At 35.8% G+C, this 115,343-nt stretch carries 99 protein-coding genes, 4 tRNA genes and 2 riboswitches (2 of these 105 running past the window's edge); of the genes, 52 read left to right on the top strand and 51 right to left on the bottom strand.

Annotated elements, in window-relative coordinates; genetic code table 11:
- The 3 genes from M2372_RS12565 to M2372_RS12555 form a co-directional block, all read left to right on the top strand.
- Positions 1-113: the 3' end of a hypothetical protein gene (locus M2372_RS12565; RefSeq protein WP_123320479.1), read on the top strand. It extends 826 nt beyond the left edge of the window; 113 of the gene's 939 nt are visible here — the last part of the coding sequence; its start codon lies beyond the left edge, outside the window; the stop codon is at positions 111-113.
- A 320-nt stretch (positions 114-433) separates the two neighbouring features.
- Entirely contained in the window at positions 434-1,867 is a 1,434-nt protein-coding gene (locus M2372_RS12560) for an MBOAT family protein (protein WP_123320480.1), read from the top strand.
- A gap of 1 nt (position 1,868) precedes the next feature.
- Positions 1,869-2,786: a hypothetical protein gene (locus M2372_RS12555; RefSeq protein WP_228438426.1), complete on the top strand. Its 918-nt coding sequence runs from the start codon at positions 1,869-1,871 to the stop codon at positions 2,784-2,786.
- A gap of 9 nt (positions 2,787-2,795) precedes the next feature.
- Here the strand turns inward: M2372_RS12555 and M2372_RS12550 are convergent, their stop codons facing one another.
- From M2372_RS12550 to M2372_RS12440, 23 genes are all read right to left on the bottom strand, one after another.
- Positions 2,796-3,737 carry a glycosyltransferase family 2 protein gene (locus tag M2372_RS12550; protein WP_115968065.1) on the bottom strand — a complete coding sequence of 314 codons (942 nt, stop codon included), beginning with the start codon at positions 3,735-3,737 and terminating at the stop codon, positions 2,796-2,798.
- Between the two features lie 213 nt (positions 3,738-3,950).
- The gene (locus M2372_RS12545) at positions 3,951-4,895 is read right to left on the bottom strand and encodes a glycosyltransferase family 2 protein (protein ID WP_115968063.1); all 945 of its coding nucleotides are present in this window, start codon (positions 4,893-4,895) and stop codon (positions 3,951-3,953) included.
- Positions 4,896-5,141: 246 nt separating this feature from the next.
- On the bottom strand, positions 5,142-6,077 hold the full coding sequence (locus M2372_RS12540; RefSeq protein WP_123320481.1) for a glycosyltransferase family 2 protein: 936 nt from the start codon (positions 6,075-6,077) through the stop codon (positions 5,142-5,144).
- A 2-nt stretch (positions 6,078-6,079) separates the two neighbouring features.
- A complete protein-coding gene (locus M2372_RS12535) occupies positions 6,080-7,018 on the bottom strand; it encodes a glycosyltransferase family 2 protein (RefSeq protein ID WP_123320482.1) in 939 nt (312 codons plus the stop codon).
- Positions 7,018-8,814, bottom strand: a complete 1,797-nt coding sequence (asnB, locus tag M2372_RS12530; protein ID WP_123320483.1) for an asparagine synthase (glutamine-hydrolyzing) — start codon at positions 8,812-8,814, stop codon at positions 7,018-7,020. The genes M2372_RS12535 and asnB overlap by 1 nt, the downstream gene beginning before the upstream one ends.
- A 46-nt stretch (positions 8,815-8,860) precedes the next feature.
- Positions 8,861-9,784 carry a glycosyltransferase family 2 protein gene (locus tag M2372_RS12525; protein WP_123320484.1) on the bottom strand — a complete coding sequence of 308 codons (924 nt, stop codon included), beginning with the start codon at positions 9,782-9,784 and terminating at the stop codon, positions 8,861-8,863.
- A gap of 213 nt (positions 9,785-9,997) precedes the next feature.
- Complete coding sequence (locus tag M2372_RS12520; protein ID WP_123320485.1) at positions 9,998-10,960, bottom strand: hypothetical protein; 963 nt, start codon at positions 10,958-10,960, stop codon at positions 9,998-10,000.
- A gap of 10 nt (positions 10,961-10,970) precedes the next feature.
- Positions 10,971-11,759 carry a glycosyltransferase family 2 protein gene (locus M2372_RS12515; protein WP_148060796.1) on the bottom strand — a complete coding sequence of 263 codons (789 nt, stop codon included), beginning with the start codon at positions 11,757-11,759 and terminating at the stop codon, positions 10,971-10,973.
- A 4-nt stretch (positions 11,760-11,763) separates the two neighbouring features.
- The gene (locus M2372_RS12510; RefSeq protein WP_123320487.1) at positions 11,764-12,918 is read right to left on the bottom strand and encodes a glycosyltransferase; all 1,155 of its coding nucleotides are present in this window, start codon (positions 12,916-12,918) and stop codon (positions 11,764-11,766) included.
- A gap of 10 nt (positions 12,919-12,928) precedes the next feature.
- Positions 12,929-13,870, bottom strand: a complete 942-nt coding sequence (locus M2372_RS12505) for a glycosyltransferase family 2 protein (protein ID WP_123320488.1) — start codon at positions 13,868-13,870, stop codon at positions 12,929-12,931.
- Between the two features lies 1 nt (position 13,871).
- Positions 13,872-14,540, bottom strand: coding sequence for an NAD(P)-dependent oxidoreductase (locus M2372_RS12500; protein ID WP_123320489.1), 669 nt, complete (start codon positions 14,538-14,540; stop codon positions 13,872-13,874).
- A 137-nt stretch (positions 14,541-14,677) separates the two neighbouring features.
- The gene (locus M2372_RS12495) at positions 14,678-15,484 is read right to left on the bottom strand and encodes a glycosyltransferase family A protein (RefSeq protein WP_123320490.1); all 807 of its coding nucleotides are present in this window, start codon (positions 15,482-15,484) and stop codon (positions 14,678-14,680) included.
- Between the two features lie 3 nt (positions 15,485-15,487).
- Positions 15,488-16,384, bottom strand: coding sequence for a glycosyltransferase family A protein (locus M2372_RS12490; RefSeq protein WP_123320491.1), 897 nt, complete (start codon positions 16,382-16,384; stop codon positions 15,488-15,490).
- Positions 16,385-17,485 (bottom strand): DegT/DnrJ/EryC1/StrS aminotransferase family protein, encoded by a 1,101-nt coding sequence (locus M2372_RS12485; protein ID WP_123320492.1) that lies wholly within the window; start codon positions 17,483-17,485, stop codon positions 16,385-16,387. It lies immediately after the preceding gene.
- On the bottom strand, positions 17,469-17,939 hold the full coding sequence (locus tag M2372_RS12480; protein WP_123320493.1) for an acyltransferase: 471 nt from the start codon (positions 17,937-17,939) through the stop codon (positions 17,469-17,471). Before M2372_RS12480 ends, M2372_RS12485 begins: the two co-directional genes overlap by 17 nt.
- The gene (locus tag M2372_RS12475) at positions 17,936-18,334 is read right to left on the bottom strand and encodes an FdtA/QdtA family cupin domain-containing protein (protein WP_115968039.1); all 399 of its coding nucleotides are present in this window, start codon (positions 18,332-18,334) and stop codon (positions 17,936-17,938) included. The genes M2372_RS12480 and M2372_RS12475 overlap by 4 nt, the downstream gene beginning before the upstream one ends.
- A gap of 22 nt (positions 18,335-18,356) precedes the next feature.
- The gene (locus tag M2372_RS12470) at positions 18,357-19,334 is read right to left on the bottom strand and encodes a hypothetical protein (protein ID WP_115968038.1); all 978 of its coding nucleotides are present in this window, start codon (positions 19,332-19,334) and stop codon (positions 18,357-18,359) included.
- Positions 19,335-19,367: 33 nt separating this feature from the next.
- Positions 19,368-20,618 (bottom strand): ABC transporter ATP-binding protein, encoded by a 1,251-nt coding sequence (locus M2372_RS12465; protein WP_123320494.1) that lies wholly within the window; start codon positions 20,616-20,618, stop codon positions 19,368-19,370.
- Between the two features lie 38 nt (positions 20,619-20,656).
- A complete protein-coding gene (locus M2372_RS12460) occupies positions 20,657-21,505 on the bottom strand; it encodes an ABC transporter permease (RefSeq protein WP_123320495.1) in 849 nt (282 codons plus the stop codon).
- A 175-nt stretch (positions 21,506-21,680) separates the two neighbouring features.
- Positions 21,681-22,541 carry a glucose-1-phosphate thymidylyltransferase RfbA gene (gene rfbA, locus M2372_RS12455; RefSeq protein WP_123320496.1) on the bottom strand — a complete coding sequence of 287 codons (861 nt, stop codon included), beginning with the start codon at positions 22,539-22,541 and terminating at the stop codon, positions 21,681-21,683.
- Between the two features lies 1 nt (position 22,542).
- A complete protein-coding gene (locus M2372_RS12450) occupies positions 22,543-23,004 on the bottom strand; it encodes a hypothetical protein (RefSeq protein WP_123320497.1) in 462 nt (153 codons plus the stop codon).
- 1 nt (position 23,005) lies between these two features.
- A complete protein-coding gene (gene rfbB / locus M2372_RS12445; RefSeq protein ID WP_123320498.1) occupies positions 23,006-24,085 on the bottom strand; it encodes a dTDP-glucose 4,6-dehydratase in 1,080 nt (359 codons plus the stop codon).
- Positions 24,086-24,089: 4 nt separating this feature from the next.
- Positions 24,090-25,403 carry a UDP-glucose/GDP-mannose dehydrogenase family protein gene (locus M2372_RS12440; RefSeq protein ID WP_123320499.1) on the bottom strand — a complete coding sequence of 438 codons (1,314 nt, stop codon included), beginning with the start codon at positions 25,401-25,403 and terminating at the stop codon, positions 24,090-24,092.
- 215 nt (positions 25,404-25,618) lie between these two features.
- Between M2372_RS12440 and rimP the strand changes: the two genes are divergently transcribed.
- The 11 genes from rimP (at position 25,619) to pckA (ending at position 44,249) form a co-directional block, all read left to right on the top strand.
- Positions 25,619-26,086, top strand: coding sequence for a ribosome assembly cofactor RimP (gene rimP / locus M2372_RS12435; RefSeq protein WP_115968026.1), 468 nt, complete (start codon positions 25,619-25,621; stop codon positions 26,084-26,086).
- A 17-nt stretch (positions 26,087-26,103) separates the two neighbouring features.
- Positions 26,104-27,339 carry a transcription termination factor NusA gene (nusA, locus tag M2372_RS12430; RefSeq protein ID WP_089734773.1) on the top strand — a complete coding sequence of 412 codons (1,236 nt, stop codon included), beginning with the start codon at positions 26,104-26,106 and terminating at the stop codon, positions 27,337-27,339.
- A gap of 77 nt (positions 27,340-27,416) precedes the next feature.
- Positions 27,417-30,377 (top strand): translation initiation factor IF-2, encoded by a 2,961-nt coding sequence (infB, locus tag M2372_RS12425; RefSeq protein ID WP_115968024.1) that lies wholly within the window; start codon positions 27,417-27,419, stop codon positions 30,375-30,377.
- Positions 30,378-30,956: 579 nt separating this feature from the next.
- Positions 30,957-33,821: a SusC/RagA family TonB-linked outer membrane protein gene (locus M2372_RS12420; RefSeq protein WP_123320500.1), complete on the top strand. Its 2,865-nt coding sequence runs from the start codon at positions 30,957-30,959 to the stop codon at positions 33,819-33,821.
- Between the two features lie 11 nt (positions 33,822-33,832).
- Complete coding sequence (locus M2372_RS12415) at positions 33,833-35,020, top strand: RagB/SusD family nutrient uptake outer membrane protein (protein ID WP_123320501.1); 1,188 nt, start codon at positions 33,833-33,835, stop codon at positions 35,018-35,020.
- Between the two features lie 105 nt (positions 35,021-35,125).
- Positions 35,126-37,063, top strand: coding sequence for a putative porin (locus M2372_RS12410; protein ID WP_123320502.1), 1,938 nt, complete (start codon positions 35,126-35,128; stop codon positions 37,061-37,063).
- 12 nt (positions 37,064-37,075) lie between these two features.
- Positions 37,076-38,662, top strand: coding sequence for a bacillithiol biosynthesis cysteine-adding enzyme BshC (gene bshC / locus M2372_RS12405; RefSeq protein WP_123320503.1), 1,587 nt, complete (start codon positions 37,076-37,078; stop codon positions 38,660-38,662).
- A gap of 38 nt (positions 38,663-38,700) precedes the next feature.
- Positions 38,701-40,641, top strand: a complete 1,941-nt coding sequence (locus M2372_RS12400; protein ID WP_228455761.1) for a LysM peptidoglycan-binding domain-containing protein — start codon at positions 38,701-38,703, stop codon at positions 40,639-40,641.
- Positions 40,642-40,712: 71 nt separating this feature from the next.
- A complete protein-coding gene (fabD, locus tag M2372_RS12395; protein WP_123320505.1) occupies positions 40,713-41,588 on the top strand; it encodes an ACP S-malonyltransferase in 876 nt (291 codons plus the stop codon).
- Positions 41,589-41,599: 11 nt separating this feature from the next.
- Complete coding sequence (locus M2372_RS12390; protein ID WP_123320506.1) at positions 41,600-42,505, top strand: GYDIA family GHMP kinase; 906 nt, start codon at positions 41,600-41,602, stop codon at positions 42,503-42,505.
- 127 nt (positions 42,506-42,632) lie between these two features.
- Complete coding sequence (gene pckA / locus M2372_RS12385) at positions 42,633-44,249, top strand: phosphoenolpyruvate carboxykinase (ATP) (RefSeq protein WP_123320507.1); 1,617 nt, start codon at positions 42,633-42,635, stop codon at positions 44,247-44,249.
- Positions 44,250-44,295: 46 nt separating this feature from the next.
- Here the strand turns inward: pckA and M2372_RS12380 are convergent, their stop codons facing one another.
- Together M2372_RS12380 and M2372_RS12375 are read right to left on the bottom strand one after the other, a co-directional pair.
- A complete protein-coding gene (locus tag M2372_RS12380; RefSeq protein ID WP_148060797.1) occupies positions 44,296-44,736 on the bottom strand; it encodes a hypothetical protein in 441 nt (146 codons plus the stop codon).
- A gap of 19 nt (positions 44,737-44,755) precedes the next feature.
- Positions 44,756-45,163 (bottom strand): type II 3-dehydroquinate dehydratase, encoded by a 408-nt coding sequence (locus M2372_RS12375; RefSeq protein WP_123320509.1) that lies wholly within the window; start codon positions 45,161-45,163, stop codon positions 44,756-44,758.
- Positions 45,164-45,462: 299 nt separating this feature from the next.
- Here M2372_RS12375 and M2372_RS12370 point away from each other — a divergent pair, with 299 nt between their 5' ends.
- From M2372_RS12370 to M2372_RS12360, 3 genes are all read left to right on the top strand, one after another.
- Positions 45,463-46,875, top strand: a complete 1,413-nt coding sequence (locus M2372_RS12370; RefSeq protein ID WP_123320510.1) for a hypothetical protein — start codon at positions 45,463-45,465, stop codon at positions 46,873-46,875.
- A gap of 624 nt (positions 46,876-47,499) precedes the next feature.
- Positions 47,500-47,596, top strand: a riboswitch (SAM riboswitch).
- An 83-nt stretch (positions 47,597-47,679) separates the two neighbouring features.
- On the top strand, positions 47,680-50,616 hold the full coding sequence (locus M2372_RS12365) for a TonB-dependent receptor (protein ID WP_123320511.1): 2,937 nt from the start codon (positions 47,680-47,682) through the stop codon (positions 50,614-50,616).
- A gap of 18 nt (positions 50,617-50,634) precedes the next feature.
- A complete protein-coding gene (locus tag M2372_RS12360) occupies positions 50,635-52,128 on the top strand; it encodes a RagB/SusD family nutrient uptake outer membrane protein (RefSeq protein WP_123320512.1) in 1,494 nt (497 codons plus the stop codon).
- Between the two features lie 134 nt (positions 52,129-52,262).
- Here M2372_RS12360 and M2372_RS12355 read toward each other — a convergent pair whose 3' ends face one another.
- Positions 52,263-52,700 (bottom strand): hypothetical protein, encoded by a 438-nt coding sequence (locus M2372_RS12355; protein WP_123320513.1) that lies wholly within the window; start codon positions 52,698-52,700, stop codon positions 52,263-52,265.
- 157 nt (positions 52,701-52,857) lie between these two features.
- Positions 52,858-53,115 (bottom strand): hypothetical protein, encoded by a 258-nt coding sequence (locus M2372_RS12350; RefSeq protein WP_148060798.1) that lies wholly within the window; start codon positions 53,113-53,115, stop codon positions 52,858-52,860.
- A gap of 324 nt (positions 53,116-53,439) precedes the next feature.
- On the opposite strand from M2372_RS12350, the gene M2372_RS12345 reads away from it, so the two are divergent.
- From M2372_RS12345 to M2372_RS12315, 7 genes are all read left to right on the top strand, one after another.
- On the top strand, positions 53,440-53,763 hold the full coding sequence (locus M2372_RS12345) for a DUF6660 family protein (protein WP_123320515.1): 324 nt from the start codon (positions 53,440-53,442) through the stop codon (positions 53,761-53,763).
- Between the two features lie 137 nt (positions 53,764-53,900).
- Positions 53,901-58,262, top strand: coding sequence for a CusA/CzcA family heavy metal efflux RND transporter (locus tag M2372_RS12340; RefSeq protein WP_123320516.1), 4,362 nt, complete (start codon positions 53,901-53,903; stop codon positions 58,260-58,262).
- Positions 58,263-58,353: 91 nt separating this feature from the next.
- On the top strand, positions 58,354-59,592 hold the full coding sequence (locus M2372_RS12335) for an efflux RND transporter periplasmic adaptor subunit (RefSeq protein ID WP_123320628.1): 1,239 nt from the start codon (positions 58,354-58,356) through the stop codon (positions 59,590-59,592).
- 141 nt (positions 59,593-59,733) lie between these two features.
- A complete protein-coding gene (locus M2372_RS12330; RefSeq protein WP_123320517.1) occupies positions 59,734-60,615 on the top strand; it encodes a bestrophin family protein in 882 nt (293 codons plus the stop codon).
- Between the two features lie 18 nt (positions 60,616-60,633).
- A complete protein-coding gene (locus M2372_RS12325) occupies positions 60,634-61,539 on the top strand; it encodes a cation diffusion facilitator family transporter (RefSeq protein WP_115967992.1) in 906 nt (301 codons plus the stop codon).
- A gap of 18 nt (positions 61,540-61,557) precedes the next feature.
- The gene (locus tag M2372_RS12320) at positions 61,558-61,977 is read left to right on the top strand and encodes a Fur family transcriptional regulator (protein ID WP_115967991.1); all 420 of its coding nucleotides are present in this window, start codon (positions 61,558-61,560) and stop codon (positions 61,975-61,977) included.
- A 44-nt stretch (positions 61,978-62,021) separates the two neighbouring features.
- On the top strand, positions 62,022-64,010 hold the full coding sequence (locus M2372_RS12315) for a heavy metal translocating P-type ATPase (protein ID WP_123320518.1): 1,989 nt from the start codon (positions 62,022-62,024) through the stop codon (positions 64,008-64,010).
- A 343-nt stretch (positions 64,011-64,353) separates the two neighbouring features.
- Here the strand turns inward: M2372_RS12315 and M2372_RS12310 are convergent, their stop codons facing one another.
- Complete coding sequence (locus M2372_RS12310; protein WP_115967987.1) at positions 64,354-64,881, bottom strand: GNAT family N-acetyltransferase; 528 nt, start codon at positions 64,879-64,881, stop codon at positions 64,354-64,356.
- 446 nt (positions 64,882-65,327) lie between these two features.
- Here M2372_RS12310 and M2372_RS12305 point away from each other — a divergent pair, with 446 nt between their 5' ends.
- The 13 genes from M2372_RS12305 (at position 65,328) to M2372_RS12245 (ending at position 80,241) form a co-directional block, all read left to right on the top strand.
- On the top strand, positions 65,328-65,690 hold the full coding sequence (locus tag M2372_RS12305) for a hypothetical protein (RefSeq protein ID WP_123320519.1): 363 nt from the start codon (positions 65,328-65,330) through the stop codon (positions 65,688-65,690).
- 181 nt (positions 65,691-65,871) lie between these two features.
- On the top strand, positions 65,872-66,144 hold the full coding sequence (locus M2372_RS12300) for a YHS domain-containing protein (protein WP_123320520.1): 273 nt from the start codon (positions 65,872-65,874) through the stop codon (positions 66,142-66,144).
- Positions 66,131-66,805, top strand: coding sequence for an SCO family protein (locus M2372_RS12295; protein WP_123320521.1), 675 nt, complete (start codon positions 66,131-66,133; stop codon positions 66,803-66,805). Before M2372_RS12300 ends, M2372_RS12295 begins: the two co-directional genes overlap by 14 nt.
- 137 nt (positions 66,806-66,942) lie before the next feature.
- A complete protein-coding gene (locus M2372_RS12290; protein WP_123320522.1) occupies positions 66,943-67,617 on the top strand; it encodes a superoxide dismutase in 675 nt (224 codons plus the stop codon).
- 3 nt (positions 67,618-67,620) lie between these two features.
- Positions 67,621-67,992 (top strand): hypothetical protein, encoded by a 372-nt coding sequence (locus tag M2372_RS12285; RefSeq protein WP_123320523.1) that lies wholly within the window; start codon positions 67,621-67,623, stop codon positions 67,990-67,992.
- A 239-nt stretch (positions 67,993-68,231) separates the two neighbouring features.
- Positions 68,232-69,155 carry a hypothetical protein gene (locus M2372_RS12280; RefSeq protein WP_123320524.1) on the top strand — a complete coding sequence of 308 codons (924 nt, stop codon included), beginning with the start codon at positions 68,232-68,234 and terminating at the stop codon, positions 69,153-69,155.
- 4 nt (positions 69,156-69,159) lie between these two features.
- Entirely contained in the window at positions 69,160-71,139 is a 1,980-nt protein-coding gene (locus M2372_RS12275) for a TonB-dependent siderophore receptor (protein WP_123320629.1), read from the top strand.
- A gap of 47 nt (positions 71,140-71,186) precedes the next feature.
- Positions 71,187-72,053, top strand: coding sequence for an MbnP family protein (locus M2372_RS12270; RefSeq protein WP_123320630.1), 867 nt, complete (start codon positions 71,187-71,189; stop codon positions 72,051-72,053).
- 16 nt (positions 72,054-72,069) lie between these two features.
- Positions 72,070-73,089 carry a cytochrome-c peroxidase gene (locus tag M2372_RS12265; RefSeq protein WP_123320631.1) on the top strand — a complete coding sequence of 340 codons (1,020 nt, stop codon included), beginning with the start codon at positions 72,070-72,072 and terminating at the stop codon, positions 73,087-73,089.
- Positions 73,090-73,219: 130 nt separating this feature from the next.
- A riboswitch (cobalamin riboswitch) is annotated at positions 73,220-73,407 on the top strand.
- 112 nt (positions 73,408-73,519) lie between these two features.
- Complete coding sequence (locus M2372_RS12260) at positions 73,520-75,562, top strand: TonB-dependent siderophore receptor (RefSeq protein WP_123320632.1); 2,043 nt, start codon at positions 73,520-73,522, stop codon at positions 75,560-75,562.
- Positions 75,559-76,695, top strand: a complete 1,137-nt coding sequence (locus tag M2372_RS12255; protein ID WP_123320525.1) for a YncE family protein — start codon at positions 75,559-75,561, stop codon at positions 76,693-76,695. Before M2372_RS12260 ends, M2372_RS12255 begins: the two co-directional genes overlap by 4 nt.
- Positions 76,696-76,710: 15 nt before the next feature.
- A complete protein-coding gene (locus tag M2372_RS12250; protein ID WP_123320633.1) occupies positions 76,711-77,928 on the top strand; it encodes a cell surface protein in 1,218 nt (405 codons plus the stop codon).
- A gap of 30 nt (positions 77,929-77,958) precedes the next feature.
- Positions 77,959-80,241: a DUF5074 domain-containing protein gene (locus M2372_RS12245; RefSeq protein ID WP_123320526.1), complete on the top strand. Its 2,283-nt coding sequence runs from the start codon at positions 77,959-77,961 to the stop codon at positions 80,239-80,241.
- Between the two features lie 410 nt (positions 80,242-80,651).
- On the opposite strand, the gene M2372_RS12240 is transcribed toward M2372_RS12245, so the two are convergent.
- The gene (locus M2372_RS12240) at positions 80,652-80,870 is read right to left on the bottom strand and encodes a hypothetical protein (protein ID WP_123320527.1); all 219 of its coding nucleotides are present in this window, start codon (positions 80,868-80,870) and stop codon (positions 80,652-80,654) included.
- An 18-nt stretch (positions 80,871-80,888) separates the two neighbouring features.
- Here M2372_RS12240 and M2372_RS12235 point away from each other — a divergent pair, with 18 nt between their 5' ends.
- Positions 80,889-81,074: a cytochrome c peroxidase gene (locus tag M2372_RS12235; RefSeq protein WP_123320528.1), complete on the top strand. Its 186-nt coding sequence runs from the start codon at positions 80,889-80,891 to the stop codon at positions 81,072-81,074.
- Positions 81,075-81,077: 3 nt separating this feature from the next.
- Here M2372_RS12235 and M2372_RS12230 read toward each other — a convergent pair whose 3' ends face one another.
- Together M2372_RS12230 and M2372_RS12225 are read right to left on the bottom strand one after the other, a co-directional pair.
- On the bottom strand, positions 81,078-81,329 hold the full coding sequence (locus M2372_RS12230) for a hypothetical protein (RefSeq protein WP_148060799.1): 252 nt from the start codon (positions 81,327-81,329) through the stop codon (positions 81,078-81,080).
- 65 nt (positions 81,330-81,394) lie between these two features.
- Entirely contained in the window at positions 81,395-81,712 is a 318-nt protein-coding gene (locus M2372_RS12225; protein WP_228455764.1) for a transposase, read from the bottom strand.
- A gap of 995 nt (positions 81,713-82,707) precedes the next feature.
- Between M2372_RS12225 and M2372_RS12220 the strand changes: the two genes are divergently transcribed.
- A complete protein-coding gene (locus tag M2372_RS12220) occupies positions 82,708-83,220 on the top strand; it encodes a hypothetical protein (RefSeq protein WP_123320531.1) in 513 nt (170 codons plus the stop codon).
- A gap of 320 nt (positions 83,221-83,540) precedes the next feature.
- A complete protein-coding gene (locus tag M2372_RS12215; RefSeq protein ID WP_123320532.1) occupies positions 83,541-84,941 on the top strand; it encodes a hypothetical protein in 1,401 nt (466 codons plus the stop codon).
- Positions 84,942-85,169: 228 nt separating this feature from the next.
- Here M2372_RS12215 and M2372_RS12210 read toward each other — a convergent pair whose 3' ends face one another.
- From M2372_RS12210 to M2372_RS12170, 9 genes are all read right to left on the bottom strand, one after another.
- Entirely contained in the window at positions 85,170-85,949 is a 780-nt protein-coding gene (locus M2372_RS12210; RefSeq protein WP_123320533.1) for a T9SS type A sorting domain-containing protein, read from the bottom strand.
- A 169-nt stretch (positions 85,950-86,118) separates the two neighbouring features.
- On the bottom strand, positions 86,119-86,889 hold the full coding sequence (locus M2372_RS12205; RefSeq protein WP_115967892.1) for a T9SS type A sorting domain-containing protein: 771 nt from the start codon (positions 86,887-86,889) through the stop codon (positions 86,119-86,121).
- 770 nt (positions 86,890-87,659) lie between these two features.
- Positions 87,660-87,734: transfer RNA gene (locus tag M2372_RS12200), tRNA-Glu, on the bottom strand.
- Positions 87,735-87,800: 66 nt separating this feature from the next.
- Positions 87,801-87,872 (bottom strand) — tRNA-Glu (locus M2372_RS12195).
- 78 nt (positions 87,873-87,950) lie between these two features.
- A tRNA-Glu gene (locus tag M2372_RS12190) sits at positions 87,951-88,022 on the bottom strand.
- Positions 88,023-88,033: 11 nt separating this feature from the next.
- Positions 88,034-88,288 carry a 30S ribosomal protein S20 gene (gene rpsT, locus M2372_RS12185; RefSeq protein WP_002983073.1) on the bottom strand — a complete coding sequence of 85 codons (255 nt, stop codon included), beginning with the start codon at positions 88,286-88,288 and terminating at the stop codon, positions 88,034-88,036.
- Positions 88,289-88,354: 66 nt separating this feature from the next.
- A complete protein-coding gene (locus M2372_RS12180) occupies positions 88,355-88,675 on the bottom strand; it encodes a hypothetical protein (RefSeq protein WP_115967890.1) in 321 nt (106 codons plus the stop codon).
- A 586-nt stretch (positions 88,676-89,261) separates the two neighbouring features.
- Positions 89,262-89,333 (bottom strand) — tRNA-Glu (locus M2372_RS12175).
- A 58-nt stretch (positions 89,334-89,391) separates the two neighbouring features.
- Positions 89,392-90,678 (bottom strand): N-acetylmuramoyl-L-alanine amidase, encoded by a 1,287-nt coding sequence (locus M2372_RS12170; RefSeq protein ID WP_115967888.1) that lies wholly within the window; start codon positions 90,676-90,678, stop codon positions 89,392-89,394.
- A 53-nt stretch (positions 90,679-90,731) separates the two neighbouring features.
- On the opposite strand from M2372_RS12170, the gene M2372_RS12165 reads away from it, so the two are divergent.
- The 3 genes from M2372_RS12165 to M2372_RS12155 all read left to right on the top strand — a co-directional run bounded on the left by M2372_RS12165 (position 90,732) and on the right by M2372_RS12155 (position 94,291).
- Complete coding sequence (locus tag M2372_RS12165) at positions 90,732-93,323, top strand: putative LPS assembly protein LptD (protein WP_123320534.1); 2,592 nt, start codon at positions 90,732-90,734, stop codon at positions 93,321-93,323.
- A gap of 129 nt (positions 93,324-93,452) precedes the next feature.
- The gene (locus tag M2372_RS12160) at positions 93,453-93,833 is read left to right on the top strand and encodes a RidA family protein (protein ID WP_062700765.1); all 381 of its coding nucleotides are present in this window, start codon (positions 93,453-93,455) and stop codon (positions 93,831-93,833) included.
- Positions 93,833-94,291, top strand: coding sequence for a hypothetical protein (locus tag M2372_RS12155; RefSeq protein ID WP_115967884.1), 459 nt, complete (start codon positions 93,833-93,835; stop codon positions 94,289-94,291). Before M2372_RS12160 ends, M2372_RS12155 begins: the two co-directional genes overlap by 1 nt.
- 70 nt (positions 94,292-94,361) lie before the next feature.
- Here M2372_RS12155 and M2372_RS12150 read toward each other — a convergent pair whose 3' ends face one another.
- On the bottom strand, positions 94,362-95,891 hold the full coding sequence (locus tag M2372_RS12150) for a trypsin-like peptidase domain-containing protein (protein ID WP_123320634.1): 1,530 nt from the start codon (positions 95,889-95,891) through the stop codon (positions 94,362-94,364).
- Positions 95,892-96,221: 330 nt separating this feature from the next.
- Between M2372_RS12150 and M2372_RS12145 the strand changes: the two genes are divergently transcribed.
- Positions 96,222-97,592: a rhodanese-related sulfurtransferase gene (locus M2372_RS12145; protein WP_123320535.1), complete on the top strand. Its 1,371-nt coding sequence runs from the start codon at positions 96,222-96,224 to the stop codon at positions 97,590-97,592.
- A gap of 69 nt (positions 97,593-97,661) precedes the next feature.
- Positions 97,662-98,207: a 5-formyltetrahydrofolate cyclo-ligase gene (locus M2372_RS12140; protein ID WP_259080846.1), complete on the top strand. Its 546-nt coding sequence runs from the start codon at positions 97,662-97,664 to the stop codon at positions 98,205-98,207.
- Here M2372_RS12140 and M2372_RS12135 read toward each other — a convergent pair.
- Positions 98,156-98,734, bottom strand: coding sequence for a hypothetical protein (locus tag M2372_RS12135; RefSeq protein ID WP_115967878.1), 579 nt, complete (start codon positions 98,732-98,734; stop codon positions 98,156-98,158). The two genes, M2372_RS12140 and M2372_RS12135, sit on opposite strands and share 52 nt — an antisense overlap.
- Positions 98,718-99,893, bottom strand: coding sequence for a hypothetical protein (locus M2372_RS12130; protein ID WP_123320537.1), 1,176 nt, complete (start codon positions 99,891-99,893; stop codon positions 98,718-98,720). The genes M2372_RS12135 and M2372_RS12130 overlap by 17 nt, the downstream gene beginning before the upstream one ends.
- A 183-nt stretch (positions 99,894-100,076) precedes the next feature.
- Between M2372_RS12130 and M2372_RS12125 the strand changes: the two genes are divergently transcribed.
- Positions 100,077-100,406 carry a hypothetical protein gene (locus M2372_RS12125; RefSeq protein ID WP_123320538.1) on the top strand — a complete coding sequence of 110 codons (330 nt, stop codon included), beginning with the start codon at positions 100,077-100,079 and terminating at the stop codon, positions 100,404-100,406.
- Between the two features lie 179 nt (positions 100,407-100,585).
- On the opposite strand, the gene M2372_RS12120 is transcribed toward M2372_RS12125, so the two are convergent.
- From M2372_RS12120 to rmuC, 5 genes are all read right to left on the bottom strand, one after another.
- The gene (locus tag M2372_RS12120; protein ID WP_123320539.1) at positions 100,586-101,353 is read right to left on the bottom strand and encodes an RNA methyltransferase; all 768 of its coding nucleotides are present in this window, start codon (positions 101,351-101,353) and stop codon (positions 100,586-100,588) included.
- A gap of 20 nt (positions 101,354-101,373) precedes the next feature.
- Complete coding sequence (locus M2372_RS12115; protein ID WP_123320540.1) at positions 101,374-102,165, bottom strand: CPBP family intramembrane glutamic endopeptidase; 792 nt, start codon at positions 102,163-102,165, stop codon at positions 101,374-101,376.
- A gap of 90 nt (positions 102,166-102,255) precedes the next feature.
- On the bottom strand, positions 102,256-103,089 hold the full coding sequence (locus M2372_RS12110) for a LytTR family DNA-binding domain-containing protein (RefSeq protein WP_123320541.1): 834 nt from the start codon (positions 103,087-103,089) through the stop codon (positions 102,256-102,258).
- A gap of 32 nt (positions 103,090-103,121) precedes the next feature.
- Positions 103,122-103,544 carry a hypothetical protein gene (locus tag M2372_RS12105; protein ID WP_123320542.1) on the bottom strand — a complete coding sequence of 141 codons (423 nt, stop codon included), beginning with the start codon at positions 103,542-103,544 and terminating at the stop codon, positions 103,122-103,124.
- A 13-nt stretch (positions 103,545-103,557) separates the two neighbouring features.
- Entirely contained in the window at positions 103,558-105,045 is a 1,488-nt protein-coding gene (gene rmuC, locus M2372_RS12100; protein ID WP_123320635.1) for a DNA recombination protein RmuC, read from the bottom strand.
- A 179-nt stretch (positions 105,046-105,224) separates the two neighbouring features.
- On the opposite strand from rmuC, the gene M2372_RS12095 reads away from it, so the two are divergent.
- From M2372_RS12095 to M2372_RS12075, 5 genes are all read left to right on the top strand, one after another.
- Positions 105,225-105,899, top strand: a complete 675-nt coding sequence (locus M2372_RS12095; protein ID WP_115968617.1) for a response regulator transcription factor — start codon at positions 105,225-105,227, stop codon at positions 105,897-105,899.
- A gap of 1 nt (position 105,900) precedes the next feature.
- Positions 105,901-107,262 carry a HAMP domain-containing sensor histidine kinase gene (locus tag M2372_RS12090; protein ID WP_123320543.1) on the top strand — a complete coding sequence of 454 codons (1,362 nt, stop codon included), beginning with the start codon at positions 105,901-105,903 and terminating at the stop codon, positions 107,260-107,262.
- Positions 107,263-107,732: 470 nt separating this feature from the next.
- Positions 107,733-109,007, top strand: coding sequence for a TolC family protein (locus tag M2372_RS12085; RefSeq protein ID WP_115967862.1), 1,275 nt, complete (start codon positions 107,733-107,735; stop codon positions 109,005-109,007).
- A gap of 42 nt (positions 109,008-109,049) precedes the next feature.
- Positions 109,050-110,165: an efflux RND transporter periplasmic adaptor subunit gene (locus tag M2372_RS12080; RefSeq protein ID WP_123320636.1), complete on the top strand. Its 1,116-nt coding sequence runs from the start codon at positions 109,050-109,052 to the stop codon at positions 110,163-110,165.
- The gene (locus M2372_RS12075; RefSeq protein ID WP_123320544.1) at positions 110,165-113,263 is read left to right on the top strand and encodes an efflux RND transporter permease subunit; all 3,099 of its coding nucleotides are present in this window, start codon (positions 110,165-110,167) and stop codon (positions 113,261-113,263) included. Before M2372_RS12080 ends, M2372_RS12075 begins: the two co-directional genes overlap by 1 nt.
- Before the next feature lie 68 nt (positions 113,264-113,331).
- On the opposite strand, the gene M2372_RS12070 is transcribed toward M2372_RS12075, so the two are convergent.
- Complete coding sequence (locus M2372_RS12070; protein WP_123320545.1) at positions 113,332-114,087, bottom strand: DUF5995 family protein; 756 nt, start codon at positions 114,085-114,087, stop codon at positions 113,332-113,334.
- A 129-nt stretch (positions 114,088-114,216) separates the two neighbouring features.
- Entirely contained in the window at positions 114,217-114,453 is a 237-nt protein-coding gene (locus M2372_RS12065) for a hypothetical protein (RefSeq protein WP_115967856.1), read from the bottom strand.
- Positions 114,454-114,703: 250 nt separating this feature from the next.
- Here M2372_RS12065 and M2372_RS12060 point away from each other — a divergent pair, with 250 nt between their 5' ends.
- Positions 114,704-114,874, top strand: a complete 171-nt coding sequence (locus M2372_RS12060; RefSeq protein ID WP_165852149.1) for a bacteriocin-like protein — start codon at positions 114,704-114,706, stop codon at positions 114,872-114,874.
- Positions 114,875-114,908: 34 nt separating this feature from the next.
- On the opposite strand, the gene M2372_RS12055 is transcribed toward M2372_RS12060, so the two are convergent.
- On the bottom strand, positions 114,909-115,343 hold the 3' portion of the coding sequence (locus M2372_RS12055; protein WP_123320546.1) for a YciI family protein. The gene runs 36 nt beyond the window's last position; 435 of the gene's 471 nt are visible here — the last part of the coding sequence; the start codon falls outside the window, past its right edge — the gene reads right to left on this strand; its stop codon occupies positions 114,909-114,911.

The raw sequence follows: 115,343 nt of genomic DNA, 5'->3' as shown, positions 1-115,343 counted from the left end.
TCAATTATAATGGATTGGATAGCACGTATAAATGGCTGGATGAGGTTCATTTGGATGAGAAATCCGTTGAAGATTTTTCAGGAGTTGTAGCAAGAGATGTTTTGTCTCATTAAATAATACCGGAGTTATTTTAAACGGTTGAATGCGGATTATTTTTTAGAAAATAAGAATAATATATAAGGCTTTAGTAATAAGAATTGTAAATTTAATTCCGGAATTCACTGATAACGTGCCAGAAGAGTAATTAAAATCAGAAAACAAATCGTGTAACCTAAAACACTTACAATGATTGAAATAATAAATGTTCCTCCATTAATAAAGAATATTCTATCAGAGAAAAACTTGAACTTTGTATTTTTTTGTAAAAAGAATAATATAAAAACAGAAACAATAGGTTTCAGAGAAGTATTATAACCCATACCTTCTAATTACTATGTTATTCAATTCAATAGGATTTCTTATTTTTTTACCAATAGTGTTTTGCCTCTATTGGTTTGTTTTCAACAGAAAATTTCAGGAGCAAAACAGACTGTTGCTATTGGCCAGTTTTTATTTCTATGCCTGCTGGGATTGGCGATTCCTTTTTTTACTGATGTTTTCCATTGGACTGGATTATGTATCAGGAATTAAAATTGAGAACAGCAAGACCAATCGGGAAGCTAAATTCTGGCTTACTTTAAGTATTGCCATCAATCTTGGTTTTCTGGGATTCTTCAAATATTATAATTTCTTTGTTGAGAGCTTTGCAGACCTTCTTGGCGGTTTTGGCTTCAAGGCCAATATGTGGCTGCTCAATGTCATACTTCCGGTAGGAATTTCGTTTTATACATTTCATGGACTTTCCTATGTGATTGATGTCTATAAAAAGAGAATAAAGGCTGAGAGAAGTTTTACAGACTATGCGGTTTTTGTAAGTTATTTCCCGCTTCTTGTGGCGGGACCAATAGAAAGGGCTACTCATCTTTTGCCTCAGATACAGCGGAAGAGAGTGTTCAACTATGAGCAGGCGGTAGATGGGATGCGGCAGATTTTGTGGGGATTTTTCAAAAAAATGGTGATTGCTGATAATTGTGCACCATTGGTGAATGAAATATTTAACAATTATCAGACGGAAAGCCCTGCTAATCTTGTGATAGGAACGGTGTTGTTTGCTTTTCAGATCTATGGAGATTTTTCAGGATATTCTGATATTGCCCTGGGAGTTTCCAGACTATTTGGTATTGAATTACTGAAAAACTTTGCATTTCCTTATTTCTCCAGAGACATTGCAGAATTTTGGCGAAGATGGCATATTTCACTTTCTTCATGGTTCAGAGATTACTTGTATATTCCGTTGGGAGGAAGTAAAGGAGGGCTTTCTATGAAGATCAGAAATACATTTATTATTTTCCTGGTTTCAGGATTCTGGCATGGTGCCAATTGGACGTTTATGATCTGGGGTGGTCTCAACGCTCTGTATTTTATGCCTTTGCTGATGATGAATAGAAATCGTCAGAATATGGAAGTTGCGGCTCAGGGAAAATTCTTACCCTCTTTTAAAGAATGTTTTCAGATCCTGTTTACTTTTTTGATCACCTGTATCGCCTGGATTTTTTTCAGGGCAGAATCTGTAACACAGGCGATTCACTATATTGGCAGAATTTTTAGCCGCGAATTGCTTTCTATTCCGCATCCGTTGCCGGTAAAAGTATTGGCGTTGATTGGATTGATGCTGATTATAGAATGGATCAACAGAGAAAGGTTTCACGGATTAGAAATTAAAAGATTCAGCCCCTGGATACGACATATTTTCTATCTGGTTGTTATTTATATTATTCTCCGTTATGCCAATTTCGGGAATAATGAATTTATTTATTTTCAGTTTTAGCATGAAGAAATTTTTAATTAAAATACTACCTTATTTTGCTGCAGTACTTATTGTATTGGCAATTCTTGGATCTTATGCTGATGGCAATACAGATGATAACTATATGCATTTTGCTGTGAAAAAGCCGCAAAATGTTATATTGGGTGACTCAAGAGGTTCACAGGGAGTTGTTCCCGGAGTTTTGAAAAAGAAGCTTTCCAGAGATTTTGATAATTTTTCTTTGAATATTGTAGAATCGCCTTATGGACAGGTTTACTTTAAAGCTTTAAAAAGGAAATTAGATCCTGAAACCAAAAACGGGACTTTTATTTTTACAGTAAGCCCTTGGAATCTGTCATTAAATAAAAGTATTAAAGAAGAGAAAGATTTCCCTGAAGAGCATTCTCCATTGAATGATATGCATTTTTATGATCAGTCTCCCAACTATGAGTATCTGCTGAAACATTATACAAGAAGCTGGTTTAAGATTTATACTGAAAGAGCCGAACTGGGGCGATCCAACACTTTTCTTCACAACGATGGCTGGCTGGAGGTTAATATCAATATGCATCCGGACTCTGTGGCAGTGAGAACAAATAAAAAGGAACTGTTTTATAAAGATCTTGCTAATACAGTAGAACTTTCACCGGAGCGTCTTAGAGCGATCAATGAAATGATTAATTATCTAAGAACAAAAGGTAAGGTTTATCTGGTTCGCCTCCCTACATCAGAAGGCCTTATGGCTATTGAAAATAGAAAATATCCTTATTTTAACAAATTATTGAGGGATATAGCAAGGAAACAGAATGTGCAGTTTTTTGACTTCTCAAAAAATTATTCAGAATACGATTACACAGATGGAAACCATTTGTATAAAAAATCAAGTCTGAGGATTACTGACCGTATTGCAGATTCTATTCTTGCAGTCAGAAGAAAATAGTGTACTGACTTAAAATAAATTATTCCTGAAATTGATGTTATAAATACCGGAACGGATGCTTCTATAGTCTGTTACAAGAAACTTCATGATCATTCCCCACTTTTTTGAAGTGGAAGCATTGGCAATCTGAAAGCTTCTGTACATTCTTTTGATGTGAAGTTTTATATTTTCAGGAAGGGTAGTTTCGTTTTCAGCCCAGGTATCCACTTCTTTCCATAAAAGGACACGGGTAGTTGCCGGATTTATTTTTTTAGAATCTACCTGGGTAATTCTGTTGTCTTCATGTACACCACGTATAGCTATTGCTTGGTCTAAAATTCCGGGATAAAGATTAAGATAATAGGATAGTCTGAACAAAAACTCTGTATCCTGATGCAGTCTTAAGCTGGATTTAAACAATGGATCCATTTTTTTCATTAATGAATCTTTACGGATCGTTAAAGCATCAATACTGAATAAACCAAAGCTTCCCAACATATAGATTTGTCCGGGGAAAACATCTTTAGGTTCATGTCTTTTATAAACGGTAGTGAGTCTGTCTCCAAATAATGAATAATATTGTTCTTTTGCCTTTTCAGTATAATAATGCACACCAAGAGCACCATAAACTCCTTCTATTTCTGGTTTTTTGAAAAGTTCTCTTTCAGCATCAAATCTATTGGGGAGAAAATAATCATCCGCATCCAGAAAAGCTATAAAATCTCCGGTAGATTTTTCTATTCCCAGATTCCGTGTTGGGCCTGCACCATGATTCCCTTTATCCGGATGTTGATAAAGTTTTACCCGATCGTATTTTTTGGTAAGCTGTTCACATACTTCTAGCGCATGATCCGGGGATTTGTCTTCTATCAGAATGACTTCACAAACTTCGTCAAACTGCAGAGCAGATTCCACTGCCTGAGAAACATACTTTTCGGCATTGTAAACGGGAATAATTACTGAAATTTTCATTTTTTGTCAACTTAATTTTTTATATCATTTGTGTGGATAAAAGCTTTGCAAGATAATCAATTATAAAGACTTATGCCTGAATTTTTTTTTATATAAAAAAATATACTTTTTTAATCTGATTCAGTAAATGTGCCCGATAAAAAGATCCTGATGACCTTGTATAACTTTCTTTTGTGTTTAATTTAAGCTGTAAAAGTATGGTGGGTTTAGTTTTTAAGAGATCAATGAATGCCGGAAATTTATGTTGTACAGACCGGACCTTATGCTTTTATAATCTGTAAAGAAGTATTTGATGATCATTCCCCATTTTTTTATTAGGGGAGCTTTTGCGATTTCAAAACTTCGGTGCATCCTTTTGATATGTATCCTTACATCTTCAGAAATCTCGTTTTCAGTCTGAGACCAAAGATCAACTTCTTTCCAAAGCATTGCCCTGGAAACAGACGGATCTATGACACGCAGATCAACTTTCGTGATTCTGTTGTTTTCATGTACTCCTCTTACAGCGATCGCTTCATCCAGAATTCCGGGATAAAGATCCAGATAATAAGAAAGACGAAACAAAAATTCAGTGTCTTCATGAAGTCTTAAATGAGGTTTGAAAAGTGGGGTTACTTTATTCATTAAAGATTCCCTGCGTATCGTTAAAGTATCAATACTGAAGAGTCCAAAGGTTCCAAGCATATGAAGCTGTCCCGGGAAAACGTCTTTAGGGTCATATTTTTTATAGACTGTGGTGAGCCTGTCTCCAAATAACTGATAATATTGCTCTTTTGCTTTTTCGGAATAGTAGTGTACTCCAAGAGCTCCATAGACACCTTCTACTTTTGGATCTTTGAATAGCTCCTTTTCAGCGTCGAATCTATTGGGTAGGAAATAGTCGTCTGCATCAAGAAAAGCAACAAAGTCACCGGTTGATTTTTCTATTCCAAGGTTTCTGCTTGGGCCGGCACCGTGGTTTTCCTTATCCGGATGCTGGTAAAGTTTTATTCTTTCATGTTTTTCGGCAAGTTGCCGGCATATTTGTAATGCGTTGTCCGGCGACTTATCTTCGATCAGAATGATCTCGTGCACTTCATCAAACTGAAGAACCGAGTCTACTGCCTGAGTAACAAACTTTTCTGCATTATAAACGGGAATAACTACTGAGATTCTCATTTTTTCTCCTTTTTACAATAAATTTAGAATTTACAATTGCGTTTTATTAGTACCTTTTGAATTCGAAATTTAAGGTTTTAATTTTATTTTAAGGTATTAAGATTTCGTTTTTTTTGCAAAATGGCACACAAACACAGTAGATGTCATCAGGGCAGCGATTTTGTAAGAAAATTCATCCTTGTAAAGTGAAAAAAATAACATGAAATACCCATTTGTGGGATTTATTATTACATTAAGAAAAGTTTATTATGCGTGAGAATAGGTGAATCTATATTTAGTTTTTAATATATAGGGGTTTTTAAAAACAGCAGCCAGCAATCCTATTGTTTTTGAAACTCCCTTTTTTTTTGAAAGTTCAAATGCCTTTTTCTGAAGATAAATGTGCTGTGCTGCATCTTTCTCGAGAGATAAAGTAGTAGACCATTCGTAGAGAGAATTCCAGAAAAGAAATTGTCGTTGGTTATATTGTGGAGAATACTTTATTATTTTGGTAATTCTGTTATCATCATGCATTCCTCTCATAGCCACAGGAAGGTCTATAATACCGGATTTCAGGTAACATTGGTGAGCAAGTTTGATGATGAAATCTGAATCCTGATGTAGACGGAGTGCTTCATTAAATCTTAATTTTTTGGTTTCAAGTGAATGTTTTCTGACGGTAAGGGCATCTAAAGTGAAAAACGAACCAAATACTCTGGGAGTAAGTCCCAGGAGGCCTCTGAAAACTTCATTTCCTTCTGCGGCATAGTTGACCGTCAGCAGTTCATCGTCATTGATATTAGTCATGAATTCTTCCTTACCTTTTTCAGTCAGGTATTCCGTACCAATGGCATTAAAAACGCCATCTGTTTTTGGATCTTTAAAAAGTTCCTTTTCAGCTGTAAATCTGTTAGGCAAAAAATAATCATCTGCGTCAAGAAAAGCAATAAACTCCCCGGTTGCTTTTTCTATACCCAGATTTCTGCTGGCTCCTGCACCATGATTGCCCAAGTCAGGATGTTGGAAAAGCTTTACCCGCTCATCTTTTTGAACTAACTCATGACAGACCTGAAGCGCGTTATCCGGAGATTGATCTTCCACCAAAATGACTTCATAGACATCACTAAGCTGTAAAGCTGATTCTACGGCTTTTGATACATATTTCTCTGCATTGTATACAGGTATGATTACTGAAATCTTCATGTTCATCTATTGTAGTAAGTGAAACGGTATTTAGTTTTTAATATTTCAGGGTTTTTAAGGACTTCTCCTAAAATAGTACAGTATTTGAAAAAACCTTTCTTTAAAGACAAATCAAATGATTTATACATTAGATAGATTCTTTTTCTGGGTTCTGCGGGAATCTGATTGGAAATAGCCCATTGATTAAGAGATTGCCATAAAAGAAACTGTCTCTGATTATATTGTGGTGAATATTTTACAATTTTAGTGATCCTGTTATTATCATGAACACCTCTCATAGCCACAGCTTCTGTGATGTTCCCTGTTTTTAAGTGACAATGATAAGCCAGTTTAATGATAAAGTCTGAATCCTGATGCACACGAAGCTCTTTATTGAATCGTATCTGATGAGGTTCCAGAGAAGCTTTTCTAATAGTAAGTGAATTGAGATGAAAAGATGTACCGAAGGTTTTAGTTGAAAGACTGAGTAATCCTTTAAATACTTCTTCACCCTCAGCAGGGTAATTAACTGTGCTCAGAGAGATTTCTTTAAATTTAGACTGAAACTCTTCTTTCCCTTTTTCTGTTAAATATTCTGTTCCAATAGCGTTAAACACCCCGTCTATTTTTGAGTCTTTGAAAAGTTCCTTTTCAGTATCGAACCTGTTAGGCAGATAGTGATCATCGGCATCCAGAAATGCAATAAAGCTTCCGGCTGCTTTTTCTATTCCAAGGTTTCTTGCTGCTCCGGCTCCATGATTGCCTTTATCCGGATGTTGAAATAATTTTACTTTTGGAATTTCAGTACTCAGTTGCTCACAAATTTCCAATGAGTTGTCTGTAGACAGATCCTCAATTAAAATAATTTCTTTTACTTCTTCAAACTGAACGGCAGACTGTACAGCTTTTTCAAGGAATTCAGCAGCATTGTAAACGGGAATGATAACAGATATGTCCAGCATTACAAATAGGATTTATTATTATCCGCCCATAAAGCAAGCTGTAAAAGATTCCAATGTCTTTCATCCTTATCAAGGAAATTCTGAGCTGCTTTAAAGTCAATAAAATTAAATACCTTATGATTAGGATCTTTTAGCAGATCATTTGAAAAATTCATCAGATTCTCTTCCGCAAACCAGCTTTTTACTCCAAGGCCAAACCCTTGTTTATGACGTTTCCTGATAGTTTCTGTCCAATAAGAGCCCATGGCTTCACGAAGGATAATTTTATCATTACTGTCATTGAGTTTCAACTGATCCGGTAATTGAATACAGAATTCTGCAAAGTCCAGATCCAGGAATGGGGTTCTTACTTCCAAAGAATTAGCCATGGCCATTCTGTCGGATTTTACCATCATATTGGCCGGGACATAATTTTCAAGATCTACTCTCATAATATCATTCAGAGAATCTGCATCAGGAGTAAAACTATAAGTCTGCAGATAATCGGAAGAAACCCCGAGAAGATCACGTTCTTTCTTATTGAAGGCATTTCTTACATCATTCAGGTGGAAATCCATAATAGATGAAAACTCTATATTTTTCCTCGTAAGGAATGAAGTTGGTTTTATTTGCTGATATAGTTTTAACCCAAACTGAGCAATGATGTTCTTATAGCTGAAATGTTTCTTTAATTTATTTTCAACGGTATAGAAGTGGTATCCCCCAAACAATTCATCTCCTACATCTCCGGATAATACAACCGTAAGATTCTTTTTTGCCGCTCTGCATATCTCATAATGAGGGATAAAAGAGGCATCTGCAAAAGGTTCATCAAAAAACGGGGATATTTTTAAAAGTGAGGTAACGAGATCAGATTTCTTCTCGTGAACCTCAATGTGATTGGTTTTATATTTGTCGGCAATTTCCTTTGCATATTTAAGCTCGTTGTCTTTATGATCATATCCGAAGCTGATAGTAGTCTGATGAGGCAAAAACTCATCTACCAGAGCAACAACAGAGGAAGAGTCTAAACCTCCACTCAGGAAACTTCCTACTTCTACATCTGCTATAAGCTGCTTTTTAACTGCATTTTTCAACAGATGAAGAAATTCTTCTTTAGCATCAGAAAGGCTTATAACCCTGTCTTTTGCCGGTAAACTGTAATAGCGTGAAATTGTAAATTTTCCGTCTTTCCAGATTAGTTGATGGGCGGGTGGAAGTGTATAAATATTACTGTAAATACTCTGATGAGAACTTACATATCCATATTGAAGATAATGGGAGAGTGCCTGAGAACTTACTTGTGGATGAATAAGCCCTGAAGCTAAAATAGCTTTAATTTCTGAAGCAAAAATAAATTCATTGTTTTTACCGATAGCATAATAAAAAGGTTTCTCTCCAAAGCGGTCTCTTGCACAGAATAGCTGTTGTTTTTGCTCATCCCAAATGGCAAATGCAAACATTCCGGGAAGATCATGAATAAGGTTTTCCTGTTTTCTCTGATACATGGCAAGAATGACTTCTGTATCAGAACCTCCGTGATAGGGATATTCTGCATAGTGTTTTTTGATATCCTGATAACCGTAGATTTCACCATTGAGAACAATACATTCATTTTTGGTATTGGAGAACATGGGCTGCTTCCCATTGTCAGAAAGATCTATGATAGAAAGCCGGCGGTGGCCTAATGCGGCATTTTCATAAAATTCATAGTGAGAAGAATCCGGACCACGGTGGACCAATGAATCTGTCATTTTTCGGATTTCCTCCTGGTAATTTCTGGCATTACTGCTTATAATTCCCGCTATTCCACACATAATATTTTATTTTTCATCATTAATTTTCACTTTTTGTACAGCTAATTTACGATAGATTCAGAAAACTGGAACCTGGTTGTGTCAATTGATTTCGTAAGCTGTTTATCTTTTCACTATCTCTGTTTATTTTTTTATACTTCAGAGACAATTCTTTGTACTTGCTGATGTTTCCTGTTATCAGGTTTTTAAGCATACTTTGTTTTAATGCTTTTTTCTCCTGGTTCAAACCGTTGGGAAGGCTTGGATTCAGCGTATTGATTTCGATACGAACATCTTCGTATTTGGTAAAATCTATTTTGTGAAGCAGCTGTACACCATCATGAACTACTTTACTGCGGGGAACCAGCAGGACTTTCTTTTGATGGAAATGAACCCTGTTCACATATTCATCATCTTCTCCGTAATGGAAAAAATAAGGATTGAAACCTCCTATCGTTTCTATGGTTTTCTTTGGCAGCAACCAGTGTGCGGCATTTACAAAGTGAATTTCGTAATAGGGCTTTAAAGTCTGGAAATACAGATCCGAGATCATTCTGGTTTTTTCGTAATTCTTGGCGATATACTGATCCAGGAAGATGTCAAGGTATTTTTCAGAACCATCCACATGAATAGGGCTTATAATGCCAATTTCATCTTTGTTGGGGTGGCTGTTATATACTTCAAGCATTTTTGCCATGCTGTCTTCATAAAGCCATGCATCCTGATTCATCAGGTAGAAAAAATCGGTACCATTTTTATAAGCTTTTTCAATGCCTATATTATTGGCTTTTCCAAATCCAAGATTGGAATCGGATTGAGTGAGATCTACTTCCGGAAAATGAGTTTTTATATATTCCTGGGTTCCGTCTTTAGATCCGTTATCTATGACGATACATTTTACAGGAACAGATGATTTTCTTAAACTGTTAAAACACCGTTCCGCCCATTTCATGGCATTATAGGTAACAATGATAATATGAATCTCAGGCATTTTTTATTTAAATATTATTTGAGGACTGATGAAGCGCCCATATTTTACAGCAAATTCGTGATTCTAAAATACAAAAAATAGTAGAGTTGTTTATGAAACTTGTCAAACAGCAGGAAAAGTTAACATTCCAAATACAATATATTCAAGCTTAATATGAGGGTTATAAATATGGTTTCAAAAAGTCCTCTTCGCTTGAATCCTCTATCCTGATAATTAATCAATAAATACTTTTTTAAAAGTATCCATCACCGGATGGGGAAGGAACTTTTCATAAAGCTCTTTTGGGGATAATGTGAGGTCTGCATCCAGAATAATATCCTGCAGTTCTTTACTGTCATTATAATAATAAGCCTGATCCTGTAAATGTGTGATATGAGCCTTTTCCGGAGGGTTGGCAAAAGCGATCACAGGTTTTCCCATAATGGCAAACTCAGCTACGGTAATTCCGAAGGTTTCTCCTCTTTCACGGGCATGAAGTAAAGCATTACAGGTATTGATGAATTTCTGCTTCATGATAATATCTGAACTTGGCGGAAGAAATATAATGTTTGAAGGAACGGATTTCCACCACTTCTTTTTAATGAACGGATCTACGCCCATAAAAATGAAATAGACATCCTTATATTTTGATGCAATTTTTTCAATGGTCTTTTGGGCAAAAAGAATATTAAAGCTGATATGACCGCCATAATATCCAAAAACTTTTGCATTTGGAGGAATATTGAATTCTGCTCTCAAATCTTCATTGGTTTGGGAATCAAAATTAACCATATGAGGGACATGAGGATATTTTGAACCCGTCATTTCCTGGCTCAGCCATTCAGACACATAAGCATAGACATCACCGTGAGGCTCAAAATGTTTGAAAACACTGTGTATTGCAGATTTACATTCCTTGGTATCTATACCATCGATATTACCGTTTTTAATAGCATAAAAAAGGTCTATATTCTGTTCACGGATCAGCTGGTCTACCTCGCTGAAGTCTGAATAGCCATGTACACGGAATCTTTTTTCAAATTTTTCAACACCCAGCGGATGGTTGGTCTTCGAGTTTTTATTGTATACAATGATAGACTCATTTCCCAGATATTTCTCATTGAAATCTGCGTAATCATATACTGCTATGGAAGTCCCCCTGTAATTGAGTTCATCCTCATGGAAAAGAATTTTCATCTTGCTTGTGTTATTTAAATATTTTTTTCAATCTCCCTATTATTTTCTGAATAATGGTTTTCTTCGGATATTTGGTAAGATCATTATGTTTAAAAAGTCCTTCTCCCTGTGCAATCCTGAAGTTCTGCTTTACCCACCATGCCGCAATATTTCTTTCCAGTGAAGCTGTTTCTCCTGAGAAAGGAATAATGGTCTCAAGCAAGAAACTTTTTCTTACAAGGTAAGGATTATTAGTCCAATTTGCCCATCGAGAGGTGGTCACAAAATATTCTCCCTGCTTTTGTATCTTGTCCGGAAATTCTGAGGCCGGATCAAGCCAGTGCAGAGATTCCAGAAGATGAGGTGAAGTACACTCATGCCAGTCATCATAGTAATCAAGCTCATTTCCTTTATGTCTGATTGAAATAAGAGGATAACCTGGTGTATTCCTGCTTCGGTAGCGAACTACATCAAAACCATTGTCTAGCATTTCCAGTCCGCTTTTGAGACGTGAAAATGTGGTTTCATTATTTTCAACAAGTTCAAAGTCATGCTCCAGAAAAAGAATATTTTCACAAACTGCATTTTCTGCCAGTGTTTTCATCCCTTTTCCAATCCCGATATTATCTTTTAATCCTATATATCTGATATTGTACTGATCTGCCAGCTTTTTGTCAGATTCACTTACTTCCTGAAAAAGAATGACAATATCATCAACCATATTCAGAAGACCATACTTCTGATAGGATTTCAATGTGTTTCTCAATGTTTTCCCTGTTTTCCAGGAAAGAATGCAAATGCTGATAGGGAGTGATTTCAAAGGATTAATTTTTATTTACTACATTATTCATCAGTTCGATTACTTTCTTTGTATAACTTTCCCACGTTTGATCTTTTACCAGTTCGTGTGCTCTTAAAGATAGTTTCGTATACTCCTCATCGTTCATCATAAGAATTGTTCGGATACTGTCTACAATATCACTTACTTCAGTATTTTGAAGATAGATGCCGAAGTCACTTTTCTCCCCATAATCTAAAGCAAAGGCTTCATAAGGTTTTATAATGATAGGCGTGTAGTAAAACATACATTCAATTGTACTGGAGTAGGCAGCCCAAATTTCGGATGGATTTACCAAAATTTTTGCATTCGTAATAAGATCATAGTATTGGGTATTCTGTTCCGGATCTCCCTTATCCAAATATTCATAACAAATTATATTTCGATCTGTATCTTGTAACAACAATCTGTCTTTAGGAATATTAATAATATTTAAAGTTAAATTGGGGAAATCTTTCTGTAAAATTCTAACTGCTTCTACCAACTTTCTTGCCCCCAATAAATATTTCATCGATCCGATAAGCAGCAGTTGTTGTGAATTTTTTTTCTTATCTAAAATTTCTTGAACAGTAGGTTTATTAAAGTTGATATCATTAACAACATTACTGCCGAGGTGATGTACTTGTTTACCATGGCGTTCAGAAATTATTTTTTGTGCGTCTTTAAAAAGTGAAACTACTAATTCGGAATTGTTGAATGCTTCATGTTGATATTTGATAAACCATTTTTCAAAGAAGTAGGGTTTCCTCTTTAAGCGATCTAAGATCACCATGTCATAACTCCAATCGTGAAATAATAGCGATGGTGTGTTGTTGAACTTATTATAAAAATCGAAAGTCAATAAAATAACAAAATAAAGATCCGGATTATTTTTTACAACCTTCTTGATTTTTTTATAAGCTAATATCCTTGCAATAGGAGTTTTAATAAATTCATATTGATGATTCGGAAAAAATCGGGATAAAATTCTTCCCGGGTATTTATTCCATAATGTTTCGTATTTCGTTGAGGGTGATAGATCTACACGCAGGAGTTCATATCCCTGCATTTTTAAATTTTCAGAAAAAAGGAATGGCACATTAGACCAGGCTTTTGGAGAATTTGAATCTCCGTAACAAACAAAAAGAATTTTTTTACTCATTTAGAAATTTTTAGATATTTAAAAATGGGTGTGAAGAGTTGATGATTTTTTGGCGATGCTCATGAATTTCCTGTAAGCGAGGTAAAAAATAGTTATTCATTTCACGTTGCTCAATACGTTCTTTTGTATAACCTTTTAATGCGAATTTATAAAAATCCCATAATAACTGTTTTTTTATTTTTATTGGATCAAATTCAAAGGCAGGATTCATAAATTCGGTTTGTTTTTGTAACCTCAATGAAAGCCATTTTTCTTTATAAGCGGCTTCGGGACTTTGAAAAACTTTATGCTGTTTAGTATCATGAACTACAAGGCTATCCGGACAAATTATAACTTTCTTTTTATTATAAACAACACGATTTAAATAGTCATAGTCTTCACCATAATGGAAATAAAACGGATTGAACCCACCAACGGTTTCAATGGTAGACTTAGGTAATAACCAATGTGCAGCGTTTACAAAATCTATTTCGTACCATTTACTTAGCTGTTTTAAAAACAGATCAGAAATTAAGCGGTTTGTTTTGGCATATTTTCCAAGATAATTTTCAAAATGGGAATCTAATTTTTTTTCGCTTCCGTCTAAATGCATCGGACTTAAGATCCCGATTTGCTCTTTGTTGGGATAATGATGATAAACTTCCAGCAGTTTTTCCATACTGTCCGGAAAAATCCATGCATCCTGATTCATCAGATAAAAAAAATCGGCTCCTTCTTTATAAGCTTTTTCAATACCAATATTATTGGCTTTACCAAAACCTAGATTTTCCGAAGACTGAATAAAATCAACTTCAGGAAAGTTTATTTTAATATAGTCCTGAGTACCATCCGTAGAACCGTTATCAATAACGATTGTCTGTACGGGAATATTAGACTTTCGTAAACTGGTAAAACATCTTTCTGCCCATTTCATGGCATTGTAAGTAACAATAATTACATAAAAATTAGCCATCTTAAATATACTTTCTGGTTAATGTTTCTAAATAGCTTTCCGGAGTTTTACCGGAGAAAAAAGTTGTGATATCTTCATCAAAATCCACTTTATAGAAATCACCTTCATCAGCTTCGTTATAAAGTCCCTTTTTATCGGTTTCTTTTTCAATAGCACTGATGATTTCCTTTAAATCATAATAATAGGGAAAGGAGAAATTGATAGTTTTATTATGGGAATGCAGCCCATGAGATTCTACAAATCTGGAGATATCTTCAATGTCTAAAAGAAGTCTTCTGGCTTTCAGATGCAGGGTAAATTCATTATGACTGGTAATCTGTGTCTTCAGAAAGTTGAAAAGTGTGTTGGGATTTCCGCCCTTTCCTACAATATTGCCTATTCGCAGGATGAGGTAATGGTCAACATTATTTTCTATATACGCTTCAATTTCTTTTTTATGAATGACATAGGGGCTGTTCTGCTTTGATTGATCGTGGATGCTGAGGGTAGAAAAATAGATCAGTTTCTTTTCTCTGTTATCTCCATACACCGTTTTTAAAAGAGAAAATTCTCTTTCAAATTCTGATGCGCTTGTCTCCAGGGAATTGGATACTCCTGAAGCAAAAAAAACTATATCTTGTCTGTCATAAGATTTTACAGCATTTGCTATAATACCGTTGCCAATAATCATACCTTAGTTGTTTCATTAATTGTGTTATAGGGGAACAATATTCCATATCTGAAAAAAAAATCATTTCATTCAGATACTCAAATATATGAATAGTATTTCATTTTGTTGAGGTAACCGGTCTTCTCTCCTTTTTTTTCTCATCGGTTGAAAAGATTAAAAATTTTATTTGCCCAAACATATCTCTTACTGTTGAGGATGTTTTTTAAATGCTGGTTATTATCGTAGAGCTTCTCAAAACTACCGAGTTCCTTTGTGAAAAACTCGATGTGTTTTCTGTATACAATATTGTGGGTTACCATTTTTTTCATGTCTCCGTTGTCTGAGATCATGTCTTTTATCATAGAGTTTTCTTTGATCCTGTAATAGAAGCAAATTTCTTTGATTTTATACACTTTACCTCCGTTTTTAAGAATGGAGATCCAGAACTCCCAATCTTCCAGACCATAGACGAGGCTGGTATCATATCCGCCAGCTTTTTCCCAATCTGTTCTTTTAAAAAATGCAGTACAAAAAATAACATTTCTTACCGCTAAAGCCTGTGGGGTATATTCGGGCAGAATCCATTTTCCGGTTTCTGTACCAAATTTTTCAGCTTCACAGTAAATGACACTGTATCCATTGCTGAACTCTTTCTCAGCCAGTTCCAGATAGGCCGGAGATATTTTATCATCTGAGTCTAATGGTAAAATCCATTCTCCTTTTGCAACAGCTATTCCTGCATTTCTTGCGGAAGATAAACCTCCGTTTTCTTTGTGAACATAAAGGAAACGTGAATCTTTTTCGACCCATTTTCTGGCAAAATCTTCTGTATTGTCCGGAGAACCGTCATTGACAATAATGCATTCCCAGTTCTGATAGGTTTGCTGAAGTACAGATTCAAGACATTCATCAAGATAAACAGCCTGATTGTAGCATGGAACAATGATGGAGATTAAAGGATTCATTTTTTAGATAATTTTCTTTAAAACCTTATACAGAGAAACAGGAAGCTTCTTTTTTACAGCAAAGTCCAGTTTTTTTGAACGGAACGGATAAGCATGATATGCATTGATATATTCTTCAGGGAATTGTGTCCCCGATTGGTATAATTTCTGAGTAATATAATTAATACTGCCTCTTGACACCCCTTTTTTATCAAACATCATCTGGAGCATAGCAGCCTCCATTTCAATTCTGTCAGCTTTTACTTTAGAAATATTATCGGTATGCAGTCTATAATAAGCTAGCTTTTCCGGAATATAGGCAATTAAATACTTCTGGCTGACCTTTAACCAACGGTAATAATCTTCGATAATAAACTGCGCATCATATTGGCCGGTTTCTCTTACGACATCAGTTCTTAATAGCACCGTTAAAGCCGCAATTCTATTTCCTTTTAAAAGTTCTTCTCTGAAAACATAAGGATCTATATTTCCCAATGCATCATAGTCTGCAATATCCTCAATGATCTCACTGTAGTTATTTACAGCATGAGTATGAGAAAAAGACATTCCATATTCATTTCCTAATTTTTCAAGGGTGGAAACTGATTTTTCGATAGATTCGGGATGCAGAAAATCATCGGCTGCAATGATTTTGATATACTTTCCTTTGGCCAGCTCAAGGCATTCATTAAGCATGGTTGGCAGGCCTGTGTTTTGAGTATGGAAGTTTTTTTCTGCAGGGTAATTATTTTCCTGCAACCACTGTTCAAAAACTTTTACGGAATGATCCGGGGAAGCATCATCCCCTACAATTAACTGAATGTTTTTGTAGGTCTGGTTTTTTATGCTGTCAAGGTTTTCTTTGATAAACTGTGAATGGTTGTAGGATACTACTACCACTGTTACTAATGGTTGTTCCATTTAAAATTCGTTTACCGCTTTAATAATTGTCTGTACTTCTTCTTCTTCCAAAACCGAGGAGATCGGAAGACTTAGAACTTCTGCATGAATTTTTTCACTGATCGGGAAAGACAGATCATTCCATTCTTTGTAAGCTTCCTGCCTGTGAGGCGGAATAGGGTAGTGAATGATGGTCTGTATGCCATGCTCTGTAAGATATGCCTGAAGCTCATCTCTTCTATGGGTTCTGATAACGAAAACATGCCATACATGCTCATTTTCATTTTCAGGATATTCAGGAAGGATGATATCAGCATTGGTGATTTCACTGATGAATTTTTTGGCAATAATTCTTCTTGCGTTATTTTCATCATCAATATATTTCAGCTTGATGTCTAAAACAGCGGACTGCAGCTCATCAAGTCTGGAATTTAATCCCTGATAGATATTCACATATTTTTGGTTGGAACCATAGTTGGCTAATGCTCTGATTGCCTTTGCAAGCTCATCATCATTGGTGGTTACAGCACCTGCATCACCTAATGCTCCAAGATTTTTTCCAGGATAAAAGCTGAATCCTGCAGCATCTCCGAGGTTTCCTGATTTTATACCGTTCCATTCTGCTCCGATAGCCTGGGCGTTGTCTTCGATGATCTTTAAATCATGCTTCTGAGCAATTTCTTTAAGCTGATCTGAGAAAACAATTCTTCCCTGAAGGTGAACAACAAGGATTCCTTTAGTTTTGGGAGTGATCTTTTCTTCAATTTTGGCAATGTCAATATTATAGGTATTGATCTCCGGTTCTACCAGAACAGGAACCAATCCGTTATCAGAAACGGCCAGTATAGAAGCGATATAGGTATTGGAAGGAACAAGAATTTCATCACCTTTTTTCATGATTCCCAATTCGATGTAAGCACGAAGGATCAGACGCAGTGCATCCAGTCCGTTGGCTACCCCAATCGCGTGTTTTGTTCCTATATATTGAGCTAAATGAGTTTCGAAACCTTTGGTTTTTTCTCCCAAAAGATACCATCCGGATCTGAAGGTCTGCAACAGCGCATCTTCTATTTCCTGTTGGTATTTGAGATTAACTTTTTGTAAATCAAGAAACTTTATCATTGTTATTATTCTTTAAAAATTTTGCAGGGTTTCCTACCCATATTTCATTATCAGGAACACTTTTGGTAACCACGCTTCCGGCTCCGATTAATGCATTTTCACCAATGGTAATTCCTGCTAAAACAGTAGCATTGGCACCAATAGAAGCTCCTTTTTTTACCAGTGTTTTTACCAGTTTGAAATCTTTATTTTTAGATTTAGGGAAAAGGTCGTTGGTAAAAGTTACATTAGGCCCGATGAATACATTGTCTTCAAGGCTTACTCCATCCCAGATCTGAACACCTGGTTTTATCGTGACATTATTTCCAATGACCACATCGTTTTCTATAAGTACCTGGCAGTTGATATTGCATCCGCTGCCGATTTCAGCACCTTTTAAAATGACACAGAACTGCCATACGGAAGTTCCTTCCCCGATGTTTTGAGACTGTACGTCAGCTAAAGGATGTATCATTTCCTGTAGTTTTTAAAATCTTCGAAATCTCTGAAATAATCATCTTCGTCATAGAGTTCAGAAGCAAGACATAAAAGAACAGCATTGTGGCTGAATTTAATATCTCTCCAGATTAATTCCGGAATATAAAGTCCCTTGGATGGAGTATCTAAAATGAAGCTCGCCTCATTACCATCCAGATCCTGAGTGTTGAATTCTATAGTTCCCGAAACTGCAAAGATAACCTGCTGCAGCTTCTTATGCGCATGTCCTCCACGGATTACATCTTGAGGTGTAAAATAAGTCCAGTAAACTCTGTTGATGGAAAAAGGAACATTTTTCTGAGCTTCAGCTACAGTAATGTATCCCAGTTCCGGAGATCCGATCTTTAAAAAATCTATAATATGCGGAGTCATAATCATTTAATTTATATATCTATTAGGACTCGTTTTTGGTCCCTTCAATTCCATACGAATTTTGTATTTTCTTTCCATCTTCATCTAAAGCATATAGAAGTACTTTCTGGTCTCCTTTTACTACACTTACTTCAAATGGAACAATATTAACCACATCAATATGATCGGGAAGTCCAAGGTGAAGGGTATATCCTTCGATGAATTTCTCATTTAGTTCATCAACGCTGATGTTGATAGTTGGGTTAAAGGTCTCCACAGAAACCCTGTTTAAAGTAGTTCCCACTAGTTTGGTTTGCAGTGGGCTCATCCCTTTTCTGAAGAGTTTATGCTGTAATGCATGTCTGAACACGTTTTCTTCCAGCGTAATTGGGTTATGATAAGGTATTTTTTCTAAAACCTTTAACAGATGCTTGGTATTATATATTGTTCCGTCTACTGAAAAAGGATAAGACCAGTGTGTGATATTCTTATCGGCATAATAGTCCCATTCGTAATGATCGCCCTTTTTCTGAATATAATCAGGGAAACCTTCAATATTGTCGCCTACATACATCCTGTAAGATGAATTTTCGGGATCTTTTTTAAATTCAGAAAGCACTTCTTCATCCAGAGATACATCTCTATAAAAAACACCATCATCGGTATTAAACATGATCAGTTCATGTTTGGTCTTTCTTAATAAATCCTGAAGCAGCCCTTTGAAGTTATCGCCCTGCTTATTCTTTAAATTTTTCTCCAGGAAGAATTTTAAATTTTTTCTGTTGGTAAGTGTTTTAAAAAAAGCAGTATCAAACCATATTTCCTTTCTTTCTTCAAAACGGATATTGGAGTGATTTTTATATTTTTCAATTAATTTTTTGTAGCCTAAATGATGATTCCCTGTGGTATGGTACAAAATCACAGTTTCATAATCATCTATTTTGATTCTTTTTAAAATAGTACTCAGCAGATAATCTACCTGCATGGCACGGTTATATGAAAAGATTATATTTAAAAGCATGACGAATTATTTTGAATGATGAGCACTGAAAAGTTATAACTTTTTGATTTCCGAAACAATAGCAGGAGAAATTACACCCGGTGATTTTTTGATGTCTCCAAACTGATTTCTTATTCCATTGATCTCAAAACCAAACGACTGTGTTTTGAATGCGATCTCAGAACGGTTCATTCCCCAAAACATATCAAAATAATAAGAATCCTCATTAAGGATATTGGCCGGAATATCAAAACAGATAGAGTAGCCTCCCGGTTCTCCATTCTCACTGATCATAAAGCCATTACTCATGACAATCACTTCATGAGAGTTTTTAATATAGAAAGAAAGATCTACAGTAGCATTTTGAATTGTGCTTATAAAATCTACCTTTATTCTTACTCCTGAGTTGATATTCAAGACGTTACCGTGTATGGGTGTTGCTGAATAAGCCTGAACTTTAATTCTTCCATTACCGATTTCAAAACCATCTTTTGAAGCTTCATAATGAGAGATATAGGAATTCTTACGCTGGTATTCAATGATACACTTATCTTTGTCTCCCTGCATGACCACAGAGCCTTGATCTAATAAAATAGCACTGTTGCAGAGCTCATTGATTGCAGCCATATTGTGGCTTACAAAAAGAACTGTTCTTCCCTGTCCCTTTGTGACATCACCCATTTTACCAAGGCATTTCTTCTGAAACTCAGAATCTCCTACTGCAAGTACTTCATCTACAATCAGAATCTCAGACTCAAGGTGTGCGGCTACAGCAAATGCCAGACGGACGTACATTCCGGAAGAATATCTTTTTACCGGAGTATCTATATATCTTTCAACTCCAGAAAAGTCTACAATTTCATCAAATTTTCGGGTGATTTCCTTTCTGGTCATCCCAAGAATAGCTCCGTTAAGGTATACATTCTCACGTCCTGTCATTTCAGGGTGAAATCCTGTTCCTACCTCCAGCAGTGATGCAATTCTTCCCTGAGTATAAATCTTTCCGGTTGTTGGTTTGGTTACCTTACTCAGTAATTTCAGTAAAGTAGATTTACCCGCTCCGTTTCTTCCTATGATTCCAACAGCATCTCCCTGTTCGATCTCAAAATTGATATCGCGTAAAGACCACACATATTCAGAATCTCCTTTTGTAGTTCTGTCGTTGGTTTCCCCAATTTTTAAATAAGGATCTTCTTTTCCCCTTACCTTATGCCAGAATCTGTTCAGGTCATGGGATAAAGTTCCCGTACCCACCTGTCCGAGGCGGTATTGTTTTGATATATTTTCTGCTTTTAAAGCCAGCATGTTTTGATTGATTTTAAGTTAATGATAACAGTTAAATCTTATACGGTATCCATAAAGGTTTTTTCAACCTTATTAAAGATAAGTATTCCTAATAATAAGAGAATAAGAATAAGAACAGTACTGATTCCCAGCATGAGTGGTGAGAAATCACCTACACCAAGCCAGGCATATTTAAAACATTCGAAAATCCCTGTAAGCGGATTATAGTATGCCAGTTTTTTGAATCCTGCCGGAAGAGAGGATACCGGATAGATCACCGGAGTAGCATACATATATAAACTGACTCCAAAGCCCAATAACATACTCAAATCTTTATATTTTGTAGTAAGAGCCGAGAATATCATTCCTACTCCTAATGCAAAAAAGGCCATCAATATGATAAGAAAAGGAGTTGCGAGAATCCAGATATTAGGCTGCACCTTTCCCTGGCTCAGATAATAAGCCCATGCAAGAAGGAATAAAAGAAATTGTACCCCAAAACGCATCAGGTTTGAGATGACAACTGAAATTGGCGTTACCAGTCTTGGGAAATATACTTTCCCGAAAATGGTTGAATTCCCTACAAAGGTACTGGAAGTAGTCAGTAATGAAGCTGAAAAGTAATTCCAGAGAGTTACACCAGACAGATAAAATAAAATAGGGGGTGCTCCATCTGTAGGAAGTTTGGCAATCGCTCCAAAAACAACCAGATAGACTATTGTTGTTAAAACCGGGTTAATAAAAAACCAGATTGGCCCCAAAATGGTTTGTTTGAAACTCGATATGAAGTCTCTTTTTACAAACATGTAAACAAGATCCTTATACCGCCATACTTCTTTGAGCTTTAAATCAAATAAAGAATGATTCGCTTCAATTGTTTCTGTCCACTTTTGCTGTGGTTCATTCATCTGTGTAAGTTTTTGCAAATTTATAATAATTAATTCTTACCGGATTTCTTAGTCTGTAAATTATTGTTTACATAAAACTAAAAAATAACAACTAATATATTGATATTTGTTATTATGTACAAAAACTATTGACTATAAAGCCAATAGTTTGCAAGGTTTATAAATGATAGGGGTATTAACGAACAAGTTGTTTTAAATACTGGCCATAACCACTTTTACCATATTTTGCAGCTGTTTCCAGTAATTTTTCTTCACTAATGAATTTATTTCTGAAAGCAATCTCTTCGATACATCCAATCTTGAAGCCCTGTCTCTTTTCAATCACACTTACAAATTCCGAAGCATCATGAAGAGAATCAAAAGTTCCTGTATCCAGCCATGCTGTACCTCTGTCCAGGACACCTACTTCAAGTTTTTCATTTTTAAGATAAACATTGTTGACATCGGTGATTTCCAGTTCTCCTCTCGCAGAAGGTTGTATGTTTTTAGCAATTTCCACTACATTATTGTCATAAAAATAAAGACCGGGTACAGCGTAGTTTGACTTTGGTTTTAAAGGTTTTTCTTCAATAGAAACGGCCTTGAAGTTGTCGTCAAATTCTACAACCCCATATCTTTCAGGGTCTGCGACATGATAAGCAAAAACGACGCCTCCATTAGGATTGGTTTTATTTTTTAACAGATTTCCCATTTCAGAACCGTAGAAGATGTTGTCTCCTAAAACAAGTGCTGCAGGATCATTGCCTATAAACCGGTCTCCCAGAATAAAGGCCTGTGCCAGACCGTCCGGACTTGGCTGTACAACATATTCTATATTGCAACCAATCTGTGATCCGTCTCCTAATAATTTGATAAACCCGGCCTGGTCGTGCGGGGTGGTAATGATCAGGATATCCTTAATTCCTGCCAATAACAATGTAGATAGAGGATAGTAGATCATAGGTTTGTCATAAACAGGCATCAGCTGCTTGCTTACGGCGATGGTTAGAGGGTAAAGTCTTGTTCCGGATCCTCCGGCTAATATTATTCCTTTCATTTTATTTTGTGGATTTGTCTTTTAAGATCTTATTTACTTCAATGCTGATTTCATTGTCTAGATTATGAATGATAATATCTGATGAAAATAAATACTGACTGGATTTTAAATTCGGATTTTCATTGTAAAATTTGATGAGGTTTTTCAAATTTTCTTCAGATAAATTCATGAAATCAAAATAGAGTTTGTCTTTTCTTGAGTAATTATTTCTTATTTTATCAAGGATGGTTCTCTTTTCTTCTGTATTTAAAACTTCAAAACTTTTCCCATTTTCATGTCGAATAGACTTTCGGAATAGTAATGAACTAGCTGTTTGCATTAATGAATTATTATATCCGCTAATTTCAATGAGTTCATCGATAAGTTTTTTCTGCGATTCAGTTGGAAACTTTGTCTGAATCACAGATTGAGCATATGATGAGACGGAGAAAATGATGAAAAATAAAAAGAAATATTTCTTCATCCTAAGAATACTGGTTTTTGTAGTATTTTTGATAATCTCCGCTAGTCACATTTTCCAGCCATTCCTTATTTTCTAGATACCAGTCAATGGTTTTTCCCAATCCTTCTTCAAAAGTTACGGATGGTTCCCAGCCTAGATCTTTATTTAATTTATTGGCATCAATAGCATAACGCTTATCATGACCAGGTCTGTCTTTTACAAAAGTGATCAGTTTTTCAGAGTAGCCTTCAGATCTTCCCAGTTTAGCATCCATCTGCTTGATCAATTCTTTAACTAGGTCAATATTTTGCCATTCGTTGAACCCACCGATGTTATAGGTTTCTCCAGTTTTAGCGTCATTAAATATCTGATGGATAGCTCTTGCGTGATCAATTACAAATAGCCAATCTCTTGTATACTTTCCATCACCATAAATAGGTAAAGGTCTTTCGTTAATGATATTAGAGATACAAAGCGGGATTAATTTTTCCGGGAAATGGTTCGGTCCGTAATTATTAGAACAGTTAGATACAATAAACGGCATTCCATATGTATTTCCATATGCTCTTACTAAATGATCTGAGGCTGCTTTTGATGCAGAATATGGAGATTGAGGATCATAAGAAGTCGTTTCAAGGAAGAATCCGGTTTCACCTAAACTTCCATATACTTCATCTGTTGAAACGTGATAGAATAGGTTTGTTCTTTTTTCATCAGGGAATCTTCCATGGGTATGGTCGGGATTCAAAGTCCAGAACTCTTTACAAAGGTTAAGAAGATTGGCTGTCCCGTTTACATTGGTATTAATAAAAGCCATAGGATCAGTGATACTTCTGTCAACATGGCTTTCTGCCGCTAAATGTACAACGGCGTCAGGATTATATTTTTCAAAAACTTCTCTTAGCTCTTCAGGTTTTGTAATATCTGCTTTTTCGAAAACATAATTAGGTTCATTTTCAATGTCCTTCAGGTTTTCCAAATTTCCGGCATACGTTAGTGCATCGAGGTTGATGATTGTAATATCCGGATTATTTTTTACAAATTCTCTTACAACATGAGAACCGATAAACCCGGCTCCCCCTGTAATGATTACATTTTTCATTTATTTATTTTGTGATTGTCTTTCTACCTATACTCTTATAATAAAATCCGTTTTGTTCAGGGATTTCAAGTGGGTACATATTCCTTCCGTCAAAAATAACTTTATTTTTCATTTTCTTTGCCATAAGGTCAAAATTAGGATTTTTGAATTCCGGCCATTCTGTAGCAATAAATAAAGCATCTACATCTTCCAGTGCATCATACATTCCTTTGGCATATTGTATTTTGTCACCCAGAAGCTTTTGGACATTGCTTTCAGCAACGGCATCGTACGCCACTACCACAGCTCCTTTTTCTAATAAAAGGGCAATGTTGTCTAAAGAAGAAGCTTCTCTGATATCATCTGTATTGGCTTTGAAAGCAAGGCCCCACATAGCGATCTTTTTACCTGCTATATTTCCGCCAAAGTATTTTTCAATTTCAGCAACAAGAATTACCTTCTGAGAAGTATTGACATTCTCTGTAGCTTCCAGAATCTGAAAATTGAAATTTTCCTGTTTCCCGGATTTAATAAGAGCTTTTACATCTTTAGGAAAACAGCTTCCTCCATATCCAATGCCTGGAAAAAGGAACCTTTGTCCAATTCTGTCATCACTTCCCATTCCTAGTCTTACCTTATCTACGTCAGCCCCTACTTTTTCACAGTAATTGGCAATTTCATTCATAAAGGTGATTTTTACAGCAAGGAATGAATTAGCCGCATATTTTGTAAGTTCAGATGATTTTTCATCCATAAAAATGATCGGAATGCCAGTGTTGGTGAATGGCTGGTAAATTTTAGCCATAATATCTTTTGCCTTATCGGAACTTGCCCCTACAACAACTCTCGAAGGATTCATAGAATCTTCAACAGCAAAACCTTCTCTTAAAAATTCAGGATTGGAAACAACATCAAAGGGAATGTCTGTTTTAGAAGAAATCGTTTCTCTTACCCTGTCTGCGGTACCTACAGGGACAGTGCTTTTGTTAACAATAACCTTATACTCGGTCATCATTTCTCCAATGTCATTCGATACTTTTAATACATAAGAAAGATCAGCTGAGCCATCTTCTCCGGGAGGAGTAGGCAATGCCAGATAAATCACTTCACTTTTATCTAAAGCTTCTTTTAAATTGGTAGTAAAAAATAATCTTTCAGACTGGATGTTTCTAAGAAACATCTCTTCAAGGTTCGGCTCATAGATGGGAACGATGCCGTTTTTCATACCTTCTACCTTTTTTTCATCAATATCAACACAGTATACTGAATTGCCAAGTTCTGCAAGGGTAGTTCCTGTAACTAATCCTACATAACCTGTTCCTACAATCGTTATATTCAAAATGTTTGTTTTTAAAATTCAAAGACAAAAATAATAAAAATACCTTCACATGCTTGTTTAATTTAATGTAAATGATTTTCGTTGTATTTACTTGATAATAAGATAATTTTGCATTTTTGGAAAAAAAGCGTATATTTGCATTGGATTTACGGAAAAAATGGGAAGGCTTCGAAAGAAAGCCTTTTTTCGTACTGTAAATCAAGATAAAAGAATGTATGGAGTTTAAAAAAAGAATTGAAGAATTATTAAATGAATTCCTTGAGACCAGAGAAGATCTTTTTCTTATTGATCTTAAGATCTCTGCAGGGGATGATGTTACAGTGATTTTAGATGGTGATAATGGAGTTTCTTTACAGGATTGTCTTGATGCAAGCCGGGCTATAGAATTCAATATGGATCGTGAAGAGCATGATTTCAGCCTTCAGGTAATGTCTGCTGGATTGAGTGAGCCATTAGTAACACCAAGACAGTTCAATAAAAACATAGGAAGAGAGATAGAAGTGATGCTGGAGGATTCTTCTAAAACTGAAGGAGAATTGTCAAAAGTGGACGATGAAAAGATTACGCTTATTCTGCGTTACCGTAAACCGAAAGATGTTGGTAAAGGGAAAGTAGATGTAGAAGAGGAGAAAGAGATTGCTTACTCTGAGATTAAAAAAGCATTAGTAGTAATTAAATTTTAAAAAAGAAAAAAGAATAGATGGATAATATAGCGTTGATTGAATCCTTTGGTGATTTTAAAGACGAAAAAGGGATCAGTAAGATTGATCTTATGGCAATTATTGAAGATTCACTGAAGACTCTTTTGAGAAAAAGATTCGATTCAGATGACCACTTTGACGTGATTGTAAACCCGGATAAAGGAGATTTTCAGATATTTTTAAATAAAACAATTGTAGAGGATGAAATGTCTGAAGATGATGATTTGGAAATTGAAATTTCTGAAGCGAAGAAGATTGACCCTACCTTCGAAGTAGGTGAGGACTTTACAATGGAAATTCCTGTTGCGCAGTTGGGAAGAAGAAATATTCTTACCCTTAAGCAGATTTTGGCTACCAAACTTCAGGAGCATAATAATGCAATGCTGTACGAACAGTTTAGAGATAAAATTGGTGAAATCGTTGTGGGTGAAATCCACCACATCCGCCACAAGCATGTGATCTTGTTGGATGATGAAGGAAACGAATTCATTTTACCAAAAGAAAACCAGATCCCATCCGATTTCTTTAAAAAGGGTGAGAATATCAGAGCTATTGTTGAGACAGTAGATTTTAAAGGTTCAAAACCGCAGATTATTATTTCCAGAACTGCACCTAAATTCCTTGAGAAATTATTAGAGCTGGAAATTCCTGAAATCCAGGATGGAACAATCATGCTGAAAAAAGTAGTGAGAATTCCTGGTGAAAAGGCGAAGATTGCAGTAGATGCTTATGATGACAGAATTGATCCTGTAGGAGCTTGTGTGGGTGTTAAAGGATCCAGAATTCATGGGGTTGTAAGAGAGTTGAGAAATGAAAACATCGATGTTATTCAGTGGTCTAAAAACCCTGAAATTTTGGTGAAGAGAGCTTTAGGAAATGTTACTGTTAACAAAATTGATATCAATGAAGATGCTAACTATGCACTAGTTTACACTCCTGTTGAAGAGATTTCTAAAGTAATCGGAAAACAAGGACAGAATATTAGACTGGCGTCTTGGTTGTCAGGATATGAAATTGATGTATACAGAGAGTCCAGCGAGGATGACGATGTTGAATTGAGAGAATTTAATGACGATATCGAGCAGTGGATTTTGGATGAGTTTAAGAAAGTAGGACTTACAACTGCAAAATCAGTATTAGATAAAGAAACTGAGAGCCTTTTAAATATGGTTGATCTTGAAGAAGAAACAATTGAAGAGGTTAAACGTATTCTGAGAGAAGAATTTGAAGATTAAGATTTAAAATAAATTTTAATAAACAGTAAAAAGGAAATACTTTAATTTTAAAAATTAAAAAACAGTAAATAATATAGATGCCAAAAATTAGATTAAATAAAGCGGTTAAGGAATTCAATATTTCGATGTCCAGATTAGTAGAGTTTTTACAATCAAAGGGTTTCGAGGTTGAAAGCAATCCTAACGCTCAATTGGAAGAATCGGCATATTCTGCATTGGAAGCTGAGTTTGCCAAAGATGGCGAACAAAGAAAAGCTTCCCATGAGGTGGTGATCACTAAAGTTCCGGAAGAAAAACTGGAAATTGAAGAGAAGAAAACCCCTGAAGTGATAAGAGCTAAAGCAAACAAACCAGAAACTAAGATTTTAGGTAAGATAGATTTAGAACCTGTTAAACCCGAAATTGAAGAAACCCCTGCTGCTCCTGTAGCGACACCGGTTGAAGAAAAGAAAGAAGAAATAGTGAAAGAAGAACCGGAAGTAAAAGCAACTCCCGAAAAGCAGGAATTTAAAGTTTTGGATAAAATTGATTTGTCTCAGATAGAATCTAGAAATAGACCTGTGAAAAAAGACAAACCAAAAATGGAGGAGAAAAAAGAAGAAACAAAACCGGTTGAACCTGTAAAAGAAACTCCAAAACCAGTGGTAGAAGAGAAAAAAATAGAAGCTCCAAAAGTGGAAGCTGAACCTGAAAATCAGGAACCTCAAAAAATTGAAACTGTTTATCAGAAACTGGACGGTCCTAAGATCGTAGGTGAAAAAATTGACTTAACTCAGTTTGCACCAAAACCAGGAGCTGGAGCAAAAAAGAAAAGAAAGAGAATTGAAAAACCAGGTGGAGGTCCAAATAACCAAGGCCAAGGTGGAAACAATCAAAACTCTGGAAATAATAACCAAGGCCAAGGTGGCCAGGGTGGAAACCGTCCACACAATAATAACAATGGTGGTGGACAAGGTGGAAACCGCCCAGGACAAGGTGGGCAGGGAAATCGTCCACAAGGTCAAGGTGGGCAAGGTGGAAACCGTTTCGGAAATAACCAAGGTGGAAACCGTCCAGGTGGTCAAGGAGGTGGTGGCTTCAAAAAAGGAGGTCAAAACAACAGACCTGGTCAAAGAGTTATGCCAGTTGAATTAACTGACGAACAAGTTAAAAACCAGATCAAAGAAACCTTAGAAAAACTTACCAACAAAGGAGGTAAATCTAAATCTGCAAAACACAGAAAGGATAAAAGAACGTACCGAAGAGAGCAGGATGAGCGTCAACAAGAATTTGAAGCACAGGACAGAACACTGAAGGTTACAGAATTTATCACAGTAGGTGAATTAGCAAGTTTAATGAACGTTTCTCCAACTGAAGTGATCTCTGCTTGTTTCTCACTTGGTGTAATGGTTACTATGAACCAAAGATTAGAAGCTGATACTTTGTTATTAGTAGCAGATGAATTTGGGTATAAAATTGAATTCTCAGATGCTGACCTTGAAGAAAGTGATGCTGAAGATGAAATCGATAACGAAGAAGATCTAGTTACTAGAGCTCCAATTGTTACTGTAATGGGACACGTTGACCATGGTAAAACATCATTACTTGACTACATTAGAAAAACAAATGTAATTGCAGGTGAATCTGGAGGAATTACCCAGCATATTGGTGCTTACAATGTTAAACTTGAAAACGGACAGAGAATTACATTCTTAGATACACCAGGTCACGAAGCATTTACAGCAATGAGAGCTAGAGGTGCTCAGATTACCGATATTGCGATTATTGTAATTGCAGCAGACGACGATGTAATGCCTCAAACGAGAGAAGCTATTTCTCACGCACAGGCAGCAGGTGTACCTATGATTATTGCATTGAATAAGGTTGATAGACCAAATGCAAATCCTGATAATATCCGTCAGCAGCTTTCAGGGATGAATATCCTTGTAGAAGAATGGGGAGGGAATGTTCAGGCTCAGGAAATTTCTGCGAAATTTGGTAATAACATGGATATTCTTTTAGAGAAAGTATTACTTCAGGCAGAAATGCTTGATCTAAAAGCTAATCCTGGTAGAAATGCTCAAGGTGTTGTTATTGAAGCTTCATTGGATAAAGGAAGAGGATATGTTGCCACTATGTTGGTGCAGGCAGGAACTCTGAAAGTTGGAGATTATGTAGTTGCTGGTAAAAATCATGGTAAAGTAAAAGCCATGCTTGATGAAAGAGGACGAAATCTTGCGGAAGCAGGGCCATCTATTCCTGTAACAATCTTAGGTTTAGATGGAGCACCTACAGCAGGTGATAAATTCCGAGTATATGCTGACGAAAGTGAGGGTAAAACCATTGCAAATAAGAGAGAACAACTTCAGAGAGAACTTTCTATCAGAACGAAAAAACATACAACGCTTGAAGAATTAGGTAGACGTATTGCTTTAGGAGAATTCAAAGAATTGAATATTATCCTTAAAGGTGACGTGGATGGTTCTGTGGAAGCACTTTCTGATCAGTTACAAAGATTATCAACAGAAGAGATCAGCGTGAAAATCCTTCACTCAGGTGTAGGACAGATCACTGAATCTGATATCAACTTAGCGGCAGCATCTGATGCAATTATCATTGGATTCAACGTAAGAGCTGGTGCTAATGCAAAAGAACTTGCAGATCGTGAGGAAATTGAAATCAGAACTTATTCTGTAATCTATAAGGCAATCGATGAAGTAAAAGAAGCAATGGAAGGAATGCTTTCTCCTGAAATTCAGGAGCAGGTAATTGGTAATGTTGAAATCCGTGAGGTATTCAAGATTTCTAAAGTTGGTTCAATTGCAGGTTGTATGGTTCTTACCGGAAAGGTAACAAGACAGTCTAAAGTACGTTTGTTAAGAGATGGCATTGTGAAATTTGACGGAGAGCTTGAAAGCTTGAAGCGTTTCAAAGACGATGTAAAAGAAGTAACAAAAGGTTACGAATGTGGTCTTAACTTAAAAGGATACAACGATATTGAAATCGGTGATATTCTTGAAGTGTACGAAGAAGTAGCTGTTAAGAAAAAGCTGAAATAATATTCAGATAAATATATAAAATAAGCCGTCTCAATGAGACGGCTTATTTTTGTTTATGTTCACTGTATCTAAATCATATTCCTTTAAACTTAGTTGATTCTTTTCGCAGAGTTTTTTTTAGGTATTTATTTTATTGCTGAATTAAAACTTGAATGTTAAAATTACAATTTTACAGATAGTAGGATTGAACTAAAGAGGAATGTTTATATGTGTTATTTATGAGACAAATAGGTGAAAATGGGTGGAATCATAGTATCTGTATAAAACTTTATATGGTGGTGAAATCGATTGATTTTTTTACTTTTAAACAGCTATTTGGTTGAAAATTAGCACCATTGTAATTTAGATTAATTATAGATAATTTTTTTTTCATAGAATTATTGATTGTTAAAATGCTTTTTCAAACTATTATTTTAATTTTTGATCAATAAAAATAGGTTAATATTATGAATCATTATGTTTTGGGGAGTGTTTTCTTGTGGTATTGCAAAGAAAAACAATCTGGACGTACATATGTAATTTGCTAATGTTAATATTTATTAACATATTTGCGATTAAAATATATTAAAATTTGTTAATATGAATGTTAAACTACGTGTATTGAGCGTTGGGGCATTATTCTTTATAGGGAATGCTGTTTCTGCTCAAAAGGTTAAGAAGGATACTGCTGCCAAAGAAACTCAGATCGAAGAGGTTGTGATGGTTGGTTATGGTAAGCAGAAGAAAAGTGATGTATCAGGATCTATTACAACGGTTAAAAGTGATGTTTTACAAGACAAACCGGTTGCATCTGTTGAGTTAGCATTACAAGGAAAAGCGCCTGGAGTACAGGTTGCCAGCACGGGAGGTAGATCTGGAAACGAAACTAAAATCAGTATCAGAGGAAATGGATCATTAAGTGCATCCAATAACCCACTTTACATTATTGATGGTGTTCCTCAGGAATCATTAGGAAACCTTTCTCCAGAAGATATCAGTAGTATGGAAATCCTAAAAGATGCAGCTTCTTCAGCGATCTATGGTTCCAGAGCTTCTAATGGTGTAGTATTGGTTGAAACTAAAGGAGGTAGATATAATGGAAAACCTGCCGTTAGCTTTTCAACATCTTATGGTATTCAGGAGATTATCAAGAGACCAAGATTGCTTAATGCTCAACAATATAAGCAGGTACACGATGTCGCAAGACAAAATTACCTGAATGATATTGCCGCAGGTACTGCAACACCTCCAGCTGATATGGCAACATTAACTCCAATGGCCAACACTGGAGTTGATACTGATTGGATGAACTATGTTTTAAGAACAGGAGCTATATCCAATAATCAGATCAGTTTTACTGCAGGTGGTGAAGCGTCAAAAATGTATTTCTCTGCAGGTCATATAAGCCAAGAAGGTATTATTCCAGGAGATGATTTTGAAATTTCAAGAGTAAGGTTAAACGTTGAACAAAAATTCGCTGATAATTTTAAAATTGGAGTAAACTCATATTTTACATATACTAGTGCGAAGCCGATAGTGGATGATAATGATACTTATCAGCCTTATTCTAATGCAATGGCTGCACCTCCAAATTTAGCTCCTTACGATGCAAATGGTAAAATTAATAGGTTTAACTTTAATAACCCTTTATGGGCTTTCGAAAGACAAGTAACTGAAAGATGGCAGAATTTAGGAGCAAATTTCTTCGCAATCTATAACCCTATTAAAGAAATTACTTTAAAAACTTCCATTAGTGGAAATATTGCTTCTCGTAGATATAACAGATTTGATGCTCCAAATACAAGAAGAGGAGAAAGAGAAGGACAGCCTTGGGGATATGGACTTTATGCTACTGCAAATAATAGAGATTATCTAATTGAAAACACTGCAGCTTATGATAAAGGATTTTTTGATAATAGACTAAAAGTTAATGTTTTAGCTGGGCAGTCTTTCCAAAGATGGGATTATGAAGATTCTGCTGTTTATGGAGAAAATTTCGTTTCAAATGATTTACCTTGGTTGTCTGCTGCTGGTATTATTAATAAAGGAGAATCTAATGTTTACTCTATGGCTTTATACTCTTTCTTTGGAAGAGCTCAGGTTAGCTGGGATAATAAATACCACTTAATGGTGTCCACAAGATATGATGGTTCTTCTAAATTTAGAGATGGATACAGATGGGGTAGCTTCCCTGCTGCGTCATTAGGATGGACAGTATCTAACGAAGAGTTTTTCAAAGTTCCTTTCATTAACGAGTTTAAATTAAGAGCTTCTTACGGTCTTACAGGTAACCAGACTGGTATTCCTTATTCTGCCGGTATGCAGCTTATCTCTTCAGGAGAAAACCAAAACCAGGAGCCAGGTATGGCTGTTTTATCATTAAACAGCGAAACCTTAAAGTGGGAAAAAGGAAAATCTTTTGACGCAGGTTTTGATTTGTCAATGTTCAACAAAAGAGTAAACTTAACTGTTGACTACTATAATAAAACAACTAGTGATTTGTTATATAGACTTCCAATTGGACAAGAGTCAGGATTTAATAATAGATTAAGTAACATTGGAACAATCAATAATAAAGGATTTGAAGTAAGTGTAGATACTAAAATCATCAGAGGTGAGAAATTCAAATGGGATTTTGGAGCAAACTTCTCTTATAACAAAAACGTTGTTGAGAAAATTGGTACTAAAACAGGTCAGTTTACAACAGGATTTGTTTCTATCGTAAAAGAAGGAGAGCCTTTAGGTTCATTCTATTTATATGATGCAGTTGGAATTGCTCAAGAACGTTACGAATATAAAGATCAGACTGGTAAAGTAACAAAAGTGGTTCAGGCTGGTGATATGATCTACAGAGATATTAACGGAGATGGAAAGATTGATACTAATGACAGAGTCGTATTCAATGGTGGTATTGCTCCAATGTATGGAGGGCTTTCTACAACATTCACATATGACAAATTAGACTTGTCTATCAACGCACAATACTCTATCGGGAAGAAAGTTTACGCTATGTACAAGCAGAAACAAGAAGCAGGAGCTCCTACAGGATACCCTTCTTATTCTCCAAACATGGTTGCAGATCAAATGAACTATTGGACTCCTGATAATAGAGATACTAACGTACCTCGTCCTCATATGGCATCTGCTGTTGCTTCTTGGAACAATGAGCAATCAACAAGATTCCTAGAAAATGCTGATTATTTAAGGATTACTGATATCACGATAGGCTACAACTTTGATAAAACTAACCTGAAATTCATTAAATCAATGAGACTTTATGCTCAGGTAAGAAATCCATTTACATTCACTAAGTATTCTGGTGTGGATCCGGAAGCTTATTACTATGACAGATCACTTAAAGTTAACCAAAGTTATGCTGATACTTCTAAAATTTCTTCAGGAGTAGATACTAATGGTATTCCAAACGTAAAAGTGTATAGCATAGGAATGAATATTAATTTTTAATTAGAATTACAATGAAAAAGATAAGCATATTACTATTAGCACTTGGATTAACATTAAGTTCTTGTGATAACGCATTAGATATAAAATCTGAGATTGCATTGGATGCAAACGCTCCATTATCCTCAGAAGATGTAGATAAATTATTGGTAGGAGCATACAGTGCTGTTATGAATCCAAATACTTATGGATATTTTGCAGTTATGGCTTCGGAAATTATGGCAAGAGATAACTACGCTCCTGTTAAATTTCAATTCTTTCAGATTCAGTATCTTTATGACCATGCAACACCTCCGGGTGATATCATGTTAAGCTATTTCTACAAAGATTTCTACAAGGCAATCAGTAGAGCAAATACTATTTTGAAAGTACCTACAGCTTCTAATGCTCAAAAAGGAAAAGCAAGATATGTAAGAGCTTTAACATATTTAAGATTATACGATTTATATGAAGGAGTTCCATTGGTGGATGAAAATTATGATTTTAACCCAATCAAAGCTTCCTCTCCTAAAGAAGTATTAAACTTCATTATCAATGACCTGAAATATGCAAAAGATAATGTAGAATCTGCAAGTGCAACTGATGTTAAAACGAGACTGAAGCCTACAAAAGAAGCTGCTATGGCACTTCTTGCTAGAGTTTATAGAATGAATGGGGACATTGCAAATGCGGGAGCTGAAGCTGAAGCTTTGATCAAGACAGGTAAATTCAGTATTTCTGATAATCCAAAAAATACTGATTCAGAGGTTATCTACAAGCTTGCAGGGAATTTATCTGAAGGAAACGGAGCTTGGGGATGGATTATGAGTTATGATGCTAGAACATGGAATTGTTTTGCTGCTTCAAAGAGTCTAGTAGCACTTTTAAGCCCAACCGATACAAGAAACGCTTTATTTGATATAGCACAGGCTCCAAAGACAGGCGGATTTATATTCTCAAATAAGTATACTAGAGCTGAAGATTCAGATCTTTTAATCTCAAGAATTCCTGAAATGTACCTTATTTCTGCTGAAGCAGGAAATACTAACAGGCTTACTGAGTTCCAAGCTGCTAGAAAATCTAGTCTTTCTCTGGATGATGAAAGAAGAGTAGAATTATCTTTCGAGTGGGTAAGATGGTCTGATCTTAAGCTTAAAGGTGAAAAGTATAAATTGCCTTTCCCTCAGGGAGCTGTAGATGCTAATGAACTTTTAACTAACTAATCTATAGATTATATTAATATTTAACATATTATATAGAGAACCCCTGCTCACAGCAGGGGTTTTTATTTACTATTATTTCTTATTTTTGCTGAACAATAATGAATAATGAAGTATATCCTTTTCATAATCACTTTCCTCGGTTTTGTTGCCAATGCACAGGTTGCTAAGGCAGAAAATACCCAACAAGATAAAAAGCCGGAAGACACTCTGGTCATAGACTCCGGGAAGAAAGATTCCTTGAAAATTTTTAAACCTACCATCAACGATTATCAGTACCAGACCCAGTTTTCAGAAAAAAAAGTTTTTGATACTGTAATGACTTTTGATAAGACTTATATCTTTTCACAATATAATAATAGAGACAACTTCGGAAGAATACAACCTGCCAATATTGGATCAGGATTTAATCCGTTGGTATTTGAGGTGAATGCTGAACAGAACTTATCTTTACTGCCTTCCAACAAAGCTTACATGATTCTTGGTGCTAACGATGTAAAATACTATGATGTAAAAACACCTACTGCAACATTTATCTATCATAATGCGATGAGAAATGGGGCTGCACTAAACTCTACCTATACTCAAAATATCGGGAAAAGATTCAATTTTGCCATTGAATATATGGGGCTTCGCTCACAAGGGCTTTACAGAAACTCCCTTGCAGCAAATAACAATACCATATTCTCCGGACATTATGTTTCCAAGAGCGGAAACTATGAACTTTTCGCTCACTACCTTCATCAGAATATCAACAATCAGGAAAGTGGAGGAATTACCGAAGACAATCTGTTTCAAAGTGGAGACAGTAATTATAAGAACAGGCAAAACGCTCAGGTTAATTTAGCTTCAACCAGCTCACAATATGCCTACAGAAGATATTATCTGAGTCATCAGTTTACGCCGTTCAATGCTGAAAAATTTCCCTTCAGTATCAGACATACCATTTCCCATCAGGGTAACAAATATTATTATAACCAAAATGCCTTGGAAGAATATTGGTATGAGGCCCCTACAGATTTAGTCAATGGATTTCCTTTAACAACGAAAAAGTATTCCAGCAATCTGAGTAATACTTTAAGCTTGGTTTTCAATAATGAAAAGTTCAGATTGGATGCTGGTGTACGTTATCAGATGATTAAACTTGGGATAAGAGATATAGTAGCTCTTAATGGGGTTCCTTTTCCTGGGGAGCTTAAAGAAAACAGAATCGGAGCTGTTGGAAACCTACAGGTGAAACTTTGGGATAAAGTACAATTGAACTCATTCCTTGAATTTTCAAACGGAAGCCAGTTCAAAAGTTATCTGAGAACAACAAACAATCTGAAGTTTGAGCCCATAAAAGATTACTTTGTCAATGCAAAAGTAAACTTCCAAAGCGCTTATCCGTCATTCAACTATTTATTGAATACTTCGGTATATAATAATTTCAATTATTATCTTGAAAATGCCAAGAATCAATCTGTAATGGAACTTGGAGGAAGTATTAATCTGAAATGGTTTAAAACAGAACTTTTTGCCAATTACTTCAGAATCGACAATTATACCTATTTTGATAATAATGCAGCTCCAAAACAGAGTGAAAGTTCTTTGAATATTTCTCAGATCGGAGGAGATGCCACTTTCAGTTATGGTAAATTCCATTTGAATACAAGACTGCATTTCCAGAATGCATTAACCAATAAGAATTTGCTTCCAATGCCAGGTTTTGTGGGGAGAGCAAACTTCTTCTATCAGACTCAGGCATTTAAAAAAGCAGCAGAAATTCAGGCAGGACTTAAGGTGTATTACTTCTCTAAATTTAATTCCAGAGAGTATTTCCCTGTTCTTAATGAGTATGTTCTTCCCGGTACAAATTCCTTCTCCATTGGAGGGCAGCCTATTGCTGATCTATATATCAATATGAAGGTAAAGAAAATGTTCTTCTTCATAGAAGGACAACAAATTGGAACCTTTATTTCAAATAACAAAGCTTATGCATTTCCACACTATCCGGTATATGATTTCAGACTGAATATCGGAATTCTGTGGTATTTGTTCAACTAAAAACGATACAGGTTGAAAACAATTAATAAAATATCATTTAATGATATAGAGAGCATACCTCAATTAGTAAAAGACTTTTTGAATCAGAAGATTGAGGGTTTTGAAAACAAAACATTTTCTGTGGAGCATTTCAGCCAGCAGATCCATTTAAAAAAAGATTCCTTTTCTTCGGAACAGAGGAATATATTATCTAATGTGTTTGAAAAACAGTTGTCAGATCTCACTCTTTCTTCAAAACAGAAAGAAAATCTTGAAAATCTGAAACTGCCCAATACTTTTACCATTACAACAGGACATCAGCTGAATCTGTTTTCAGGGCCGGTTTTCTTTATCTATAAAATTTTACAGACCATAAAGACCTGTACTTATCTTAAAGAATCTTTTCCGGATTTTAATTTTATTCCGGTGTATTGGATGGCCTCTGAAGATCATGATTTTGCTGAGATCAATCATTTTAAAACGGAGAATAGTTATTATGAAACCAATGAAAAATCTGGGGGCGCTGTAGGGAGAATTCAGATTAATGATACCTATTTTATCTCCGAGTTTGAAAAAGAATTTAAGGATTCTGTTTTTGGGACAGAGTTGATCTTAATGCTCAAAGAAGCTTATAAGGAGGGAAATACTTTGACACAAGCTATCCAGATCCTGGTAAACCGTCTTTTTTCCAACTTTGGATTATTAATGTTGGATGGAGATTCAAAGGAATTAAAAGAGCAGATCAAAGAGGTTTTTAAAGATGAGCTGCTTCATTTCAGTTTACAGAAAACTTCGAGAGATAAAGTAGAGTTCCTGACTGAGAAATATGGAAAGGTACAGGTAAATCCCCGTGAGATTAATCTTTTTTATCTTTCCGAAACCAGAGACAGGATAGACTTTAACGGGCAGAAATATTTTGTTGTAGATACAAATATTCAGTTTACCGAAGAAGAGATCATTGCTGAACTTGAAAATCATCCGGAAAAATTCAGCCCGAATGCTTTAATGCGTCCGGTATATCAGGAAAAAGTACTTCCGAATCTGGCTTATATCGGAGGAAATGCCGAAATCATGTATTGGCTGGAACTGAAAGATTATTTCTCAAAAGTAAATATTCCTTTCCCCATCCTGATCCCAAGAAACTCTATGCTTTTTCTGAAGGAGAAAACAGTAGGGAAAATTGAAAAACTGGATCTTAAAATAGAAGATTTTTTCCAGAATTTTACAGTGATTACCAATCATAAGATTTTAAACGATAATCCTATTTTAGCATTACTGAATAAAGAAGAAGAGACTCTGGCCAACAACTTTGCTGAGCTAAAATTTTCTGCTGAAACTACAGATAAATCCTTTGGAAATATGGTGAAAGCAGAAGAAGTGAGGCAGCTGAAATCATTTAAAAGAATGAAGAAACGTCTTCTACATGCAGAAAAAATAAAGCAGAACGAATTATTGGAAAGACTTGAAAATCTGTTTTTAGAGGTACACCCTTCTAAAACATGGCAGGAAAGAGTTTTTAACTTTAGCGTATTCTTTTCCGATGAAGGCTATCCATGGCTTGAAAATTGTTTGGAAGAGATGGTGGTTCAAGATTCCAAATTAATAATTGTTGCCATTTAATTTTAAAGAAGTATTTTTGTAAATTATAATTATCGAATATGATAAAGAGGTTTTTTATTCTATCCAGTTTATGTATGGTTTTGGGAGTTTCAGCCCAGAAATCGCACACCGTTGTACAAGGTGATAATCCTTACAACATTGCAAAGAAGTATGGAATGACTGTAGATGAATTGCTGAAACTAAACCCTAAACATAAAGATGGCAAGCTGGCTATCGGAGATGTTTTAGCCGTAAAAACAGAAAAGGCCGTAACTTCGGTTGCTCCCAAAACTGCTGTACCTGAAAAAGTAGGTACTATTGCGGGAACTTCGGTGGGCAAAATTATTTTACAGCCTAAGCAAACCATCTATGGAATTACAAAACAATACAGAATCTCTGAAACTGATTTAAGAAAACTGAATCCTGAATTGGATTCTAACATGAAAATCGGTGATGAAATCACATTACCTCTTGCCAGCATTAAAAAATATGGTGGTGATCAGCCAACAGTAACGGCAACAAAACCTGTAGAAGCCCCTGCTGAAAAAACAGTGACAGCTACACCAACTACACCTGCTGTAGAAGGAGAAAGCTATGTGATACAGGCAAAAGATAATTATTACAGAATTACAAAACAGTTTGGAATCAGCCAACAGGACCTTTATACTTTAAATCCTGGATTGGAAGAAAAGGGATTAAAGCCTGGTGAAACCATCAAAATAAAAAGATCAAACACAGAACCTGTAGCTGAAACAACCAACCCAAAAACAAAAATGGACTCTGGGAATGAAAAATCATCAACAGCTTCCAGTAATGTGGTGGTGGGTGATGACTATGTTACCTATACCGTTCAGCAGGGAGATACCGTATTCTCCATTGTCAATAAGTTTGGAGTAAGTATTGATGAATTGATCGCTCTTAACCCGGATCTGTCAAAAGGATTAAAATCCGGAATGGTCCTGAAAATCAAAAAACAGGATCCTGTATACGTTAAGAAAAGCGGTGATGCATTAAGTGTTGTACTGATGCTTCCTTTCGGATATAGTACCAACGAAACTCAATACAGAGGAATGGCCCTTGATTTCTTAACGGGAGCTAAGCTTGCTATTGAAAGAAATGCTAGAGGAGGTCAGAAACTGGATATCAAAATTGTAGACTCCGGAAATGAAGCCTCTTTTAAAAACTCTCTTACGCAGATCAATCCTGAAAATACAGATCTTATCATCGGACCATTCTTTAAGTCCAATGTAATTGATGTGTTGGATTTTACTAAAAATCAAAAAATTCCTGTAGTAGCACCATTTGCCAACACACCGGAATTATATAATTATAACAATCTGATCATTGTTGAAACAAACAATCAGACATATGCAGATAAGATTGTAGAAGAAGTAAAAGCTGTATATTCAGATCAAAAAATATACGTAGTGGCAGATGGTAAGAAAGAAAATGCCAATTACATCAAATCAGGTCTTGAAAAAGCAGTGAAAAATCCTAATATTGTTATTGTAAACTCTTCGGCAGATATTCAGCTGGATCAGAATATGATGACAGGTCAGTCTGCTCCGGTTATTGCAGTTTTAGCCAATGATGATATGGGAGAAGCTTTCGCTAATAAAATGATTGCTCTTTCTAAAGAAGTACAGGGAGTAAAAGCTTTCAGTATGTTCTATTCTCCTGTCTTCGAAAAGAAAGTAGATGATCTGAGCCAGGCAAGTCTGGTCTATCTGATGGACAGAAAAATTAATACCGATGGTAACTTTGAAAAAGAGATTCTTGCAGCTTACAAAAGCAAATATTGCAAGACTCCTCCAAAATATGCGATCGTAGGTTTTGACGTGGTAAATGATATGTTGACAAGAGAAAATAAAAAAGGAGAAATTTTCAAACAAATGAATAAGGTGCAGACTCAGCTTGCAACAAAATTTGAGTTTGTAAAATCTAAGGCAAACGGGGCTTATGTAAACACAGGTTACAGAGTGATCAGATTAGTACCTTAGATGATATTTATCTTTGTGTAAAAGATATTGTTAACATTATAGTTATATTTGCATAATATTTAATTCAATACATGAAAGCACTTGTATTTCCAGGGCAGGGTTCTCAGTTCATAGGAATGGGAAAAGAATTGTATGATTCTAGAAAAGATATTAAAGATCTGATGGAATCTGCCAATGAAATTTTAGGTTTCGATATTCTTTCCATTATGTTTAACGGAACGGATGCGGATCTTAAGAAAACAGAGGTTACCCAGCCTTCAATTTTTATACATTCAGTAGCAGCATTAAAAGCAGTAAACGGTCTTGGAGCTGAAATGGTGGCAGGACACTCTTTAGGAGAGTTCTCAGCATTAGTAGCTAACGGCGTTTTATCTTTTGATGATGGTTTAAAATTGGTTTCAGAGAGAGCTAAGGCTATGCAGGATGCTTGTGATGCTAATCCAAGTTCAATGGCAGCTATTTTAGGTCTTGAAGATGCTAAAGTAGAAGAAATCTGTGCACAGATCAGTGGAATCGTAGTTCCGGCAAACTATAACTGCCCGGGACAGCTGGTAATTTCAGGAGAAACTTCTGCAGTAGAAGAAGCTTGTATAAAGCTGAAAGAAGCAGGGGCAAAAAGAGCTTTATTGTTACCGGTAAACGGAGCTTTCCATTCACCATTGATGCAGCCAGCTCAGGAAAGATTAGCAGCAGCTATCGAAAACACGAAATTCAGAAAAGCGACTATTCCTGTATATCAGAATATTACCACTATAGCAGTGACGAACCCTGATGAGATCAAGCAAAACCTTATTGCTCAGCTTACAGGACCTGTAAAATGGACTCAGTCTGTACAAAATATGATTAAAGACGGTGCGTCTAACTTTATAGAAGTAGGACCGGGAAAAACCCTTCAAGGATTGATCAAAAAAATTGATGGATCTGTAGAATCTAATTCTGCGATCTAATTATTAAAAATATGAGCGCGATATTTTCACCGGGCAAGCTTATGCTTACTTCAGAATATTTCGCAATCGACGGAGCTCTTGTCTTAGCGGTACCTACCAGGCTGGGACAAGAGTTTTTCTTTGAAGAAAAAGATGATAATCAGTCTTTGATACTTTGGGAAGCACTCCATCAGAATCAACCTTGGTTAAAAGCTGTCATCAATTATAAAAATTGGCAGATTCTTGAAACCAATATTCCATCAAGCGCTGAATTTATTTTAAAAACATTAAAGAATGTTCAGCAGCTTTCTGCTACAAAATTCAAAAACGACTTTACTTATCACTTAAAAACCAACCTCCAGTTCCCTGCTGATTTTGGCCTTGGAAGCAGTTCAACCTTAATGAATAACCTTTCGGAGTGGGCAGAAATAGATCCTTTTTATTTAAATACAATCAGTTTAGGAGGAAGTGGGTATGATATTGCTGTTGCAAAAGAAAAATCTGCAGTACTTTTTCAGAGCAAACCTGAGATCAGATATGAGAAGGTGGATTTTAATCCTTCTTTTAAAAATGAACTGATCTTTATCCATTTAAATCAGAAGCAGGATAGCCGTGAAGCAATCAGTCTTTATAAATCAAAAACAAAGTCTCAGGAATTAGTAAATGAATTTTCAGATATCACAAAGAAAATTTTATTATGCAATGAATTGGAAAATTTTTCTGAATTAATGATGATTCATGAGGGTAAAATTTCAAATTTTATTGAAATTCCTACAGTTAAAGAAAAATTATTCTCAGATTGCCCCGTATTTGTAAAAAGTTTGGGCGCATGGGGGGGAGATTTTGTCCTGAGTGCCAAATTTGGGGGCTTTAAAGACTATTTTTGGGAGAAAGGTTTCACCACTATTTTTGAATGGGAAAATTTAATTAATTTATAATCAGTATTTTACGTTCGGGTTTTTTTATTTGTCATTCTGACTTATATCAGTATATTTAAACCACCTTTAACAAATAATTAATATTATTTTTGTTGAAGTCAATAAAGAAATAGAAAATATAAGTAAAATGAAAAACACTAAAATCATCCAGGATTTAGAGAAATTAGGGATTAAAGGAAACTATGAAGTAGTGTATAACCCTTCTTATGAAGAATTGTACCAGGCTGAAGTTTCTCCTGAAAATCAGGGGTTTGAGAAAGCGGAACTTACGGAATCGGGCGCGGTATCAGTAAAAACAGGAATTTTCACAGGTCGTTCACCTAAAGACAGATATATTGTTCAGGATGATGTTACAAGAGATACTATTTTCTGGGATGGTAAAGTAAACTTACCTACTAATGCAGAAATTTTCGGGTCTTGTAAAGAACTAGTGCTGAACCAGCTTGCTGAATCTAAAAAGATTTATGTAGTAGATACATTCTGCGGAACGAATGCAGATACGAGACTTAAAGTAAGATTTATCGTTGAAGTAGCATGGCAGGCGCATTTTGTTACTAATATGTTTATTCGTCCTTCTCACTATGAGCTTGAAAACTTTGGAGAGCCAGATTTCACAGTAATCAACGGTTCTAAAACAACAAACCCTAACTGGGAAGCTCAAGGATTAAATTCTGAAAACTTTATCATGTTCAACCTTACCGAAAAACTACAGATTATTGGTGGTACTTGGTATGGAGGTGAAATGAAAAAAGGAATGTTCGCTATGATGAACTATTACCTTCCATTAAAAGGTATGGCTTCAATGCACTGTTCTGCTAACGTAGGAGAAAAAGGTGATGTAGCTTTATTCTTTGGTCTTTCAGGAACAGGGAAAACTACCCTATCTGCAGATCCGAAAAGATATCTTATCGGTGATGATGAACATGGTTGGGATAACAATGGAGTATTTAACTATGAGGGTGGATGCTATGCTAAAGTTATCGATTTATCTGAAGAAAAAGAACCGGATATCTTCGCTGCAATAAAGAGAGATGCACTTCTTGAAAACGTTGTTGTTAACAATGGAGTAGCAGATTATACAGACGGATCTATCACTGAGAACACAAGAGTTTCTTACCCAATTTATCATATCAACAAGATTGTATTGCCATCTAAGGCTGGTCATGCTAAAAAGATTGTTTATCTTTCTGCGGATGCATTCGGAGTACTTCCTCCGGTTTCTATCCTGAACGAAGATCAGGCTCAGTACCACTTCCTTTGCGGTTATACGTCTAAATTAGCAGGAACTGAAAGAGGAATTACTGAACCTCAGCCATCTTTTTCACCAGCATTTGGTGAAGCGTTCCTTACATTACACCCAACAATGTATTCTAAAACATTGATCGGAAAAATGAAAGAGCACGGAGCTAAAGCATATTTAGTGAACACTGGCTGGAATGGTACAGGTAAGAGAATTTCTTTAAAAGATACAAGAGCGATCATTGATGCGATCATTGACGGATCTATTGATAACGCTCCTAAAACTCAGGTTCCAATCATGAACCTTGAAATTCCTACTGAACTTCCAAACGTTTCTGCAGGTATTTTAGATCCTAGAGATACTTATGAGAATGCTTCAGAATGGGAAGAGAAAGCAAAAGATCTTGCTTCAAGATATATCAAAAACTTCGAACAGTATTGTGATACTGAAGAAGGTAAGAGATTGATTGCTTCGGGTCCTCAATTACAGGAACAAACTATCTAATAGTATTCCATAAAGATAAAAAAGCCTCATCACTGATGAGGTTTTTTTATTGATATTTTCTGCAATTTTCAATTAATTCATTTTGTTCGTCCAGTTTATAAATTGCTGATCGAATTGATTGTTCATTAATCTTTTTGACAATAATATATTTAGATACTAAGTAAAAAGATTCTTCATTCAATGCTTCATCTAAATACTTTGGGGTAGTAAAGACTACCCAATATTTATTGTGGTTTGAGAAGGTAATGGTTACTTCTACAGCATCAGATTCTTCATATAGTATTTCATCATCTATATGAATTGATATTATTTCAGGTTCATTATTTAAACTGAAATTAAATTTTGAGTACCATTTAAATTTATTCTCATCATTCCAGATTCTGACATTATCAGAGTTTATTTCTTCAATGATATATGATTTTCTCTTGGTGAGCTGATTGGGATAAACCGAAATTTTATTACAATAAATTTTACCTTTTATTTTCATAAAATCTATCATTTTGAACTTACTTTAGGCTCAGTAAAGCTAATCTGTATCCATCCATTCCAAAGCCGGATAATACAGCATCAGTATTGGCTGCGGTTACGGATTTCTGTCTGAACTCCTCTCTTTTATAAATATTACTGATATGCACTTCTATCTTTGGTTTCCGGATGTTCTTCAGGCAGTCAGCAATAGCATAGGAATAGTGAGTGAAAGCTCCCGGGTTAATCACTACTGCATCAAAATCATCTTCCTGAAGCCTGTTGATAAGCTCTCCTTCAATATTGGACTGATAATATTTCAGCTCGTGAGTTTGAAACTCAGACTTTAGGTTTTTCAAATAAGATTCCATGGAAACAGTACCATAGATTTCCGGTTCTCTGGTGCCTAAAAGATTGAGGTTAGGCCCATTAATAATTAATACTTTCATAAAAAGAATTTACCCAAAGATAAATATTTTCCAGGCATTATTGATGGAGGTAATTTTCAGATTTTGCTGGATATATCTGAAGAAGTGATTAGGATTGATTTTTTTGTAAAATGATGGATATCTACTATTTACTCATTATGGCTTTGGGAGTACTTTTGTTGCAGGAATTCAAAATCTATTCTTTTTTATTAAGAATATGATGGATATTGTTAACCAGATGAATGTATGAACTTAATATAAAATTAAATTTTTTTATGAAACAGAGTATTTAATAGAAAAACAACTTAAAAACAACAATAATGAGAAAAAAAATAATATTATTTCTCTGTATTTTTTTGTTATCAAAATTATACAGTCAAGGAGGAAAAATAGGAATAGATACATCTAATCCTCATCAAAAAACAGTTTTAGATATTGTTTCTAAAGGAAATAATACCGGAGTATTATTCCCTAGGCTTAAAACGTCCGATGTTACTTCAATTGGTCCTGCCATGGGGGATGCTCTTGTAGATGGCTTATGGGTTTATAATACAGATACAAAATGTTATAACTATTGGGCTGCTGCTCCTCAGAATCAATGGCTGCAGATTTGTGGAACACCAATTACCGGTGTTTCTACAGGCTCTGCTGTATTAAATTGTGCAGGAGCCACCTCCACAGGTAATTTGGTAAATGGACAGGCTGCAAGCGGAGTATCCTTTACGATCCCATATACTGCGGGTAACGGAGGTCCTTATGCGGCACAAAGTATTGCTTCTACAGGGGTAACAGGCCTTACAGCTACTATTGCTGCCGGGAACTTGAATAATGGATCGGGAAGCCTTACCTATACAGTAAGTGGGACACCTGCATCATCAGGAACAGCGAGCTTTGCAGTTACCATAGGAGGTTCTACATGTACGGTAAACTTTACCGTAAATGCAGGATATGATTTGTCTAAGTTGAAAATACTTTCTGTAGGAGCATCGCCTTTTGGGGTAGATGGTGCTGCTAGCGGGTTAGGTGCTGTAATGAATAATCCATTTATTTTCAGTTCTTATTATCCTGGTGGAAGTAATCCTGCTGCGATGATCCAAACAACCGGACAATGGAGTGTGACAAGACGTGTTGTGGGTAGTGGCGGTATTAACGACTTAAATATTGGCGGGTATAAATTACTATTGGTATCCTATACTTATGATCTTACAAGTGCTGCGGAAGTAAGTGCTGTACAGACGTTTGTAAATAACGGAGGTACTGTTATATGGTATAGTGAAACAACTGGGGCGAATACCCTAAACATGATCAGGGCTTACGCAGGAGCTGGTGCAACTCAAGGAACCTGGAGTGATTGTTTTGCTTATAATATTCCTTCATCTTCTGCGTTGAATGGTGATTTTGGAGATGCACGGAACACTTTATTAGGGAATGATGCCTGTACTTCAAGAGATTTAAGCAATTATGATTCCTCTTTAATTGAGGCTATGTCAGTATCTCAAACTACAGGAAATGTTGTAGCATTTAAATCTAAAACTAAAGAATTCTATTGGTTTGGTGATGGCGGAGTAACTAGGTATAATGGAACTGTACCTCCGGTAAGTGGTAATACATCTCCTTGGTTACTAGATGGTAATAAGAAGCCTGTCATTGGACAATGGAACGGACAAGGTAATGTTGCTAACTCCATTGTAATGATGAATATCATTGTAAAAGCTCTGAAAGCTGCTCAATAAGTAGGATAGATTTAATTTTATATAATAAAGAGACAGTTGATTAGCTGTCTCTTTTTATGGGTCTATGAAGTTTAATTCCAGGTTTGAAACGGTTTCTGAAGTTTTTCGGTGGATGTTTAATTCATACTCCCAAATGCATATTTTATGATATAATTGATGGATTTCTACTATTTCCGGTAATTTATTATACGGCTAAATTTGTTGTAAAGCATTTCATAAAAAGAATGAACCTTATGATGGGATTTTTAATGCTCATTATCAGATTTTATTTATAATTAGAAATTTTGACTCATAGATACATACAGTGTTTGGTGATTAATGGCTTGTGGACCGATTGTTGAATTGCTTTTAGAGAAGAGGTTTTCATTGATTGTACGCAGGCTGTTTTTTTGAGATTTGATTTGGATGATGGCACGCAAGTGCCATTTTTTTTGTTTCTATATTATTTTGAATTATCGATAATGATTTTTGTCATGTTTGAAAAAGTGATAATCTTTGTAATTCCTTTTTACTATGGCTTTTAATAAAAACTTATGTTAATTTTTGAAAATTTATCATGAAAAAATAATAAGTCTACTTGTTTTATAGACTAAAAGTTTATAGCTTTGCAACCATATTTCGATCGGCTTATAAAGAAAGATGGAGGGAACTGACCCAATGATATCTTGACAACCTGCATTATGTAAGGTGTTACATTCAGCCTTTAAAGGAAAAATAAGCATTTGGTTTATCGTATTTATCGATGCCCTTTGCTGTCTTTTCAGTAAAGGGTAAAATTTTAATATATGGTAAATAAAATTGATTATGATTAATAAAAATTTATTCAATTCTAAAATTTGGATTCCACCGGTTGCTGCATTTTTCTTAGGTGTGGTAAGTGTAAGCGGACAGAATTCCAAACCAAAAAAAGATACACTTAAAGAAAAGGAAATTGATGAAGTGGTTGTCGTAGCTTACGGAAAAGCAAAACGAAACAGCTATACCGGTTCAGTGGCAACAATTTCCAGTGATAAAATAAATAACAGACCTGTAACCAATGTTACAAAAGCGCTGGAAGGAATGGTGCCCGGAGTTCAGGTTACAGGAGCTTCAGGGCAACCCGGAGCAACATCTGCGATCAGGATCCGTGGGATTGGCTCCGTAAGTGCTTCCAGTGATCCGTTATACGTTGTAGACGGAATTCCTTTTGATGGAAACCTGAATGCTATCAGCCCGAATGATATAGAATCTATCAGTGTGCTGAAAGATGCTACGGCAAGTGCATTGTACGGTTCAAGAGGAGCGAATGGGATCATTATCGTTACTACAAAGTCCGGTAAAAAAGGGGAAGCCAGAGTAAATCTTAATATCAGTCAGGGATTCTCAGGCAGAGCCGTAAAAGATTATGAACAGGTAAATACAGATCAGTACTTTCAATTATATTGGGAGGCAATGAGAAACGGATATCAATCTGGTTCAATCTCTGCACAACAGGCCGCACAGATGGCAACAGATAATATTATTTCTAATCTGGGAATTAATCCTTATGGCGGCAATTATCAAAAACCAATAGGAACTGACGGGAAATTATTACCGGGAGCAAGAGCTTTATGGAATGATGACTGGAGAGACGTTTTGCAAAGGGTGGCTTCCAGAAATCAGGTGGATCTGGACATCAGTGGCGGAAGTGAAAAAAGTAACTATTTCTTCTCATTAGGATATCTGGATGATAAAGGAATGGCAATTGAATCTGGATTTAAGAGATATAATACAAGATTAAAGCTTAATTCGGAGGTGAAAAAATGGTTGAATGTTGGGGTAAACTTAAGTTATACCAATAGTATTCAGCAGGCTCCAAGTTCTTCAGATTCGAAATCCAGTAACATTATTCAGGCTGCAAGAGTAGTTCCGTCTTTCTATCCTTACTATGAAAGAAACCCGGACGGGTCTTATGTACTGGATGCAGAAGGAAACAAAGTATTTGATTTCGGAAGATACAGACCTACTGTAGCACTTTCAAACCAGAATTTAGCGGCAAGCTTACCATTAGATAAGAATGAAAATAAGATCGATAACTTTTCGGGAAAAGGGTTTATGGAATTCACTTTCCTTCCGGAGCTGAAGTTCAGATCAAGCTTTTCATTGGATCTTGTGAGTTATAATGAACACTATTATACGAATCCACTTCTTGGACAAAGTAAAGAGACCGGAGGATCTGTATCAAAAGCGAATAACAGAACCCTTTCTTATACAACCAGTAATATCCTGACCTATGATAAAAGGTTTGGAAGACATCATATTAATGTGTTGGGAGGTCATGAATTTTATAAATATGACTACCAAACCATTTCCGGTAGCAGACAAGGCTTCTCATTACCTAACTATTATGAGCCGGATGCTGCCTCTTTACTGGTAGATTTTACAGGAAACAGTGATAAATTAAGCTTATTGAGTTTTCTTGGAAAAGTAGAATATGATTTTGATAACAAATACTTCTTATCCGCTTCAGGAAGGGCGGACAGTTCTTCAAGATTTTTGAAAGAAAACAGGTGGGGGAGATTCTGGTCAGTAGGAGGATCCTGGAAACTTTCGAACGAAGAGTTTATTAAAAACTTGAATTTCTTTAATCAACTTACACTGCGTGCTAGTTATGGAGGACAGGGAAATGATAAACTACTGAAGCCAAACGGACAGCCACTGTATTATGCTTATCCGGAATTATATAAAGACTTTAGCCTGGCCGGAGAACCGGGAAAAACACTGGAAAAAGTAGGGACGCCTAATCTGAAGTGGGAAACCAACCTTAATCTGAACATAGGTTTGGAGTTTGCGATTTTGAACAACAGAATCAAAGGAAATGTGGAATATTTTGAGCGAAAAAGTAAGGACCTTCTGTTTAATGTCCCGGTTGCTCCATCTTTGGGAATCGGTGATTATCCTGCCAATATAGGAACCATAAAGAATACAGGTTTTGAATTTTCATTGTTCACAACCCCTGTTAAAACCAGCGATTTTCAGTGGAATGTTGATGTTAACCTGAGTACTCTCAATAACAAAATAACAAAATTGCCGGGCGGACCTTTCGCGATAGGATCTACCAAACAGCTGAATGTAGGAGGTTCTGTATATGATTTTTATATCCAGGAATGGGTTGGAGTAGATCCAAGTAACGGAAAACCATTGTGGAAAACCATTACGAAAGATGCCAATGGAAATAATGTGGAAGGAACAACCTCAGAGTATGCTAAGGCTAATAAAATATTGCAGGGTTCTGCTTTGCCTAAACTAACAGGAGGAATAAGTACAAGTATTACCTATAAGAATTTTGACTTTTCAGGGTTGGTTACATTTAAAATTGGGGGAAAAATTCTTGATACAGATTATACCTCGATCTTACACAGTGGAAATTCAGGTGGACGTGCATGGAGCGCAGAAATGTTGAACAGATGGACTCCAGAAAACCCTTATACGGATGTTCCTGCTTTAAGCACAAAAACGAATAACTGGAATTCCATATCTACAAGATTCCTTTATTCAGGAACGTATGCAAGGATTAAGAATGTAAGTTTAGGATATACACTTCCGTCAGATTATTTTGAAGCGCTGGGACTGAAGAAATTCAGAATTTATATCCAGGGAGAGAATCTTCTGACCTTCTATAAACATAAAGGGATGGATCCTGAGCAGGCGATAGATGGAACTACCTATTACAGGTATCCGGCAATGAGAACAATCACTTTTGGCCTTCAGGCAACGTTTTAACTTTTAAAATTTGAAACAATGAAAAAATTAAAATATATATCTTTTGCTTTAATCGGATTATGGTCGCTTACAAGCTGCGAAAGTGAAATGGATACTGCTCCTACAGATCAGGCTACCAGCGTAGAGGTTTTCAAAACTGCTGAAAGTGCGGAAACGGTAATCAACGGAACCTGGGCAAAATTTAATAATGACGGAACTACGTTTGCCAATATCGGATATTCAACTGTTTTAAGAGCAAGTGATGCGATGGGAAGCGATGTTGCTGTACTAACGAATAAATATGGGTTCTCATCCACCTACGATTTTACGGAAATGGTCAACAGTACTGTATCCCGTCCTTTATTTATCTGGACGATGCTTTATTCTACGATCAATAATATGAATAATGTTATTGCTAAAATCGATGCTGCAGAAGGAAGCCAGACCAAAAAAGATCAGGTAAAAGGCCAGGCGAAGGCATTGCGTGCATTCTGTTATCTCAATATTGCCAGTTTTTATCAGTTCAGTTACCTTAAAGATAAAACAGCATTAGCTGCACCAATCTATACGGAACCCTCAACAACAAGTTCTGTTACAAAGAAAAAATCCAGTCTGGAAGATATTTATACTTTGATTAAAAGTGATCTTACGGATGCTGATAATTTGCTAAAGAACTATACAAGAAATACCAAGGATAAGATCAACCGTAATGTAGTAAACGGTATCCTGGCAAGAGTTTATCTGAATACCGGGGAATGGAGTAAAGCTGCTGTTGCTGCAAAAACGGCAAGAGAAGGTTTTCCTCTGATGGCTTCGGAAAAGTATAAAGATGGCTTCAATGATATTAATAACGAGGAATGGATCTGGGGAAGCAGACAGACTCAGGAGCAGTCAGATGGAAGTTATGCCTTCCATTATCTGGATGTATCTTCATCAGGGAGCTATTACTACAGTTTTATGGCAGATCCTTATTTTCAAAAATTGTTTGATACCAATGATATCAGAGCTCAATTATTCTCATGGGATAATCTTCCGTCAAGAGAAGGATTGCTGCGATATGCAAAATTTAAATTTAAGTCAACGCTTATTGCAGATATTGTTTATATGAGAGCAGCAGAAATGTATCTGATCGAAGCCGAAGCTGAAGCCAGAAGCGGAAATACAGCACAGGCAGTAACGGCTTTAAATCAATTGAGAGCTGCAAGAAAGGCTAACGCTTATACAGGTTCATTAGCACAGGATGATGTAATAAATGAAATCCTGATTGAAAGAAGAAAAGAATTGTTTGGAGAAGGCTTCTCTCTGTCAGATATTATCAGAACTCAGGGAACAGTGGTCAGAAGACCATTTGTAGATACAGAAGGAAAACCAGTTAAAGTTCAGATAACAATGCCTAACGGAACAGTAAAAACAGTTGATGGGAAAGGACATACCGTATTTGATCTTCCAAACAAAACTCCATTTGTACCGAACAGTAATTATTATTTATTCAGTATTCCGCTGAAGGAGATTGAAAATAATCCCAATTTATAATATACAGTCCAATAATTAGATTTGATTTTTTAGCCACCGCTTTTGCGGTGGTTTTTTATATAAAATAAGTGCCTCAAAAATAAGGCGGTCATTTATCATTGTGTCAATAAAAATATTGTGTTTGTATTGAATTTTTATACACTTTGACAAAAGGTAATACAAACACCACTTTCGTCAAACAGTCCATTTTCGGATAAAGTAAAATCAAAATCTTTATCTGGGAATAGATAGTTAAGCCTCATCTTCCAAAATTCCAGAACATATAATCCTATTTTCTTCTGAGCTTCCGGTTCGTGAGATTTGATGTCTTCAGAAAAATAAAAAACATCGGAGATAGAAAGATTATTTATATACTTTTCCCTTCCTTGCGGGGTATTATCAAATCTATTTTCTTCGTTCTCGCCATAACCCTTAAAATGGGAAAGTAAGTAAATATTATCATTGATTTGAATAAAATCAGGACTCATCGCTTTCATAACAAATAGTATTTGTTCGATGGTTAAAGTATATCCTATGTAGGCTAAATCAAACTCTAAATCATTTCCTTCTATAGTCCCTTTGTGTATTTTCATAATCCAAAAAAGTCTCTTAATATCTTAATAATTGCAGCGTGGAGCGGCCAGCTTTGTTTTTAACGTTGTATGAGGTTGAATTTTATTTTTTGATCTCCCTGCTTCACAAATATAGGATCGCCAACCATATTTCTATAAAAATTATAATCATCAACTCTTAAATTAAAATAAAAGCTTTTCTATCCTCATTATATACCATTTGATAGGGTTTTCCTTTATTTAACATGAGGTAAATCTTCTCCTGATTATCTTCAGGTCCAATAAGTATAAATTCCTTATGCTTCAACGAAGAGATTACGCTTAACCCAACTTTATCTTTATGGTCATTCACTATTTCAAAATAATCCATCTTAGTGGCACATGAGTAAAGCATTAATAAGAAAATAAAGAATGTAATTAATTTGTATTTTTTCATCAATTTGTATTTTTGAACATTTATATTTTTCGTAATAAGGAGTTGTTTGTGGTATCTGTTTAAGAATAATAATAAATCTGTAAAGATAGTAAATGACTATTGGAAAGTAAATTTTATCCTTTATTAATCGGGCTTTACACGTATGTTATTTATATCTGTAATAAAGATCATGCTTAATGGCATTTATTTTGAAAGATACTTGAAATGTTGTGTAAAAATTTGATTTTCAATGATGTATTATATAAGTAAGTATTTTGCTTTTTATTATCTATTTAAAATTCCGATGATTCACCCATTTTATAAAAAAACTTTACCTTTGTAACAATGAACCTCTTAAGATGGATACTTGCAATTTATTTCATGGCGTTATCACTGATGCCATGTGAAGATGTATCTCATCCGGTGGATTCAGGAAATAAGAAGATTTCATTAAGCATTCATGGGGCACATTCTTCTGAGAAAGGAGATGTCTGCTCACCGCTGTGTGCCTGCAGCTGTTGCCAGATGACGGTTTCAGCATTTAAAATGGATCCTTTACTGGAAATTCCTGAGCAGATTCCTGCTTATTTTTCAAAGAAAATCTTATTTCATAAAAACGACTTCGCTTACCAGATATACGATCCAATCTGGCAGCCTCCTAAAATTTAATTTTATTGACTGTTAGAAAGTTATGCTTTCTAAATCTGCTTGAAACTTTGCAATACCATTGCAGAGGTTTTCATGATATTTTTGCTGCAGTATTCTATACTGTACGCCTATATTTTCAATAAAATTAAATAAAAATCGTGTTAGATAAAATAATAAAATTTAGTATCAAAAATAAGATGATCATTGGTCTTATGACCTTAGTATGGATTATCTGGGGAGTTTGGAGTGCCACCAAGCTTCCGGTAGATGCTGTGCCGGATATTACCAACAACCAGGTACAGATCATTACCGTATGTCCTACATTGGCAGGGCAGGAAGTGGAGCAGCTGGTAACCTTCCCGATAGAACAAAGTATTGCCAATGTTCCTGGCATTCAGGAGACAAGAAGTATCTCAAGATTCGGACTTTCCGTAATTACCGTAGTATTCAAAGAAGAGGTCAACGTGTATTTCGCAAGACAGTTGATCAGTGAGCAACTAAAAAGCGCAGTAGAAGAAATCCCTAAAGGAGTGGGAACTCCTGAGCTGGCTCCTGTAAGTACAGGGCTGGGAGAGGTCTATCAGTATATTCTTCACCCTAAAAAAGGAAGTGAAAAAAAATACAATGCTAAAGAACTACGAACCATGCAGGACTGGATTGTCAGAAGACAACTCAACGGAACACCGGGGGTTGCTGAGATCAACAGTTTCGGGGGAGAGTTAAAGCAATATGAAGTTGCTATAGATCCCAACCGTTTGAAAGCGATGGGAATCAGTATTAGCGACTTATTCACAGCACTTGAAAAAAATAATCAAAATACCGGAGGGGCTTATATTGATAAAAAGCCTAATGCTTACTTTATCCGGGGTATCGGATTGGTGTCATCTCTGGAAGATATAAAAAATATAGCCGTAAAAAATGAAACAGGAAGTGTTCCTATTTTTGTAAAAGACGTTGCAGATGTACGTCTGGGAAGCGCAGTTCGATACGGAGCATTAACGTACAATGGGAAAGTAGATGCTGTTGGGGGAGTGGTCATGATGTTAAAGGGAGCCAACAGTAATGAGGTTGTGGAAAGTGTTAAAGCAAAGATTCCCACCATTCAGAAATCTCTTCCGGATGATGTGGTGATTGAACCATTCCTTGATAGAACAGATCTGGTAAGCAGAGCGATCAGCACGGTAGAAAAGAACCTGATGGAAGGAGCTTTAATTGTTATTTTCGTACTGGTTGTCTTTCTTGGGAACCTGAGAGCAGGACTTATCGTAGCCTCCGCTATTCCACTTTCCTTGTTATTTGCATTGGGAATGATGAATGTTTTCGGGGTAAGTGCCAACCTGATGAGTTTAGGAGCCATAGACTTTGGACTTATTGTTGATGGGGCGGTAATTATTGTTGAAGCCACACTTCATTTATTACACAATAAAAATAAAGGAGTGCTCACGCAGATTCAAATGGATCAGGAAGTAGGAAGTGCAGCTTCCAAAATGATGAACAGTGCCATATTCGGACAGATTATCATCCTGATTGTATATGTTCCGATTCTTACACTGGCAGGTGTGGAAGGAAAAATGTTTACTCCAATGGCTAAAACAGTAGGTTTTGCCATCATTGGAGCCACCATATTGTCTATCACGTATATTCCGATGATGAGTGCCTTATTTTTATCTAAAAAGATTTCCCATAAAGAAACACTTTCAGATAAAATGATGAATGCAATCCAGAAGGTATATCAGCCTTTATTGCAGAAAGCTATTAAAATAAAATATATTATTGTTTCAGCAACGGTTGCCATTTTTGTCATTGCAGCTTTCATCTTTAAAGGGATGGGTGGAGAGTTTATTCCACAGTTGCAGGAAGGTGACTTTGCGTTCCACTGCATTCTTCCTCAGGGAAGCTCTCTGAGCCAGAGTATAGAAACCTCGATGCAGGCATCCAGAATTATCAAACAATTTGATGAGGTAAAAATGGTAGTAGGAAAAACAGGTTCAGCTGAGGTTCCTACAGATCCGATGCCACCTGAGGCTACCGATATGATCGTAGTATTGAAGCCGCAAAGCGAATGGAAAACTAAAAAATCCTACAATGAACTGGGAGATGAAATCAGTGAAAAATTAGAAGCTATTCCGGGTGTGTTTTTTGAGAAGAATCAACCAATCCAGATGCGTTTCAATGAATTGATGACGGGGATCAGACAGGATGTTGCCGTGAAGATTTTTGGAGAAAATCTTGATTCACTGGCGGTATATGCTGACAAAGTAGGAAGAGTGATTCAGTCTGTTGATGGTGCTACTGCTCCTCAGATTGAAAGAGTGAGTGGTTTACCTCAAATCAATGTACAATATGACAGAACAAGAATTGCCAACTACGGATTAAATATTGAAGATGTTAACAATGCAGTAAGTACAGCCTTTGCAGGAAAAGCTGCAGGACAGGTATTTGAAAATGAAAGACGTTTTGATTTGGTAGTTCGTTTAGACAGCCTTCACAGATCCGATATTGCAGATGTTAATAATTTAATGATTACCACCGCTACAGGAGCTCAGATTCCGTTATCACAGGTTGCTAATGTCAGCTATAAACTGGGCCCTGCTCAGATCAGCCGTGAACAGGGAAAACGTAGAATTGTTATTGGATTTAATGTAAAAGGCCGTGATGTAGAAAGTGTGGTGAAAGATATTCAGGCAAAATTGGATAAAGAGATCAAGCTGCCTTCCGGATATTACTTTACGTATGGGGGAGCATTTGAAAATTTACAGGAAGCCAGCAAACGTTTGATGATTGCTGTTCCGGTATCTTTACTCCTGATATTTATGCTGTTGTATTTCACATTCCGCTCATTAAAACAGGCAGGATTGATCTTTACAGCAATCCCAATGAGTGCTATCGGGGGGGTATTTGCCCTTCTTCTGAGAGATATGCCTTTCAGTATCAGTGCCGGAATCGGGTTTATCGCGCTCTTTGGAGTAGCTGTACTGAATGGAATCGTTTTGATAGGAACTTTCAACCAACTTGAAAAAGATGGAGAGACCGATCTTTTGAAACGGGTATATGAAGGGACAAAAAGTAGATTAAGACCTGTTTTAATGACTGCTACAGTAGCTTCATTAGGATTTTTGCCGATGGCGATTTCCACAGGAGCGGGAGCAGAAGTTCAGAAGCCTCTGGCAACAGTGGTAATTGGTGGACTGGTATCCGCAACCTTTCTTACTTTGTTTGTACTGCCGATGCTGTATATTATTTTTAACACAAAGATTTTGAAAAGAAAAAACAATAATACGGGAACTCTTACGGTTGTTCTTGTTTTAGGATTAATGATGATGGGGCAGACTTTTAAAGCTCAATCCAAACAGATGTCCGCAGAACAGGCAGTGCAGATGGCCATAGATAATAATTTAGTTTTAAAATCAAAAGATTTAAGTATAAAATCAGCCGAAGCATTAAGACCAACATCTAAGGAACTTCCAAAGCTAAATGTAGAAGCTCAGTTGGGACAATACAACAGCCGGAATTTTGATCAGTCATTTGCCATTTCTCAAAGTATTCCTTTTCCAACACTCTTTAAAGCAAAAAAGGATTTGATCAATGAGAATATTAAAAGTAAGCAGATTGATAAAGAGATAACAGCAAATGAACTGATCAGACAGGTGCGTACTTATTATTATCAGATTGAATATCTTCAGTTTAATAAAGCACAATTGACAAGTCTTGACAAGGTGTATGATGATTTTATCAGAATTGCAACCGTAAGATTTAAAGCAGGTGATATTAAAAAAATTGAAATAAATACAGCAGAAACACAAAAAGGAGAAATTGATCTGTTGCTAAGACAGAATGAGGTATATTTAAATAACGCTTATAAGAGTTTAAAAACCATTTTAAATACTTCAGAAGACTTTGAGGTTCCTTTCAATCAAAACTATGAACCTCTGAAAGTAGACAATGTTTTGGATAGTGCAGTGGTAGCTAACAATCCTTCTGTAAGAGCTTTTTACCAGGATATGGAAATTGCGGAGAAGAATAAAAAGGTTGAAAAATCTTTAGGACTGCCTGATTTCAGTTTAAGATATACGAATCAGTCCTTAATTGGTTTTCAGACAGTCAATGGGCAGGAAAGGTATTATGGAAGTTCAAATCGCTTCAATGCAGCGACAATAGGAGTAGGTATTCCTTTGACGTTTGGAGCTACCAAAGCAAGGATTCAGGCACTGGAATATGAAAAACAGGTGGCTGAAACGAATGCAAAAATGCAGCAAAAGCAGCTTGCCACACAGTTGGAAAATGCATTCAGTCAGTATCAGCAGGATATTCAGCAGTATGATTATTATACCAATCAGGCGATACCCAATGCTGAAAAGATTGTAAATGCAGCGCAATTAGGATATAAAACGGGAGAAATATCTTACGTGGAATATCTTTTTGCTTTGCAAACTGCAACCAATATTCAGTTAAAATATCTGGAGTCAATCCAACAAGTTAATCAAGCTGTAGTAACCATTAATTCAATCATTAATAAATAATATGAAATCGCTATTCACAACATTTTCCGGTAGACCAATCCCTATGAAAGTAACGCTGGTATACGATCTTATAAAAAATAAATATGCGCATATGAAACTCAAATATAATATCATATCTCTTGTTCTTATTTCCCTGTTCATCATAAGTTGTGGAAAGAAAGAAGCTTCAACAGAAAAAAATGCTGAAAAAGCTCCCGAAAAGACAGAACAGAAGACCAGTCAGAAAGAAGAAGCTCCTGCAACCATTGCGGCACTCACTGAAGAACAAATGAAATCAGTTGGAGTGGCTATTGGATCTGTAGAAATGAAAGAGCTTACTTCCACCATCAAAGCAAACGGACTATTAAGTGTCCCGAACAGTAATAAAGCGACAATTACCTCTTTATATGGCGGGATTATTAAAACAATAAATATCCAGGTAGGAAGTATTGTAAAAAAAGGACAAGTAATTGCTACGATTGCTAATCCGGAATATGTTCGTCTTCAGGAAGATTATCTGACAACAAATAGCAGAATAACCTATGCCGAGCAGGAATACAGAAGGCAAAAAGAACTTTTTAATAATGACGCAGGGGCAAAGAAAAATTTACAAAGTGCCGATGCTGAGTTGAATACTTTAAGAACTAAAAAGGCTTCTCTTCTAAAACAACTTCAGATGATGGGAATAAATCCGGGAAGTGTCAATAACGGAAATATGAGATCAGGTTTGGTGATCACCGCTCCTATCAGTGGAACCATCAGTGGAATTACAGCACAGATTGGAAGTTATGTAGATATTTCTTCTCCTGTGGCTACCGTGATTGATAATGGTTCTATTCACCTGGATCTTCAGATTTTTGAAAAAGACCTTCCGAAAATGAGGGTAGGACAGATTGTTCACTTTAATCTGACTAACAATCCGGAAACGGAATACGATGCAAGAATCTACAGTATAGGATCTTCATTTGAAAATGAGAGTAAAACTATTTCTATGCATTGCGAGGTGATCGGAAATAAAGCAGGGTTAATTGACGGAATGAATATTACGGGTATCGTAAGTCTTGATAAAAGTACAACACCGGCTGTTCCTACCTCAGCGATTGTAGAAGCAGACAGCAAATATTATGTTTTCGTTCAAACCGATAAAAAACCGGAAGAAGAACATGAAGAAAAAGGAAAGCCTCATCCTAAAACAATCAATTTTGAAAAAATAGAAGTGATGAAAGGAACATCAGATATGGGATATACGGCGATTACTCCTATCGGTCAAATTCCTGCTGACGCCAAAATTGTAGTCAAAGGAGCCTTCTTTGTAAATGCTAAACTTGTGAATTCAGGAGAGCATGAATAAGTAGTAATGAATGTGGTAGGAATCGGCTGAATATCAATTTTTATGCTTATATTAGAACTGTTTACGAAATAGTTGATGGAAGTATAAAAAGCTGGTAGGAAGTAAAGATCATCTTACAGTATTTTAATAAATGATTCTACTATGCTATTAAACAAAAGAATATCAATCGGGTATTTCCTTCGCGGAATCCAAAATCAGATTCTGTTCATCGGTATATTTGCAGTTACTATAGGACTTTTGGATATGCTTCCATGGTTCAGGAAAATTTCCCTTCCATTAAACATTCCTGCATTATTGGGTACTGCAGTATCATTGCTCCTTGCTTTCCGGATTTCCCAATCATATGAAAGATGGTGGGAAGCCAGAACAGTTTGGGGAGCCATCGTTAATGATTCCCGATCTTTGGTAAGGCTGCTTATCCAATTTATGCCTGCTGGAGAAGATAAAATCATTAAAGACTTTGCAGAAAGACAGATTATTTGGACCTATGCCCTGGGAGAATCGTTGAGAAAGCAACCCTTTTCTGAAAGAGTACAACAGTATCTTAAAGAAAATAATATCAGCGCTCTCAATATCCCCAATGCTCTTTTGGATGCGCATTCCAGACAATTGAAAGAAGTGGCTGCTGCTAAAGGGATCACAGATTTTCAACAGATGCAGCTGAACGATATGATCACCAGGCTGTGCGACAGCATGGGGAAATGTGAAAGACTTAAAAATACGGTATTTCCAAGATCTTACAGTGTTTTAGTTCATATTTTGATCTATGTATTTGCTGCAATACTTCCTTTTGGATTGGATGACTCGCAGTTAGCAGTAGAAATAGGAATTACTTTTCTGATTCCGATTGTATTCATTACCATTGAAAAAACATCAATCATTATGCAGGATCCATTTGAAAATACACCGGTGGATACTCCTATGACTTCTTTGGCTCAAACCATTGAGATCAATATCAGACAAATGATCGGTGAACAAGACGTTCCTTTAAAAAAAGAAAATACATCCTATTATGAAATGTAGTTAAAAACCGTACTTACAATGATGGAAGAAACAAAAACACAGATACAAACAACCTCCGCAGCCAGTAAGCATAAAAAGAACCTGCTGATTGTACTTGCTTTAAGCGGTACTTACCTTATTGCTGAAGTAATAGGAGGAATTGTTACCAATAGCCTTGCTTTATTAGCAGATGCAGCACACATGCTGACAGACGTAGTAGGATTGCTTTTGGCCTTTATTGCCATAAAAATTGGAGAAAGAAAAGCAGATCCCTCCAAAACATACGGATATTATCGCACTGAAATATTAGCAGCGGTCATTAATGCTGTTGTTTTATTGGGAATATCAATATATGTTTTAATTGAAGCTTACAAACGTTTTCAGGATCCACCGGAAGTACAAAGTACATCCATGCTGATTGTGGCCGGAATCGGATTATTGGTTAATGTTGTTGGTTTAATGATTTTAAGAAAAGATTCGGAAGCCAGTCTGAATATGAAAGGTGCTTATTTTGAAGTACTTTCAGATATGCTTACTTCCGTTGGTGTAATGATAGCCGGAGTTATTATGTTGACAACAGGTTGGTATTATGCTGACCCTTTGATTTCTGCTGCTATTGGATTATTGATTTTTCCAAGAACATGGAAATTACTGATGGAAGCCGTTCATATTTTGCTGGAAGGAACTCCAAAAGATGTAGACATTCAGGAGCTGCGTACATCGCTGGAGCAGACCCAGGGGGTAAAAAATGTTCATGATCTCCATGTATGGTCTCTTACCTCAAGTGTGAATGCTATGAGTGCCCACATCGTAAAAGATGAAGAGGCTAGCCAGAATCAGCTGTTGAAAACATTAACGGATAAAACGACTCAAAATTTTAAAATCAGTCACACTACTTTTCAGATTGAAGAAGAAGGATACGAAGAAAATGAAGTCCATCTGTAAAAAATTAAATTGTTACCAATGAAAAAAGATATAGAAAGTAAACTCATCGATAAAAATACCAAACCTACCAGTATGAGGATTTTGGTATATGATTTTTTGAGTTCTCAGGATGCAGCATTGTCTCTTTCAGAAATAGAAAATCATTTTGATAATGCTGATAGAATTACCATTTACAGAACATTAAAAACCTTTGAAGAAAAGGGTATTGTCCATAGTATTCAGGAGAACACCACTACAAAATACAAATTGTGTGAGGATGATTGTGATGAAAAAACACATAAAGACTGGCATCTCCATTTCTATTGTAAAATATGCAAACAGACGACCTGTAAAGAAGATATTTCCTTTCCGGAAAACATCCAAACGAATTTTCGTATCGATGAAATAAGACTCTTTGCTAAAGGAATCTGCGAAAACTGTCTTGAAAGTTTGCAATAGCATTGCATCAGTCTCACTATTAAATTTGTATAAAAATATCAGTTATGGAAAAATGCTGTAGTACAACCCAAGAAAAACCAAATACAAAAGGACATCCTCATAATCATTCAGAAGGAGATGGGCATAACCATGATCAGGATGACCATGGTCATTCTCACGATACCGGAGATCAGACTGTTTTTCAGATGTTTCTCCCGGCGATTATATCCTTTGCTCTGTTATTGTTAGGAATTACTTTTGATAATTATATAAAACCTTCATGGTTTACAGGCTGGGTACGTTTAGTCTGGTTTCTGGCAGCTTATATTCCTGTAGGACTTCCTGTAGTGAAAGACGCTTATAAAAGTATTATCAAAGGTGATGTGTTTTCAGAATTCTTTTTGATGAGTATTGCTACCATTGGTGCTTTTATCATCGGGGAATATCCTGAAGGAGTAGCAGTAATGCTTTTCTACGCAGTAGGAGAAGTATTTCAGACTATGGCAGTTTCAAGAGCCAAAGGAAATATAAAAGCTTTACTTGATCAGCGGCCTGATGAGGTAACGATTATGGAAAATAATCAGCCTAAAACGATAAAAGCTAAAGAGACCAAAGTAGGTGATGTTATCCAACTGAAGCCTGGTGAAAAACTGGCATTAGACGGAGAATTGCTTTCAGATTCTGCATCATTCAATACAGCAGCTTTAACCGGTGAAAGTAAACCGGATACTAAAAATAAAGGTGAAGTGGCATTGGCAGGGATGATCAATATGAACAGTATTGCCCTTGTAAAAGTAACGACGGCTTATGAAGATAGTAAATTAAGTAAGATATTGGAGCTGGTTCAGAATGCAACCGCCCAAAAAGCTCCTACTGAATTATTCATCAGAAAATTTGCGAAAGTATACACTCCAATTGTTGTATTTCTGGCCATAGGAATTACTTTCTTACCTTATTTCTTTGTTGGTGATTACCAGCTTAGAGATTGGTTGTACAGAGCGTTAATCTTCCTTGTGATTTCATGTCCTTGTGCATTGGTGATCTCTATTCCGCTAGGATACTTTGGAGGAATCGGAGCTGCCAGCAGAAACGGGATTTTGTTTAAAGGAAGTAACTTCCTGGATAGCATTGCAGAAATTCAGAATGTAGTGATGGATAAAACGGGAACCATGACGGAAGGAGTTTTCAAAGTTCAGGAAGTAAGTATTAATTCGGAATTTAATAAGGACGAAATCATGCAGCTGGTTAACCTGTTGGAAAGTAAAAGTACACACCCTGTAGCCACTGCCATACACAATTATGTAGGAGATATTAATTATTCCATTCCAATGGAGAATGTAGAAGAAATTGCCGGACATGGATTAAAGGCGACAGTGAATGGTAAAGAACTTCTGGTAGGGAATTTCAAATTAATGGATAAATTCAATATCAGCTATGATATCAACCATGCTAATATTGTGTATACCCTTATTGCTGTTGCGTATGATAAAAAATTTGCAGGGTATATCACTATCGCAGACAGTATTAAAGCAGACGCAAAAGAAACGGTAGATAATCTTCACAAAATGGGAGTAAAAGCGACCATGCTGAGTGGTGATAAAGGAACCGTAGTAAAATATGTAGCCGATCAATTGGGGATTGATAATGCATTCGGAGATCTTCTTCCGGAAGATAAAGTGAATAAAGTAAAAGAGATCAAAGCTAAAAATCAGACCGTAGCTTTCGTAGGAGATGGAGTGAATGATGCTCCGGTAGTAGCTTTAAGTGATGTTGGAATCGCGATGGGAGGTTTAGGAAGTGATGCTACCATTGAGACGGCAGATGTTGTTATTCAGGATGATAAACCAAGTAAAATCCCAATGGCAATCAATATCGGTAAACAAACGAAAAAGATTGTCTGGCAGAATATTATCCTTGCTTTTGCTGTAAAAGCTGTAGTTCTTGTACTGGGTGCCGGAGGTTTAGCAACGATGTGGGAAGCTGTATTTGCTGATGTGGGTGTTGCTTTGCTAGCGATCTTAAATGCCGTGAGAATTCAGAGAATGAAGTTTTAAAATTAAATAACGTACAACTATATTATATTAATGAAGGCTCTGCTGATTACGGCGGAGTCTTTTTTTTGAAAAGGGAACGCTTTAGAACATGAATTTTATTTTTTTTCTATGTGCCTGTGTGGTTAGAAAAAATTTAAACCACACAGGCACATAGGTTTTAAGCAAAATAAATTAATTCAAGCATTCGTGGCCATTAAATGTCCGGCATCCAATTTTATCGCAGATAAAATCTTTGCACCTTAAAACGTAATCTTTTAAAAATTCTTAGCGTCCTTGCGCATTCCAACAAAGCCAATAAAAAAGCCCTGCCGAGAAAACAACAGAGCTTAACAAGATTAAACTTTTATAAAGAACTAATTTTTTGTTTTGATAAGGCAAAGAAATCAAAGTCCTCTTTTCCGATACTGAATTGATGTTTCCCAACCTTGGTAAAACCGTTTTTATCATAAAACTGTAATGCTCTCTCATTGGAATTCAGAACGGATAACCAGATATACTTCTGATCAGAATTTTCAAAAGAAGTCATCAGTTCATCCATCAGCACCTTTCCTGCTTTTTTATCCAAAAACTCTTTAAGGACATAGATCTTTTGTAGCTGGGAGGCTGCATTGGAGCTAATAAAGTCAATAGGAGAATGTACTTTCAGTTTTGCATACCCAATCGGAAGTTCATTCCAAAAGGCAATCCAGAATTTATTATTAGGGTTCTGTATGCTGTTCCTGATTTTAGAAACACTGAAAGTCCGTTCAAAATAATCAAATAAGTCCTTTGGATCCCGGAAATGTTCCGAGAATGTTTCTGTGAAGGTTATCCTTCCTAGCAGGGCAATATGTTGAGCATCTTCTGCTGTAGCGGTTCTTACCTGGATCATGATATAGATTCTGAAACCTAAGAATCAAAGTTCGTAATAATATGACAATGATAACAGATACAGTTTTATTAAATTTATAGGGAACAGATTGTTCTAAATAGGTGAAAACTCTCGCGAATTTTGCTGATTACGCAGATTTTTATCCACGATCATCTGTGAAAATTTGTGTTATCTGTGGTTAATTATATTGCCACTAATTTGCGAATAAAATTAAAGTGTTATAAAATATAAGCCCAAAACAGACTTTTCTATGTGTGGTTAGTATTTTTAAACAACATAGAAATATAGATTTTATGTGCCTTAAAAACGTAATCCTGAAAACTCTCTGCGCCTTCGAATATTCCAAAAAAGATTTAGCAGCTCAAACAAAGCCATCAATGACATTCATCATAAATAGAACAGAAAACAGTTTTGAAGTAGTATATTTGTAATACAGAACTGAAGAGTTGAAGTTATTTATTTCCATATTTATCATTTTTACGGTTGCAATACGTCCCGTCTTGCCACTGGTAAACTATGCGGTAAATTATGATTATATTGTACAAAACCTTTGTGAAAACAGAGAAATCCCTCAATCTACCTGTAAAGGAAAATGTTATGTGGAAAAAGAGCTGGCAAAAACAGAAAGACAATCAAACAGTTCACAGACTGTAAAGATTGCCGGACTGGATGTTTTTATTTCCAATGAGATTCTTTTCTGTTCAAACAAAACAGAACCTGAGCCACTGGCTGAGGCTCCGGATTCAGATTACTTTGATTCCTATTCTTCAGATTATTTTTTCAGGATATTCCATCCTCCTTTAGCTTAGTTTTATATTAAACTAAGATTTTAGTTTTTGTCTAAAATACATATAAACAATTCATTGTAGGCTTAAATATAAAGTCTTGTAATAAGCTTGTATGCGAATTCAATGTGTCGTATAATTTATTTTGATGTATTGTTTAATCTCGTAATTTTATCAACAGTATTAATTTCAATTTATTATTAAAATGAAATCTCCAATTATTTTGATGGCTTTGCTGTCAATAACACTGTTTTCCTGTGCCAAAGAACCTCAGGTAAAACATACAAGTAAAATGGATTCTTCCGGAGAAAATATGAAGAATGTCCAAGTTGTGAATGAAGAAGATCCTATCTGCCATATGAAAACTGCAGGTTTTTTAAAAGATACTGCAGTGTATAAAAATAAAACATATGGTTTCTGCAGTTCTTATTGCAAAGATGAATTCAAGAAAAATCCTGCAAGCTATGCCCAAAAATAAGCAGAACAATAAGAGCAAGGTGATTATCCCGATTGCTGTTATTGCATTACTTTTCCTGGGAATAGGAATTGGGATGGGATATTTTAAAAAGAATCTTTATACGGTGATGAAAGTTCCTGATTTTGAACTTACCGATCAGAACGGTAAAAAAATTACCAATAAAGATATGCTGGGGAAAGTGTATCTGGTAGAGTTTTTTTACAGTAAATGTCCTACGATTTGTCCAGTGATGAATACGAATATGAAGGCGATTCAACATCAGATCAATAATCCTGAATTCGGAATCATTTCCATCAGTATTGACCCGGAAAATGATACGCCGGAAGCCTTAAAAGAACATGCACAAAGAATTGGAGCGAAATCTCCCAACTGGCATTTTCTTACTGGTGACAGAACGTATATCGGCAAACTTGCCGATCACTTCAATATCTATGTGGGAGAAAAGGAAGATGAGGCAGAAAGTCTTAACCACAGCGGGATGATTGCGTTAGTAGATGAAAAAGGAAATATCCGTTGCAGATACAATAAAGATAATATGCCGATCCTTTATTATTCAGGATTGAATTATGAAGATCCGGAGGGAAAAACGCCCAAATTAACCGGAAAATATCACCCGGATAGAGAAATTCTGATTGAAGACATTAAGAAGTTATTAGATTAGGAGGGAAGAAAGGAAGAGGGAAGCCGGAAGTACTTTTCGTTAAGTAATTCTATAGTTGTTTTTAAAATTTCAAGTACTTCCATCTTACAGCCTCCATCCTTCAAAAAAAATATTGTTAAACCATATAACAAAACATTATGAAGATTATGAAAATAGCTGCTTTAGGAGCAGTATTTGCGGCTCAGTTTACACTGGCTCAGTTTAAGCAAACCCCTTTACCGTATGCTTATAATGCATTGGAAGGATCAATAGATGCGCAGACTATGGAGATTCACTATTCAAAGCACGGAGCTGCGTACGCTGCCAATTTGAATAAGGCTATCGCCGGAACTCCACAGGAAAAAGAAACGTTGATTAAGATCCTTTCTGAAACGTCGAAGTTAAGTCCTGCGGTAAGAAATAATGCAGGCGGGCACTACAACCATGAACTTTTCTGGACTATCCTTACTCCGGAGAAGAATACTCAGCCTTCTGCAAAATTAGCAAAGGCAATTAGTGAAACATTCGGAAGCATGGATGCTTTTAAAGAAAAAATGAGCAAAGCTGGTGCAGATCGTTTCGGATCAGGATGGGCTTGGCTTTCTGTGGATAAAAACGGAAAACTATTCGTTTCTTCTACGCCTAATCAGGACAATCCTTTGATGGATATCGTAGAAGAAAAAGGAACTCCTATCCTGGGAATAGATGTTTGGGAGCATGCTTACTACCTGAAATATCAGAACAAGAGAGCAGATTATCTTTCAGCGATCTGGAATGTGCTGAACTGGAAAGAAGTCAGCAAAAGATATGATGGGGCTTTAAGCAAAAAATAATTAATGAAATACATTTACAGCATACTTTTTATAGGCTATATGGTGTTCAGACCTCTGATACCACTGGCTGAGTATGCTGTAAATTATGATTATATCGTTAATACTCTTTGTGTCAATAAAACTAAGCCGGAACTCCATTGTAACGGAAAATGTTACCTGAGTAAAGAGCTTGCAAAAGCCAATAATGAGACAGAATCCACTCCTTTCAATAAAATAAAAAACTCAGGACAGAAAATTCTTGATATCTATACACTTCCTGAGATTACAGAGGTTACCCTCCCTGGAAAAATTATACTTTCCAATTTCAACTTTATCTATGAAACAGCTTATTCTTTTCTGTTTCTGAATCACATTTTCAAACCACCGGTTTTTTAAGTGTTATCTATAAAATACTACCACAAAAGTTTATTTAAGAATGTTTAAGTAAGCTAAAATATTTATGGGCGAAAAGTTCACAAAACTTGAAAATATTTGATTTTCAAAAAAGCTTAGGTATACTTCTAAACGGTTTATTGATCAGCTTTAAAAATCTTTTGTGCCTTTTGTGGTAAAAAATATTGGATGTTTCTGCATTCAATGTATATCTATTGTATTTACCAACTAAAAAATCAATAATGAAAATATATCAACTTTTCATAGTGAGTTTGCTGTTCATGGTTATTTCCTGTACCCTCGAAAAAACGGATTATGAAAGCGAAATCAATACAGCCGTTCCGGAACACTATGAGTTTAAAGAAGCAACGGCTATCAATAAAGATCAATATAAAATAAGCATTGAGACTTTAAACGGAACATTTTACCATGGGTATAATGAAATCAGAGTAAAGGTTATCAATACTCAGACTAATGAAAATATCAATGCTTCGAGCATTACTTTTTTACCCATCATGACGAAAGCTGATGGAAGTAAGACGTCATGTCCCTATCAATACACTTTGGATTACAAACCGGATGGTAAATACTATTCAGGGTATTCTGTATTTACGGATAAAAGCAATTCTGTAATAAGCTGGAAACTTTATATGAGTTTCAAAGTGAAAGAGGTAACATATACGGTAAATAAAGATATTGCGGTAAATGAGCAAGGCAATAAGAATCTTAATATGACTTCGTTTACAGGAAATGATGGCGGGCAATATTATATTGCACTTATTGCCCCTCAAAAACCTAAAGTGGCGGAAAACAAATTAGTAGCAGGAATTTATAAATATAATAAACCTACTATTCCTGCCGGAAATTTTCCTGATCCTTCACAGTTTTCATACTCGGAGGTAAAAGGATATACGCTGCAATTGGATCCGAGAATGCCGGAACCATCGATGGGGAATCATTCCTCTCCTAATAATCAGGATTTAATACAAGGGGATGACGGACTGTATCATGGTATTGTCAACTATACAATGACAGGAAACTGGACCTTAAATTTTATCATGCTGAATCAAAATGGCAAGATCATTAAGGGAACTAAGGTTTCAACAGATTTTACACCAGGCGTTCAGGGAACCAAAAGTGAACTGTTTATTGATACTTTATTCTGATTTTATGAAGCAGTTCGGAATTATATTGATCTTTTTGGGAGTGACAATCAATGCACAACACCAAAAAGTAAAAAAAGACAGTATTGCCCATTTAGCTGAGGTAAAAGTAAAAAGCAATAAAAAGAAGATTGAAACGGATATGAAAATGGCTGTTTCAGTGGATGAATTTCTGGCATCTTCTGATAAAATAAGCTTTATAAAACGGGGTGCATATGCATGGGAACCTTTACTCAATAATATGAGTACGGAAAGATCTGTCATTACCCTTGATGGAATGCGCATCTTTGGAGCCTGTACTGATAAAATGGATCCTGTTACCTCGTATATGGAAAGCAATAATCTTTCAGGGATAGATATAAAATCAGGTCAGGAAGGGAGTTCACACGGAGCAACAGTAGCCGGAAGTATTGATCTGAAAAGAAAAAGTACCTCTTTTGGTCTTGAAAAAAAATGGAATGGAACTTATCAGACAGGTTTTGAATTCAATAATAAACAGTTTTTCAATCTTGGAAATATTTCCTATTCCGGGAAAAAGCTTGTGGTAGATGGGAGTATCTCATTCCGGAAAGCTGGTAATTATTATGACGGAAACGATGCCGAAGTGAATCACTCTCAATATAATAAGTTCAATACCGGAATTGGAATAGCTTACAAAGCAAGTCCTTTATCTTCAATTAAAGTGGATGCTATTTTTGATATGGCAAAAAATGTCGGATTTCCCGCACTACCAATGGATTTATGGCTTTCTAGGGCAGTGATTACTTCAGCGTCTTACAGGCAATTGTTTAAAGAAGGATTAATAAAATCCTGGGATACAAAAATCTATTTCAATACCATTGAACATTATATGGATGATACCAACCGCCCTGAAAATCTGGTACACATGGATATGCCGGGCTGGAGTACTACCTATGGTTTGGTTTCTTCAATGAACCTCACTAAGGAAAGGTATACCTCAGACATAGAGATCAATGCCTACAATAATACATCTATTGCAGAAATGCGGATGTATCCGCAGGATAGAAAGAACAGAACTATGTTTGCTTATAGCTGGCCTTGGGTGACTACCCGTTTTGCCAGCCTTTCGATGAATAATAAATGGGATATCTCAGATAAAAGCCGGTTGAGTTTCGGAGGATCATTAGGACTGAATTATAATGAGTCTAAATATGTCGAATTTAACTGGATCTTCCATCCGGGAGCATCACAGCAAAAAACAAGAATTCTTCCCAGTTTACATGCAGGTTACCAATTTACCAATAATCATTTTAATTTTTCTGTAGGAACTGGTTACGGGCACAGAGCACCTTCCGTTTCAGAAGGATATGGATATTATATTTACAACAGCTTTGACCGCTATGACTATATTGGAAACCCTGATTTAAAAAATGAAATTTCTTACGAAACCAATGCCAGTACAGGTTTTAAAAATGAAAAAATGAGTATTGAAGCCAAAGTAAATTACTTCTATATTCAGAATTATATTATCGGAAAAATTTTAAGTATGGGAAGTCCCATGAATTATCAATCCGTAGGAGTGAAGGCTTATACTTCACTGGATCATGCGACCCTCTTTAATATGTCTCTGAATGCAAATTATAGCATTATCCCGGATTTACATTGGAAAGGAACGATAACATATGCAAGAGGAAGGGATGATAAAGGAAAAAATCTGCCTTTCATCCGCCCTTTAAGCTATCTGACCTCATTACATTATACCCATGGGAATTTTGGAATTCAGACCTCTGTAAATGGAGATTTTATCCAGCTCAATTACAGTCCGGAATATGGTGAAGATCAGACGCCGGCATATACCATATGGAACTTTTCCATGGATTATACTTTCAGAATCAAAAAACTTAGAACCGTTTTTCAGGTAGGAGCCGAAAACCTGTTAAACAAATATTACAGCACCTATGCAGACTGGGGAAACATCCCAAGAATGGGGCGCAATATTTATACGTCTTTAAAATTCAACTTTTAAAGATGACAAAAACTTTAATTAAAACAACAACAACTAAAATTTTTAAAATGCAAAACTTAAAACAATATCTACTATTATCCGCTTTTTCTTTAGGTGTAATTTCTTGCCAAAACAGTGATGATAATCCTGTTGCCAATAATGTTACCCTTGAATTCAAGAATACGTTTAGAAATGAAACGATTGTTCTCGGAGGTGCCACTTCAAGTACAGCCACTATCAATACTTCAGCAGAAGGACAAGTTCATCATTTTTCAGAATTGAAATATGTGATCAGTAATATTCGTCTGGTAAAAGCAGATGGTAATGAAGTTCCTTATAAAGTCAATGATCTGGATCAGGGTGCTACAGTGATTGATCAATCAAAACCGGAAACGCTTCGTTATTTGCTGAGTAATATCCCTGCCGGAGAGTATAAAAAGATCAAATTCGGATTAGGAGTAAAAAAAGACCTGAATGTTTTGGATCAGGTGAGATTTCCAAAGTTCTATGCCACTGCAGGTTCTAACGATACCCAAATGATGTGGGAATGGGGAGCAGGGTATCGTTTTACAAAAATCGAAGGTTTTTATGGAGTAGATAACAAACAGATGTCTATCCACACTGGGAGCACAATAAAAGGATCAGAAGGTAATTTCACTCAGGGAGTAGATGCATACAGAGAGGTTACTTTAAATCTTCCTGACAATGCCATAGTGGATAACAAAGCTCCTAAAATTATTATTAAAGCAGATTTTGATAAGTTGTTGACGGGTAAAATCAATACGATTGTATTGGTTATCGGAACAGGATCAGATGGGAATGCCACTCCGAATATTCATACTGCTAACCAAATGGTAAAATTTGTTGATAACCTTGGTGGAAATGGTTCAAGTGATATTTCCGGAATGTTTTCAGTGAGTGGTGTTGAAAACTAGACTCTTCTCTGCTGCAATGAAAAAAGGATTAAGTTTTTTAGCCATTATCATTCTGTTAATATCTTGTAATAATGATCGTTACGAACCTATTTCTGACGATAATCCACAGGTCTTGCTCAATATTCCGTCTGGGTTTCCGGAACTAAACAATTCGGTGAACTCTAATAAACCTACAAAATATGGAGTAGAATTAGGGGAGAAATTATTTAATGAGAAAAGGTTAAGTGCAGATAATACTATTTCCTGTTCCAGCTGTCATATTCAGGGAAATGCTTTTGCAGATCATAATGCACAAGGAATAGGAATTCAGAATAGAGTAGGGTTGCGAAATGTACCAGCGGTCCAGAATATGTTGTTTATGAAGTTTTATAATTGGGATGGCAATATCCTTCAATTGGAAAATCAACCCTTGGTTCCTATTATCACTCATGAAGAAATGGGCTCTTCTATTCTGGAAGTGATAGGGAAAATAAGGGATGATATGATGTATAAAGATTTATTCAGAAAAGCTTTTGGAGATGAAGCCATTACTGCTGAAAGGATTTATAAGAGTATTGCACAGTATGAGTACACCCTGATTTCTGCCAATAGCAAATATGATAAGGTAAAAAGAAAAGAAGGAGAAACTTTCACGGAAAATGAAGCTCTGGGATATCAGACTTTTCAACAGAAATGTGCGGGTTGTCATAATACAGAGTTGTTTACTGATCAGAGTTTCAGGAATATTGGGTTTCCTGTAAATCCGGATACCAATGAAGCCGGCCGTGGAAGGGTTACGGGTATTCCGGCAGATTATATGAGTTTTCGGGTTCCTTCTTTAAGAAATGTAGAATATACAGCACCTTATGGAAGTTATGGACAGTTCCCAACATTAAGGGCAGTCCTTGATTATTTTGACAAAGGTGTTTTATCTGCAGATAACCTTGATCCTGTTTTTAAAAATAATGGAAACAGAATTCCTCTCTCGGAGCAGGAAAAGACAAATCTTATCCTGTTTATGAAAACGCTTAGTGATCGTGAATTTGTAAAAAAATAATCACAGGTAAAAACAGAAAAACTCAACAAAAATTGATTGCTTAAATCCCGTTACAATGTAGCGGGATTTTTCATGTTTACTAATTGATAATCATTTTATTCTGCATGCCATCGTATCTGGTGAGAATTTTATATCTTTGCCGGAATTTGGTGAGCCATAATAAGCTCTTAAAAGGGAATCCGGTGAAAATCCGGAACAGACCCGCTGCTGTAAGCTCCGCACCAAAGTTTTTGAAGAATAGATCCACTGTTTTTAGGAATGGGAAGGATTTCAAAAACGGAGTAAGTCAGAAGACCTGCCAGAAATAATAAACGTTTGACGCTTTCGTGGAATAAAGCTTAGGACAACAATGATTCTGTGCAGTAACAGCTGTGCTTTGTCGTTGCTTTTCTTATATCCATTAGCGTCATCATGATCCATGAATGAGCTAATGATAGCAAAACTAAGTACATTTCAATTCCATAAAACTGTTTTCACGGTATTCGTGTTAACCTCTCAGATTCTGTTTTCTCAAACCAGAAAAAAAGACAGTATCAAAGGAGAAGTCATAAAGACTGTCAATATTTACAAAAAGAATTTTAAAGAAATCCTTCCGGCTCAGGTCTTACAGGGGGAAGAACTGGAAAGGCTCAACAGTCATTCTGTTGCTGATGCCTTACGCTATTTCTCCGGAGTTCAGATTAAAGATTACGGTGGAATGGGTGGTTTGAAGACGGTTAATATCCGAAGTATGGGAAGCCAGCATGTAGGTGTTTTCTATGATGGAATCCAGCTGGGAAATGCTCAGAACGGAGTGGTCGATTTGGGAAGATATTCTCTGGATGATCTGGAAGAGATCTCGTTGTACAATGGTCAGAAAAGTGAAATTTTTCAACCGGCAAAAGACTTCGGATCGTCAGGATCTATTTATTTACAACCCAAAACGCCGGTATTCACAGGAAACAGGAAAACCAATCTTCTGATAAGAGCAAAAAGTGCTTCTATTGATTTATTTAATCCTTCTTTTCGCTTAGAGCAAAAGATTTCAAAAAGAGTTTCAGCAAGCGTAAGTGCAGAATTTCTCCAAAGTGATGGGCTTTACAAGTTCCACTATAGCAGGAAATATCCTAATGGAGTTACTGCTTCTGATACCATTTCTAAAAGATATGATTCCGACATTAAAGCAAAGCGCTTTGAAACCGCTATTAATGGAACTTTAAATAACGGAAGCTGGAATATACGTGGGTATGGTTATATTTCAAACCGTGGTATTCCGGCGCCCATTGTGAAGAACCGTTTTAAGGCAAGAGGAGCAAGAATGCTTGATGAAAATTATTTTGTTCAGGCCAATTTCAGGAAAAAGCTGTTTCCTAAGCTTGAAACTCAGCTGAAGGCAAAGTTTGCTTACGATTACACTTATTTTAACGATACGGTATTGTCTCAGTCTGCGATGCCCGCTATCAATACCTATATTCAACGGGAGGTTTATCTTTCCTCTTCCAATGTATACTCCATTACTCCTAATTGGGATGTCAGTCTGAATGGAGATTTTCAGTACAATAATCTGGATGCTAATTTGTATAATTTTTCATATCCTACCCGCTATACTACGCTTGTAGCTTTAGCTTCTACCTATCAATGGAACAGATTTAAGTTTTTAGGAAGCCTTTTAGGGACATTTACCTTTGAGGAAGTAAAAATGAATAAGCGCCCTGATGACAGGAGAGAATGGACACCCGCTTTCTTTATGAGCTATCAGCCGGAAGCAATACCAGAGCTGACCCTCAGAGCTTTTTATAAAAATATTTTCAGATTACCAACCTTTAATGACCTGTATTATACGAGTGTTGGAAATACGTATTTGCAACCTGAGTTTACTCATCAGTATGATGTGGGATTTACCTATCAGAAAAGGTATGATCATTCCCTATTTAAAGGTCTTTATGTAAAAGTAGACGGATATTACAATAGAGTAAAAGATAAAATTGTTGCTGTACCTACCACTAATATGTTTCGTTGGATGATGGTGAACCTTGGGAAGGTTGAAATCATTGGAGCAGATGTAAACGTACAGGCTGAAATGATGTTAGGGAATGTGAAAATTAGACCATTATTATCGTATACCTATCAGAAGGCTCAGGACATAACAAACAATGCCGGAGAGAAAGAAACTTATTATGGAGAGCAGATCCCTTATACACCATGGCATAGCGGATCCTTTACCCTAATGGCTGATTATAAAGACTGGAGCTTCAATTACAGTACAATCTATGTAGGAAAAAGATATGATGGGCAGCTGGATAATATTCAGTATAATTTTATTCAGCCTTGGTATACCCACGATCTTTCTATTCAGAGAAAACTGAGCCTGGCCGGACATCCTTTTAAAATCAATCTGGAAATGAATAATGTTTTTAACCAGTATTATGATGTGGTACTCAACTATCCTATGCCGGGAAGAAACTTCAGACTCACTTTAAACTTTAATTTATGAAAAAGCTAAATATTTGTTTTCTGTTTTTGACATTGATTGCGCTTGTTTCCTGCCGCACCGATGATGTCATTATTCCTATGGAAGTAGTGGAAGGGCTTAACCCTGTTGAGAATACAGCAATAAAAGGATTCTATGTATTGAATGAAGGAAATATGGGAAGCAATAAATGCACCCTTGATTTTTTTGATTACACCAAAGGAACCTATTTCAGAAATATCTATTCCGAGATCAATCCAAATGTTTTAAAAGAACTGGGTGATGTAGGAAATGATATTAAAATCTATGGCAGTAAGCTCTACATTGTGGTGAATGTTTCCAATACCATCGAAGTGCTGGATGCGAAGACAGCCAAACATATCAAATCTATTTATTTACAGAATTGCAGATACATGACCTTTAAAGGTGGGAAAGCCTATGCCAGCAGCTATGCTGGTCCTGTGGATATCAATCCGTTAGCACCTAAAGGAAAAGTTGCAGAAATAGATACGGTATCGCTGACTGTTCAGCGTACAGCAACAGTAGGATATCAACCTGAAGAAATGGAAATTGTGGGTAATCAATTATTTGTTGCCAATTCCGGAGGATATATGGTTCCAAATTATGACAGAACTGTTTCAGTAATTGATCTGAACACTTTTACAGAAAAGAAAAAAATTGATGTAGCCATCAACCTTCACCGTCTTAAAAAAGACAATTACGGAGATCTGTATGTAAGTTCAAGAGGAGATTATTACAACGTTCCTTCCAATTTATATCTAGTGGATGCAGCAACCGGAGTGATCAAGAAAGACTTTCATATTGCCGTTAGTGAAATGACCATCGTAAATGATAAACTGTATTATTACGGAAATGAATTCAATTACAATACTCACGCGTATGTAAAAACATTTGGAATCATAGATGTAAAGACCGAGCAGGTTATTTCCAACAGGATTATTGATAAGGAGTATGAAACAATCATTAAAACGCCTTACGGAATAGCAGTAAACCCAATTACCGAAGATATTTATATGACAGATGCCAGAAACTATGTGTCCATGGGATTTGTATACTGTTTTGATAAAAACGGACATTTTAAATGGAAGACTGAAGGCGGAAATATCCCTGCCCATTTTGCCTTTTTATATAATTAAATGAAACTGATCAACATGAATAAAAAAACAATTAATTATTTAACAGCCGGGTTTTTATCCCTTCTGTTTGTAGGAATGATTGCATCTTGTCAACATGATGATGAGGTTGCAGCACCTATCGATCCGGAAGTAATACCTCCAACGTTTAAAGGATTAGATACTGCTTATACCATTGAACGCTTCAGAGTATTGAGTATTCCTACGAATATTTCAGGAAACATCACCTGGAGCATTAATGATTCCATCATTTCCCAGAATTCAGAACTGGAATTTATCAGCACCAAGACCGCTATTTATCCTTTAACATTAAAAGTAGGAACTGATAAAGTATTTCATTCTAAAATCAAAGTGACTAAGGAAGCAGGAACGCTAAGTAAATATATTTCTAAAGTATTTGACTTTCGTCCGGCTGTAGGACAGTTTATGAATGAAATTCCTGAATTCGATCAGGGAAATACAACCGCAGATATGATCAAAAAAGCCAATAACTATCTGGTAGGATCTAATTCCTCTATGGTAAGTCTTGGAGGTTTTGGAGGATATGTCGTATTTGGTTTTGACCATACCATTCCCAATATGGAAGGAAGAGATTTTAAGGTCTTAGGAAATGCATTTTTTGGAAACTCTGCCAATGATCCCCGCTCAGGAAGCTGTGAGCCGGGAATTATTATGGTAGCTTATGATAAAAATAAAAACGGAAAGCCTGATGATGATGAATGGTATGAAATTGCCGGAAGTGAATATTTTAAAAATACAACCACCAAAAATTACAGTATTACCTATTTCAAACCCAATGAAAATAAGACACCTGTTCCTGGAAATGATTCTTGGCAAACCGATATAGAATATATTAAATGGCAGGATAACCAGGGGAACACGGGATTTAAAACAAGAAATACTTTCCACTCACAAAGTTATTATCCTTTATGGTTTTCAGATGCCTCTTACGGGTTTACAGGAACAAGACTTAAAGATAATTTTTACGACCAAAGCGGAGCCGGGAACTATTGGGTAGGAAAATCCTACGAATTCGGATATGCAGATAATGCCCCCAATAATGATGAGGCTTCCAATATTGATATTTCATGGGCCGTTGACAGAAACGGAAAATACGTAAAACTGCCGGGAATTGATTTCGTAAAAGTATATACAGGAATAAACCAGGAAGCTGGTTGGCTGGGAGAAGTTTCTACAGAAGTGGCAGGAGCCTACGATTTGCATTTAAAAAAATAACGAACATAAAATATATTTAAATCAATAAAAATGAAAAAGTTTTACCTTTTTATCCTACTTTTTCTGTTTGCATTTTTCACGAATGCTCAGATAAAAGTACAGGGTGTACCGCGAAATGATATTTCGGGGAATAACCTTTCGAATACCATCAACAAGAATGCTGCAACGAACATCAGTTTTTCTGATATTCAGTATTGGGTGGGAACAGGTTCTAACCAGGCTGCATTCGTAGTACAGTGGAATGACAGTAAAAACCCGGATGCTTTGGTATGGGGATTCAGATGGGATGGTAATGCGACAGGTGAAGATATGCTTAAAGCCATTGCAAAGACAGACAAAAGATTCTTTACATTGCTTTATCAGGGGACTCAGTTCGGAACTGCAATAGGAGGATTGGGATTTGATTTGAATGGACAGGATTCTAACGCATTGATTAAAAGCGGTAATGCGACTTACCCTCTGTATCCTATTGATGGTATTGTAAATACAGCAGCGTATGATTTTGATGATTATTTAGCAAAAGATATCAACGATCATTGGAAATCAGGTTGGTATAATGGATTTTGGTCTTATTGGGTGAAAAATCCAGCTGATGCTGACTTCGGGTTTTCTGGTGTAGGAGCTTCCTCCCGTGCTTTAGAAAATGGATCGTGGGATGTTTGGAATTACAGCCCGGATTTTCAAACACCCGCAATATCTTCCACTCTTACACCGGTTTCCCCTTATGTAAGTTCTACCAACTTTACCAACGGATTCTTTATGGTGAATGAAGAATGGTTCGGGCACACTAATGGTTCCGTAAACTTTATAGATAATAACGGATCAATCAATTACCGTGTTTACAGCAATGCAAACAATAACAATGCTTTCGGAGCCACTACTCAATATGGAACCATCTACGGAGATAAATTTTATTTTGTATCCAAGCAGGCAGCTGATGGAGGAGATACCCAGTATACACCTGGAGGCAGATTGGTAATTGCCAATGCACAGACGATGCAGAAAATTGCAACATTTAACAATATTGGAGGTGGAGACGGAAGATCATTCTTAGGTGTAAATGAGACCAAAGGATATATTGGAGCGTCTAATGGTATTTTCTTATTTGATATTGCAAACCTACAGGTTGGTAATATGATTGCAACAACTGGTGGCGGAAGTCAGTATGCCGGACAGATCGGAAATATGATTCGTACTTCAAAATATGTTTTTGCCATAAAGCAGTCAACAGGAATTTTAGTGATTGACCCAATTACAGATACAGTTGTCAATACTATTGCAGGTCCTTTTATTTCTGTTACTCAGGCGAAGGATGGAAGTATCTGGGCGATTCAGAGCCAGAAACTGGCCAATATTAATCCAACAACACTTGCTGTACAGTATTATAATATTCCAACTACAAAATATTCTGACTCGTGGGGAGCATGGAATGCAGGAAGTTTTACAGCTAGCAATACGGAAAACTCATTATATTGGATCAAAGCCGGATCAGGATTTAACGCGGGTAACCAGATTGTAAGATTTGATGTTAATACAAAAGCATTCAACGAAAGTTTTATTACGTTGCCGGGACAAACCGGAACTTATAAACAAATTCCTTATGGTGCAGCACTTCGTGTAAATCCGGCTACAGGAAACCTTATCCTGAATACTACAGAAAGCGGATCCTCAATACACTTCATGAAGAACTGGATTCATACATTTGATGGAAATGGTAACCTTATTAATACGAAAATATTAAATGATTACTATTGGTTCCCTTCATTGGCTGTATTTCCGGATAATACAGCTCCGGTAGTAAGCAATACATTTCCGTCACAGGTTACCGCGACTGGTATTACCACAATTGATCTGAAAACAATGGTTTCCGATGAAGACAGTTTTGGATCATCTATTGTAAAAACAATCAAATCAAACACGAATCCATCAGTAGTGTCAGCGGAAATTAATGCCAATGAAGAATTAGTGCTTACTCCAATAGGTTCAGGAACAACAGATATTGTAATCAGCTTTAATTCTAACGGTAAAGTGGTGGAAAAAATACTTAAGGTAAACAGTATTACCTCTACACTGGCAACAGCAGAGGTGAAGAAACTGGAATTCGGTATTTATCCCAACCCTGTTACAGACATTTTATATATCAAAACGCAGGAAAAAGTGGTAAATGTTTCTATTTATGATGTTTCAGGTAAACTGATCAATACTCAGTTTAACAACGGACAGGTAAATGTAAGCATCTTACCAAAAGGAATGTACATTCTAAAAGCTACAACTGAGAAAGCAGTATATCAGCAAAAACTAATTAAAAATTAATTTTAGCATAGCTAATTTTTGTTTCACTCTGACCCGGCCAGGAATTGGCCGGGTTTTTTTATAGAAACGTTGCGTATTTTATTTGGCGTTGTCAGAAAAAGATGAAAGTCTTATGTTTTTTGTACTAAAATTGACAAAGAAGGAATGATCGAAATACAGGAGCTGCGCCCTTTTAGTTATTGAGGTTGTAGGATGCATGTAGAGTATTCGGAGTATCATGGATATTACAACTGTTGTATATAAGGTGTACGTGTATTTTTGGCGTTTGAGCGATGGGAAATATATTTTTGTTTAAAATCAAACCAAATGGAAAACAAAAGAAATTATTTATTATCCCTTGATATTCTTTGCGAATGTTTTGTTCTATCAGGTAGGTCTAGGTAGGGCCAACCCCAGGGGTGCGTTAGACATCAATTAAAGAAACCACCAATAAATGGGGTTGGTTTTCCTACCAATGCAGATCGTAAAAACATGATCAATTCAAAAGAAGGAGAGTCTGTTGTAGGAACAATTATATATGATTCCACATTAAGTTGTGTAAGAATATATAAACCTACAGGATGGCCAAACTTCCTTTGTTGCCAATGTGGTCCTACACCAGGCTCAGGTTTTACTTTAGACTGTTCCACCGGCGCTTTTAGTGGAGTATGCCCATAGAATATGGAGTAGAGTTGGGAGAAAAATTATTTCAGGATAAAAGATTGAGCGTAGATAATACCATTGTCTGTTCCGGCTTCCATATTCAAGGGAACGCTTTTGCGAATACTAATGTTCAGAGATTAGATATTCATAATCAAGTAGGTTTACAGAATGCACTGGCATCCAGAACATGATGCTTATGAAGATTTTATAATTGGGACGGGAATATCCTTCAATAGGAAAACCTGCCACTGGTTTCTATTATCACTATTGAAGAAATTGGGCTTTCTATTTTGATGTGATTGGTAAACACTATCAAAACCTGAATCAGCATTGATAAACAGGTCTTTATATTCTATTTCTGCGTGATTCAAATAATATATAATTTCTTCAAGAACATTTTCTATTTCATATAAATCATGATGCTCTCCACTTTTTGGGGTTCTCATTGAAAGCATTTGTCCCTGATTATTACAGATAAAAACAATGTTAGCCGTTTTACACTTCTTCCTACCTAGATAACCAACCCTTCTCCTCCCATTCTACTTCTGGTATGACTTCCATCAAGCTGGAGACTTGACAGGTCTAAAGCGCTTTTGTTACTGTACAAAAGATGAATCCAAATTCTCCTGAAAGAACCACCCTTGCTCCATTTATTGAAATAATAATTGATGCTTTGCCAGCTTATTTTTTCTCTTCCAAAATATTCTTTCAACCTCAATTCCCGCCATTGGCAACCTGTTTTCAATCGTTTTATTATTAGACACATAACCTGGGTTAAATCAAATTTTGTGGTAAATGCCCGTTTCCCTCTGCTTAAATGAGGTGAAATCCATTTCTCTATTTTATCTTTTCTTATGAGTTCCAGATTGTTATTTGTTTAAATTGCAATTCAAAATTGCTGATTTTCTCGGAACTCTTTTTATCTCTAAATAAGTTTAAACAACTTCAATAGCAAGTAAGATAAAGTAAAGCGAAATTAGGGAGTGGTTTTTATAGAAAACGAAAACAAGGTTATCTTACTTTTAAACAGAAATGTATAATGTGTCATAACACAGAGTTTTTAACTGATCAAAGCTTCAGAAATGTTGGATCCATATAAACTTAAATACCAATAATAAAGTCGTACCAGAAGAGTTACAACGAATAGTAAGATTGTATAGACTTTAGGATTTCTCTTTAATTAAGTGTGTAATTTACAGCTTCTTATGGGAATTTCGGACAATTTCCTGCTTTAATATTCATTATTGATTATTTTGATAAAGATATTTCGAATACAGATGACCTTGATCTTTTTTTTAAAATAACAATAAAAGAATACTGCTTACCGGAAAAGAAAGATTAATCTTATTTTGTTCATGAAAATTCATAGTAATTCAAAATTAGTTATTGGATAACTGTTGTTTTGGGATGAAATAAGTAAGTAGAACAATGGGTTAATGGCTGTTATATTGTAAAAATAATTACGAATGAAATGATCAGTCAGTTAGTAATACCTGAAAATTATTCAAAAAATCTAGTACTTTTTTGGGTTTAAACGATTTTTTTTGAACGATAATAAGTTGATTTTATTTATGAAATCTTGGAAAAATGGTGAAAAAATAAATCAATATAATTGGATTTAATGCTATTGAGTGTCCATAATTATTTTGATTTTATCCTTTATTTATTGACTTTGTAGTATTGGTGTAGTGTTGAGAAATGCATTATAAACATTGATAACGATGTATGTATGTAGTGTGTGTATTTTTGGAATATTAGGCGCATGGTATGTAATTTCGCAAAAACATAAATTTAAAAGTTTATTTATTGTTAAATAACACAAATATGAAGAAGATACTTTTATTTTCCAATTTATTAGCTTCCATTGTAGCCTTCGGCCAAGTAGGAGTTAATACAAAAGATCCCAAAGCTATGCTTGATATTAAAGGGATGAATTATGATCCTGATGGAACATCAAATGATAACGGAAAGGCTACATTGAGGGTAGATGGAAGTTCAAACCACTCTTTAGATATTGGTACGCTTTCTAAGTCTCCTTTTGGTTCATACATTCAATCCCTTGATAAATCAAGTAACAAAGGACTTCCTCTTGTGCTGAACTCTAATGGAGGTAGTATAGGTATAGGGACAACAAGTCCCAGAGGTGCTTTAGATATCAATAAAGGAACTACAAATACCATGGGGTTGGTCTTACCTACGAATCAGAATTCCTCGAATATCATCAATCCACAGGGAGGATCTGTTGCAATAGGTACTATAATATATGATACCACTTCAGACTGTATAAAAGTATTTAAGTCTACAGGCTGGTCACAATGTCTGTGTACAACGCCTTAAAATTAATTGATTTATCAGATCAATTTAAAATAATAAAATTTTCTTTCATGGCAGAAAAGGATATTCATATTTTTTATATGAATCCATTATCAGTTATGTTGATCAATTTTGAGTTTTGAGCTTCCCTTTACTATTTAAATTGTTAGAGTCATCTTGACTTTCAATAAAAAACACAATGAGTATTTGAAATAATTTCTGATCATTATTTTGATCAGAAATTATACAAAGAGTAAACATTTATAGTAATCGCTCTTAGGAAATTTTAAAATAAAAGGTTGAGATGACTTTATTTAGTACAACACAAATAGAACTTATTTATAATGAAAAAAATAATAATATTATATAGCTTATTCCTATCGTTTGCATCCTTTGGTCAGGTTGGAATTAAAACGAAAGATCCCAAAGCTATGCTTGATATTAAAGGGACAAATTATAATCCTGATGGAACTTCGAATGACGAAGGAAAGGGTACATTGAGAGTAGATGGTAATACCAATCACGCTTTAGATTTTGGTACTCTGTCTAATTCTCCTTATGGATCTTATATTCATTCCCGGGGTAAGATATCTAATGCAGGTCTTCCTCTTATCCTCAATCCGACTGGCGGAACTGTAGGAATGGGAACCTCTAATCCTAGAGGTGCTTTAGATATCAATAGAGGAACAACCAATACCATGGGATTAGTTCTTCCTACCAACTCAGGCCCTCAGAACATTGTTAACCCAATGGGGGGGAATGTCGCTATAGGAACAACGATGTATGATTCCACATTGGATTGTGTAAGAGTATTCAGATCTTCCGGATGGTCCAATTGTGTGTGTGAATGTAATTTCACATTAGTTTGTTCCAGTGGGGCTGTAACAGGAGTGTATACTGAAGCAACTCAGAGTTCAGGTACAAAAATAATTAATTATACAGGTGGTAGCGGACAATCTTATGGTGCTATTTCTGTATCTTCTATTGGAGTAATAGGTCTTACTGCAACGGCTCCAGCAGGGACATTGGCAAATGGTAATGGAAGTGTAAATCTTAGTATTACAGGTGTCCCTATTACTTCTGGAACGGCAAGTTTTACAATAAATTTAAATGGAAAAACTTGTAATTTCACAATAAATGTCACTGCAAACAATAATTGGAATTCTATCTGTACCAGTAAAGAGTATGGATTTAATATCAGTACAAATCCCAACAGCCCTACAACTATTACTGTTCAAGGTGGTAAAACAGTAAAAGTGTATGCTAAAGTTACACAAGGGAGTAGAGTTGCTGTTAGGGACCCTTATACTGCTTTTTCTGCAACGGCAACACAGGCTGGGATAACTATGCAACGAAACTATTACAGAATTGGTACTTTAGGAGATCTGGGAACCGGAGCTTATAGTAAGGTTACATTAGTTTTTGACAAGCCAATTAACTTTGTTAGTACTAAAGCAACCTGGTTTAGATATGTAAACAATACTTCAAGAGATTCTCAATTAATTTCAACGGATACAGGAGGAAAACTTAAAATGGTAGGAATACAAGGCACGCCTGCTTTAAGAATAAGAACGGAAGGACAAACATTACTGGCGCAGGCTGTAACAGGAGTTACCGATTTTAGTGGGATTGCATTTACAATTTCAGCAGAAAATTATTTTAAGGAACTTACAGTAACCTATGAAACTAATTTCAATGATATTCTACAGGCATTCACTTTTTGTGATGCCCAAGTTTTAGATTGAGTTTAGTTTGGGTACTTTTGCGCTAAAGATTTGGTAATAAGGTTAGTTGTAATCGATAAATTGGAAGCCACCTATCTTAGCCGTAATTATAAAAATGTGTCAATACAGAATTGATGTATATTTATAAAATATGAAGCTTTGAACTCAAATTGATTTTTTAATTGTTTACAAAAATAAATGAAGCCGTCTCATAACTGTAACGGCTTCATTTATATTCATTATTTGTTATTACTTAATCATAATTTTATTGGAATAAGTTTTTCCTTCTTTCGTTTTGATCGTCATAATATATACTCCTTGTGCTTGCTTTGTCTCAAATGTATTAGAATTCAGTTTCGTACGGAATACCTCTTTTCCGGAAGTATTGATAAGCGTAATCTCTGAACCTTTTGCCTGTAAATTTTTATCCAGAGTTATCTGTCCGTTCTCACTGTGAGCCATAAAGCTGATGAAAGGATCTCTGTACTGGTATCCATAGTATACTCTAAGTTCTCCACCCAGGCTCAGTAATCCTCCGTTTACATTGATCTTGATACGATCATAAGGCTTGTTCATGGTAAGTTCAATTTCCCCTTTGCTTGGATCTGCCGCCCCAAGCTTTAGAATATCATTGTTCAGGTTTTGATAATCATTGTTAGAAACATCTCCGTTGAATGTCTCAATAGATACTCCACCTAGTACTTGTGCACTCAATGGTGTTCCATTGGAGCCAATGCCAATTACCAATTTATTGGTGTAAGCACTGTTAGGGAAAATCAGGGTCTGCTCAGTACGGGCCAATAAACCAATGGAAACTTGTATAACGGAATAGTCTGTCTCGTTAGGTCCGATTGCATTCAGTGGATTTGTAACTCCACACCCTATACATACTCCATGTACCTGATTGGTTTGGCTGTTGGCATAGTATTTTACTATCTGGGCAAAAGATTTGCCACCTGTTAGAAATAATAAGGAAGCAAAAATTGTAGCCTTTAAATTGCGTGAGCTCAATAATAAATTAGTTTTCATATATAAAAAATTTTGGATATTTAGTTTTGTGTAAATTTATAAATAAAATAATTATGTTAGGTATTTTATTTATATAATGTATTTTTTTTAGTTATGAAATAATATTTATTGGGTTGTGGATAAAAAAAACCGGCAGCCTCTTTAAAGACTGCCGGTTTTGCTGTATTATTTATTTAATAACAATTTTTTTAGAATATGTTTTTCCTTCTTTAGTCTGAAGAGTCATAATGTAAACTCCGTCTGTCTGATTAGATTCAAATGTATTGCTTCTAAGCTTAGACCGGTAAACTTCTTTTCCTGAAGTGTTGGTTAATGCAACCTCAGAACCTTCCAGAGCCACATTTCCACTTAGAGTAATCTGTCCGTTTTCACTGTGGGCCAACAGGTGAATCAATGGATCCTGATAAGCATAATAAATTCTGAATCCACCACCAAGACTTAAAACTCCTCCGGTTAAGCCGATTCTTATTCCATCATAAGGCTTTTCCGGTTTGAACTCTACAGTTCCTCTATTTGGGGTTGCTCCCAGTTTTAGAAGGCTGATATCAATTGTTCTACGATCATCATTAGAAGTTCCTCCATTCATTGTTTCCAGAGTCACACCGCTTAATAACTGTACAGATAAAGGAATGTTGTCCGTTCCGATGCCTACAACAAGTCTTGTATCGGATCTGAGATCAGGAAAAATTAATGTCTGCTGGATTCCGCCTAATAATGCTGTTCCCAATACCATTGTAGAATAGTCATCTTCATTGCCTCCAATGGCATTGAGTGGATTGTCAACCCGGCATCCTAAGCAGGCTACTCCAAATACGCCAGAACTTTGAGCGTGAGCGTAGATTCTGTTTTGGGCAGTTAAAAACTGAGTTGAAAATAAAAATAATGCTACAAAAGCAGCTTTACAAGAGAAATTGTCTCTAAGAGGTAAATTAAATTTCATGTTATTGATTTTTGGATGAATAGTTTTAGTCAAATTTAAGAAATTAAAGAAGAAGCTAAAAATTATATTTCCATTTTTGGTGATTTTTTTAATGAAATTTAATATTGTCCAAAATAAACATATTTATATTGTCAATTTTATATACAGTATAAAGACAGGTGTTTTTATTTAACGGATTTTATATTATATACAGATTAAAGTAAGATTTTTGCCAGAAGGGTAGTGGGTATAATTACTGAATTAGTTTCAAAAACCAGGGGGATAATGCTGTTGTATTTATGGAATTTAATTTGACGTGAAGTTTAGCGCCTTATCTCGTATTCTTAAGAAGGTAAAGAATAGAATTAATTCTTTCTAAGCGAATGTATATCCCACGAAACTTCTTTAGTGACAAAATTGCACTTCCTTCCTCTCTGAAATAAAACATTTGGATCATCTTTCTTTGTGATTATAAATAATCTGTTTCTTCAACAAAAAGTATAAATTTTGTGCTAATCTCCAAGTTTTGCGCTTGATCTTACGCCATTTTTTTCACTTCAGATTCACTAAAACTTTTGCTTAGCCTCCAATTTTTGCACCTGATCGGTGAAAAGCTTTACCGTAAAAGATAATTTTTTCTTTCGGTTACTAAGCTTTTGTTCTCCAATCTATCCTGATCCCTTTGAAGATATTGATGAGCTTACTTTAGGCCTCCCTATAAGATTTTGTTTGTAGATGAATATAGTGAAGTAGTATAGAAACGAAAAAAGGACTTTCCTAAAAAAGTCCTTTGGTAGCCCGTAGGGGAATCGAACCCCTCTTACCAGAATGAAAATCTGAGGTCCTAACCGATAGACGAACGGGCCCTCTATCTTCCATTACCGAAATAATGTGTTAGCTTTTTGTTTTTATAAGTGTCAACTCTTAGTTTGTAGCCCGTAGGGGAATCGAACCCCTCTTACCAGAATGAAAATCTGAGGTCCTAACCGATAGACGAACGGGCCGGTTAGATTTGTTTAAGTATTAGCTTTCCACTTTGTTTTTAAAAACCACTATAAAACAAGTGGTTTTTAAAAATTAAGTAGCCCGTAGGGGAATCGAACCCCTCTTACCAGAATGAAAATCTGAGGTCCTAACCGATAGACGAACGGGCCAGCTATACTTATTACGCTAATTTATTAACGTGCTTTGTCAATTTGCTTTTCAAGTTAGCCGCTTTGTTTTTGTGGATAATATTTTTCTTAGCTAATTTATCCAATAAAGCGATAACTTTTGGCAGTTGCTCTGTTGCAGCCGCTTTGTTTTCCTCATTTCTTAAGGCTTTCAATGCTGTTCTAGCAGTCTTGTGATAATATCTATTACGAAGTCTTCTAGTTTCGTTCTGTCTGATTCTCTTTAGTGCTGATTTATGATTTGCCATATCGTTCAAATGTGAGTGCAAAACTATAAACTTTTTTTGAAACTACCAAATTTATTTTTAAAAAAATTAATTTTCTTCTGAAAGGTATTTTCTAAGCTTATCTATTGCTTGTTCTATTTTTAAATTTTCTTGTTCTTTTTCAATTTTTTTGATCGTATTTCCCAACATGATCAAGCCATTGTTCCATTCTCCAGTGGTATTGGTGAAAGTAAGTCCGTCTATTGTTACTTCAAAAGCAACCCTTTCTCCAGTCCTGTAAAGTCTGAAACTGATTTTATCATCTTTGCCTGTAATCCCGTCTTCATTGATTTGTAAATCATAACTTTTTGGGTTAGAGTGGATTTTCTTAAAAAGCAATTTCGCTTCTTGTATTTTTAAATCCGGCATGATATAAAATTTGATAATCTGTAGTCTCCTACAGACTGTGGGTTATCAATACTATTTTTCATCAGTGTTACCATATTTGTCTTACCAATTATGGTTAAATTTATTAAAAAATTTTTGCAAATATAATGCTTTTGTGAGATATAACGTAAATAGAGACGTTTTTTAGAAAAAAAGTTGTGAAATTTTTATCTGAATAATAATAAGGGTCAGTATATCAGTGTTCTATATTTTCAAGAATTCTTACTTGTTATTTTCAAGACTGATATAAAAATGCAAAATGAGGAAAATTAGTGAAGGCAAAATGACTGTTTTGTCTTAATTCTTAAAATAGTTAAAAGCAAAATCAATTTTATTGATCTTTTTTAAGAGGGCTTGTGACAGGTTATTTTTTTATTACGTTGATATAAGACTCTTTTTCTAAACTGGAATGTTTATCCAGAGAAGAAAATATAAGACTGTTCTTAATGATCCAAAATTTTCACCCGTTCGTCATTTTTGAAACTGTCACAATACTTTAGATTAATAATGAATGGTGTTGGAATAAAAAAAAGGAGAAATGATAATTATAATCATTTCTCCTCTTTTGTAGCCTATAGGGGAATCGAACCCCTGTTGCAAGAATGAAAATCTTGAGTCCTGACCACTAGACGAATAGGCCTGAATTTTGAGGTTGCAAAAGTAAAAAAAGCTTTTTAAACTTCAAAATTATTTTTCAACTATTTATAGACTTTCTGAATGACCGTATTCTTAATTCCTTTAGCTTCAACTTCTTTCTGTAATTTCACAGCATCCTCCAACGTATAAACTTTTCCATAGGTGTAATAGAAAACACCACTGTCTTTTTCTCTTTCTACATCTTTAAGATTCTGGAGAATATATGAATTTCCATTGAGTTTTTCACCGGTATAGACTTCCAGCGTATAATAGCCCATGCTGATTCGCTGGTTAGGCATAAATCCTACTGCAAATGCATTTCTGAATCCGGCATCTTTGGCTGTTTTAAGATTGATATCTTTTACAGAAGCCATGTTGGTCACCGCATAGTAGTATTTGTACTGTCCGTTTTCTTTGAGGGTAAGTATGTAGCTTAGTCCTTTCATAGCCGGATCATTCTCATTGTATTTTGTTGGAGAACTCATCAGTAATATTCTGAAATCATTCTTCAATGGAGTTTCTGCCGGTTTCTCAGGTTCCTGCTTTTTGGTGGTGAAAGACCCGCCGGATTTTCTGTCAACTGCCTTTTTGTAATCGATGATAGCATTATAAATACTTTCTGAGATTTCATCCTGTCCTTTTTCGGATGCAATATAATGGCTTTCTTCCGGATGGTTAATGAAACCTGTTTCTATCAATACAGAAGGCATGGCATTCATACGGAGAACGTGAAGGTTTTTCTGGAAAACTCCTCTTGAAGACCTCTTATCCTTATTTACAAAGTTATCCTCTACCAATCCACCTAAAAGAAGACTGGATTCAAGATATTTGCTTTGCTGAAGTTTTAACGCAATTAAAGATTCCGGAGACTCAGGATTATAAGATCCGAAGATCTGTTTATCTTTTTCATCCAGAAAGATTACATCATTTTCTCTTTTTGCCACCTCCAGGTTTTCATTGTTCTGGTTGGGTCCCTGTACATAAGTTTCCGTACCATAAGCTGTAGGTCTTGCAGAAGAATTACAGTGAATTGATACAAAAAGATCTGCTTTACTTCGGTTGGCAAGGTTGGTTCTGTCAGACAGAGAAGGGTATTCGTCAATCTTTCGGGTATAGATTACCTTGAAGTCTCTGTTTTTTTCAAGCATGGCACCTACTCTCAAAGTAATAGCGAGTGTAATGTCTTTTTCTGCGATTCTTCCTATGTCAGAATAGGTTCTGTTGGCTCCATGATCACTTCCTCCGTGTCCCGCATCAAGAACTATAGTAAACTTCTTTTGAGAGAAAAGAAAGTTACAGGTTAGGAGAAGGAGAAATGATAAAATTATTCTAAAATTTTGTTTGTGCATCTTACAGTTATAAAAATTATATTAATTTTGGGCCTTAATTATATAGAATAAAATTGGCCAAAACCGTCCTCAAAAATATATTACAAATTTTAATTATCCTAATTTTTAACAATTTTTTAGCACAGAAAATACCTGAAAAATTGCCTAAAAATGTGGTTAATGATACTATTTCCAATTCCAAAAAGGATACCATAATCGCAAAAAAAGAATCTTTAGATGATGTACTTCATACAAAAGCCGATGATCAGCGAAGAGATATCCCTAAGAAAATGACATTCCTCAATAAGAATGCCCAGGTAAAGTATCAGGATATGCAGATTGATGCAGATTATATTTCCATTGATGATAACAAAAACCTGATCTATGCGAGAGGAAAACAGGATTCTTTAGGAAAGATTATAGAACCTGTAATCACTACGCAGGCTGGTAAAAAATACGAAACCAACGAATTCAGCTATAATACAAAAACCAGACAGGCTATTGCTTTCAATGCCAGAACAGAAGAAAGTGAAGGGGTAATTATAGCTCAGAAAACTAAAAAATACAATGATTCGGTGTACGCCATGAGAAAAGCAGATTACACAACCGATGAATATTTTGTGAAGAAAAAAGATACGGTGGCAGATTACTTTATGAGAGCTTCCAATATCAAACTTATAAAATCAAAAGAAAAGTCTCAAATCGTTACAGGACCTATTCAGATGTATATAGAACAGGTTCCTACGCCACTTATTATGCCTTTTGCGATCCTTCCTTTTTCAGCGAAACGAGCAGCAGGTATCTTGATCCCAAGTTTCGGGGAGAGGGAAGATGTAGGATTTTTCCTGAACGGAATTGGATATTATCAGCCGATCGGAGAACATTTTGATCTTAAAGTACTCGCAGATATTTATACCAAAGGAAGCTGGAACCTCCGGCCACAGATGAATTATCAGAAAAAATACCGTTACTCCGGAAGCTTTAATGCTGATGTAGGAACTATGATAAGAGGAATCAAAGGACTGGATGATTATACAAAAAACAGTACTTATCGTATCAGCTGGACGCATTCCCAGGATTCAAAAGCGAATCCTTTTCTTACATTCAGCGCCTCTGTGGATATTGTAAGTACGAAGTTTTATAATAACCCACTTAACAATAATTATATTTTCAACCAGAATGTATTGAATACCCAGCAGAATTCAACGGTAACACTTACCAAAAGATTTCTGAAACTTCCGGTAACCATTACGGGAACGGCTTCTTATTCACAGAACTTTGCAACAGGATTGGCTGATCTTCGTCTTCCGCAGATGAATGTAGCTGTAAATCAGTTTTATCTGTTCAAATCGAAAAGTGGAGTGAGACAGGGACTTCTTGAAAATATTACAGTAAATACAGGTTTTAACCTTACCAATTTTGTTAACACTCAGGAAAATGAGCTGTTCAAAAAAGAAATGTGGGATAAAATGCAGACGGGTCTAAAGAATAATATCGCCCTGGCAACCAATACAACGCTGGCTAAATATTTTACATTCAGCTTAAGTGCTACTATTGACAACGCCTTAACTACAAAAACATTGAACAGATTTTATGATCCTGTAAAGAATGTGACTGTAGATGAAATGAACAAAAAACTAGGAGGATACTCTACGTTTTCTACCAGCGCCAGCCTTCAGACTACTTTATACGGTATGATGAAGTTTAAAAAAGGATCTGTTGTGGAAGCGGTAAGACACATGATGACTCCAAGTATGAGCTTTACTTATTCTCCTGATTTTTCAAGTCCTGGTTTTGGATATTATAAGAATTATTACAATGCGGTGGGAGCCATTACCCCTTACTCTATTTTTGAAAAAGGAATTATAGGAAGTCCTTCCAGTGGAGTTGTTGGAGCATTAGGATTTAGTTTGGGGAATAATATTGAGATGAAAGTGAAGTCTAAAAGCGATTCTACCGGAGTAAAGAAAATTAAGATTTTTGAATCTTTAAACCTTACGGGAAGCTATAACTTTGCTGCTAAAGACCACCCTTGGTCTATCTTCAGTATCAACGGGCAGTCTTCTTTCTTTAATAATAAGCTTACTGTGAACACAAGTCTTTCTCTTGATCCGTATAAAATTGAATTCCTTCCGGGACAGGATACGGGAATCAGAACGGAGCAGTTTGGAGGGTTCAGTGTACAGGGGTTCAATATCCAGGTATCTTATCCTTTAAGCAGCGAGATCTTTGGAGAAAAAACAGATTATGCCAAAAAGTATAGTTCAAAAGGGGAAGTCCGAAATGAAAACTATTATTTTGATGACGACAATTATGCGCGATTCGATCAGGCATGGACTTTGAATATTAATGCTAACTATGCTTACTCAAAAGGGCTCAACAGATTGGGAAATAAAATTGCCTCTCTAGGGCTTGATGGAAGTGTGAAGCTTACGCCTTACTGGAATATTACCGGAAGTACACATTATGACTTAGTGACAAAAGAACTGGCCTATACCAGGATTGGTTTTTCAAGAGATCAGCGAAGTTTTACAATCAATTTTAACTGGGTGCCATTCGGACAATATAAAGTGTATGACTTCTTTATCGGGATCAAAGCCAATATCTTAAGTGATGCATTGAAGTATAAAGACAGAAGTTTTACGCAGCCAAATTCACCTTTCTAATATCAGATTGGCATTTGACAATATAAATTTTATATTTGCAACCAAAATAAATCTAACGAAATGATCATGAAATTGTTTAACTTAATGGTTGGCAATGAAAGATGATTCATGAAAAATAAATATCCGTATATGAAACAAATAATCAATACAGTTAATGCACCTGCAGCTATCGGTCCTTATTCACAAGCTAATATGGCAAACGGAGTTTTATACATCTCCGGACAGATCCCTGTAGATCCTGCAACGGGTAAACTGGTAGAAGGAATTGAAAAAGAAACGCACCAGGTAATGAAAAATCTTGAGGCAATTCTTACAGAAGCTGGAATGACTTTTAAAAATGTTGTAAAGGCAACAATCTTCCTTAAGAGTATGGATGATTTTGCGGTAATGAATGATATTTATGCATCGTATTTGGATGCAGACAGTTATCCAGCGCGTGAAACTGTACAGGTTTCCTGTCTGCCTAAAAATGTGGATATTGAAATTTCTATGATTGCACATCAGGATTAATGAATTTTATTAGAAATACATTTGCGGTATTGGTAGGTCTTGCTATAGCTGGCCTTATTATTACTCTTGGTATAAGAGCTTTTCCGCAATGGGTTACTTTTGAGGCTTTTGCTCCGTTTGAACACTGGCAAAGATTTCTTTTCAGTATGAAAGACGATAAGGCCTTTTTTGGCTTTCTTTTGTTTGTTTCCGGACTGGGAACCACCATTGGTGGAGTAGCGACAGCAATCATCGTTAAATACGCTAAAGTGGCCTATGCTATTCTGATCGGTTTTATCATGCTTTTCATTGCCATGCTGGACGTGATCATATTTCCTTATCATCCTACGTTTTATAAGATTTCAATCTTCCTTACGTTTTTTCCGTTTTCCTGGATTGGCGGTAAGATTGTAGAAGTGATCTATGAACGGAACAAGAAGAAAAGGATCGCTGAGAAAATGAATAAATCAAGTAAATAATATAAAAAAACGCTGCAAATTTTTGCAGCGTTTTTCTTTGATATGAAAATAACTATTGTTCTGTTATTGATTAAGGCATTTTAAATCCTTTAGTGTAAATTCTTCCGTAGTCATCTACAAACTTCACCTGTACATTACCCTGATATTTATTCAGGATACTTTCGATATCTTTTTGTGAATTTACTGGCTTACCATTAATCTCGATGATGATATAATTGTCTACGATTCCGATCTTAGCCATTTCGCTTCCTTCAGATACGCTTTTAGCTACTACACCACTGTTCAGTCCGTATTCGGTTTTGAATCTTTCTGTAAGAGGCTCGAATTCGGCTCCGATTTTTTCCGTTACGCTAAGATCAGCTTTCGTTCTGGTAGAGGTTCCTCCTTTCTGGTCTCTCAACGTTACGTTTGTTGTAGATTCTTTACCGTTTCTTGAATAGGTTACCTGAACTTTATCACCAGGACGCTTGCTTCCGATTGACATAGAAAGATCTGCAAAATCAGTGATGTCATAGCTGTCTATCTTCGTAATGATATCTCCTTTTTTCAGCCCTGCATCTTCTGCACCGCTGTTATCCCCAAATCCTGTTACATACACTCCTGCACCTGATTTTAAATTGGTTTTGAACTGTTTGTTATAGGCTGCAACTTGTTGGTCATTGGATAGGTCTAATGAAGAAACCCCTAAGAAACCTCTTTGTACAATACCGAATTTCTTGATATCCTCAACTATTTTTCTTGCCAGGTTAGCCGGAACTGCAAAACCATATCCCTGATAATAACCTGTTGTAGACTGGATAGCAGAATTAATACCAATCAGCTCACCATTAGTATTCACCAAAGCACCACCAGAGTTACCCGGATTGATGGCAGCATCCGTCTGGATAAAGCTTTCAATTGGATTTGCTGCTTTTCCCTGGCTTCCTAAGATCCCGATTCCTCTTCCTTTGGCAGAAACAATACCTGCTGTTACCGTAGAATTCAGTCCCAGTGGATTTCCTACTGCAAGTACCCATTGTCCTACATCAATATTGTCTGAGTTGGCAAAATTTAAATAAGGAAGTCCTTTTTCTTCAATCTTTAATAGGGAAATATCTGTGTTGGGGTCCGTTCCCACTAAAGTAGCGATATATGATTTTTTATTGCTCAGTACAACTTCCAGTTTATTCGCACCTGCCACTACGTGGTTATTTGAAATGATGTAACCATCTGGAGAGATGATAACTCCGGAACCCATTCCTGAAGGCATATTATCCGGTGCCTGTTGCTGCTTTTGCCTTTGCTGTCCTCTTCCTCCGAACGGATCTCCGAAGAAATAGTCGAACAGATCCTGCTCAGAAGCTCTGTTTGCTGTTCTGTTTTGATAATTTTTGATAGTAACTACAGCAGGAACAGTTGTTTTAGCCGCTTTTACAAAGTCATCGCCTACTGCACCCGTATTCATTCCTGCAAAGGTTGCGGTAGGGGCTGATGTTGTGAAAAATGATTGATCTCCATTGTTGGAACCATGTCCGAAATATTGTATAGCTCCAACGGTAGTAGCTCCGGAAACAACTCCTACTACTGCAAATGGTAATAGTTTTTTTAAAGTACTCTTCATTGTATATCTTTCTTGTTTATTAATTAATTTCTTTTTATGTTTTTGAGTAAACAAATTTAATGTTAAATAAGTAAGCAATTAGTATGCTATGTTTCAATTTTAACTAAAATTTAACGGCTATTATATCATTTTATACATTATGTCATAATTGTTAAGACCATAGTTAACAAAAATTAAAAAAAACTTAAACAAAATATGACAAAATAGTGCCCTATAAAATATAAGATAAAAGTGTCTTACGTTACCCATTGCCCTAAGCTCTCGTCGATAAAATTAATTTAAAATGTTTATCTTTGCAAAAATATTTTTCTCACTTAAAACGTTTATAGCATGCAACTGTATAACACCTTAAGCGCAGAAGAAAGAGCTCAACTTATTGATGAAGCTGGTAAGGAACGTCTTACATTGTCTTTCTATGCGTACGCTAAAATTGAAGATCCCAAAAAATTTCGTGACGATTTATTTATAGCCTGGAATGCCCTTGATGCCCTTGGCCGTATTTATGTTGCCCATGAAGGAATTAATGCTCAGATGAGTGTTCCTGCAGATCAGTTTGAAGCTTTTCGCGATACGTTGGAAGTGTATGACTTTATGAGAGGTATCCGTTTGAATGTAGCGGTAGAGCAAGACAATCACTCTTTTTTAAAATTAACCATTAAGGTAAGACATAAAATTGTTGCTGATGGTCTGAATGATGATACCTTTGATGTTACCAACAAAGGAGTTCACTTAAAAGCACAGGAATTTAATAATATGCTTGATGATCCTAACACTATTGTCGTTGATTTTAGAAATCACTACGAAAGTGAAGTAGGACATTTTGAAGGCGCCATTACTCCTGATGTGGAAAACTTCAGAGAAAGCTTACCGATTATTAATGACCAGTTACAGGATTTTAAAGAAGATAAAAACCTATTGATGTATTGTACAGGTGGAATTCGTTGCGAGAAAGCCAGTGCCTATTTCAAACATCAGGGGTTCAAAAATGTTTTCCAATTGGAAGGCGGGATCATTGAATATACCCGCCAGATAAAAGAAGAAGACATTGAAAGTAAATTCATCGGTAAGAATTTCGTATTCGATCACCGCTTAGGAGAAAGAATTACAGATGATATTATAGCACAGTGCCACCAATGCGGAAAACCTTGTGACAATCATACCAATTGTGCCAATGATGCCTGTCACCTTTTATTTATCCAATGTGATGAATGTAAAGCAGCAATGGAAAACTGCTGCTCTACAGAATGCCTGGATACCATTCATTTGCCTTGGGAAGAGCAGCTGAAACTAAGAAAAGGATTACAGGTTGGAAATAAAGTCTTCAGAAAAGGAAAATCTGATGCCTTGAAATTTAAAAACTCAGGAGACCTGCCTAAAGCACCTTTAGCAAAAGCAGAAACAAAAAATATCCGACAGAAAATATCCGTTAAGAAGGTATTGGTTGGAAAAGCGGAGCATTACTTTTCAAAATCAAAAATCGGACAGTTTTTAATTGAAAGTAAAGAACTTTCAGTAGGCGATAAAGTTTTGATTTCCGGTCCTACGACAGGAGAACAGGAGCTTACAATCACTCAGATTTATGCCAACGGAGAACCTTGTGAAACTGCAAGACATGGAGATCAGATTACTTTTGAAATTCCGTTCAGAGTTCGCTTATCTGATAAGCTGTATAAGTTTCTTGAACCTGCTGAAAAAGCATAATGAATACAAAAGCTGTTCAGTAAAAATAATTTAACTGTTATGTTGAAAGCTGAGCTTAGAAAAAAATATATGCAAAAAAGAAAAGCCTTGTCTCATGATGAGGCTTTCCTGTTATCCGAAAATATTTTTCAGAATTTCATAGATTACTTTACTCCTCATGCAGGGCAGAAGGTTCATGTTTTCGTTCCGATTGAGAAGTTTAATGAGATTGATACCCAAATCTTCATCAATTATTTTTTAGGGCAGAATATCCGTGTTTATGTGCCCAAAGTTGTAGAAGATAAACTGATTAATATTGAGATCTTCGGAAATACTGCATTTGTTTCAAATGCATGGGGGATTTCAGAACCGGTTTCCAATGAAGATTCCGGAGAACATAGTTTTCATTATGTAATCACTCCGCTTTTATACTGTGACCGAAGAGGAAATAGAGTAGGGTACGGTAAAGGATTTTATGATGCTCTTTTCCAAAATATATCTTCAGAGACAAAAAAAATCGGAGTCAATTATTTTGACCCCGATGATTCTATTGATGATGTCTGGGAAAATGATATTCCCCTGGACTATTTAGTTACTCCAACAGAAGTACTGTCTTTTGTAAGTGGTTTGGAATAAAAATCTAAAAAGTAAAACTTAAATTCCTTTTTCAGTTTGGATGTGGATAGTAATATATACTGGGCATTCTTCTCAAAGCTTCCTAAAGACTTATTTTTCTCATCAAAATATTCTACATTGAATTTGGCATAGTCTAAAGTGTCTTTTTTATAGTATTCCTTGTAAACGTTCAGTGAATTTACCTTTGCTGCTTTCACCTTCATGCTATCTAATTCTTTAAACATTCTTTTGAAGGTTAAAGAATCAGGTTTATGGAAGTAACTTTCTATCTGTGAATAAATAAAACTGTCTACTTCAGTATTTCTGTTACCACTGGCATAAAGAGTAGAAAGGTCAAGAAGTTCCTGAACTTTTTGCTTGGTAATAGAATTAATAGCCTGCATACTATCCATTTGTACAGCCGGATAACTTTTTGTGTTGTTACTGTTTCTTAGTTTATCCAGGTCACTGGCTTCTGTTTTTTTAGTACAGGTAACAAATAAAGTCAGAAGTATAATGAGGGGTAAAAAATTATTTATTCTTTTCATCTGTAGTCGCAATTTTGAATTTAATGGATACGATCTTACCGTTATCTTTTTTCATTTCTATTACATTCAGGTTTTTCAGAGATGTAGTAGGGGTTGTAACGAGGGTGATATACTTTTGTTTGTCTATTTTTTCAATACCATAAGTGTTATTGTCATACACCTGGTAGATAATAGCATTATTGCTGATCAGGTTTTCCAGCTGATTTCTTTTCTGTTTAATAAGGGCTACCTGCTCTTCTGAATTTCCTGTAATATCTTTTCTGGAGAAATAATAAGCAGCCATTTTGTAATCGTCCGGTTTAAGCTCAATTTTTTCTTCTTCAGGGGCATTTTCTAGATTCCTGTTTACATCCAGTGGCTCATAGAACGCAGCACTGATCTTCATTTTCAGGTTTTTATCTTTGGTTGAATAAGAAAAACATTCACCAGGTTTGATTTTATACATCAAAGGCGATTCATTTTCCTTGATAACCATTATATCCAGTGTGTTAATAACAGAAACTCCTCTATCCTTATCAATAAAACAATAAGTATAAGTTTTTGAAAAAAGTACATCTTTAAAACCCAGTAATCCGGTTATGGTAATTAAAACGGAAGTAATAAGTGCCCAGGCGTTCTTTTTTAAGAAATTTTTCTTAGCTGGAGTTGTTGAAATTTCAACTGCACTGGTGGAAATTTGTTTTTTGTTAACTTCTTGGTTATCAGTATTTGATTTTTGTAAATCAGGGTTTTCAGGGGTCTTTGTTTCAACTTTTTTAGGTTGAATTTCAGTTTTTGGAAGATCAGGAGCTGTAGAAACTGTTTCTTCCAAATCATTCATATCTTCTTCATCAGGATTTTCAGTTTCCTGAAGTAATTCTCCTGCAAAAAGATGCAGTTTCTTGAATTCATACCATGAGTCGTAACCCGCATAAATACTCAATAAATTGAGCATGTCTATTCTGGGTAATTTAGTGACTGGTGAAGTTTTGAAATAGGTGTAAAATGATTTTTCACTGATGTTACCTTTTGCTTTTTTGCGCAGGTCTTCCTGGAAATATATGATATCTATACCCTTCCACTTGGATATGTCATCCTGTGAAGGGGTGTATTCTTTTAAATATTGACCTTGGACATCCTTTTTTAGCTGTTCAAAGTGTAATAGATCTAAATCTGTCAATTTTTTTTTAAATAATTAAATTGTTGATTATCAGTTATGTTTTTTTGTAAAACTATTTTACAAAGGTATTACAATTATTTTTCATAAACAAACTTTCTAACTGCTATACCTTTGTCTTGTTCAAATAACAGAACAGAAGAAAATTTTATAAAACAATATTAACAAAATTAAATTTAATTTATTATGAAAAAGTCATTATTCGTAGCTGCTATCGCTGCAATCTCTCTAGTTGCTTGTAAAAAAACTGACGCTACAGCTACTGAAGGTACAACTGATTCTGCTGCTGCTACTGTAGCTGATTCTGCTGCTACTGTAACTGATTCTGCTGCTAAAGTTGTTGATTCTGCTGCAACTACTGCTGTAGAAGCTACTAAAGATGCTGCTGCTGCTACTACTGCTGCTGGAGCTGACGTTGCTAAAGATGCTGCTAAAGGTGCTGCTGACGCTGCTAAAGGTGCTGCTGATGCTGCTAAAGGAGCTGCTGATGCTGCTAAAGATGCTGCTAAGAAATAATCCTAGCTTAAGCTTAAAAATAAAAGAACCGTTTCACCCAGTGAAACGGTTTTTTTATGCTTTATCCTCAACTCTTTCCTAACCTGTCATTGCGAACCGAAGGTGAAGCAATCTCTATTATAGGAATGTTATAGTAATATTGATCTGTAAGACAATCGTCAAACTACACTTACTATTATTTATCCTTTCTTTTGCTTCAAAGATTCATAGCAGGTGATTGCAACTGCATTACTCAGGTTCAGTGAATCTATACTGCCAGACATAGGAATCAGGGTGTTCTTTCCTTTTCCAATCCAGAAATCACTTAACCCAGAATGTTCTGTCCCGAATAATACAGCAGAACGTTGTGTGAAATCTCTCTTATAAAGATCTTCAGCCGTTTTATCCATCAATGTTGTATAAATATTGAAGCTGTTTTTCTGAAGGAATTCTAGGGTTTCTGCATTTTCCGCCTGATAAACCTCCATTCCGAAAAGGCAGCCTACGCTGGATCTGATGACATTCGGGTTATAAAAATCGGTTTTTCCATCAGCAACAATAAGGGCATCAATACCAAAGGCTTCACAGCTTCTTAAAATAGCTCCCAAATTACCAGGTTTTTCTACTCCTTCAACAATGATAACAGTAGAATTTTCTTTTGGAATATAAGAAGAAAGAGGCGTTTCTTTTGCAGTATAAACCCCGATGATTCCTTCTGAACTGCCTCTGTAAGCTATCTTTTCATAGACTTTATCACTTACATAATGAATTTTCCCTTCAGGAAGCTTTTCCTTAAAGATATTTTCACAGATGAAAAATTCTACAGGCTCAAAATCATATTGTATGGCTCTGGCATTTTCCTGCTGCCCTTCTACAACAAAAACCTTTGATTTTTTACGGAACCTGTTGTCAGTAAGTAGCTTAGTGACATTTTTTATTTTTTCGTTTTGAAAGCTTTCTATCAACATTTCGCAAAATTATGCAAAATTTATGATTGTACTTCTTTGCTTTTTATAAAAAGGCTTTTCCAGGTGATCTGAAATGTACTTTTACTCTTCTTTTTATGGTAGACAACCATTCCTATTATTAAAAATATAGATAAAAATTTATACAGATTTCCGAATAGGTTTCCGGAAACATTTTCTGAAACATTGAATATCTCCCAATACAGGTTCATGAGAAAATGAAGAAATATAGCAATCCATAGATTAAAATTCTGTTCAAAATAAACCCATGTGAAAAATACCGAACCCAGAAATGTAATAGCAAATATTTCAATAAGTTCTGTCATATTTTGACTCTGATATAAATGAATCTGTGCAAATAACAGTGATCCTAACAGAATTGATGATAGAAATCCCAGCCTGGTAAATCTATATAATGTACCAATGAGGAAGGCTCTGAATATTATTTCTTCGAAGAATGCAGATGATAGGGTATTGATGAATAATGATTCATAATTTACTGTACCGGTTATTGTAAAGTGTATTATGTAACCAATTAACATAGGTAAGGTTCCTAAAAAAGCTAAAGAAAATCCTTTAATAGCAGATCTGTCCAGTGAAAACAAATTAATGATAGTCTTTTTTGGAAATAAAATTTTCAGGGTAATCATTAACGGGATCAGAGTAATGATATAGGCCAATACATGGGCTATAGCTTTGCTGTGCAAAAGGTCTTTTATGAAATACTGAATACTTTTAAAGTAAAAAAGATCAAAGAAATAATAGATTACAAATCCCAGGATAAAGATAAAAAAGAAGCGGATGTTTTTACTCATGTTAATTATTTTGAGCAAAAATGTGGCTTTCCGGAATGCAGATCAATTTATTGTGATGAGCATCAAGGAATAGTGACCAATGACAAACTTCTATTTTTTAAGCTTCTGTAATTGAGGAATAATAACTGATATAAAGCTTCTTGATACAGGAATATTAAAATCAATTTCAGGAAGAAGCAGTTTGTAGCCCTGAGCATTCCCCTTTAGACTTTTTACTTTTTCTAGATTAACAATATAAGAGCGATGACATCTTTTGATTGTCTGGGTTTGTACCTGCATTAGAATACCGGAAAGACTTATTCTGAGTAACCGTTTTTTTACAGTATTGTTGTCCAAATAATATAGTGTACAATAGTTTTCCATAGACTGAATACATAAGAAATCATCTTCAGCAACTCCCAGCTCTGTAGTATTGATTGAAATTGTAAGAACAGCTTTTGTTGAATTTACCGGGTTGCTTATGGAGTCAATATCTTCGGAGATATTCTCGCGGGAATTTTTTAAATAAATATATCTTGATAAAATATAAATGGAAGATGTAGGAATCCCAATGGCCATAGAATAAAGGAACATATAGCCATAATTTTCGAAACTAAGGGGTACATGACTTATAAATAATGAATTATAAAAATAAGAAAAGACTGATCCCAGAAATAAAATGGCCAATATTTTTAATAGTTCTGATACAAGATTCCACTCATCGAACCGGGAGACGCAAAGACTTGAGATAAAAAATGCTGCTCCGAAAATAAGGGTATAAGGAAAAAGAATAAGGTATTTATAAGGATGATGAAAGTTTTCTGTACCAAAAGGTTGAAAGATAATCAGGAAAAGATAAACCACCACTCCTGCTGCAAGAGAGGAAAGCAGTATCTCCTTTACAGAGTGTGATTTAGGATATGAATAAGGCGTAAAAGAAAGCATATCTTCAGTTTTTCAAAATTTCAGTTTATCAGTTATGTGGGATTTTGATCTTTATTCTTTTTAGAAGTAACGATAAGAATAATACAGCCTGAGAATAAGGTAAAACAGCTTGCTATCCAAAGAAAATATCCTGGGCCATACCCTGTTATGGGGAATTGATGTCCCGCTTCATTCACCGTAATTTCACCAACGGATAGATAACAAAACGTAAGGCCAAAAGCAATAAGGCTAAGTGCTGCAGCTATTTTTACTTGTTTTAAGAGCAGGAAAAAAGCTCCGATAAAAAGCAAAGGATTAGCCATCCATGCTATTCCACCACCCTCCATTTCTGCCCAGCCTAAAAGAGCACAGGCCAACCCGCTCATTTCATGACCTTTTGCATACACTGCAGTGAAAGGAAGTGAAGCTATGTAGAGAGCAAGACATATTAATAAGATAAGATTTGATTTTTTCATGGTATTCCGGTTTTTATTCTATCAAATTACTGTTGTCAATAAGACTTTGAGGAAGGTCTTTTTTATTTTTAATTCCCAATGATTTCAATTTTTGAGTTTGGATCACGAGGTTGTCATTTCCTGTATATAGTTGTTTGTAAGCATCATTGTAAACATTCTTGGCAAGGTCAAGGTTTCGGCCTACTTTTTCAAGATTATCTACAAACCCTACAAATTTATCATATAATCTGGCTCCTCTATCAGCAATTTCAAGGGCATTTTTGTTCTGATATTCACGTTTCCAGAGATCTGCGATCAGTTTTAAAGAGGTGATCAGGTTACTTGGATTCAATAATAAAATTCTTCTGTCATAAGCATAGTTCCAAAGGTTTTGGTCAGCCTGCATCGCGGCAATATATGCGGGTTCACTAGGAATAAACATCATTACAAAATCCAAAGATTTTCCATAATCATCATAAGCTTTCTGGCTAAGCTGTGTAATATGGTTTTTGATGGAACCTAAATGCTGATTAAGTTTCATCAAATAAACATCCTGATCAGTTTCATCCACTAATTCTGTAAATGCAGTAAGAGAAACTTTAGAATCAATAATAACATTTCTTTCATCCGGATATTTTACAACAGCATCAGGACGCATTTTTTTACCGGAAAATTCTGAGAAGAGGGCTTTGTTGTCTTCATCACGAAGCTCATGTTCAAGGAAATATTCTCTTCCTTTTACCAACCCTGATTTTTCAAGGATACTTTCAAGTATCATTTCACCCCAATTTCCCTGGGTTTTACTTTCTCCTTTGAGGGCCCGGGTTAATTTTTTGGCATCCTCTGAGATCTGCTGGTTCAGTTCTGCAAGTTCTTTTACCTTTTCGGCCAGAGAGAAACGTTCTTTGTTTTCCTTTTCATAGGCTTCATTCACCCTGTTTTTTAAATCTGTAATTTTTTCCTGGAAAGGTTCAAGGATGTTTTTTAAGTTATTCTGATTTAAAGTGGTGAACTTCTCTGTTTTTTCTTCTAAAATCTTATTGGCCAGATTTTCAAACTGCAGTTTGGATTCTTCCTGTATTTTGGTGATCTCTTCTTTTTGGGTATTCAGGGACTTCTGAAGACTTTCGTTCTGGGCAGAAAGCTCAGCGTTTTTAGCAAAAAAATCCTGTTTTTCAGCAATAAGGGTTTCTATCTGAAAATCCTGTTTTAAGGACATTTGTTTCTGCTCCTGAAATTGGCTGGTGAGTGAAGAATGCTGTGCAGAGAGCCTGGCAAATTCATTTTTAAGATCATTCAGAAGATCCTGCTGCTGTATATTGAGTTCCTTTTCTTTACTGAGGTTCTGATTCAGTTCCTGGACCTTTGTGTTTGAATTTTCAAGGTCAGATTTGTTTTTAATATGTGAAAAATTGAGTTCATCATAAGAGGTTCTTGAAACCGTAGACGATTTCAAGGCAAAATATAAAATAATGGCTCCAAGGACTCCGCCAACAATGCATCCAATGATTAAATAAGTCATCTCCATTCTTCAAAATTAGGAAAAAAGGCTGGAAGTTAATGCTGAATAATAAATTTCCGAAAGGAGTTTCAGTTCCTTATTAACCATTCCCCAATCTTTGGAGAAATCCCCGCATCCTTTGTTCTGACTTCCTTTCTTCAATCAGAATTCCTATATTTATGGGAAATTTCAGAAATATTATGAATATCTTATTGGTAGAAGACGATCAGAGAATTAGCAGCTTTCTGCTGAAAGGACTTTCGGAAGCCGGTTATAATATGACGCTTGCAGATTCAGGGGAAAAGGCCAGAGAAATTCTTCATACCTATGATTTTGATATTATATTAATGGATATTATGCTTCCGGGACTGGATGGGATGCAGCTCACACAAATCATAAGGTTTAAGGGAAATTATACTCCAATTTTAGTTTTAAGTGCATTGAACAGTCCGGATGATAAAATTAAAATGCTGGATTTGGGAGCTGATGATTATTTATCCAAACCATTTCATTTTGAAGAATTGATTTCAAGGATCAAAGCATTGACAAGAAGAAATAAGTTAAGCTATCAGAAAGAAGATCATTACCTGTCATGTGGTAATATTGTCATTGATACAGATCTTCACAAGGTAACCCAGAATGATAAGGAAATCGAATTTTCTCCTACAGAATACAAGCTTTTTACTTTCCTTATGGAGAATAAAAACAAAGTGTTGAGCAGAACTCAGATTTTGCATAACGTCTGGGGGATCGATTTTGACAGTTCAACGAACGTAGTAGATGTTTACATTTCGTATGTCCGTAACAAGATTGATGAATCGGAACAGAAAATTATTCATACCGTCAAAGGAACGGGATATTTAATTAAAGATTAAAATGACACTCAGGAACAGGTTTACCCTTATTTCCAGCCTTTCATTCGGCATTGTTTCTATCATCACATCTGCGGTGATATTTTTTGCGTATTATGACAGTACGAAGATTTTTTATTTTGAAAAGCTTAGGAATACAGCCCTGATTTCTGCCATTTATTATCTTGAAAAAGATGAATTGCCCAAAGACAGACATGCCCAGATTAAACAGGAATACAAACATCTTATTCAGAATAATCAAGTAGCGGTTTATAACCAAAATAATGAGGTGACGTTCGGACAAAACCTGAATGATGAAAATATTAAGCCCGTTCATTTACAGGCTGCAAGAAATAATAAAGGAACCCAGTTTATGTCTGGTAACCAGTTCTATTATGGTATTTTTTATCCGGATAATCAGGGAGACTTCGTTGTTTTTGTAAAATTTCCAAATGATTCATTTCAATCACAGATCTGGAGGCTTTCTATTATCATGCTTTCTGTATTGATTATTGGTCTGCTTGCTATTTATTTTTTGAGCCGGTATCTGTCAAAAGTTGTGTATAAACCTATTTCTAATGTTGTGGAACGTATTAATAAAGTAGATTATAATAATATTTCTACGGCTATTACCTCCACAAATACCAATGATGAGATTGAAGATCTGATTAAATCATATAATAAATTATTAGGTCGTATTTCTGAAAATGTGCTGTTGCAGCAGAATTTTATCAACTATGTTTCTCATGAGTTTAAGACACCTTTAGCCGCTATTTCCGGAAACCTGGAAGTGTTTGCTCAGAAAGACCGTACTCCGGAAGAGTATAAAAAAGTAGCCAAAGAATCTCTGGATAACGTGTATGAGATTGAAAATATTCTTAATAATCTTCTTCTGATGTCAGGGATGACCAAGTTGGAATCTTCCCACAAGCAGGTAAGAATAGATGAACTGATCTGGAAGATATATGCAAAACTGGAACCCCGGGCGAAAGAGAATCATTCTAATATTAAAATACAGCTTCAGGTGGCAAAGCCTGCTTTACTGGAATTTCCTGGAAATGAAACTCTTCTTTATCTGGCTTTATATAATATTGTGGAAAATGCAATTAAGTATTCTTATAGCCATCCTGTAGAGATTATCTTATCAGAAAAGAATAATCAACTGAATATTGAGGTGAAAGATCAGGGAAAAGGAATTCCTGTGGATGATCTGGCTAAGATTACAGAAACGTTCTACAGAGGAAAGAATGTGGAGGGAGTTAAAGGAAGTGGTATTGGGTTGTCATTATCAAGAAGTATTTTTGACCACCATCATATTATAATGAATATTGATTCTGCAGTGGATGTTGGTACAACTGTCCTGCTTGTATTTCCTGCTAATTTCTAAAATGATAAGACTCTTTTTTAGGTTTTGGCTAAAGCCAATCGAATCTTTATTTATATGTAAGCGGACTAAAGTCCGTTTCTATTGATATTAATCTCACACAGATTTTACAGATCTTGCAGATGTTTGCGAATATGAAAATCAACGATTTTCAAGAACTTATATGTACTTCTTATGCTATATGTTTTTATCTTAAAACTATTTAAGCGTTTAAATCTTTTGTGACTTTTGTGGTTCATCATTTTCTTTAAAAACTAATTAAATTCTATTTCCCACAGATCTCACGAATATTTGTGGATAAATTCTTTGTATAACATAAATAGTGCAATTTGTGTTTAAAATCTGCGAGAGATTTAATATAAATCCCAACCTATTCTAATCAAACTCTAATGTTGGCCTAATTGAATTTTAATTTCATTCGAAATTGGCTCTAATATTAGGAGAATAGCTTTGTGGTCTTAAAATAAGAGACCTTGAAGAAGATTTTTTTTACCCTTTTTTATATTCATTGTTTCAGTTTCTTTTCAGCACAGATGTCAGATACCCTGAAGATCAGCAGAAAGGAGGCTGAAACAATCTTTCTTGCCAATAACCTAGATCTTATTGCTCAGAAACTGGAAATATCTCAGGCAGAAGCCAGAGCGCTCCAGGCGAAATACTGGCCAAATCCTAAATTAAGCATCAGTGAAGTGAATCTCTGGCGGACTTATGATATTGAAGAGCAGCCAGCCCTAATTGGAAACTGGGGAAAGAATAGCCAGATCTCAGCAGAAATAGAACAGGTGATTCAGACCGCAGGGAAGCGAAGAAAAAATATTGAACTTCAAAAAATAGAAGTGGAAGGCGAAAAGTATGAACTGCAGGAAGTCTTGCGTGAACTGAAAAAGACCTTAAGGAATTCGATTACTGAAATTCAGTACAATCAGGAGCAACAGAAAATGTATCAGGGACAAATAGCTTCTATCGAAAAATTAACAAAATCCTACAACAATCAGTTAACTCTGGGGAATATCAGTAAGGCAGAATATATCCGTCTGAAGGCTCAGGAAATTGAATTCAAGAAAAAACTTGTTTCATTGAAGCAGGAAATTGAAGAACAGCAGGCGGAGCTAAAATCCTTACTGATGATTCCATCCAGTTCTTATCTGGTGATTTCAGATTCATTCGCAATGCCGGAAAAGCAACTTTCAGAAATCGAGTTAACACAATGGCTTGAAAAAGCAAAGGAAAATCGTCCTGATATCCTGATCTCCAAGAATAAGGAGAAACATGCTGCTAAAAGTCTTGAGATTCAGAATGCCATGAAAACTCCAGATGTAGCCGTTTCAATAGGATATGACCGTGGTGGAAATATTATGAAAGACTTTATTGGGCTGGGTGTTTCAGTTGACCTTCCCATCTTCGACAGAAATAAAGGAAATATCCAGGAAGCCAGACTTGAAATTGAAAAAAGTAAAAATGAGACCCGTAAAAATCTGCTGAAGTCGGAGAATGAAATAGTCTCCGTTTTCAGAAACTATATCCGTACCCAACAAGTTTCTGAAGAGATTGATGACACTTACGAATCTACGCTGGATGGTTTATTGGTAAGCCATGAAAAGAACTTCAGACTGAGAAACATCAGTATGCTGGAGTATATGGATTTTCTGGATACCTATATCGGCAATAAAATGATTATTCTGGATACTAAAAAAGAGCTTAACCAATATTATGAAAACCTGCAATATGTTGTAGGACAGGATTTGTAAGTGCCCATTAAGAATGACCTTAAAAAATATGAACATCTACTTATGAGAATGAATACTACTAAATATATCGCGATAATTTATCTGTCTGGTCTGGTTGTGCTTACAGGTTGTAAAGATCAGAAGCAGACTGAAGAAGTGGAAAAGAATTATTGTATCAGCAAAGAACTTAAAAAAGATATTAAACTGGCTAAAGCTGAAATGCTTCCGATTGAAGAAAGTATTACCCTTACCGGAGAAGTGGAAAGCAATTCCGATAAAACAGTTCCCTTTGTAAGCCTTGTAGACGGCATAGTTACCGATACTTATTTTTCTCTTGGAGATTATGTAAAAAAAGGACAGGTTCTGGCCAGTGTAAAAAGTACGGCTGTCAATGAAATGCAGGATGATACCCAAACATTACAGGCTCAGCTTGCCGTAGCTAAAAGAAAATTATCCTCTGTAGAAGCGATGTATAAAGATGATATTGCTTCTCAGAAAGATCTTCAGGAAGCAAGAGCAGAGGTTACGATTCTTCAATCTAATATTTCAAAAACTCAAAAGAATATGCAGCTGTATTCTGCCGGTGGAAGTACCATTCAGATTAAAGCACCTGCAGACGGATATGTGATTTCCAAGAATATTTCGAAAGGAATGCCTGTAACTGCCGGTGGTGACCAGCTTTTTACCATTTCCAATCTGGATAAGGTTTGGGTAATGGCGAATGTGTATGCAACCAATATGAGGCATGTATACGTAGATCAGCCTGTAGTTGTAAAAACGTTGGCCTATCCGGATGATAGCTTTTCAGGAAAGATCAACAATATTTCCCAGGTTTTTAATGAAAATGAAAGAGTGCTGAAAGCTAAGATCATTATGGATAATAACGGAATGAAACTAAGGCCCGGAATGTCTGCAGATGTTGTACTGCCTGTAAATTCACAAAATAAATCAGCCTTGGCGATTCCTGCAAAGGCGTTGGTCTTTGACAATAATCAGAGTTATGTAGTAGTGTACAAAAAAGACTGTGAACTTGAAATAAGACCTGTAACAGAGATCGCTTCAAACAGTCAATATATATATGTAGAAGGAAATCTGAAGCAAGGTGAAAATGTAATAGCTTCCAATGGATTGTTGATTTATGAGAACCTGAAAAACCAATTAAATAATTCTAAGAAGTAATGCGAAAATTTGTACAGAACATAGTTTCCTTCTCTTTGAAAAATTCACTGATTGTTCTTTTAGGAACTTTCATGTTGTTGCTTGGAGGAATCTATTCCTATATACATACTCCTATTGAGGCATTTCCGGATGTTACCAATACCAGAGTGAGGGTAATTACCCAATGGCCGGGAAGAAGTGCTGAGGAAATAGAAAAGTTTGTCACACTGCCAATCTCAAAAGAGATGAATGCCATTCCGAATAAAACTTCGGTACGGTCTATTTCTTTATTCGGGTTATCGGTAGTTACGGTGATTTTTGATGATCATGTCAACGACTTTTATGCACAGCAGTATGCCTCCAATAAATTAGGAAATGTAAATCTCCCTTCAGGGGCAGAATACAGTATTGAGCCTCCGTCAGGAGCTACCGGTGAGATTTACCGATATATCATCAAGAGTAAATTACCAATAAAAGAAGTGACAGCGATTCAGGATTGGGTGGTTGAAAGAGAATTGCTGGCTGTTCCCGGAGTGGCTGATGTGGTAAGCTTTGGCGGTGAAGAAAAAACATATGAAATAAAAATTAATCCTACAGAATTACACAATTATGACCTTTCCCCCCTGGATGTGTATGAAGCAGTTTCGAAGAGTAATATTAATGTAGGTGGAGATGTAGTGGCAAAAGGAGATCAGGCTTATGTAGTGCGGGGGATTGGTCTTTTGGAGAAGAAGGAGGATATTGAAAATATTCAGATTGAAGTAAAAGGTTCTACCCCTATTCTGGTAAAACATGTTGCCGAGGTTAAAGTGTCGGCAAAACCAAGATTGGGACAGGTAGGATACAACAAAGAGAATGATGTTGTAGAAGGAATTGTCATTATGCTTCGTGGAGAAAATCCAAGTGAGGTGATAGCAAGGCTTAAAGACAGAATAGAGCAATTAAATGGTGGAGAATTGCCTGGCGATGTTCAGATTGTTCCGATCATTGATCGTACAGAATTAGTCAATACAACTGTTCACACGGTTTCCAAAAACCTGATTGAAGGAGTTATTCTGGTTTCCATTATTGTATTCATCTTCCTTTATAACTGGCGAACAACATTTATTGTGGCCTCAGTCATTCCGCTGGCTTTTCTTTTTGCCATTATTATGCTGAAAATTCAGGGACTTCCGGCCAACCTGATTTCGATGGGTGCTCTGGACTTTGGGCTATTACTGGAAGGAACACTCGTCATCGTTGAACATGTATTTGTTGCCCTTGAATTGAAAGCCAAGAAGATTGGATTAAAGAGATTTAATAAAATTTCCAAACTGGGAATCATCAAGAAAAGTGCAGGAAGTGTGGCAAGCTATATTTTCTTTGCATTATTAATCCTGATTGTAGCCTTGATGCCGATCTTCTCTTTCCAGAAAGTGGAAGGAAAAATGTTCTCTCCTTTGGCATTTACACTGGGGTATGCTCTGCTGGGGTCATTGATTCTAAGTTTAACCTATGTTCCGGCAATGTGTAAGCTTTTATTAACCAAAAATATTGAAGAAAAAGAAAACTTTATTTCAAGATTCTTCAAGGTGAATATTTATAGAATTTATGAATTTAGTATTCGCCATAAAAAAGCATTTATGGTCGGTTTTGTTGCTTTGCTTACGCTTTGTGGATGGAGATTTTCAAACTACGGTTCAGAGTTTTTGCCTAAACTTAATGAAGGAGCAATCTATGTAAGGGCAACTCTTCCGAATAGTGTAAACCTGGATGAATCTGTCCGGCTAACCAAAGAGATGAAGGAGATCCTAATGAAGTATGATGAAGTGAAATTTGTAATGACTCAAACCGGTCGTCCCAATGACGGAACAGACCCTACAGGATTCTTTAATATCGAATTTAATATCCAACTGAAGCCTGAAAATGAATGGAAGAAAAAGATATCAAAGGATAAACTTCTGGATGAAATGAGGGCTTCCCTTGAAAGATATCCGGGAATCAATTTTGGATTCAGCCAGCCTATTCAGGATAATGTGGAAGAATATGTAGCAGGAGTAAAAGCACCATTGGTGATTAAGATATTCGGGAATGATCTGTTCGAACTTGAAAATTATGCCAATCAGGTAGCCAATTCCATCAGAACAGTTCCGGGAATTTCAGATGTGAATGTCTTTAAAAATATAGGACTTCCGGAACTCAGAATACAGCTTCACGATTCTAAAATGGCAAAATACGGAGTTTCCACAGCAGATGCTCAGGCTGTAATTGAAATGACCATCGGTGGGCAGGCAGCTACCAAGTTCTATGAAGAAGAAAGAATGTTTGATGTAATGCTGAGATTTGAAAAAGATTATCGTGACACTCCTGAAAAAATGGGAAATATTCTGATTCCGACCCAGGATAATAAAAAAGTGCCATTGAAAGAAATTGCAACTATTGATTATCATACCGGGCCCTCATTTATTTACCGTGAAGGAAACAGCAGATACATTGGAGTAGGATTCAATATTGAAGGGCGCGATTTGGGAAGTACCATTAAAGAAGCGAAAGAAAAAGTAGATAAAGATGTAAAACTTCCGAAAAGCCATAAAATGACATGGGCCGGTGAATTTGAAAGCAAAGAAAGAGCTGCTAAGCAATTGGCCATGGTAGTTCCTATTTCATTGGTGCTTATTCTGATGTTACTGTATTTCAATTTCGGAAATGTAAAAGATACGCTAATCTCTTCCATTACATTGGCTTTTGCATTCATTGGCGGATTTTTATCCCTGTGGTTCACGGGAACCATCTTTGGAATCTCGGCCGGGATCGGGTTTATTATTCTTTTTGGAGTAGCTACTATTGACGGCATTGTTCTGATTGGAGTAATGAAAGAGAATCTGCAGAACAGAATGTCTCTCAAAGAATCCATTTCAGACGGAGTGAAAAGCAGAATACGTCCGGTAGTGATGATTGCTCTGATGGGATCTATGGGACTTCTTCCGGCAGCCATGTCTAACGGAATGGGTTCTGAAATTCAAAAACCTTTAGCCATTATGATTGTAGGCGGATTAATTATCTGTATGCTGCTTTCATTTACCATATTACCTATTGTGTTCCACTATGCTTATCGTAAAAAGTATAAGGAAGCAATGTAGTTTCTTTTTTATTTGTTCATTATTTGGCCGGGATCCGTGAGGAAGATCCCGGCCTTTTTATTTTGAGCTTAAGCGGTTTTCGTGGATTCCAGAATTTCAATATTCTTTACCACATCATTACTTTCACATTTTTTCAGTTCTTGGAGTAGGGCAGGAGTGAGGATCTTAGGATTTAAGATTTGTGTGGCAACTTTTGCCGCAGCATAATCTACAATGCTGATGACTGATTCCTTTAAGAAATTAGGGGTGTTTGAAGAAATAACAGCGGTGGCCCATGATGTATCTCTGGCTCTGGATATTGCAAAATCCAGAACGGCATTATCTTTTCCATTAGAAAGTTGATCAATAAGCTGTACCGGATAGCATATTATGTTGAGAGCATCCTGAACTTTCTGATTAATGGAGGCAATAACGGTATTGATATTCTCAAAATCCTTTTTTAAGGGATTGATTTTCCGGTAGGGCATAATAGAAGCTGCAGAAATTCCCAGATCCAGATTGATATGGGCATTCATTCCCAAAAAAATATGCTGTAGTATCAGAAGATCTTTATTTTTAGTGGCTTCAAAAGCTATATACCAGGCGTTGGTACATTTTTTAGCATTGCTGTAGTTTTCCCATGCTTCAAGATAGCGCTGAGCAAAAGCTAAATCAAGTAGTGTCATTCTGGGATTGTCCTCAAATTTCTTTTGTTGAATCCCTTTTAGAACCTGTGCTGTCATGATACGGTAAGTACAGGCGAAATATCCCGCAGGACTTTTATTTTCCTTACACCAGATGATAATTTCATCAAGTTTTTTCAGGACTTCCTCAATGGTTTTCATGATAGGTTTGTTTATTTAAAGATAATAAAAACCTGTGATCAGTGATGTATGGCTTTGGAAACTGGTAGAATGATCTTTTTAATATTTAAAAAGTGAGCCGGAAGCTCACTTTATTTCTTATTGATCAGGTTATGGGGTGATTGTAATCGGATCCGGAAAAGGTTCCAGAACTAATGGTTTACACCTTGCAGCGGGTTCACATCTTCCACCCATGCATATAAAATTAGTCATAGTCGTTGAGCCGTCAGGACATCTGATCATACCTTCACCAGGGCATCCTCCGGGACATTCCGGTAAATGTAAATATCCGCCGAATACATCTTTCAGTTCTGTTCTCGAAAGTTTTGAGAGATTCATTTTTTTCATGGAATTAATTTTTTATTTTGATGATAATTATAAAACACTTACAACCAGTCTGGTAAGTTCGTTTTGCTATATGCTAAAATAATCAAATTTATTCATTTAAAAAAGAGATATTATTGTTTATTTGTTTGATAATTATTTGGAAAGCAGTTGATTAAAAAATAAATTGTATATTTATTTCCAGTTAATGAGAAATAAAAAGAGGAATCCGAAAATCTTGAAGAGTAGGAAATTAAAACTAAATTAAATAACTATGAAAAATTTAAAAAACTTAGACAGAAATGAGTTGAAAACTGTTTTAGGAGGGGCTGCAGCTGTATGTCTTGTGCCAGTGGATGGAGGATTCTGCCCGGCAAATTATACTTTCTGTAGTAATCCTTATTGTTGCTATCCACCACGAAGACCATATATCTGTATGGACTAATAAAAAAATCCCTCACTGAGGGATTTTTTTATTTCTATGGATTTTCTTTTGAAATTTCATCATGATGCTTCAAATATAAAGGTAAGGCAGCAGAGCCATACCAAGGAAAGACTTCGTAGCTGAATACTCCAGCCTGAACTGCGGGATCTGTTTTTACCCATTGTTCAGCTTCTTCCTTAGATTTTGTATTGAAAATAAACATACCACGATAGTTTTCCTTATTCTTTTCAAGAAAAGGTCCAGCTACCACAATTTTTCCTTCGTTGGCAAGTCTGCCAATGTTTTCCATATGGCCTTTCATTAAAGAACCCATTTTGGTTTTATCTTCAATTTTTGCAGTACCGGTTGTCAGCATAACAATAGTATAGGGCTTCATGCCATATTGATCTGCTCCCAATGAAGTGGCAAGCTCCTGATTGAACTTCGGTTTTTCATTTTCCTTTTCCTGTGCGAGAGAAAATGTGAATAT

It is taken from the genome of Chryseobacterium sp. BIGb0232, assembly GCF_024810195.1.
Classification (GTDB): domain Bacteria; phylum Bacteroidota; class Bacteroidia; order Flavobacteriales; family Weeksellaceae; genus Chryseobacterium; species Chryseobacterium pennae.
The sequence above is the reverse complement of the archived record's forward strand: the minus strand, read 5'-3'. Positions and strand labels throughout refer to the sequence as shown.

Coding starts and splice junctions, on each gene's coding strand:
- M2372_RS12560 (WP_123320480.1), top strand. CDS start 434: ATGTTATTCAATTCAATAGGATTTCTTATTTTTTTACCAATAGTGTTT.
- M2372_RS12555 (WP_228438426.1), top strand. CDS start 1,869: ATGAAGAAATTTTTAATTAAAATACTACCTTATTTTGCTGCAGTACTT.
- M2372_RS12550 (WP_115968065.1), bottom strand. CDS start 3,737: ATGAAAATTTCAGTAATTATTCCCGTTTACAATGCCGAAAAGTATGTT.
- M2372_RS12545 (WP_115968063.1), bottom strand. CDS start 4,895: ATGAGAATCTCAGTAGTTATTCCCGTTTATAATGCAGAAAAGTTTGTT.
- M2372_RS12540 (WP_123320481.1), bottom strand. CDS start 6,077: ATGAAGATTTCAGTAATCATACCTGTATACAATGCAGAGAAATATGTA.
- M2372_RS12535 (WP_123320482.1), bottom strand. CDS start 7,018: ATGCTGGACATATCTGTTATCATTCCCGTTTACAATGCTGCTGAATTC.
- asnB (WP_123320483.1), bottom strand. CDS start 8,814: ATGTGTGGAATAGCGGGAATTATAAGCAGTAATGCCAGAAATTACCAG.
- M2372_RS12525 (WP_123320484.1), bottom strand. CDS start 9,784: ATGCCTGAGATTCATATTATCATTGTTACCTATAATGCCATGAAATGG.
- M2372_RS12520 (WP_123320485.1), bottom strand. CDS start 10,960: ATGAAAATTCTTTTCCATGAGGATGAACTCAATTACAGGGGGACTTCC.
- M2372_RS12510 (WP_123320487.1), bottom strand. CDS start 12,918: ATGAGTAAAAAAATTCTTTTTGTTTGTTACGGAGATTCAAATTCTCCA.
- M2372_RS12505 (WP_123320488.1), bottom strand. CDS start 13,870: ATGGCTAATTTTTATGTAATTATTGTTACTTACAATGCCATGAAATGG.
- M2372_RS12500 (WP_123320489.1), bottom strand. CDS start 14,540: ATGATTATTGGCAACGGTATTATAGCAAATGCTGTAAAATCTTATGAC.
- M2372_RS12495 (WP_123320490.1), bottom strand. CDS start 15,484: ATGAATCCTTTAATCTCCATCATTGTTCCATGCTACAATCAGGCTGTT.
- M2372_RS12490 (WP_123320491.1), bottom strand. CDS start 16,384: ATGGAACAACCATTAGTAACAGTGGTAGTAGTATCCTACAACCATTCA.
- M2372_RS12485 (WP_123320492.1), bottom strand. CDS start 17,485: ATGATAAAGTTTCTTGATTTACAAAAAGTTAATCTCAAATACCAACAG.
- M2372_RS12480 (WP_123320493.1), bottom strand. CDS start 17,939: ATGATACATCCTTTAGCTGACGTACAGTCTCAAAACATCGGGGAAGGA.
- M2372_RS12475 (WP_115968039.1), bottom strand. CDS start 18,334: ATGACTCCGCATATTATAGATTTTTTAAAGATCGGATCTCCGGAACTG.
- M2372_RS12470 (WP_115968038.1), bottom strand. CDS start 19,334: ATGCTTTTAAATATAATCTTTTCATATAACCGTGCCATGCAGGTAGAT.
- M2372_RS12465 (WP_123320494.1), bottom strand. CDS start 20,618: ATGCTGGCTTTAAAAGCAGAAAATATATCAAAACAATACCGCCTCGGA.
- M2372_RS12460 (WP_123320495.1), bottom strand. CDS start 21,505: ATGAATGAACCACAGCAAAAGTGGACAGAAACAATTGAAGCGAATCAT.
- rfbA (WP_123320496.1), bottom strand. CDS start 22,541: ATGAAAGGAATAATATTAGCCGGAGGATCCGGAACAAGACTTTACCCT.
- M2372_RS12450 (WP_123320497.1), bottom strand. CDS start 23,004: ATGAAGAAATATTTCTTTTTATTTTTCATCATTTTCTCCGTCTCATCA.
- rfbB (WP_123320498.1), bottom strand. CDS start 24,085: ATGAAAAATGTAATCATTACAGGGGGAGCCGGGTTTATCGGTTCTCAT.
- rimP (WP_115968026.1), top strand. CDS start 25,619: ATGGAGTTTAAAAAAAGAATTGAAGAATTATTAAATGAATTCCTTGAG.
- nusA (WP_089734773.1), top strand. CDS start 26,104: ATGGATAATATAGCGTTGATTGAATCCTTTGGTGATTTTAAAGACGAA.
- infB (WP_115968024.1), top strand. CDS start 27,417: ATGCCAAAAATTAGATTAAATAAAGCGGTTAAGGAATTCAATATTTCG.
- M2372_RS12420 (WP_123320500.1), top strand. CDS start 30,957: ATGAATGTTAAACTACGTGTATTGAGCGTTGGGGCATTATTCTTTATA.
- M2372_RS12415 (WP_123320501.1), top strand. CDS start 33,833: ATGAAAAAGATAAGCATATTACTATTAGCACTTGGATTAACATTAAGT.
- M2372_RS12410 (WP_123320502.1), top strand. CDS start 35,126: ATGAAGTATATCCTTTTCATAATCACTTTCCTCGGTTTTGTTGCCAAT.
- M2372_RS12400 (WP_228455761.1), top strand. CDS start 38,701: ATGATAAAGAGGTTTTTTATTCTATCCAGTTTATGTATGGTTTTGGGA.
- fabD (WP_123320505.1), top strand. CDS start 40,713: ATGAAAGCACTTGTATTTCCAGGGCAGGGTTCTCAGTTCATAGGAATG.
- M2372_RS12390 (WP_123320506.1), top strand. CDS start 41,600: ATGAGCGCGATATTTTCACCGGGCAAGCTTATGCTTACTTCAGAATAT.
- pckA (WP_123320507.1), top strand. CDS start 42,633: ATGAAAAACACTAAAATCATCCAGGATTTAGAGAAATTAGGGATTAAA.
- M2372_RS12380 (WP_148060797.1), bottom strand. CDS start 44,736: ATGAAAATAAAAGGTAAAATTTATTGTAATAAAATTTCGGTTTATCCC.
- M2372_RS12375 (WP_123320509.1), bottom strand. CDS start 45,163: ATGAAAGTATTAATTATTAATGGGCCTAACCTCAATCTTTTAGGCACC.
- M2372_RS12370 (WP_123320510.1), top strand. CDS start 45,463: ATGAGAAAAAAAATAATATTATTTCTCTGTATTTTTTTGTTATCAAAA.
- M2372_RS12365 (WP_123320511.1), top strand. CDS start 47,680: ATGATTAATAAAAATTTATTCAATTCTAAAATTTGGATTCCACCGGTT.
- M2372_RS12360 (WP_123320512.1), top strand. CDS start 50,635: ATGAAAAAATTAAAATATATATCTTTTGCTTTAATCGGATTATGGTCG.
- M2372_RS12355 (WP_123320513.1), bottom strand. CDS start 52,700: ATGAAAATACACAAAGGGACTATAGAAGGAAATGATTTAGAGTTTGAT.
- M2372_RS12350 (WP_148060798.1), bottom strand. CDS start 53,115: ATGAAAAAATACAAATTAATTACATTCTTTATTTTCTTATTAATGCTT.
- M2372_RS12345 (WP_123320515.1), top strand. CDS start 53,440: ATGAACCTCTTAAGATGGATACTTGCAATTTATTTCATGGCGTTATCA.
- M2372_RS12335 (WP_123320628.1), top strand. CDS start 58,354: ATGAAACTCAAATATAATATCATATCTCTTGTTCTTATTTCCCTGTTC.
- M2372_RS12330 (WP_123320517.1), top strand. CDS start 59,734: ATGCTATTAAACAAAAGAATATCAATCGGGTATTTCCTTCGCGGAATC.
- M2372_RS12325 (WP_115967992.1), top strand. CDS start 60,634: ATGATGGAAGAAACAAAAACACAGATACAAACAACCTCCGCAGCCAGT.
- M2372_RS12320 (WP_115967991.1), top strand. CDS start 61,558: ATGAAAAAAGATATAGAAAGTAAACTCATCGATAAAAATACCAAACCT.
- M2372_RS12315 (WP_123320518.1), top strand. CDS start 62,022: ATGGAAAAATGCTGTAGTACAACCCAAGAAAAACCAAATACAAAAGGA.
- M2372_RS12310 (WP_115967987.1), bottom strand. CDS start 64,881: ATGATCCAGGTAAGAACCGCTACAGCAGAAGATGCTCAACATATTGCC.
- M2372_RS12300 (WP_123320520.1), top strand. CDS start 65,872: ATGAAATCTCCAATTATTTTGATGGCTTTGCTGTCAATAACACTGTTT.
- M2372_RS12295 (WP_123320521.1), top strand. CDS start 66,131: ATGCCCAAAAATAAGCAGAACAATAAGAGCAAGGTGATTATCCCGATT.
- M2372_RS12290 (WP_123320522.1), top strand. CDS start 66,943: ATGAAGATTATGAAAATAGCTGCTTTAGGAGCAGTATTTGCGGCTCAG.
- M2372_RS12285 (WP_123320523.1), top strand. CDS start 67,621: ATGAAATACATTTACAGCATACTTTTTATAGGCTATATGGTGTTCAGA.
- M2372_RS12280 (WP_123320524.1), top strand. CDS start 68,232: ATGAAAATATATCAACTTTTCATAGTGAGTTTGCTGTTCATGGTTATT.
- M2372_RS12275 (WP_123320629.1), top strand. CDS start 69,160: ATGAAGCAGTTCGGAATTATATTGATCTTTTTGGGAGTGACAATCAAT.
- M2372_RS12270 (WP_123320630.1), top strand. CDS start 71,187: ATGCAAAACTTAAAACAATATCTACTATTATCCGCTTTTTCTTTAGGT.
- M2372_RS12265 (WP_123320631.1), top strand. CDS start 72,070: ATGAAAAAAGGATTAAGTTTTTTAGCCATTATCATTCTGTTAATATCT.
- M2372_RS12260 (WP_123320632.1), top strand. CDS start 73,520: ATGATAGCAAAACTAAGTACATTTCAATTCCATAAAACTGTTTTCACG.
- M2372_RS12255 (WP_123320525.1), top strand. CDS start 75,559: ATGAAAAAGCTAAATATTTGTTTTCTGTTTTTGACATTGATTGCGCTT.
- M2372_RS12250 (WP_123320633.1), top strand. CDS start 76,711: ATGAATAAAAAAACAATTAATTATTTAACAGCCGGGTTTTTATCCCTT.
- M2372_RS12245 (WP_123320526.1), top strand. CDS start 77,959: ATGAAAAAGTTTTACCTTTTTATCCTACTTTTTCTGTTTGCATTTTTC.
- M2372_RS12235 (WP_123320528.1), top strand. CDS start 80,889: ATGCCCATAGAATATGGAGTAGAGTTGGGAGAAAAATTATTTCAGGAT.
- M2372_RS12230 (WP_148060799.1), bottom strand. CDS start 81,329: ATGAGAACCCCAAAAAGTGGAGAGCATCATGATTTATATGAAATAGAA.
- M2372_RS12220 (WP_123320531.1), top strand. CDS start 82,708: ATGAAGAAGATACTTTTATTTTCCAATTTATTAGCTTCCATTGTAGCC.
- M2372_RS12215 (WP_123320532.1), top strand. CDS start 83,541: ATGAAAAAAATAATAATATTATATAGCTTATTCCTATCGTTTGCATCC.
- M2372_RS12210 (WP_123320533.1), bottom strand. CDS start 85,949: ATGAAAACTAATTTATTATTGAGCTCACGCAATTTAAAGGCTACAATT.
- M2372_RS12205 (WP_115967892.1), bottom strand. CDS start 86,889: ATGAAATTTAATTTACCTCTTAGAGACAATTTCTCTTGTAAAGCTGCT.
- rpsT (WP_002983073.1), bottom strand. CDS start 88,288: ATGGCAAATCATAAATCAGCACTAAAGAGAATCAGACAGAACGAAACT.
- M2372_RS12180 (WP_115967890.1), bottom strand. CDS start 88,675: ATGCCGGATTTAAAAATACAAGAAGCGAAATTGCTTTTTAAGAAAATC.
- M2372_RS12170 (WP_115967888.1), bottom strand. CDS start 90,678: ATGCACAAACAAAATTTTAGAATAATTTTATCATTTCTCCTTCTCCTA.
- M2372_RS12160 (WP_062700765.1), top strand. CDS start 93,453: ATGAAACAAATAATCAATACAGTTAATGCACCTGCAGCTATCGGTCCT.
- M2372_RS12155 (WP_115967884.1), top strand. CDS start 93,833: ATGAATTTTATTAGAAATACATTTGCGGTATTGGTAGGTCTTGCTATA.
- M2372_RS12150 (WP_123320634.1), bottom strand. CDS start 95,891: ATGAAGAGTACTTTAAAAAAACTATTACCATTTGCAGTAGTAGGAGTT.
- M2372_RS12145 (WP_123320535.1), top strand. CDS start 96,222: ATGCAACTGTATAACACCTTAAGCGCAGAAGAAAGAGCTCAACTTATT.
- M2372_RS12140 (WP_259080846.1), top strand. CDS start 97,662: ATGCAAAAAAGAAAAGCCTTGTCTCATGATGAGGCTTTCCTGTTATCC.
- M2372_RS12135 (WP_115967878.1), bottom strand. CDS start 98,734: ATGAAAAGAATAAATAATTTTTTACCCCTCATTATACTTCTGACTTTA.
- M2372_RS12125 (WP_123320538.1), top strand. CDS start 100,077: ATGAAAAAGTCATTATTCGTAGCTGCTATCGCTGCAATCTCTCTAGTT.
- M2372_RS12120 (WP_123320539.1), bottom strand. CDS start 101,353: ATGTTGATAGAAAGCTTTCAAAACGAAAAAATAAAAAATGTCACTAAG.
- M2372_RS12115 (WP_123320540.1), bottom strand. CDS start 102,165: ATGAGTAAAAACATCCGCTTCTTTTTTATCTTTATCCTGGGATTTGTA.
- M2372_RS12110 (WP_123320541.1), bottom strand. CDS start 103,089: ATGCTTTCTTTTACGCCTTATTCATATCCTAAATCACACTCTGTAAAG.
- M2372_RS12105 (WP_123320542.1), bottom strand. CDS start 103,544: ATGAAAAAATCAAATCTTATCTTATTAATATGTCTTGCTCTCTACATA.
- rmuC (WP_123320635.1), bottom strand. CDS start 105,045: ATGACTTATTTAATCATTGGATGCATTGTTGGCGGAGTCCTTGGAGCC.
- M2372_RS12095 (WP_115968617.1), top strand. CDS start 105,225: ATGAATATCTTATTGGTAGAAGACGATCAGAGAATTAGCAGCTTTCTG.
- M2372_RS12090 (WP_123320543.1), top strand. CDS start 105,901: ATGACACTCAGGAACAGGTTTACCCTTATTTCCAGCCTTTCATTCGGC.
- M2372_RS12080 (WP_123320636.1), top strand. CDS start 109,050: ATGAGAATGAATACTACTAAATATATCGCGATAATTTATCTGTCTGGT.
- M2372_RS12075 (WP_123320544.1), top strand. CDS start 110,165: ATGCGAAAATTTGTACAGAACATAGTTTCCTTCTCTTTGAAAAATTCA.
- M2372_RS12070 (WP_123320545.1), bottom strand. CDS start 114,087: ATGAAAACCATTGAGGAAGTCCTGAAAAAACTTGATGAAATTATCATC.
- M2372_RS12065 (WP_115967856.1), bottom strand. CDS start 114,453: ATGAAAAAAATGAATCTCTCAAAACTTTCGAGAACAGAACTGAAAGAT.
- M2372_RS12060 (WP_165852149.1), top strand. CDS start 114,704: ATGAAAAATTTAAAAAACTTAGACAGAAATGAGTTGAAAACTGTTTTA.